Source organism: Mucilaginibacter roseus (assembly GCF_021215455.1).
Lineage (GTDB): Bacteria > Bacteroidota > Bacteroidia > Sphingobacteriales > Sphingobacteriaceae > Mucilaginibacter > Mucilaginibacter roseus.
Genome location: NZ_JAJPWV010000003.1, coordinates 115,344 through 230,686, shown reverse-complemented (window position 1 = coordinate 230,686; position 115,343 = coordinate 115,344). Strand labels below are relative to the sequence as shown.

Genomic DNA, 115,343 nt, shown 5'->3' with positions numbered 1-115,343 from the left:
TACCAGTCGGGTTAATATGGAATTTAATGCCATCATTAAACAGATGAGCATATTTAGGATACTTAGCCTTAACACGCGGGATCAATATACCAATGATATCTTCACGTATTTTGGCCAGCATCGCTTCCTCGCTGTCAAAGTCATCGTGCTGGGTTGATATTACTATCGAGTCAATACGGATAGGCTGGTTGTCATCGCTGTACTCCAGCGTAACCTGCGATTTTGCATCAGGCCTTAAATATTTAATTTCATTGTTCTCGCGACGAATAGCCGCAAGCTCAATTAATAAAGCATGGGCCAGGTCAAGCGCTAAAGGCATGTAGTTGTCGGTTTCACTGGTAGCGTAGCCAAACATCATACCCTGGTCGCCCGCGCCCTGGTCTTCTTTATTCTGGCGCTCTACACCCTGGTTAATGTCAGGTGATTGCTCGTGAATGGCTGAGAATACACCGCATGAGTTACCATCAAACATGTATTCGCCTTTGGTATAGCCAATCTGGTTAATTACGTCACGTGCTATTTTTTGTACATCGAGGTAAGCTTTTGATTTAACCTCACCGGCTAAAACAACCTGGCCGGTGGTTACCAGCGTTTCGCACGCAACCTTTGATTCGGTGTCAAAAGCCAGAAACTGGTCGATCAACGCGTCTGAAATCTGGTCGGCTACTTTGTCCGGATGTCCTTCTGATACGGATTCTGAAGTGAATAAGTATGGCATAAAAATCTTTAATTAAAATATGTATAACCAGAAAGAGGGGGTGATGAACGGAAACCCGGTAAAAAAAGGAGCAAACTTTAGCACTTTATTTACGTGGTTGCAATTAGCTGCCGCGGGCAGCTTAAATCAGTCCACTTTCGGGCGGCTAAAATAAAACAATTTTTACAAAGCCGAAAATAACTTACTTTTGACGCGCTTAAATACAGGTGATTGAAAAAGAAAGTTTTATTTATTGTAAACCCGGTTTCGGGCGGTAAAAGTAAGGAAGGGGTGCCGAAACTGATAGGCAATTATCTGGATACAGCACAATTTGATGCCACATTTAATTTTAGCGAAGGCGTAACCCACGCCCGCGAGCTGGCTAAACAGGCTATCGGCAATTACAACATGGTTGTGGCTGTAGGTGGCGATGGCACGGTTAACGAGGTGGCGTCTGCAATAGTAAATAGTGATATTGCGTTAGGAATTATTCCCTTCGGATCGGGCAATGGCCTGGCCCGTTTTTTAGGTATACCTATGAATGTACAGGGGGCGGTTGAAACCTTCAACAAAACAAGGGTAGAAACCATTGACTCGGCTTTGTTTAACGGACAGCCATTTTTTAATATGGCAGGTTTGGGGTTTGATGCCCATATCAGTAACGTGTTCTCGCAAGGTAAAAATGCCAAAAAGCGTGGATTTTATAGTTATTTTAAATCATCGGTACAGGAAATACTAAATTATAAATCGCAGTCATACCACATCGCCATTGATGGTAAGGAGTATGATCGCGAAGCGTTTATGCTGAGTTTTGCCAATTCATCGCAGTTTGGCAACAATGCGCATGTGTCGCCAAAGGCATCCGTACAGGATGGTATGCTGGATGTTTGCGTGGTAAAACCATTCCCGCTGTATAAGTTTCCGGAAATGGCATTGCGCATGTTCAACAAAACGGCCGACAAATCTTCTTACGTTGAAATAATCCGAGGCAAACACATAGAGGTGAGCCGAAAAAGCGAAGGCCCCGCGCACCTGGACGGCGAGCCGCAAATAATTGGCACAAGCGTCGAAATATATATTATACCACGGTCGTTAAATGTAGTAGTTGGTGAGGGTTTTGAGCGAGGCGAGGATACCAAAAACACATGGCGCAGTTTAGTGGCCAGCGATAATGACTAACCGGTAGGCCGGATATTATTCGGCTATTATTAATATTAACCTTACATATATGTCCAGGAAGAACCAAAAATATACCGGGGTTGTATATTCTACTGATCCGGGTTTTCAATACAGCGACGAAGACAATAACGTTCAGGAAACGTTAGCTCCGCAACATCAAAATCTAAAAATACATCTCGATCGTAAAGGCGGCGGCAAATTAGTTACCCGAATAGCAGGTTTTACAGGGCTTAATGATGATTTGGAAGTATTAGGCAAAAAACTCAAAACCAAATGCGGCGTTGGCGGCTCGGCTAAGGACGGTGAAATATTAATACAAGGCGACTTCAGAGACAAGGTGCTTGACATTTTAATTGCCGACGGGTACAAAGCAAAAAAGGCAGGCGGCTAACCGTTTTATGCCATCGATTGCAATTTTGTTAAAAAAAGATATTATTTGTTTTTATAGCGCCGGTAGGTGAAGCTATAATTAATTTCTTAGTTAATATACTAATTATCAATTGTAAACGTATATAAATATTACTTGCAACCGGGTAAAACGCCCAAAATCTATCAGTTTAGTTACATACTTTTTGTAGGATAATTTTTGCTATTATTGAAAAAAATAATTTTCATTGTAAAAAATTATAGTTGTAACAAACAATATTTGGTGTTGCAAGCGTTATTACATTCCGCCGTTGTTTTATGGGGGAATGTTAAATTATTATTAAGAATAGCTGATTTTGATTTTTTTCCGTTGTGAAAATTTTAATTTTGTTATTCGCTTAGTAAGCATATTAAACATAAAAAATAAACATAAACTAAAAACTAAATTTTACTGTAATGGCTAACGTACCATCAAAACCAAGTACTCCTGTTAAAAAAGAAAGCTCAAGCTCAGCGGGCATTTTCGCAACACTGGCAATTCCATTGTGCATTGTTGTTGCTATCTGTATATTTATTTTTATTCTGGGTGATGGCAGTCACTACAAAGGTGGTAACCCTGATAACGATCCGGTAGATATCTACGGTACCGTTCACAAAGGTGGTCCAATCGTACCTGTTATCATCAGCTTCCTTTTGATGGTTATTGTGTTCTCTATTGAGCGTTTCATCGTAATCGGTAAAGCTTCTGGTTCAGGTAGCGTAGATGCTTTCGTTCGTAAAGTACAAGGTTACCTTAACGCTGGCAACATTGAGGCTGCAAGCGCAGAGTGCGACAAACAAAAAGGTTCAGTAGCTAACGTTATCAAATCTGGTCTGAAAAAATACCGTGAAGTTGAGCACGACGCTGCTATGGATAGCGAACAAAAAGCTTTAGCAATCCAAAAAGATATTGAAGAAGCTACGGCCCTTGAAATGCCAATGCTTGAGCAAAACCTTACCATCATTGCTACCCTGGTATCAATTGGTACACTGGTAGGTCTGTTAGGTACGGTTGTTGGTATGATCGGTGCATTCGCTGAGCTTGCATCATCAGGTGCTCCAAACCAGTCAGCGTTATCAACTCACATTTCTGAGGCCTTGATCAATACAGCTTTAGGTATCAGTACTTCAGCTCTTTCGATCATCATGTACAACGTATTTACCTCTAAAATTGACAAGTTGACTTACGCTATTGACGAAACTGGTTTCAGCATCGTTCAAACGTTCGCTTCATCACACAAATAATAAATATTTAGCGCTTAGTTTCGGCTGGCCTCAGCCGGCCGGAATGTTTAATAAAATAACAACAAGCCTTAATATTTAATAGATTAAAATTATGCCAAGAGTAAAAGTTGCACGAAAAAGTACATCGATAGACATGACCGCAATGTGTGATGTGGCGTTTCTATTGCTTACCTTTTTCATATTGACCGCGAAGCCTCGTATTGAGGATCCCGTTCCCGTGGATGTTCCGGGTTCAGTTAAGGACATAAAGCTACCCGAAGAGAATATAGCGGTTATCACCGTAGGTGAAAAAAAGGCTTTCTTTAGTGTAGAAGGTAATGATATACGCAAAGCGGTTTTAGAGCAAATGGGTGGGTTGTATAACATTCAGTTTACCCCTCAGGAAATGGAGAAATTTGCCACATTGCCTGTTTTTGGCGTGCCAATTCAATCACTAAAGCAGTTTTTAGCTTTAGATGTTGAGCAAAGGCAACGTTACCCGCAGCCGGGCATTCCGCGCGATTCAGTAAGCGATGAGCTTTTTAACTGGATCAGGGAATCACGTAAAGCGGTAAAAGCATTGCACAACCAGGAAATGCGTGTATCTATCAAAGGCGACAGTAAAGAAGAGTATCCTACAATTAAGGATGTTATTGCCATACTGCAACGCCAAAAAGTTAATAAGTTTAGTTTAATTACATCCCTCAGAGGAGAATCAAAAGATTAAGATAGATGGCAGAATTAGATACCTCCGGCGGGGGTGGGAAAAAAGGCGGGAAGGTAAGAAGTAAAAAGCAATCAACACGCGTTGACTTAACCGCGATGGTGGATTTGGCTTTCCTTCTGATCACCTTCTTCATCATGACTACCACCCTGTCAAAACCAAAGGCGATGGACGTTGCCATGCCGGATAAAGATGAAAAGCAGGATAACCAGCTTGACGTTGCTGCATCACGTACCATGACTTTGCTTTTAGGTAAAGACAATAAATTGATTTGGTACATTGGTGAGCCCGGAAAAACGCCTCCTGAAGTTGAAGGCTACGGTAAAAAAGGCCTGCGCCAAACCCTGCTTGACAAGAGCAAGGAAGTGCAGGAAAAAACCGGCAAGTTTATGTTCGTGATTATTAAGCCAAGCGATAAATCAGTTTACAAAAACATGGTTGACGCGCTTGACGAGATTGCAATCACCAATATACAATCTTATGGTTTTGCCGAAATTTTACCTATAGAAGTAAAACTGCTGCAAGAACAGGGTTTATATTAATTAACTGTTTAATACATTAAAAGTAAAGCCTAAAATAATGTTAGGATCAAAATTAGATATATTAAAACAGGAATGGATTGATGTAGTATTCAGCGATCGTAACAAAGCATACGGCGCCTATGAATTAAGAAAGTCTAACTCCAAACGCACGGGGCAGGCATTGTTAATAGGTGTTACAGTATTTGTGCTTGTTGTATCAATGCCTACTATTATCAATAAGATAAAGGGTTTCATTCCGAAAGCGCCGGAGAAGGTTAAAATAACCGACGTGGTGCTTACCCCTCCACCACCGGTGGATCAAACTAAAAAACCACCTCCGCCGGCACCAGAACCGCCGAAACCGAAGGTTGACCAGGTTAAATTCCCGCCTCCGGTGGTAAAACCTGACGATCAGGTAGTGGAAAAAGATCCGCCAACTGTTAAGGAACTTGAGGTGGCTGACCCTGGTCAAAAAGACCAAAAAGGTGACCCGAACGCCGAAATACGTATTGACGAGCCGGTAGGTAACTCAGACGTTAAGCAGGTAATCGAAAGTGACCCTAATGAGATATTTACTGCGGTTGAAACACAACCGGCATTCCCGGGTGGTTTAGCTGCTTTCGGTAACTATCTTAGTAAAAACATCCGTTATCCGGCCGTTGCCCGTGAAAACAACGTTCAAGGCCGAGTGTTCGTGCAATTCGTTGTGGAAAGAGACGGATCTTTAACTGATATTACAGTATTGCGCGGTATTGGTAGCGGTTGCGATGAGGAAGCCGTACGTGTATTGAAAAAATCACCGAAATGGAGCCCTGGTATCCAGAATGGCCGTCCGGTACGTGTACAATACACTGTTCCAATTGCGTTTAACTTAGCAAGCGAATAATTGCACATAAATGTTATTTAATTCAAATTCAAAGCAAAAATCGCCCAAAAGGCGATTTTTGCTTATTTTAGGGGTTGTTACGTTCATAAGCGTTACTGCGCTTGGGCTAATGATCATGTTTTGGGATGCCATGAACCTGCCCTTAGCTGATTGGCAGCGTTATTTATGTGGCGCCTTTTTTATTTTTTATGGGATACTCAGGTTTTCACGCTTATTAAAAAAGGATGATAACGAAAGTTAATTTTAGGCTTGCCTGGTTGTTATTTTCAACGTTGGTGATTTCAGCCTGTGGCGGCTCCGGTACAGATAAGGCCGCTAAACCACTTGATGGATTTGCCGAAGGAGATATCAAAGTGTTGGCAGATGAATCATTTGAGCCTATAGTTGCGGAAGAGCAGGTTGTGTTTGAAAGTTTGTTTAGCAAAGCCAAACTGGATATACACTACATGTCAGAAAATGAATTGCTCAACCTTTTTCTCAACGATAGTATAAGCGTGGCAATCATGTCGCGCGAGCTTACACCAGCGGAAAAGAAGATATTTGATGAGCGTAAGTTACCGCCGGAGGTTAACAAGTTTGCGGTTGATGCCGTTGCGCTGATTGTAAATAAAAAATCATCTGATACACTCATCACTGTGTCGGAAATAAAAAAAATGTTGAACGGCAACACTAAAACTGACCAAAACATCGTTTTTGATAATCCGAACTCCAGTATAGTAAGGTACCTTAAAGACTTATCGGGTAATAAGGATCTAAAACAAAAGAATATTTATGCCCTCAAATCAAACAAAGACGTTATTAAATATGTAAGTGAACATGAGGGGGCAATAGGTATAGTTGGTTTCAGCTGGCTTAATGACCCTGACGACGATTACGCTCCGTATGTACGAAAAGTACAAATTATGGGCGTAAGGGACGAAGCAAACAAAAAGTACCCTAACGATTACTTTAAACCATCACAAACTTCGCTTGTCTTAAAACAGTACCCATTAAGCCGAGGGCTGTATATTTTAAACAGTACCGGCAGGGTAGGATTGGGCACGGGATTTGCATCATTTTTGGCAAGCGAACGAGGACAGCGTATAATACTGAAATCGGGCTTATTGCCTGATTCAATCCCCCGCAGGGAAATAAACATAAAGAAAGAGTAAATTAAAATTAATTAGATGAAAGAGATCAGTAAAATTGCCACCGCAGCATTGCCACTGATGCTTATGGGTTCATCAGTTTTTTCGCAAAGTTTAGACGACGCCAAAAAAGCTATTGACGCCGAGCAGTATCAGAAAGCAAAATCAATGCTTAAAAACCTTACTCAAACTCAGGCCGATAAGGATGAGAACTATTTTTATTTGGGTTGGGTGTATATATTACAGGATTATCCAGACTCAGCTAAGGCCGTGTTTACACAAGGTATAGCTAAAAACCCTAAATCAGCGTTAAACTATGCCGGTTTGGGTGCTGTAGCCCGTTTAGAGAAAAACTCGGCAGGTGCTACCACTAATTTTAATCAGGCTGTTAGCCTGGCCGGTAAAAGCAGCACTCCGTATTTATACGTAGGTGAAGCTTATTTACTTGACCCCGCAGATGCAAAAGCCGCTGCTGATGTATTAGCAAAAGGTAAAGCCGTTAATCCTAAGGATGCCGCTTTGTTGGTTGAGTTAGGTAATGCAAACCGTTTGCTGGTGAAAAGCAGCGAAGCCCTAACAGCTTACCAGGAAGCGTTGACTGTTGATCCAAAATCAGCAGCTGCTACTGTAGCTAAAGGTGTGCTTTGGAGATATGCTAACAACTTTGAGCAATCAGAGGCTGAATACAAGGCAGCTTTAGCTATCAACCCTAACTATGGCCCTGCTTACCGCGAGTGGGCGGAGACCGATCTTCGCTGGGCGTTTAACGATCCGAAGATGGCATCAGCTAAGGTTAAAGAAGGTGTTGAGAATTATAAAAAATATCTGAGCCTGACTGACCGTTCGGTTGAATCGCGTATGCGTTATGCTGACTTTTTGTTAGCTGCCGGTGATTACCCTGCATTGCAGGCTGAGGTTGCCGAGCTTGAAAAGGTGGCCGGAGCAAACAACCTGAAGATATACCGTTATAAAGCGTATGCCGCATATGAGAATAAGGATTACCCAGCCGCATTAGCAGGTATGAAAAAATTCATGGCTGAAGCTGGTGAGAAACGTATTATCCCTCGCGATTATTTGTACCTGGGCCGTATTCAAATTGCTTCAGGTGATGACTCAACCGGTATCAATAACCTTAAAAAGGCGATAGAATTAGATACTACGCAAGCCGAACTTTATGCGGAGATCGCTAAAACACTTTACCAAAAGAAGAAATACGTTGAAGCCGGTGATGCATACAACGAGTTTACAAAAAAAGGTGGTCGTGCTGTTAAATTAACCGATTACTTTTACGAAGGTTTAAGCTATTACTTTGGGTATGATGCTAAAAAAGGTAACGAAGAGGTGTTAACTAAAGCTGACAGCGCATTTAGCTATATCATCCAAAAAACAGCCACACAGCCGTTTCCTGACGCTTTCCTTTACCGCGCACGTGTAAACGAAATGAAAGAGAAAGACCGTAACAACATAGTAGGTTACGCAAAACCTTTCTACGAAAAGTACATTGAGGTTGTAACTGCTAAAGGCGCCCCGGACGATAAGAGCAAAAAAGGCTTAAGCGAAGCTTATGTTTACTTAGGTAATTATGCTGCTTATAAAGAAAAGGATAACGCTAAAGCCACCGAAAACTTTACTAAAGCAAGAGAGCTTGATCCTACCAACAAATCGGTATTGGCATTCTTCTCTAAAAAAGGCGGAGCAACAGGTAAATAAACTATGCTCTGGTTATAAAACTTTAAAGGCCTCATTTTAATGAGGCCTTTTTTATTTGAAAGCCATCATTATATTTGCAATATGGAAGCACAAAGTTTACCGATCAACTTCTTGCCAATCATTTTTCAGATGGTAGTGGCACTTGGTTTTGTATTTACAACCATGTTTGTAACCCACAAAATTGGTCCTAAACGCAAAACCAACGATAAACTGACGCCGTTTGAGTCGGGCATCGAGGTTGTAGGTAATGCGCGTACACCTATCTCTATCAAATACTTCCTGGTTGCAATTCTCTTCGTGCTGTTTGATGTAGAGGTGATATTTATGTATCCCTGGGCAATAAACTTTAAGGAGCTTGGTAAAACCGGCATGATAGAAATGTTTATTTTCATGGGCACCTTGTTGCTCGGTTTCATTTACATTATCCGTAAGCGCGCCCTCGAGTGGGATTAAGTTTAGATTGATTCTAAATACTTCATACATAGTGTTCCTGATACGTTTAGCTGGTATTTTATTATAAATTTGTGCTGCAAGGCGGTCTTTTTGCCTGCAAGCCTAAGTTTATAATTTAGTTCATGAGTGATATTCAAATAGTTAACGCCCCTCCGGGTGTTGAAGGTTCAGGGTTCTTCGCCACATCGCTTGATAAAGCAATCGGGTTGGCCCGTTCGCACTCTTTATGGCCCTTGCCTTTTGCCACCTCATGCTGCGGTATTGAGTTTATGGCTACAATGGGCTCACATTATGACCTTTCCCGTTTCGGTGCCGAGCGTTTGAGCTTTTCGCCACGTCAGGCCGACCTGCTGATGGTTATGGGTACCATATCCAAAAAAATGGCTCCGGTATTGCGCCAGGTTTACCTGCAAATGGCCGAGCCACGTTGGGTGATGGCTGTTGGTGCCTGTGCCTCAAGTGGTGGTATATTTGATACTTATTCGGTATTGCAAGGTATTGATGAGGTTATACCGGTTGATGTTTACGTGCCCGGTTGCCCGCCACGTCCCGAAGCCATTATTGACGGTTTTATGAACATTCAGAAACTGGTACAAACCGAATCGCTGCGCCGCCGCAACGAACCGAAGTACCAGGAACTTTTAGCTAAATACGGAATTCAGTAATGGGTAAAATAACCAATCAGGAAGTTTTAGATAAAATTGCCGCAGCATTTGGCGATGTGGTAAGTGTAACGGGCGAGCCGCATAATCTGCTGACTGTTGAAACCAGCCGCGAGCAGATCATTGGTTTGCTCACCTTTTTAAAGAATGACCCAACGCTGCAATTTATTTTTTTAACAGACATTACGGCTATCCACTATCCTGAACAGGAAAAATCTATCGGTATAATTTACCACCTGCACAGTTTGGTAAATAATGTACGCATCCGTATAAAGGTATTTGTGGCCGATGGCGATGTGCATATGCCTACGGCAACTGTGCTATGGGATGGTGCTAACTGGATGGAACGTGAAACCTACGACTTTTTCGGTGTAGTGTTTGACGGTCACCCTGATTTGCGCCGTATATTGAATGTTGACGATATGACGGTTTTCCCGATGCGTAAAGAGTATCCGTTGGAAGACCCGAACCGTGTAGATAAGAAAGATTACTTTTTTGGAAGATAATAAGCATGCAGAATCATCCTGTATTTTTTGATAACGATCCGCAAAGCGAACTCTCAACCCTTAATCTGGGGCCTACCCACCCGGCAACACACGGCGTTTTTCAAAACGTGTTGCAGATGGATGGCGAGCGTATTGTAAGCGGCGTATCAACCATTGGCTACATACACCGCGCGTTTGAAAAAATTGCCGAGCACAGGCCATTTTACCAGATCACCCCGCTTACCGACAGGCTGAACTACTGTTCGTCACCTATAAATAACATGGGCTGGCACATGACGGTTGAAAAGCTGGCCGGCATCACTACTCCAAAGCGTGTTGACTATATGCGTGTGATCATTATGGAGCTTGCCCGTATTGCCGATCACATTATTTGCAACGGTGTATTAGGTGTGGATACAGGTGCTTTTACGGGCTTCCTGTACATGATGGAGTATCGTGAGGAGATCTATGAAATTTATGAAGAGATCTGCGGCTCGCGCCTTACTACCAATATTGGCCGTATTGGCGGGTTTGAACGTAATTTTAATACCATCGCGTTTAACAAGATCCGAAAATTTGTAAAAGCATTTCCGGCGGTGTTAAAGGAGTTTGAAAACCTGTTTAATCGCAACCGTATATTTATTGACCGTACCAAGGGCGTTGCCCCGGTAACTGCCGAAACGGCGCTCAGCTATAGCTGGAGCGGTCCGTTATTGCGCGCTGCCGGTGTTGATTATGATGTGCGTGCTATGGAGCCATATTCATCATACGAGGAATTTGATTTCGAAATCCCGGTAGGTGAAAACGGTGACGTATATAGTCGTTTTTTAGTACGTAACGAAGAAATGAAGCAGAGCTTGCGCATTATTGAGCAAGCTTTAAATAAGATAGAAAAGGAACCTGCGGATATTTTCCATGCCAATGTGCCTGAGTTCTACCTGCCGCCTAAAGAGGAAGTATATAACAATATGGAAGCCCTGATCTATCACTTTAAAATAGTGATGGGCGAGGTGGAAACCCCGGTTACTGAAGTTTACCATGCTGTTGAGGGCGCTAACGGCGAACTGGGTTTTTACCTGGTTAACGATGGTGGCCGCTCGCCGTACCGTTTACACTTCCGCAGGCCGAGCTTTATAAATTACCAGATGTACGCGCCCATGAGTCAGGGCATGCTATTGTCTGACGCGATAATTAACATGAGTAGTTTAAACGTTATAGCGGGAGAATTAGATGCTTAGGGTTGAAGATACCGAGCAAGCACCTGTTGAGTTTTCAGCAGCGCTGATCGCTAAGTTTGATGATATAAAAAGCCGTTATCCGGAAGGAAAACAAAAATCGGCCTTGCTGCCTATTTTGCACGAAACACAAGCAGAGTTTGGTTGGTTGAGCGCCCCTTCGATGGATAAGGTAGCCGCATACCTGGATATTTTACCCATTGAGGTTTATGAGGTAGCCACTTTTTACACCATGTACTTTATGCGCCCGCAAGGCAAATATGTACTGGAGGTTTGCCGTACAGGCCCTTGCTGCCTGGTAGGCGCCGAAAAGATAATGGATTATATTGAGCAACAGTTAGGTGTCAAAGAAGGCGAAGTTACTCCTGACGGTTTATTTAGCTGGAGAGGAGTGGAGTGTTTGGCAGCCTGCGGCTTTGGCCCGGTATTGCAAATAGGCCCTGAATATACCTTTTACGAGAACCTGACCACGCAATCGGTTGATACTTTAATAGCGGACTTGAAAGCAAAGGCAAATAACTAATGGGACGCAAATTATTATTAGAACATATTAACGTACCTGGTATCAATACGCTGGAGGTATACCGCCAAAAGGGCGGTTACGCCGCTGTTGAAAAAGCGCTGAAAACACTGACTCCTGACGAGGTTGTGGAGGAAGTGAAAAAATCGGGCTTGCGCGGCCGCGGCGGCGCGGGTTTCCCTACCGGGATGAAATGGAGCTTTTTGGCTAAACCCGAAGGTGTACCCCGTTACCTGGTTTGTAATGCCGATGAATCAGAGCCCGGTACTTTTAAAGACCGTTACCTGATGACGTACATCCCTCACTTACTGATCGAGGGAATGATCGTGGCCAGTTACGCCTTGGGTGCCAATACATCATACATCTACGTTCGCGGCGAAATGATGCCGCAAATACGCATACTGGAAAGAGCCATAGCCGAAGCTAAAAACGCGGGCTTGTTAGGCAAAAATATATTAGGTACCGGTTACGATCTGGAGCTGTATGTGCAGCCCGGAGGCGGTGCTTACATTTGCGGAGAAGAAACCGCGCTGTTGGAATCATTGGAAGGCAAACGTGGTAACCCGCGTATAAAGCCACCATTTCCGGCAATCGCTGGTTTGTATGGCTGCCCAACGGTGGTTAACAACGTGGAGTCAATTGCTGCCGTAGTGCCTATCATTAATGAGGGTGGCGACGAGTATGCCAAAATCGGTATCGGCCGTAGTACCGGTACCAAACTGATCTCGGCATCGGGCAACCTTAATAAACCGGGTGTTTACGAAATTGAACTGGGCGTACCTGTTGAAGAGTTTATTTACAGCGACGAATATTGCGGTGGCATAGCCAACGGCAAACGCCTTAAAGCGGTAGTGGCCGGTGGTTCATCAGTGCCGATATTACCTGCTAACCTGATCTTAAAAACCATAAACAACGAAGCAAGGCTGATGAGCTACGAGTCATTGTCTGACGGTGGTTTCGCTACCGGCTCCATGATGGGTTCCGGTGGTTTCATCGCCTTTGACGAAGACCAGTGCATCGTACGTAACACCTGGAATTTCTCTCGTTTTTACCATCACGAAAGCTGCGGACAATGTTCGCCATGCCGTGAGGGTACCGGTTGGATGGAAAAGGTGCTGCACCGCCTGGAATATGGCCATGGGAAAATGAGCGACATGGACCTGCTGGTTGATGTATCTAAAAAAATTGAAGGTAACACCATTTGTCCGCTGGGTGATGCGGCAGCCTGGCCGGTAGCCAGTGCTATTCGCCACTTTAGGGATGAGTTTGAATGGCATGTTACTAACGCTGCTGAGGCTACTACACGCAACTACGGTTTGGCACATTATGCCGACCCATTGCCAAAAGTGGAAAAGGCGGAAGCATAATATGAGGGAATGTCACCCTGAGCCTGTCGAAGGGCTGAACGCCTGACACAATCGGCGGATGCTTCGACAAGTTCAGCATGACAGGTTACCTGAATGAAAATAAAAGGGTGTCACCCTGAGCCTGTCTAAGGCGCGCGTTAGTCAAACTAACCGATGTTTTGACAAGCTCAGCATGACAAAAGAATATAAGGTCTTAAAAGTCCATCATCAATAAGATGGGGATTTGTGAGGAACAAAAATGAAAGTAACGATAGACGGAATCACTGTTGACGTAGAACCCGGAACAAGCATCCTGAATGCCGCGAGGCAGATAGGGGGTGATATTGTTCCGCCTGCTATGTGTTATTACTCAAAACTTGAGGGCAGCGGCGGTAAATGCCGTACCTGTTTGGTTAAAGTAAGCAAAGGCTCTGAAAAAGACCCGCGCCCTATGCCTAAGCTGGTAGCATCATGCCGTACCACGGTGATGGATGGCATGGAAGTGCAAAACATTACCTCGCCCGAAGTTATTGAAGCGCGTAAAGGCGTGGTAGAAATGTTGCTAATCAACCACCCGCTGGATTGCCCGGTGTGCGACCAGGCAGGTGAATGCCACTTGCAGGATCTGGGCTATGAGCACGGCGCCGCTAAAACCCGTTACGAGTTTGACCGCCGTACTTTCGAGAAGATCGACATAGGCGACAAAATACAACTGCACATGACGCGCTGCATACTTTGCTATCGCTGCGTGTTTACTGCCGACCAGATCACCAATACCCGTTTGCACGGCATTTTAAACAGGGGGGATCATTCTGAAATATCAACTTATATACAAAAAGCGGTTGATAATGATTTTTCGGGCAACGTGATAGATGTTTGTCCGGTAGGCGCGTTGACCGACAAAACTTTCCGTTTTAAAAACCGTGTATGGTTCACCAAGCCGGTTGAAGCACACCGCGATTGCGATAAATGCTGCGGCAAGGTAACACTTTGGTATAAAGGTGAGGACGTAATCAGGGTAACAGGCCGCAAGGATGTATATGGTGAGGTAGAGGAATTCATATGCAATACCTGCCGTTTCGAAAAAAAGAAAACAGCCGACTGGACAATTGAAGGCCCGCGCAAGGTATCGCATAAATCAGTTATCAGCGCTAATCATTACGAAACCATGAAGCCGCTGCCGGTGGTTAAAACCAACCCGCTGTTGCAGGAAGCCAATAAAGAACAATTTGAACGCGAAACCCGCCTGTAAATGGAACTGACAGATATTATAGTAAAAATTATTCTGATTGTTATCGTATTCGCTATCAGCCTGGTGATAGCCATGTACTCTACCTATGCCGAGCGTAAGGTAGCCGCTTTTTTTCAGGATAGGGTGGGGCCTAACCGCGCTGGTCCGCTGGGTATTTTACAGCCAATGGCCGACGGTGCCAAAATGTTCTTGAAGGAAGAAATTATTCCAACAAGAGCGAGCGGATTACTGTTCATCGTTGGTCCCTCGTTGGCTATATTAACAGCATGTATCGGTTCGGCGGTTATTCCCTGGGGGCAAAAACTGACTATCGGTTCAACCATAATTGATCTGCAGGTTACGGACATTAACGTAGGTATTCTGTACATCTTCGGTGTGGTATCATTAGGAGTGTACGGCATCATGATAGGTGGCTGGGCATCAAACAATAAATACTCACTGCTGGGCGCTATCCGCGCTGCATCACAAAACATCAGCTACGAAATTTCAATGGGGCTTTCCATTATCGCCCTGTTATTAGTAACCGGCTCGTTAAGCCTGCGTGAAATCGCGGAACAACAGCATGGCTTTTGGCATGATGGCTGGTTTACCTGGAACTTTTTTAAGCAGCCGCTGGGTTTCATGATTTTTATCGTGTGCGCCTTTGCTGAAACTAACCGTACACCATTTGATTTGCCTGAGTGCGAAACGGAGCTGGTAGGTGGTTATCATACTGAATATTCGTCCATGAAATTGGGTTTTTACCTGTTTGCCGAATACATTAACATGTTCGTGTCATCAGCAGTGATGGCTACCTTATATTTTGGCGGTTATAACTTTCCGTTTATGGATAGCCTGGGCTTATCGGCTAACTGGATCACTATCATTGGGGTAGTTGTGTTGTTCGCTAAAATATTCGCGTTCATCTTTTTCTTTATGTGGATCCGCTGGACTATCCCGCGTTTCCGTTACGATCAGTTGATGAACCTGGGATGGAAAACCCTGATCCCGCTGGCTATTGCCAACATTGTAATAACTGGTATTGTTGTTACGCTTTTAAATTAATGTGGAGTTTGTATAAATGGAATCATTAAGCAATAAAAAGAAAGTACTTGAAGTTAAGCCGCTCAATTTTTGGGAGCGCGCTTATTTGCCTGCCATATTTAAGGGTTTGGCAATTACTATGAAGCACTTTTTTAAGAAACCGGTAACCATTAAATACCCGGAGCAGAAGCGAGAGTTCTCTGAAAATTTCAGGGGTATGCACTCGCTTAAGCGTGATGAACATGGCCGCGAACGTTGTACAGCCTGTGGCTTGTGCGCGCTATCATGCCCGGCCGAAGCCATTACTATGACGGCTGCCGAGCGCCAGAAAGGTGAGGAGAACCTGTACCGTGAGGAGAAATACGCGGCCGTATATGAGATCAACATGCTGCGTTGCATTTTTTGCGGCTTATGCGAAGAGGCCTGCCCTAAAGAAGCTATCTACCTGGATGGCGACATAGTGCCGGCAGATTACCTGCGTAAGGATTTTATTTATGGTAAGGATAAATTAGTGGAAGCGCCTTTAAACCAATAAAAAGAAGTTTTATACCTTAGCCTGCGGATTACGGCGGGCAAGGTGTTTTTCAATACTAAACATGAGTACATTTTACTTCATCGCATTCCTGTCCATATTTTTTGCGATACTGGTTATAACAGCACGTAACCCCGTGCATAGTATTTTATACCTGGTATTAACCTTTTTTACGTTCACTATACATTATATTTTACTGAACGCGCAGTTTTTGGCCATCGTGAATTTTATTGTTTACATGGGGGCCATACTGGTACTGTTCCTGTACACGCTCATGCTCATGAACCTGAATAAGGATAATGAGCCCATGAAATCGAACATCGTAAAAATCGCGGCCGTGTTTGGCGGCGGCTGCCTGCTGGTAACCGTTGTGGCTTCGCTAAAAACCATGACGGTGTCTGAGCCGGTAGTACTGCAAAACCCGGACCTGGGGCTGGTGAAAAACCTGGGTAAAGTACTCTTTAACGAATTTTTATTGCCGTTTGAGGTATCGTCGCTGCTGCTGCTTTCGGCAATGGTGGGCGCTGTTTTACTGGCAACCAAGGATAAACAACCTAAAACAATCTGATGGAAAGCTTTACTAACGCTATACAATCAGTGCCGCTTAACCATTACATTTTGTTAAGCGCCATCATATTTACCATAGGGGTAATTGGCGTATTGCTGCGCCGCAATGCCATCATCATTTTTATGTCGGTTGAGCTGATGCTTAACGCGGTTAACCTGCTGCTTACCGCTTTTTCGGTATACAGGGGGGATGCTGCGGGGCAGGTATTCGTATTCTTTATTATGGCGCTGGCCGCTGCCGAGGTAGCTATCGGGCTGGCCATTATTGTAATGATATACCGTAACACCAACTCGCTCGATATCAATGTGCTGAACAGGTTGAAGTGGTAAACCCCTCCCAACCTCCCCTGAAGGGGAGTAGATGAGAGGTTAATGTTAGTTAAATATAATTGAAATAAGATACGTCATTGCGAGGGACGAAGCAATCTCCGGGTAAGCAGGCTCACAATGACAGTTAAGTGATAGACTGAAACATGGACAAATACATCTGGCTTATTCCTTTACTGCCGTTAGCCGGTTTTGTTATTAACGGGCTTGGGCGTAACGCTTTGCCAAAAAATTTGATTGGCGCTATCGGTAGCCTTTTAGTACTGGTGTCATTCGGATTAAGTGTTGCAACTTTTTTCCAGATCAAAGCGTCTGGTGTGCCTATCAACGTAAACTTGTATGACTGGTTTGCCGTTGGTAATCTGAATGTATCGTTCGCATTCCTGATTGATCAGTTAAGCGCTATCATGCTGCTGATCATTACCGGCGTGGGCTTCCTTATTCATTTGTATTCCATCGGCTATATGCACCACGATAAAGGCTTCGGTAAGTTTTTCGCTTACTTAAACCTGTTTGTGTTTTTTATGCTGCTGCTGGTAATGGGTTCCAATTACCTGGTGATGTTTATCGGCTGGGAAGGCGTGGGCTTGTGTTCATACCTGCTGATCGGCTTCTGGTTCAACAACCCAAGCTATGCCGATGCCGCAAAGAAAGCATTTGTGATGAACCGCATCGGCGACCTTGGTTTCCTGATCGCGGTATTTCTGATATTTAATACATTTGGCAGCATCAGCTTTGCGGATGTTTTCAGCAAGGCGGCCTCCATGCAATCGGGCGATAGTACTATCCTGTTAATTACATTGCTGCTGTTTGTTGGCGCTACCGGTAAGTCAGCACAAATACCACTGTTTACCTGGCTGCCCGACGCGATGGCCGGTCCAACTCCTGTATCAGCACTCATCCACGCCGCAACCATGGTTACCGCCGGTATCTATATGATCGCCCGCTCGAATGTATTGTTTACCCTGGCACCGGTAACATTAGAAGTTATTTCGATTGTAGGTATAGCAACGGCAACATTTGCCGCGCTGATAGCCCTTACGCAAACGGATATTAAAAAGGTACTGGCTTACTCAACGGTATCGCAATTGGGTTATATGTTCTTAGGCTTGGGTGTAGGGGCTTACACAGGCGCTTTCTTCCACGTATTAACACATGCCTTCTTCAAGGCCTTACTTTTCTTGGGAGCCGGTTCGGTTATACACGGTATGAGCAATGAGCAGGATATGCGCAAAATGGGCGGACTAAAAGGTAAACTGCCGGTAACCTTTTACACCATGCTTATCGGTACGATTGCCATAGCGGGTATACCACCTTTTTCAGGTTTCTTTTCAAAAGATGAGATATTGGCTCATGCCTTTGAGCACAGTACTACCTTATACGTTATTGGTGTTATAACCGCGGGGTTAACCTCGTTTTACATGTTCCGTATGATGTTCCTTACATTCTTCGGTAAATTCCGCGGTACGCACGAGCAGGAGCATCATCTGCATGAGTCGCCTGCAACCATGACAATACCGCTTATTGTATTGGCCATATTGTCAATGATAGGTGGTATGATCGGCGTGCCTGAAGCATTGGGCGGGCACCACGAGTTGGGCGCATTCCTGGCGCCGGTTTTTGAGCCATCGGCAAAGCTTACCGGTGAGGCGCATCATTTGTCGCATAGTCTCGAGTATATCCTGATGGGTGTATCAGTCGGTGCAGCGATAATAGCTTTGCTTTATGCTTATACTAAGTATGTAAGTGGCAAGCATGTTCCGGTAGCTGATACCGAGGAGCGCCACGTACTGGCAAAATTGTCATACCATAAATTCTATGTTGATGAATTGTATGATTTCCTGATCCGCCGCCCGCTGGATGCCCTTTCAGTGTTCTTCTACAAGGTAGTTGATCTGCTGGGTATTGATGGCCTGGTAAATGGCCTCGGCAAAGGCTCAGTGGAAGCAAGTAAAGGACTACGCCTGTTGCAAACGGGCAATGTGGGCTTCTATATATTTATGATGGTTATAGGTATTGTGGCAGTGCTGCTATACGGTTACACCTTAATTAATTAAAAAACGCAAGCGTTAAGTTGATAAAATGACGGTTAGTATTCTACTTTTTTTACCTGTAATTGCCGCTGTAATTACCGCCTTTATTAAAAACGGCGCAGCCAAGCACGTTGCATTGTTTTTTGCTGTTGCCGAGCTGGCTGTAGCGTTGCTGCTTTTAACCCGTTTTGTGCCTGATGCTTCTGTACAATTCAGCGTTAGCTACCCATGGTTGCCAAAATTTGGTATCTATTTTACCGCCGGTATTGATGGCATCAGCATGATCATGGTATTGCTTGCTACGGTACTGGTTCCGCTTATTATACTTACTACCTACCAGCATCAATACAAAAACGCGGGTGCTTTTTATGCGCTTATCCTGTTTATGCAAGCCGGTATGTTAACGGTATTCACCGCGCTTAACGGCTTTTTATTTTATGTTGGCTGGGAAGCGGCATTGATCCCTATCTACTTTATCTGTGGTTTATGGGGCGGCGAAAACCGTATCCGCATCACTATAAAATTTTTCATCTATACATTTGCCGGCTCGCTTTTTATGCTGTTAGGTTTAATTTACCTGTACTTGCACAGTCCGGCAAAAACATACGAGTTAAGTAACCTAACCAGCATGGGTTTGACGAACTTGCAGCAGGCCTGGTTATTCTGGGCGTTCTTTATAGCGTTTGCTATCAAGATGCCTGTATTTCCTTTCCATACCTGGCAGCCCGACACCTATACGGTATCGCCATCGGCCGGTACTATGCTGTTATCAGGTATTATGCTTAAAATGGGTATATATGGCGTTATTCGCTGGTTATTACCAAACGTGCCCGTTGGTTTTTTAATCTGGCAAAATATCGTCATGATACTGGCGGTGATCGGTATTGTTTACGCATCGCTTATTGCATTCAATCAAAAAGATGGCAAGCGTTTAGTAGCCTATTCGTCAATAGCACACGTTGGCCTCATAGCGGCGGGCATCTTTGCGTATAATACCCAAGGTATGCAAGGCGCATTGATACAAATGATTAACCACGGTATCAACGTGGTAGGCTTGTTCTTTGTATGGGATATCATCAGCCGCAGGTTAAACACACGCGATATTAGTTTGATAGGTGGCATTGCAAAAGTGGCCCCTCAGTTTTCAATCGCATTCCTGATTATAACATTAGGTACGGTGGCCCTGCCGTTAACCAACGGTTTCATCGGTGAGTTCCTGCTGTTAAAAGCAGTGTTCAATTACAATATATGGATAGCTGCCGTGGCTGGTTTAACCATCATATTCGGCGCAGTGTATATGCTGCGTATGTACAAACAGGTAATGCATGGCGAAACCAACGAATTAACCGCCCTGTTTACCGACGTTACCGGTACTGAAAAGCTTGTTTTAGGAATAATTTGTACGTTGATTATTGTGATTGGTGTATACCCGCAGCCATTGCTGCATATATCAGAGGCTGCAGTGAACAATCTGCTTGCCGACATCAGTCAGAAGGTATCAGCCATGACAAATAAATAAAGATCTATCTCTTAGAATTAAAATATAAGATGACCACCTTAATAATATTATCAGTTTTACCCTTACTACTTTTATACCTGGGGTTGTTTAAAGCAAACAAGACTTTGTTACCAGTGTCGGTGATTGGCTTGCTGGTTGGTTTAGGTTTTGCCTTTGCCGAGTGGAATGCTAATGCTCAACCCATATTTTCAGGTATGATGTTGTTTGATAGGTTTTCTGTCGCCTTTTCAAGTATCACCATTCTTTCTACCGTGTTGATATTACTGCTTTCAAAAGGCTATTTTGAAAAAATAAGCAGCCACGTTGCCGAATATTATGCTATCATATTATTCGCTTTGGCAGGTATTATTGTGATGGTTTCATTCCATAATATGGTAATGTTATTTATCGGCATTGAGATCATGTCTGTCAGCTTATACATCCTTGCCGGTATCCGTAAAAACGACTTCGCATCAAACGAAGCGGCTTTAAAATATTTCCTGATGGGAGCGTTTTCAACGGGCTTCCTGTTGTTCGGTATCACGCTGATCTACGGTGCATCAGGATCATTTAATTTGGAAGCTATCCGCAATTATGTAGTGGAAAGCCCGAGGGAGATCAGCCCGCTGTTTTATACCGGCCTGTTACTGGTTATTGTTGGTATGTGTTTTAAAGTTGGCGCAGCGCCATTTCATTTCTGGACCCCTGACGTGTATGAAGGTGCACCTACGCTAATCACCACCTTCATGTCAACCGTGGTAAAGACCGCCGGTTTCGCAGCATTCCTGCGTTTGTTCTCGGCATGCTTTGCCACCTTGTCTGACTTTTGGGCGCCTGTGCTGCTTATCATCACCGTACTTACCCTGTTCATCGGTAATATCACTGCCCTGTATCAGCAAAGCTTTAAACGTATGCTGGCCTTTTCCAGCATCTCGCATGCGGGTTACCTGCTGTTCGCCATTGTAGCATTGGGCTCAGCGTCTGCAAGCTCGGTGTTTGTTTATGCATCTGCCTATTCGGTAGCATCAATTATCGCTTTCGCAGCATTAATACTGGTACACCGCCAAAGCGGGTCAGATAGTTTTGATAGCTTTAACGGTCTGGCCTCAAAAAACCCGTTCCTGGCATTTACATTAACGGTGGCCATGTTATCGTTGGCCGGTATTCCGTTAACCGCGGGCTTCGTTGGTAAATTCTTTATGTTCTCAGAGGCATTAAACAAATACCAGATATGGCTGGTGGTGCTGGCAGTAGTAAACGCTATAATCAGTATCTTCTATTATTTCCGGGTTATTATAGCGATGTATTTCCGCACTACCGACAGGGGCGAGGTAGCCGTGCCTGCATATTATACTTTTGTATTAGGCCTATCGGCAATCATTACTATTGTAATCGGCGTTTACCCGGCACTTATTTCTGATCTGATCTGATAACAAACAGGCCATCATAACTTCAGATAATTATTTGTAGTTTTATGGCCTTACTGCATGGAAAACATTTGGGATAACCTGCAAAGTTTAACTGATGCCAATACCATAATCGGTCTTGGCTTTTACGTTTTACTTGTAGTGGTGTTTGCCGAAACAGGCCTGTTCTTCGGTTTCTTTTTGCCGGGCGATTACCTGTTGTTTATGGCAGGCATATTTTGCGCCGCCGGTAAATTACCGGTTGATATCAGTATGCTGGTTATATCGCTGGCCATTGCGGGGATTTTAGGAAATTATGTGGGCTACTGGTTTGGCTACCGAACGGGGCCATTATTGTACAAACGCAAGGATTCATGGTTCTTTAAAAAGCGTTATGTAAAGGTAGCCGAGGAGTTTTATCATAAATATGGCGGTACAGCGCTCATTTTAGGCAGATTTTTTCCGATAATCAGAACTTTTGCACCTATCTTTGCAGGAGTTGTTAAGGTAAGTTTTAAACAGTTCACCATATACAATATAACGGGCAGCGTTTTATGGGTGAGCATACTTACACTTGCAGGTTATTTTTTAGGCAGGAGCTATCCTGAAATAGAAAACTATCTGCAATATGTTATTTTAGCATTCCTGGTGATAACAACTGCCCCCCTGATATTTGCTTTCGTGAAAAAGAAACTTATTAGCGGTAAAAGCGTTAAAGAAAACGAAATTGATAATAAAGATATAGAAGAATAAATGAGTACTCAACACCCATGGCACCAGGTTTCAGCTGGTAAAAATGTTCCGGAAGTAGTAAGCGCGATCATCGAGATACCAAAAGGCTCGAAAGCTAAATACGAGATAGATAAAGATTCAGGTTTGTTAAAGCTTGACCGTGTACTGTTTTCATCAGTAATGTACCCGGCTAATTACGGTTTTATTCCGCAAACTTATTGCGATGATAAGGATCCGCTGGATATCCTTGTAATTTGCTCGGTTGACGTTTACCCGATGTCAATCATCGAGGCTAAGGTTATAGGCGTTATGCATATGGTTGATAACGGCGAGCAGGACGATAAGATCATCGCGGTTGCCGCTAACGATATGTCGGTAAACTACATTAACGATATTTCTGAATTGCCGCCACATACCATGAAAGAGATCGTTCGTTTCTTCCAGGATTATAAAACCCTTGAAGGTAAAAACGTAACCATTGAAAAATGGCTTGGCGTTAGTTATGCACATAAGGTAATAACGGAAAGCATTGAGCTTTACCAGAGTACCTTTCCCGTTTACCAATAATTAATACATGGACCCCGGACTCGAACTACATATAAGCGGTTTTCAGATATTCCTTACCCTCTTTTTGGTATTGCTAAACGGTTTCTTTGTTGCAGCCGAATTTGCAATGGTGAGGGTTCGCGGCTCTCAAATAGAAATAAAAGCCAAATCGGGCAGCCAAACAGCAAAGGTAGCCCGTGGCATAATGCATAATCTCGACGGTTACCTGGCTGCAACGCAGCTGGGTATTACGTTGGCATCACTTGGTCTGGGCTGGGCCGGTGAAGAGGTGGTAACCACTTTAATGCTGAAGCTGTTTTCGGCGTTTGGTGTGGTGATCTCATCAGGCTGGGCAATTAACGCCAGCCACATCGTAGCCTTCCTGGCTATTACGGTAATGCACATCGTTTTTGGTGAGCTTGCACCGAAGTCGATCGCTATACAAAAATCAATACGCACAGTAATGGCTGTTTCTGTGCCATTGCGCGTGTTTTTTGTGGTGTTTAAGCCATTTATATGGTTACTTAACGGCTTTGCCAACTTTATCCTTAAAACCTTTGGAGTAATCAGCGCTCACGGCTCTGAAAGTCATCACAGCTCAGAGGAATTACAATACCTGCTTGAACAAGGGAAAGAATCCGGCGCGCTGGATAGTAACGAGCACGAACTGATCCAGAATGTATTTGAGTTTAACGAGCGCGTGGTAAAAAATATCATGGTGCCACGTACCAAAATATCAGGTATTGATATTGAAACCGACCGCCAGGAGTTGCTCGAAACCTTGATTGAAGAAGGTTACTCGCGTATGCCTGTGTATGAGGAAGTGATTGACAAGATCGTAGGCATAGTACACACCAAAGATATACTGCCCTTACTGGTAAAAGGCGAGGATATCAATCTTAAGGAAATTATCCGTAAGCCTTACTTTGTTCCGGAGACCAAAAAGATCAATGATCTGATGGCCGAATTGCAGCAAAAACGTATACAGATAGCCATTGTGCTTGATGAGTTTGGCGGTACTGCCGGTATGGTGACTCTTGAGGATATCGTAGAAGAGCTCGTGGGTGAAATACAGGATGAGTACGATGAAGAAAAACCGATAGTTGAGGAAGTGAACGAGCGGGAATTTATTGTGAATGCCCTGGCTTCGATATACGACGTTAATGAGCACCTGCCGCATGACCTGCCGGAAGATGGCGATTATGACACTGTATCGGGCTGGCTGGGTGATCTGTTTGGCAAAATACCTGACGTTGGCGAACAAAAGGAAGCTAATGGTTACAACATCACCGTGCTCAAAAAATCCGACCAGAACATAGAGGCCGTAAAACTCGAACTGCTGATAAATGATGAAGATACCGTAGATTTGCATTAATTTGCAACTATGCATCTGTTCTACACGCCCGATATTCAGCCTTCGGTACAACAATACTTTTTAAACGAAGAGGAAAGCAAGCATTGCGTGCGCGTATTGCGCCTTACCGTTGGTGATGAGGTGCAGTTAATTGATGGCCGTGGTGGCTTTTACGTTGCCCGTATAAAGGATGCACATCCCAAGCGTACTATATTGGATGTAGTTTCAGTAACCGAAAACTATCAGCAACGTAATCACTATTTGCACATCGCGGTAGCGCCCACAAAAAATATTGAGCGGCTTGAGTGGTTTTTAGAAAAATCCACCGAGATTGGCATCGATGAAATATCAATGGTCGTCTGCCAGCGATCTGAACGTAAGGAAGCCAGGGTAGACAGGCTGAACCGGATTATTACTTCGGCGGTAAAACAATCCATCAAAGCATATCACCCGGTTTTGAATGAGCCGGTACCTTTCAGTAAATTTATTTCAGGCAATTTAAGCGGTCAGGGCTTTATAGCGCATTGTGCTCCCGGAGAGAAAGTGTCGTTGAAAAATGTGCTCGAACCAGGCTCCAGAACTACTATACTGATTGGCCCGGAAGGCGACTTTGCCGATAACGAGATAACGGCTGCTTTAAATGCCGGTTACAAACCCATAACTTTAGGGGAAAGCCGCCTGCGCACGGAAACCGCTGCTTTGGAAGCCTGCTTTGAGGTAAACTTTTTAAATCGGGTATGAAAAAACGATTGCTATGGTTAAGCGTGATAAGTGCTGTGGCGTTGCTAACTGCTTTCAATGTACCTACCTACAAGATAGGGCGCGTGAAATACAATGGTGGCGGCGATTGGTACAGCGACCGTACAGCCCTGCAAAACCTTATCAAGTTCTGTAATACCAATCTAAAAACCAATTTTCAGGCTGAAGAGGATATTGTAGAAGTAGGCAGCGCGCAACTATTTGATTATCCTTTTGTTTTTCTGACCGGTCACGGCAACGTGATCTTCTCCGCGCAGGAAGCACAGAATCTGCGTAAATATTTAACCGGTGGCGGTTTTTTGCATATTGATGATAATTACGGGCTGGATAAATTTATCCGTCCGCAAATGAAGAAGGTTTTCCCGGAGCTGGACTTTGTGGAGTTGCCATTAAACCACCCTGTATTCCATCAAAAATACGATTTGCCAAACGGCCTGCCTAAAGTGCACGAGCACGACAATAAGCGGCCGCAAGCGTTCGGCCTTATCTATAGAGGCAGACTGATTTGCTTTTACTCCTATGAGAGCGATTTAGGCAACGGCTGGGAAGATTATGGCACTTACCCCGGCGATAGCCAGGAAACGCGCTTAAAAGCGCTAAGAATGGGCGCTAACCTGGTGCAATACGTGTTTACAAGATAGGGTAGAAGCGTTATGCTCTTGGCGTGTTGCTGCTCTTAATATGATAGCGATCAATATGCTAAGTCCCCTCTTCGTTAAAAGAGGGGACGCAAAGTATCACACCACAATATTCACAATACGGCCTTTAACCACGATTAGCTTTTTAGGCGTTTTGCCATCAATGTATTTCTGAACATCAGCGTTAGCTAATACGAAAGCTTCCACATCCTTTTGGTCAAGACTAAGCGATATGTTCAGGTTCATTTTCGTTTTACCATTTATCGAGATCGGGTAAGCAAATTCATCTTCAACCAGGTACTCCGGATTGAAAACCGGGTAAGCGGCGTATGATAATGAACCAGCAGGGTTACCTAGCAATGCCCAAAGCTCTTCAGTAATGTGCGGCGCGTATGGAGCCAGTATAATCACCATATTCTGCAAAATGCCGCGCTTGGTACATTTCAGATCGGTCAATTCGTTCACCGCAATCATGAAGCTCGACACCGAAGTGTTGAATGAGAAACGCTCAATATCTTCTTCAACCTTTCGGATGATCTTGTGTAGTGCTTTCAATTCTGCCTTGCTTGGCGCTTCATCTGTTACGCGGAAATTCCATTGCTCATCATGGAACAAACGCCAAAACTTGCGCAGGAATTTAAACACGCCTTCAATGCCATTGGTATTCCATGGCTTGCTTTGCTCCAGCGGGCCAAGGAACATTTCGTACATACGCAGCGTATCGGCACCGTAGCGTTCAATAATGTCGTCAGGGTTCACCACGTTGAACTTTGATTTCGACATTTTTTCAACTTCAACGCCGCAGATGTACTTGCCGTTCTCAAGGATGAATTCGGCGTTCTCAAATTCTGGACGGAATTTTTTGAACTTCTCCAGGTTCAGAACTTCGTTCTCCACAATATTCACATCTACATGCAGTGGCGATGTTTTATATTGATCGAGCAAACCATGCGATACGAAAGTATTTGTACCACGGCCTTCATCGTCAATCAGGCGATATACAAAGTTACTTCTGCCTTGTATCATACCTTGGTTGATCAGCTTTTTGAAAGGCTCTTCCTCCACCACAAAGCCAAGATCCTTTAAAAACTTGTTCCAAAAACGGCTGTATAATAAGTGGCCGGTGGCATGCTCGCTGCCGCCAATGTACAGGTCAACATCCTTCCAGTATTCAATGGCTTCTTTTGAGGCAAATTCCTGGTCGTTATGGGCATCCATGTAGCGGTACCAGTACCAGCTTGAACCTGCCCAGCCCGGCATGGTGCTCAACTCATACTCACCTTCAGGGTGTTTCCAATCCGTTGCTCTGCCCAATGGTGGTTCGCCGGTTTCGGTTGGCAGGTATTTATCAATTTCAGGTAACAATAAAGGTAGTTCAGTTTCATCTATCAGGTACGGCAGGCCGTCCTTAAAATAAACCGGCACCGGTTCGCCCCAATAACGCTGACGGCCAAAAATAGCATCCCGCATACGGAAGTTGACCTTCGCTTTACCTGCACCAATTTCTTCCAGCTTGGCAACCACGGCAGCCGTAGCTTCCTTGTAACTTAAGCCGTTTATAAAATCGGAGTTGATGTATTTACCTTCCTTGGTCGGGTCAGCTTCGGTTTCAATATTTTGAATATCGATAATGGGTACTATCGGCAAGTTGAAGTGCTTGGCAAAAAGGTAATCACGCTGGTCGCCTGATGGCACTGCCATTACCGCGCCGGTACCGTATCCTGCCAACACGTAATCGGCAATCCAAACCGGAATTTTTTCACCGTTCAGCGGGTTAAGTACATAGCTGCCCGTAAAAGCTCCCGATACGGTTTTGGTATCGGCCATGCGGTCAAGCTCGCTTTTCTTTTTGGTTTGCGTAATGTAAGCGTCAATATCAGCCTTTTGTTCAGGAGTGGTTAACGCGGCTACCAATTCATGCTCAGGGGCAATCACCAAAAAGGTAACACCAAAAATGGTGTCAACACGTGTAGTGAAAACCTCTATATAGTCAGTAGTGATTGGTGATTGGAGCGTAGTTTTATCTATCCCAAACCTTACGCTTGCGCCGGTGCTTTTGCCTATCCAGTTGCGCTGCATTTCTTTTAATGGTTCGGGCCAATCAATAGTGTCCAAACCCTGTAGCAAACGGTCGGCATAGGCGGTAATGCGCATGCTCCATTGCATCATTTTCTTTTGCTCAACAGGGTAGCCACCGCGCTCGCTAAAACCGTCTTTCACCTCGTCGTTCGCTAAAACGGTACCCAGGGCGGCGCACCAGTTAACAGTGCTTTCGCGCAAGTAAGTAAGGCGGTATTTTAGCAACTCTTCCTGCTGTGTTTTGAGCGGCAAAGCCTTCCATTCGTCGGCAGTAAAAGTCGAAGTATCTTCATCGCTTACCGCATCAATACCTTTTGATCCCGATGTTTCAAAGTGTTTAACCAGCTTATCAATGCTTTCGGCCTTATCGGCAGCTTTGTTATACCAGGAATTGAATAACTGCATGAAAATCCACTGCGTCCACTTATAATAATCGGGTGAGCTGGTGCGTACCTCGCGGCTCCAGTCGAACGAGAAACCGATTTGGTCTAACTGCCTGCGGTAGGTAGCAATGTTGCTTTCGGTGGTGATTGATGGGTGCTGGCCGGTTTGTATGGCATATTGCTCGGCCGGCAAGCCAAATGAATCATAACCCATAGGGTGCAATACGTTAAAGCCGCGCAGGCGTTTGTAACGTGCAAAAATGTCTGAAGCAATGTAACCCAGCGGGTGCCCAACGTGCAGGCCGGCCCCTGATGGGTAGGGAAACATGTCCATTACATAATACTTTGGCTTCGCGCTGTTGTTTTCAACCTTAAATGTTTGGTTTTCGGCCCAAAACTGCTGCCATTTCTGCTCAATATCTTTAAATTGATAATCCATATACCTTATATAACGATTGCGCTGCGAAAATAGCAAAGTTTGAAGATAACCGCCTACTAAATGGCTGATTAAGTTGATTGATTGGGTAGAGATTGAACTTTTTATACCGTAAATTTGATATATGAGCAACGATAAAAAAAACTGCCGCCCGCTACGTACGGAATGGGTGCCATCGGCCTATCGTAATGACAGCGGTGCAGAGCCATCATCACGGAGCGCAGCTATACCTAATATTACCGGGTTTGCGAAGAAGATGTTAAAAACAGAATTTTGTAAGAGAAGCGTGATTAACCGGTAAACAATCAAGCCCAACAATGTATTAGAACGATATTCAGGGTAAAAATTCAGGCACAAAAAAGGCCTCAATAATGTTGAGGCCTTAATATTTTCAGTATATGTTCCTGCTTATTTCTTTGTAGTATCAGCCGGTTTTTGTGCCGCGCCTGAACCTGCGCCCGGAAGAACCGGTGCAGTAGTAGCAGGTGCTGATGGTTTTGAAGCGTTGTCTATCTGGCGTTTCAGATCACTGTCGCCAGAGGTAGTACCACCACTTTTAACAGATACGTTGATAGCTAACGAAAGTACCATCAATGTAATAGCCAGTATCCAGGTGCCTTTCTCTAAAAAGTCGCCTGTTTTTTGTACGCCCATCAATTGTGAGGACGCTGAAAAGTTTGAAGCTAAGCCACCACCTTTAGGGTTTTGTATCAACACAATAAGCCCCAACAGTATGCACACTATAACGGCTATAACTAATAATAAAATGGTCATTTGTTTATAATCAACTTGTTTTCTTTTCTAAACTCTGTATACGGTCGGCAAAGTAACGGCTTTTTTCCGGAAATTTCAACATTAATTTTCGGTAAATACCTATGGCTTTGTGGTAAAGCATCTGGTCGGCATAAATGTTGGCCAGCGTTTCACTCACCAGTTCGCTATCATCTTCTGAACTGCGCTTGGCTTTGTTTTCGTTATCAAGCTTTTCAACGCTTGGTGGTTTTATCTGCGGCTCTTCCTTTATAAAACGTTCAATTATTTCATCGCCTTTATGCTTTAATGTTGCGGCAGGGTTATCGGCAGTATGCTTGTCCAAACTTTCTACAGATGAAAGGTGGAAAATATTTTCGATATATTGCTGCTGTAAGGCATCAGCCGCAGCCATTTTTTCGGCTACGATAGCCTGCTGTTCAGGGGTATACTTTGAGTACGGACGATAAATGCCGGAATACTCGTGCCTTGTTTTATCAAGCCACCATAAAAAGGTATATGGCATCTGCTCGTCATGATAGCGCGATACATTCTTTTTGCTTGCAGTATCTTCCGGCTCCTCTTTTGTTTCCTCGGGCAAAGGTTCAGCCTCCTGCACCGATTCGCCAATCTGCCCGAAAGCCTTATCGAACATGAAATAGTCAGTAGCTGCAATGTTGCCTACAATCAGTTTCTCCTCTTCGTCGTTTAATTGAAGTCGGGGTTTTGTGGCTTCAGGCGTAGCATCTGCGTCGTTACCTTCAGACACGTTATTCACTAAATCGCGGGTATCTTCCGCACTGTAGGGGTCTGCGTAATTTAAGTTTGTATCCTCAGCCAGTGTGTCTGTCGTTGTACTGATCGCGATATCCTCAATACTTACAATCTCATCGTAAACTTCTTCCTCTATCGGCTCGGCAATAGGTTGGGTTAATGATTCTAACGGTTCAACAACATCCTGCGGATTGATCAAATCGCTTACAGGTTCCGGCAAATTTTCACCTTCCGTATTTTCAGGAGTTTGTTCAGGCTGTTCAACAGTGTGAACCTCTTGTTCAATGATGTTATTTTGCCTGGCTTTAGGCGCGATACGTTCCTGCTGGATGTAGACATCGCTTGCCTGCACCGTTGGTAACGCAGCATTATCATACATTAACGTATATAAAGTCTGCGGATCAAAATACAGTACCGCGCCAGGATTTTGCTTTTCGTCAAGCGCGCGCGATAACAGCGCCTGTAATACTCCGCTTTGCGGATAGCTTTTTACCAGTTGCTGCAGCTCGTTCACATAAGCCGCCCCGCTATCCGCCGGGTTGCTTAGCAAATGCGCTAAAAATGAATGTTGCTGGTTATTGTTATACTGATCCACGAGGTTGAAACTACGAATTGCTTACCAATTGGCAAAAGCTTTATTGAAAATATCGTCTACCAGCTGGCGTACAATGTTCTGTATCAGCGTTTGCTCCTGTGAGGCTATATCGCCCTGAAAATCCTGGTATTTGGTAAACTGTTGTTCAAAGTTGTATTTTTTCTCTATTTCGTTAGTGTATTTCACGTTAACGGTAATGCTCAGGCGCGACGCGTTGGCAATAGGCGGCGTATTGGGGTTTGTAGCCTCTACCGACACCGGCGTAATGGTATAGTTTACTATAGCGCCCGACATGGAAGCATTAGCTGCCGGATCGCGCACGATACCGAGGCTCGATTGCGAACGTATACGCGCTTTGAGCGCCTCGGTAAAATCCTGGCTCAGGTTACTTACTACCAGCGGCGCGTTGTTTTCAAAAAACTCCACATTGATGGTTTTTAAACCAGCAGGAATTGAGGCCCCATTCAATGATATACTGCACGATTGTGAAAGGAGCATAAGCCCCGTCATCGCTACAAAAAAAACAAGTACTCTTCTCATTTAGCCTTATAAATTTAGCTCTTTGATTTTGCGGTATAATGTACGCTCAGATATGCCCAACTCATTAGCTGCCAGTTTACGCTTGCCTTTGTGTTTTTTTAAGGCCTTGCGTATAAGGTCTGATTCTTTTTCGATCAGTGAAAGTGATTCCTCAACCTCTTCTGCATCGTGCGTAATATGGTAATCGTTGTTATTGTGGTTGTTTACCGGCGTACTGATATTCGCATTAACGGGATGATGCAAAGTAAATTGTGGCTCGGCGCTTTGCGGCAACTCAATATCCCTGTAAAGTTGGTTAATGGCCTGCGAGTGGTCGTCATAATTAGCCGGAACACCACCATGTTCAATAATATTGGCTACCAGTTTTTTTAACTCTACCATATCGCGCTTCATATCAAAAAGCACTTTATACAATATATCTCGTTCCGAAAAATCCTCTTTAGGCTGATTATCCAAACGCATGGGCAAATTGCTGCGGCTCGTTTCGTGCGGAATATAGGTAAGCAACGTTTGCGCGGTGATAACACGGTCGCGTTCCAGCACGGCTAATTGCTCGGCCATGTTTTTAAGTTGACGCACGTTACCCGGCCATGAGTAGTTGATCAATACCTGCTGCGCCTCATCATCCAACTGGATGGGTGGTGTGCGGTACTTATCGGTAAAATCTGAAGTGAACTTGCGAAACAGCAGGTAAATATCTTCCTTCCTGTCGCGCAATGGCGGAATGCGCAACGGTACCGTATTTAAACGGTAGTATAAATCTTCCCTGAACTTGCCTGCCTTAACGGCATCGTACACATCAACGTTGGTAGCGGCAATAACGCGTACGTTGGTTTTTTCAACCTTTGATGAACCAACCTTGATAAACTGGCCCGATTCCAGTACGCGTAGTAAACGCGCCTGGGTACCTAATGGCATCTCGGCAATTTCATCTAAAAAAATGGTACCGCCGTTAACGGTTTCAAAATAACCTTTACGCTCGCCCACAGCGCCGGTATAGGCTCCTTTTTCGTGGCCAAAAAGTTCTGAATCAATTGTGCCTTCAGGTATGGCGCCGCAGTTAACAGCAATAAAAGGCCCGTGCTTACGCGGACTGATCTGGTGAATAATCTGCGAGAACACTTCCTTACCACTACCGCTTTCGCCGGTTATTAATACCGATATATCCGTAGGGGCAACCTGGTTGGCAATATCTATAGCCCGGTTAAGCAACGGCGAACTGCCGATGATACCAAAGCGTTGTTTAATTTCTTGTATATCCATTTTAAAAGAATCGAGAGATAAGAATCATGAGATAAGATGAAACTATCAACTCATTTATTCAGGATTATCATTGTTAAGTATATATTCTCTAAAAGAAAATATCATTTTTTGAACTTCAGCCAACTGACTTAAGCAATTTTCAAGTTTGTCGACATTGCCGTATAACCTGCGCTTACAAATCAAAAATTGAGTTTCAAGTTCATAAGATGATGTTAACGACGTAGTAAGAAATTCACCGAAATGCACATTAGTTCTCTTACCGGAACCCTCTGCAATATTTGAGGGTATTGAACACGCCGCTCGGTTAGTTTGACTAATTAAATTATAACGTTCCGTAAAAGGAAGGTCATCAGTGTAATCATAAACCAAATCAACAAGATCCATAGAACGTTGCCAAATCTTCAAATTTTTGAAATTATGCCTCAACATATCTTAATTCTTGCTTCTTAATTCCTGATTCTATGCAGGGATAATTTTCCCTATCAGCGTAGCCGTAGTAGTTCTTTCAACCAATACGTTAGCATACTGACCTGGTTTGTAATCCGGGTGTACCGGGAATACTACCATGGCATTCTGATCGTTACGACCGCAGTAATCCTGGTCTGATTTTTTTGAGAAACCCTCTATTAGTACACGCTGCACTTTACCCAACTGCTCCTGTAATTTAATATACGAGTATTGCTGCTGTTTGGCAACCACCTCTTTTAAGCGGCGGCTTTTTACAGATTCCGGTATATCATCCGCATAGCGTTTAGCGGCAAGGGTACCCGGCCTTTCAGAGTACATGAACATATAGGCAAAATCGTACTGCACAAAGTCCATCATGCTCAGTGTGTCGGCATGTTCTTCTTCAGTTTCGGTACAAAAACCGGTAATTACATCGGTTGATATACCACAACCCGGTATAATGCGGCGGATAGCATTTACCCTGTCCATATACCATTCACGGTCGTAAGTACGGTTCATTAGTTCCAGCACACGGCTGTTGCCTGATTGTACCGGCAGGTGTATATAGTTACAAATATTATCGTACTTGGCCATGGTATACAGCACCTCATCGGTAATATCCTTTGGGTGCGAAGTTGAAAAGCGCACGCGCAACTCAGGGCTTATTTGTGCAACCATCTCTAAAAGGTTAGCGAAGTTTACAACCTCTCCCAAACCATCCGCGAGGGGAAGGACTTGATCTGTCAGATCTCCTTCAGCACCGTATTGGGCAGGCGTGGTCGCGTTCCATTTGTAGGAGTCCACATTCTGGCCCAGGAGGGTAACTTCGCGGTAACCTTTATTGAACAGATCAGTACACTCGGCAACAATAGAATGCGCGTCGCGACTGCGCTCGCGGCCACGAGTAAAGGGTACGACGCAAAACGAGCACATGTTATCGCAGCCACGCATGATAGATACAAAGGCGTTGATGCCGTTGCTGTTTAAACGTACCGGGCTGATATCGGCATAAGTTTCCTCGCGGGACAATAATACATTAACCGCTTTTTGGCCACCGTCAACTTTATCTATCAGGTTGGGCAGGTCGCGGTAAGCATCAGGTCCTACCACTACGTCAACAAGTTTTTCTTCCTCTAAGAATTTTGATTTCAGGCGCTCGGCCATGCAACCCAGCACACCCACCACCATATCCGGATTTTTAACCTTGGCAATAGTAAATTCCTTTAGTCGGTTACGCACACGCTGCTCGGCATTTTCGCGTATAGAACAGGTGTTAATGAATATTACATCGGCACTGTTATAATCCTTAGTGGTTTCAAATCCCTTTTCAGCTAAAATGGATGCAACAATCTCACTGTCCGAAAAATTCATGGCGCAGCCATAGCTTTCAATATACAACTTACGGCCATTGTTTTTGCCTGTAGGTTCCAAAATTAAAGCCTCGCCCTGCCTGCTCTCGTCGTGTGTTTTATCCGGAATTACCAAATCTATCATGCTAAAATTCTTGTGGCTGCAAAAATACAAATTATGGGTGACAGTTTGTCAGCTAATTAACAAAATAGGCTTTTTGTTGTTATGCTGATGAAATAGACCTACATTGAGACTGTAAGCCTTTACCAAACCCCTAACTATAAATGGCAGCAAAATTTTTAAAACATAAATGGCAAAAGGTAACGGTTTACACGTTGCTTACCGTAGCCGTTTTAATAATTGCGGGAGCCCTGATTTTAAATAGCTACCTTAAACCCATGCTGCAGGATAAATTGCGCAGCAGCATACGCGAAAGTAGCGACAGCTTATACATCGCAGATTTTAAAGAAGCTGAAATAAGTTTGTTAAGAGGTAAAATTACCATCGACAGCGCGACGCTTAGGGTTGATACTGCTGCCTACAAGGCAAAAAAACGAGCCGGCACCGCCCCAAATAATCTGTATAGCCTTAAAGTAAAGCAGATAACACTGGCAGGTGTAAAGGCTTTAAAATTTTATTTCAGCAAAAAAATTGATGTTGGCCGGATTATACTGATCGAGCCTGAGATTGATATGAGCTATGAGGCCAATAATACCGAAGACAAACCCAGTACGGATAAACGCACTATCTGGCAACGCATATCAAAAAGCCTTAACAGTATTCGGGTAGGCGAAATTGTATTGGACAACCTCAAATTCAGGCATATTGACTATGCGCATAAGCGCCCCTTGCTTACCGAAATAAATGAGGTAAACCTGCATGCTGCCGATTTGCTGATTGACTCGGTTACACAGGGCGATACCTCCCGATTTTTTTATTGTAAGGACGTGACTACCGAAATAAAGAATTACAGTGGCAAAACGCCCGATGCCTTATATCTGTATGATATAAACAGCATTAAGCTATCGACACGAAGCAAACAGCTTTGCATACAGGGCATCAAATTAAAGCCCTTTAATAACCTGCTATTCTTTAATAAAACCCGTAGCGACCGTTTTACAATATCGCTTGATTCAGTACAGTTGAACCGTTTTGATTTCATGACCTTTTATAAATACCGCAGTTTTTCCGCAGAAGGCATCAAAATCAGCGATGGCACCATCAGTATTTATAAGGCGCCGAACAAGATCAGCACACCGGCCAAAGAGAATATTAAAACCTTTCCGCATGTGGCGTTGCGTAACCTTGATTTTGGTTTGCGGATTGATACCGTTACGCTGAAAAAAGTGAATCTGGTTTATACCGAGTATAACAAAAAATCAGGACAAACTGGTTCGCTCACCTTTAGCAAAACAAGCGGCAAACTTTTAAATATTACTAATAACAAGCGCGCGTTGCAGAAAAACAACCTATGCAATATAAGCCTTACCAGCTACTTCATGAACCGCGGCCGGCTCGATGTAAAGTTTACGCTTAACCTTACTGATAAGGATGCGGCATTCAGCTACCGTGGCAGCTTGGGGCCTATGGAACTGTCGGGCATTAACCGTGGCGTGGCCCCGATCGCTATGGTGAAGGTAACATCGGGCAATTTAAAACGACTTGATTTTAGCATAGATGCCAATCGTTACCGCGCGAAAGGCCAGGTAAAGTTGCTGTATAATGATTTGAAGATAGGCATATTAAAAAGAGACGAAGACGACGGCAAGCTCAAGAAAAAAGGCCTGATGTCCATATTGGCTAACCACCTGGTTATTGAGCGTAACAACCCCGATGAGCCGGGTAAAGCGCCGCGCTCGGCAAACATTAATTTTATTCGCCCGGTTAACTACGCCTTTTTTAAATTGGTTTGGAAAACGCTGTTTGCCGGTATAAAGGAATGCGCCGGTGTTAGTGATATGGATGAAAAGAAAGCTAACTCTAAATTAAGCGAAAAAGACCTGGAGAAGCAGAAAAAGGCTAAGGAGAAGAAAAAGAAGAAAGATTAACGGTCCTGAAATTTTATCAGCTTAACATCAAATGTACCATTTACAATAATTGAATCCTGTCGATTTCCATAGAGGGAGCCTTTAAACGTGCCTTTTATTCGCTGATCCTTCAAAGACAAAATAACAATTTTCAAACCCTGCCTTTTTTCATTTGTCCTTTCGGTGGACATAGAATAATAACCAAACTCATATGGGGGTTGCTTTAAAGTAATATTTGAAAAATATCTTTTTACTTCGTATGGAAACTTCTTATCACTGATAATGCCGTCATAAAAGGCAAAAACCATTGAGCTCTGGTTATTTCTATCGTCACCAGGAAAGTAACCTCTGGAAAAACCTATTTGGCTTTTATCATACTGCTCGTATCCTGTACTGGGCCCGCTTTTGTAAAAACTTTGCTCGCCTTTAAAATTATAATAATCAGGCCCCTGCACCTCAAATTTCACTTCAACTGTACCTGTATTTTTGGTTGGTATTGGTCCCTCTTCTTCATTGTTTTTTTTACAGGATAGGATAATTATACTGCAAATAAGAAAAACAACAATATAAAACCGCTTGATAATGGATTTCATGTATCGATAAGATTTAAGCACAAATATAAAGCATCTTATAATATAACTTACATTACTTAACAGATGAATCAGTATGCGCTATATCATTAAACTCCCCCTCACTTTTAGCAATCACAACAGTGGCGATGCCATTGCCTATCAAATTGGTGATAGCTCTTGCTTCGGACATAAAGCGATCGACGCCAAGCAATATCGCCACACTTTCAACCGGGATTACTTTTATAGCGGCAAGTGTTGAAGTAAGCACGATAAACCCGCCACCGGTTACCGCCGCCGCCCCTTTGGAGGTCACCATCAGTATACCTATAATGGTTAACTGCTGCTCTATTGATAACGGGATGTTATATACCTGCGCCAAAAATATGGTAGCCATGCTGAGGTATATTGTTGTGCCGTCCAGGTTAAACGAATAACCGGTTGGGATAACCAGACCAACAACCGAGCGGGAGCAGCCAAATTTTTCCATCTTCTCCATCATGCTTGGCAAGGCCGATTCTGACGACGAAGTACCCAGCACCACCAGTATTTCCTGCCTGATGTGTTTTAGGTATCGCCATAAGCTGAACTTATACAAGCGGCAAATAATATTCAGTACGATAAAGATGAACAGGAACATGGTAAGGTACACAGAGCCCATCAGCTTAGCCATAGGTAGCAAAGCCTTAGTACCATAGGTGCCGACGGTATAAGCCATACTACCGAACGCGCCCAGCGGAGCCAATGCCATCACGATCTTCATAATGTTGAAGAACACCTTGCTCAACTTATCCAGCGTAACTAACAGCGATTTGCCGGTTTCGCCCATTTTGCTGAGGCCGTAGCCAAATAGGATGGCGAAGAAAAGTATCTGCAAAATATCACCGCGGGTAAAGGCATCAAAAACGTTATGCGGAACAATGTGCAGCATAAACTCGCCCCAATTCATATCGTGCGCCGCCTTTTGGTATTCGGCTACCTTTGATGCATCTACGCTTTTATTTACATCAATACCACGGCCCGGCTTAAGCACGTTGGCTATTACCAAACCTATAAGTAAGGCAAACGTGGTGACAATTTCAAAGTAGAGCAGTGCCTTGCCACCCACCCTGCCTACCTTTTTCATATCGCCCATATTGGCTATGCCTAATACAATGGTGAAGAATATAATAGGCGCAATCAGCATCGTGATCAGGTTAATGAATATCTTGCTGATGAGCTGTGCGGTTGGTGCGAAACCTTTAAAATAATAACCCACCATCACCCCTAAAATAATGGCGATGATAACACGAAAGGTAAGATTATTAAGCAGGCTCTTCATGGTTTAACAAGTATACGGTTTTTATTAGCTACCCTTAGCATAACAAAAAAGGCCTGCTTGTAGGCAGGCCTCTCAGTTAATATATTAGTGGATTAGTTGCCGCCGTTCATGCCGCCGCCCATACCACCTTGGTCGCCGCTTTTAACGTCATCATTATTAACGCCTTTTTTCTTTTGCTGCGGGTTGCTGAAGCTCATTTTACCAAAGCTGTAGCTAAACGTTATACCGAACGACTGGAACGGTATACGTGTACGTACGCTTTGTGTAAAGCCCGGGCTTGATATGCTTTGGTTGAATGATTTGTCAACCGCGAAAGGCTGGATAGTGTTAAAGCCGATAGAGGCTTTTTTATCCATAAACTGCTTTTTAATACCGAATGCGTAGATGCCGAACGCAGGACTGGTACCTTGTATGGTACGGCGCGCTGAATTGTTGAACGCGAACGCCTCGAATATGAAGTTTTTAGGCAGGTTCAAGGTCGCGCTACCAAACACGGTGGTCATCAGCCTGGTTTTTAACGCGTCGGGATTTATAAAGTCAACGTAAGCTGAGTAAACACTTGGGTTATAAGTAAACACGTTGATATTGGCACGGATGGTTAAAGGCTTTATCGGGTTAATTGAACCGAAAAAGCTACCGCCTAAGGAGTTGTTTTCGGCAACGTTGTTTTGTACCGTACGGTTAATTACTACGCCATTATCTTCAACCGGGCTGGCGATACCTTCAATCAGGTTGCTGGTATTTTTGTAGTAAACCGAAAAGTTTAATACCGATGTTTTAACAAACGCGTTATAGTTCAACTCCACCGTTTGCGAAACCTCGGGCGCCAGATTAGGGTTACCTACGCTTTGGCTTTGCTGGTTGCTACGGTTGATGAACGGGTTTAAAACCTGCAAGCTTGGGCGTTGTATACGCTTGCTGTATGATAACTTCAGCGTGTTGGCACCAAATACCTTTTGCACGGTTAAGCTTGGTATAAAGGTATTGTAGCTTGCCTTGAACGGCTCCAGCGTTTGTGCGTTTGTTCCGTCAGCATAAGGCGCTTCAGGGTCACCTTCAATACGTGTATTCTCTAAACGTGAGCCTACCAAAACCGCATAGCTTTTAGGCAGGGTGATGGTTAATACACCGTAACCGGCATATACGTTTTGCGTATAGTCATACAAGTTTGAATTTTGCCTGTCCAACACAGGATTGTTTCCATTCGGATCAACCGCAAAAATATCGTAATTGCTATTTATACGCCTTTGGATGGTTTTACCGCCCGCTTCCAGCTTAAACACTTTGTTGATTGGAAGGGTATAATCCACCTGGCCGGTATACTCATTATTTTTACCGTTGTTATTAGCTAACTGGCTTTGGTATTGTGCCGAGAATAAGTTTGTATAATCTGTTTTAATAATGCTATGGCTCCATTGACCTGACACTACGATCTCGTGACCTTGCTTTTTAAATTTGTGCGTGTAGTCAATATTCCAGTCGAAACCCCTGAATTTATTGTGCGATATGGTACGGCCGGTGTAGCTGCGGTTTTGAGTAGAGTCGAGCAAGTTCTCAAATAAGTAGCTACCACCACCATCAGCATTAAAGCCACCATCGTTTAAAGCTAATGTACTGTTGATGCTGTTAAAGCCGTTAAACTCATAACCTGCGGTTAATGATCCGCGGATACCATGACGTTTAATTTCGTTATGCGAATTATTGATATTGCGCTGATTGATACCATCAGCAGTAAGGCTCTGGTTAAAATCAGTATATGACGTTTGCGGCCAGCTGGCGTTACCGCCAATGTTGGCACCAAAGTTAAAGCGGTTTTTATTGTAGTTAAAGTTGAGGTTACCGTTGTTTTGACGGGTACCTACACCACCGCTCACGCTGCCGCTAAGGCCTGATGCATTTTTGCTTTTAGTAACGATGTTAATGATACCGCCCGAACCCTCTGCATCATACTTTGCAGATGGCGAAGTGATCACCTCTACGTTCTTGATCTGGTCTGCAGGGATGGTTTTCAACACGTCGCTCAGGCTGGCTGAAGTAGCGCCTGACGGCTTGCCGTTAATTAAAACGCGCACGTTCTGGTCGCCGCGCACGGCAACATTACCATTCATATCAACTGATACCAGCGGCACTTTCTGCAAAACGTCGGTAGCGTTACCACCGGCTGAGGTTAAATCTTTTTCAGCGTTGTAAACAATTTTATCGATGCGGTTTTCAACCAACGATGCCTGGCCGGTAACGGTTACTTCTTTAAGGGCCTTTGAGCTTGGCGCTACAACAATCTGCCCCATATTGGCATCCGGTTTTGAAAGGGTGGTAACAACCGGGTCAATAAATTTGGTAGGGTAACCAATAAATGATACGCCTATTTTATAACTGCCGGGTTTAACATTATCTATTTTAAAGTTTCCTTTTTCGTCGGTAAGCACGCCGTTCATGGGCGCGGTACCTCCGCTGCGATAAATGCTCACGGTAGCATAGTCTAACGGCTTTTTGGTCAGCGAGTCTATCACCGTGCCTGATATTCGGCCGATGATGCTCGAACCACCGCCGCCGCCAAGGCCCACTTGCGCCTTAACTGCCACTGCAGAACATAAAAGGAATAGGATTAAGTAAATACGTTTCATGGTGTTTTTTGATCAATTTTGATTTTGAGGCGAAATTGTTCAAAATGTTACATGCTTTTTTAAACAAATTGTAATAAATACACCATGTCATTAATTCGTTACATGAATAATGCGTAAACGCATTTACCTGGCAGATGAGAATAGTTGTAAAGCTGACGTCAGCTCTAATTACGCATCTTACAACTGACATGATGACACCGCCTGTTTTAAATAAATGTTAAGTATGAATGGCGGCGCTGACCTGTAGCTGACAATACATCAGTTTTAAAATGTCAAAAAAGTACAAACAGCCAATTGGCACAATTGATGATGATAAAAGGTCGTTAACAACTTATTTAAGTTTAACCAAAATCTATAAAATCAAATTAAGCATAGTTATGTCATTAAACATTAAACCTATCGGAGACAGGGTAGTAGTGGAAGCTGCTCCGGCCGAAGAAAAAACTGCTTCCGGAATCATCATCCCTGATACTGCAAAAGAAAAACCACAACGCGGTACTGTAGTAGCTGTTGGCGAAGGTAAAAAAGATGAGCCTTTAACCGTTAAAACCGGTGATCAGGTATTATACGGTAAGTATGCCGGTACCGAGATCACTTACGAAGGCAAAGAGTATTTAATTATGCGCGAGTCTGATATATACGCGGTACTGTAATCAATCACTGAATTATCGAAGGCTGATTTATTGATTTCTTCCTTCATATCAAAAAACATTAATTAATGTGTGTTGAATTTTAAATTCATTAATTCAACAACTCACTAATTCAATCATTAAGAAAATGGCAAAACAAGTAAAATACAATGTTGAAGCACGCGACGCTTTAAAGCGCGGTGTTGATATTTTAGCTAATGCGGTTAAAGTAACCTTAGGTCCTAAAGGCCGTAACGTAATTATCGACAAAAAATTCGGTTCTCCATCAATCACTAAGGACGGTGTTTCAGTTGCAAAAGAAATTGAACTGAAAGACGCTTTAGAGAACATGGGCGCTCAAATGGTTAAAGAGGTTGCCTCAAAAACTGCTGACATTGCAGGTGATGGTACTACTACCGCTACCGTATTAGCCCAGGCTATTGTAACTGCAGGTGTTAAAAACGTAGCTGCCGGTGCTAACCCAATGGATTTGAAACGCGGTATTGACAAAGCGGTTGCTACCGTTGTTGAAAACCTTAAAGCGCAGTCACAAACTGTAGGTGAGGATAACAACAAGATCAAACAAGTTGCCTCTATCTCTGCTAACAATGACGAGGTTATCGGTTCATTGATCGCTGAGGCTATGGCTAAAGTTGGTAAAGATGGTGTTATTACTGTTGAAGAAGCAAAAGGTACCGAAACTGAGGTTAAAACTGTAGAAGGTATGCAGTTTGACCGTGGTTACCTTTCTCCATACTTTGTAACCAATGCCGACAAAATGGAAGTGGAACTGGATAATCCATACATCCTGATCTACGACAAAAAGATCTCTTCAATGAAAGAGTTGCTGCCGGTGCTTGAAAAACAAGTACAAACAGGCAAGCCACTTTTAATTATCTCTGAAGACCTTGACGGCGAAGCATTAGCAACTTTAGTTGTTAACAAAATCCGTGGTTCACTAAAAGTTGCTGCTGTTAAAGCTCCGGGCTTTGGCGATCGTCGTAAAGCAATGTTAGAGGATATCGCTATCCTGACTGGTGGTACAGTAATCTCTGAAGAAAGAGGCTTTAAATTAGAGAACGCTGATCTTTCTTACCTGGGTACTGCTGAGAAAATTGTGGTTGATAAAGACAACACAACTATCATCAACGGTTCAGGTTCCGCCGAGGATATCAAAGCTCGCGTAAGCCAGATCAAATCTCAGATTGAAACTACCACATCTGATTACGATAAAGAAAAACTGCAAGAGCGTTTAGCTAAACTTTCAGGCGGTGTGGCTGTACTTTACGTAGGTGCTGCTACCGAGGTTGAAATGAAAGAGAAAAAAGACCGTGTTGACGATGCTTTACACGCAACCCGTGCCGCTGTTGAAGAAGGTATTGTTGCAGGTGGTGGCGTTGCTTTCATCCGCGCGGTTGAATCATTAGCTAATGTTAAAGGTGATAACGAAGACGAGAACACTGGTATCCAGATCATCCGTCGTGCTATCGAGGAGCCTCTTCGTCAGATTTGCGAGAACGCCGGTATCGAAGGCTCAATCGTAGTACAAAAAGTTAAAGAAGGTACTGCTGATTATGGTTATAATGCACGTACGAACACTTACGAAAACTTAATTGGTGCCGGTGTTATCGACCCAACTAAAGTAGGCCGTGTGGCTTTAGAAAATGCTGCATCTATCGCATCAATGCTGTTAACCACCGAGTGTGTATTGGCAGACGATCCGGAAGATGAAAAAGGCGGTGCCGGTATGCCTCCAATGGGTGGCGGCGGCATGGGCGGCATGATGTAATAGCACATCATTCGTACCCTCCTTGATTGAGGGGATCGCTATATAGAAACCCTGTATGCAATTGCATACAGGGTTTTGTTTTTTACTGACCTTTTTACTGTATAACTATTACTACAAAGATTAAGGTAATTGTCATCAAATATTAAATAACCGCATGCATTGTAATTATTGGATTAGTTTCGCCGTAACCACTTATAGCCAAGCCGTTGAGGCATAGCATTTGATACATGAAAAGCATGAAACAGTTAACCCGGAAACGGAAACATATACAAACCCGTATTTTTGAGTGGGTTATCCTTAAGTCGCCAGAATTTTTGGTGTCGCTTCTCTGATTTTTCTTAATTTCGGAGCTTCTGATTAACCCATGAAGCTCGAACAATTTTACGATACTGCCTACGCGTGGCTCCTCACCCACGGCCCCAACATAATTTTTGGTTTAATAGTACTCATCGTTGGCCTTTGGTTTATCCGGCTGTTAAAAACGCGCATCCGCACTAAAATGAGCACCAAAGAGGTGCATTCATCATTACAACCTTTTTTACTGAGCCTGAGCATTACCGCGCTAAATGTATTGCTGGTTTTATTGGTGATGACATTGATGGGTATTGACGCTGCCATTTTCACCACACTGGTGGGCGCCTTTGGTGTAGCGGCGGGCTTGGCACTTTCGGGCACGCTGCAAAACTTTGCCGGCGGAGTGCTTATACTATTACTAAAGCCATTTGAGCTAAATGACAATATCATTGCGCAGGGGCAGGATGGCAAGGTAACCTCGATACAGATATTTTACACCGTATTGCTTACCGCTGATAATAAAACCATCATTATACCTAACGGAAAGCTCTTTAACGAGGTAATTGTGAACGTTACACGCGCCGGTAGCCGTAGGCTTGATTTTGAGGTGGAGCTCACCTATGCGGCCAATACCGAAAAAGTGATCGCCATTATAAACGAAGCATTACAAAATACCAATGGCGTGGTAAAAAACAAGCCATCCAAAGTAGGCTTGGTGCGCGTTGGTTTTGACCGGGCGACTTACATCATTAACGTTTGGGTAACGCCAGCGGAATTTTTGAACGTTAAAATAGCATTGCAGGAAAAATTGATCAACCGTTTAAATGCTGATGGCGTTAAGTTTCCGGGTACATGATAGTTTTAGTCGTAATGCATCTTCTGCCCGAAAATTTAAAAGGCCGTAGTCTGTGATTATGATTGGTTCTTGCTTATAGCTTGTTCATTATTTGTCATTTTGATGCGTTAGCGAGAAATGCTAATGTTCATAAGCAAGCGACGATTTCTCCTCTTTCGAACCGATATTTAATAGATTAGGCTATGTTTTATCTAAGCCAATATAGGGCGATTAAATACTCTGCCTTGCCTTTATTTCCAGATACCGGTTTATGGTATTGATGGTCAGGTTCTCCGGCGCGGTGAGGATGGATTGTATACCATGCTTAGCCAGTTCTTTAACGATGAGTTTTTTATCGTTGGCAAACTTTTCGGCAATAGTTTTTACGTAGATGTGTTCCACATCGCCGGCGGGTTTTTCGCTTAGCGATGTTAGTTCGGTATTTTCAAAAAATACTACCAGCAGCAGGTGAAATTTAGCTATCCGCTTTAAAAATGGAAGCTGTCGCTGCATGGCAAACATGCTCTCATAATTAGTGAAAAATACAACCAGGCTACGTTGTTTAAGTACCCCTCGTATGGTAGTGTACAAGGCCTCCATATTGGTTTCGAGGTAACGTGTTTTCTCCTTGTATAACACCTCGAGTATGCGGTTAAGTTGCACAGGCCTGCGGTCTGCAGCGACTACCGAACCTATCTTTTCGGCTACGGTGATTAACCCGGCCTTATCTTCCTTTTTTAGGGCTACGTTTGATAAAGCAAGCGAGGCGTTAATGGCATAATCCAGCAGGCTTAAACCATTAAAAGGCATTTTCATGGCCCGCGATTTATCAACTACGCAATACACATGCTGCGATTTTTCGTCGGTATAGGAGTTCACCATAAAGTTACCGTTACGGGCGGTAGCCTTCCAGTTAATAGTACGGTAATCATCACCCGGAACGTAGGTTTTAACCTGCTCAAACTCCATGCTATGGCCCAGCCGGCGAATTTTTTTGATGCCATATTCGCTCAGTCGGTTTGATATGGCCATCAACTCGTAGCGGCGCATTTGCAAAAACGAAGGGTAGGTGGGTAGCGTTTCAGTCTGCTCAAAATTAAAACGCCTGCTAACCAATGCCAGCGGCGAGCGCACGAACACCCTAATCATGCCAAAAGTATATTCGCCGCGCTTGGTTGGGCGAAGGTTGTAGCTTATGCGTTTAGGTATGCGCGGCGATAGGGTGGTGGCAAACCATACATCGCGGCGTTGAAATTGTACGGGTATCTCATCAATTATGCCCGCCTTTATGTTAAACGGGTAAATACTTTCGATGTAGATACCAAGCGGGTTATCATCGCTGTTGCTCAAGCGCTCAGGCGCATGGCGACGCGCAAATATGCCTTTGTTTTTATGGTACAGCAACACCACATCCAGCAACACAAGCAACAGGAATAAGCCCAGCATTACATCCGGAATTATACCCAGCCAGTTAAACAAAAACCTGAATATGTAAAGCATACCGCAAACGGCCAACCCGGCAAACAAGCGGTTGGTTAAAAACAGGTTGGTGTAAAACAGGCCAAAAAACTTTTTCACGCTGATAAATTATCTGGGCACTTCAATTTTGTGGATGATCTGACCGATCACATCATCAGTGCTTAAACCCTCCATTTCCTTATCCGGCGTAAGCATAATACGGTGGCGTAAAACGTGTGGTACTACCCAAATTACATCGTCAGGGGTAACAAAATCGCGCCCGTTAATGGCAGCCAAAGCTTTAGCCGCATTAATGATAGCCAGCGACGCGCGTGGCGATGCACCCAGGTACAGCGATTTATTGTTGCGTGTTTCAAACACGATGCGGGCAACAAACTCCAGTATTTTAGGCTCTACATGAAAGCCGCGTACCTGCTCGCGCAACGCAACAATCTCCTGCGCTGAAAGCACCGGCTGAATGTCGCTCAACTGGTCGGCACGTTTATGCTGGTGCTGATTGTTGATAATGGCAATCTCCTCTTCAAGCGTAGGGTATTTAACTTCTATCTTAAATAAAAAGCGGTCAAGCTGTGCTTCGGGTAAGCGGTAGGTACCTTCCTGCTCAATAGGATTTTGAGTAGCAAGTACTAAAAACGGCTCATCCATTTTGTAGGCGGTACCATCAATGGTCAGCTGGCGCTCTTCCATTACTTCAAACAAGGCCGATTGCGTTTTTGCAGGGGCACGGTTAATTTCATCTATCAGGATGATGTTACCGAAAATAGGCCCATGCTTAAACTCAAATTCCGAAGTTTTTGGGTTGAATACCGGCGTACCTAAAATATCCGACGGCATCAAATCCGGCGTAAACTGTATGCGGGAGTATGCCGCATTAATGGCTTTGGCCACCAGTTTAGCGGTCAGTGTTTTGGCAACGCCGGGTACACCTTCAATCAGGATATGGCCGTCGGCCAATATACCGGCAATGATCAGGTCAATACTTTGGTGCTGGCCTACAATTATTTTGCCCAGTGTATCTTTTATCTGGCCAACCGCGGCGTTAAGCTTGTACAGGTCGGTACGGTTCTCAAATATTTCTTCTTCCATTTTAATGTCCTGATAAGGTATAAAATTTTTCTATCAATCGGTTCAGTTCTATCAGTTCAGCGTCGCTGATGCTGGTTTGGTTAAATATAAAGCCAATGTAGTCGGTCATCATGCGTATAAAAGCCGCATCAACACCCGAGCGTTTGGTAAGCGCTTCTACAAATTCCGGGTCAAGCTTATTGGTTTTGATGTTATACTTTTCGCGCAGCGATGTTAAAAAGTATATCGATTTTTTGTGCGCTATATCCAGGTTGTTACGGCGCTCATAATACACCTGCCCAACGGTGGTCACAAAGTCAACGGTAGCATTGGCTAAAGGCATAACAATAGGTATAGCCCGCTGGCGGCGTTTGATGCCATAAATAACATAAGCAAGCAAGCCAAATAATGTGATGTACAAAGCCATCCGTAATGATTTGTTAGCCAGTATAAAGCGCAGGGGCGTATCGGTACCGGCCATGCCTTGGGTGTAAAATTCGTCCCACAAAATTACCTGCGGCCTGCCCAGGTAGGATAAAGCTGTTGCAGCATATTGCGCGCCCTGGGTTTTAAGTAAACTGTAATTGGTAAAAACCTTAGGGTTGGCCGAAAGGTAAATACTGCCTTTTCCAAACCGGTATTTTATAAAGTTTACATCGCCTTTGTTGTTTTGCCCGAGTAGGATAGCACGACTGGTATCAACCATATCAAAATAGTTGCTAACGGCGCCCTTGTCAACAAAATATTGCCGTTCGTTATCCAGTTTAGGGTTAACAAAGCTGATATACTCCGATGGGTCAACCATACCGAAAATACTGGCGGTACTTACGTTCAAACTGTCCTGAAACAACTTGCCATATGTTTCGGCGGCAATGAACACATCGTTACCGTCGCGCACAAAATCCATCATGGCAGTATAGTCTTCTTCAGAAGGGGCAACACTGCTCGCTACAACAACGTATGCCGACTGTTTATAAGTGCTATCTATAAAAAGCTCAAAAGGTGTTTGCCTTGTAGCGTTGATCCTACCGGAAGGAAAAATATCTTTCAGCCGGTTAAAAGTAATGTAAGTACCATAGGGTTTTGTATGCCTATCGTTAAAGGTAACGGTCCAGTCGGTAGGCTGCGGGCGGTTGTATTCCATCACGGCATAGCCAATAATCAGCAAGCCTGCAATAAAGAGATATATTTTAAGGCTCCTCATTACAACTGCTCCCTGAATTTATTGAATAACCGGTCAATATCGTTATATGCCTGTTCGTCAATGTTAAAATTGCCGTACCATACATATTCAAAGCGGCGGGTTAGCGAGCCAAAGGCATCGCGCTGCGGTTTTTGAGTAAGCTCATAATAATAGGCTTTATTTGTTTTATCAATCTGCCATTGTATAAGTCCTTTATCACTCAGTTGCTTCAGGCATTTAAGGTAAAGCAAGCGCACAGCAAGGCGGTAGTTGCGGTTGCTCACCGCTTCATCCAGCTCATCATCAAAATTAATTTCGTGGATGTTCTCTAACGATTCAACATAAGGTAATGACGTTTTCTTTGCGCCTTTGCGTAAAAACAAGCCTACATCAATTCCAATAGCCTTTAAAACCAGAAATATTACACCTGCGGCTATAAGGCCCAATACCAGGTATTTAAGAATTACCAGCAAAATGGGCGAACGGCCAACCTCCGCCGCAAGCATGTTCAACACCCAGGCCAGGAACAAATCCCATAATGACAGTTCACGCTTGGTATCGGCATCTACATACTTAAAGTCTTCGCTTTGGCTGTAAGCACCTATGGCATCTTCGCTGAATTGCCTTACCTGAACCGACGAACTATCGCGCGCCATCACTGCCGGTTTCTTTTTGCCTTTGTTGGCAAATGCAAAAACCGATATAAACATGAACAGGCCGAACAACCAGTATGGCAGCGCTTTTATCCGCATATTAATATTCTTCGTCAGGCTGATGGGTAGTATCCGGGTCCTTTTCGCCAAGGGTATTAATACGGCTTAAAATGCCTGTGCCTTCTTTTTGTTCCTCGAAGCTGAAGTAACATAACGATATCGATATGGCCATTAACGAGTAAGAAAGATAGATCAGGCTCAATAATAATGATAATAGTAAAAGTACCGGGTACATCAAAAAATCAAGTTGTAACAGCGTTTTTGCTGCGATTACAATACCCATGGGCACGCTGACGATAGCGCTGCTGAAACTAATGATTAATGATGTTACGAAGATAACGCCAAAGGTCATCCACCAGTTACCTTTTATCAGCTGAAAACATTTATTAAAAGCATGGCCGAACGATCCGTTTTCCATAATTATAACAGGCAGCAGCAAACTAAACACAACGCCCAGGTATATGCCCGGTAAAACGCACAGCGCGAAACCGGCAATTGTGAGTAGTGTGACTACAAAATATGAGCCTATTGAGCGGAAAAAATAGTATTTAAAATAACCCCAAACCTCAACCACAGTAGGCTTTTCACCGTCTGTTTTGTCTTTATAAACCGCTATGTAGCAATAAGTAACTATAAAAATGCTTGACGCAAATAAAAACAGACTGCCATAATTTATAAGCAGGTTTATAAAATAGCTGTCGCCGTACTGGCTTGCAAAAACGTTACTGGGGCGCGAAGTTTCCTGCATCGTCGCCTCGGTCATACCTGCGTATAAATTAGTCAGGGTGATGGTATTGATCAATATAAAAAAGCCGCATATAACCAGCAGCGGTTTTATAAGAGGCTTAAAATTTTCGCGGATAAAGGTAAATGTGTCGCTAATGGTTTCGCCAAAGTCGCGTACGCGGCGTAATTCAAAATGAGGTTTCATCAATATCAGTTTCTAACAAATTAAGCTTTTTATTAAGCATTGCCGGGTACAGCAATACATACCATATAATAAAGGTAAACGAGGTGGCCAGTATAGCAATGCTGGCAGCCATAGGCATTTCGGTATGGCGGGTTACATAACCCTCTAAAAAAGCGGCCACCAAAAATATAGGTACTATGCCGATGGCGATCTTGAGGCCATCAAGCGCGCCGCGTTTAAGCGATACCAGGCGTTTATAAGTTTTTGGGAAAAGCAGGCTGTTGCCCATTATTAAGCCGGCCGCGCCAGAAAGTACCAGTGCCGAAATTTCGAGCGTGCCATGTATCCAAATTACCAGTACGGATTGCAGCCCCAACCCTTTACTGAAAAAGTAATATTGGAATGAGCCCAGCATCAGGCCATTTTGCATCAGGTTGTATACCGTACCTACCGAGCATAATATGCCCAAGGCATACATGCGTAGTTCAACAAAAATATTATTGGCGGCAATAGCGGCGAACATCCAGCCCGAATTGCCAAACTTATATACACCAAATGGGTCGCCTTTGGCAATGTTATCATTGGTCATGTTCACATACTCATTGCCCAGAATAAGGCGCACAAAGGTGTCATCATACATGGCTGATAGCATACCTATAAGGCAAAAAATCATAAAAAAAGCAAACGAATAAAGCAATTGCCGGCGGTGTTTGTAAAAAATAAGGGGCAGCTCGGTTTGCCAGAACGTTATAAAACGGTTGGTTTTTTCTTTTTTGTTACGATAAATGGATTGGTGAAAGCCTGAAGCAAGCCCGTTCAGGTATTGCGTTGTTTTTGAATTTGGATAGAAAGTTTTGGCGTAAGCCAGGTCATCGGTGATGCTTATAAAGCTGTCAGCCAGTTCATCAGGATCTTTGCTCTTATTGAGCTCGTACTGTTTCCAGCGCTCCGAATTTTGTTTTATAAACAGGGCCTCACGCATGTTATAAGCTTCAGGGATTTCGGTGTTTAAAATACCGATAAAAAATTAATCTGCAATAAAAATGCAACAATCTGCTATTTTTAGGGCATGCAAACCGTTACCATACACACCACACAAAATGTAGGCATTGATTATGAAATAGCCGGCGTGGGCGACCGCGTTCTGGCCCGGATGATTGACTACGGTATTTTCATCGCGTTAGCAATAGCCGGTGGAATAATCATGACCAGTGGTGGGTTTGGTGATAGTATCATGGGATGGTACTTTATAGGCATTGGTTCCATTTTTGTTTTTTACGATTTGATTTGCGAAGTGTTTTTCAATGGGCAAAGCCTGGGCAAGCGGGTGATGAAGATACGGGTAATCAGCCTGAATGGAAAGCGCCCGACATTTGGACAGTACCTTATACGCTGGCTTTTTCGTGTGGTTGATTTTATGATAACCGGGGTAATTGGTTTGATATGCGCCGCCGTTACAAAAAATGTACAGCGTGTGGGCGACATAGTAGCCGGTACCACCCTGATACGTACCAAACCACGCACCACAATTGATAACCTGGTGTTTACCCCAACGGTTGATAATTATGACCCGGTGTTTAGGGAAGCGGCACTGTTAACAGATAGAGATGTTGCTTTGGTTAACGAGGTGATACATACGTATTTTAAAACAGGCAATGCCACGTTGATATATAACATGGCCGAAAAAATGAAGCAGCATATAGCGGTAACTCCCCCTGAAACGATGAACGATTTGCTTTTTTTACAGACTATAGTTAAGGATTACAGCCATATGGTAACGGTTAATGCGCAGCTGACAAATAACTAAAAGGGGCCACCGGAATGTTACGTAAAATCCAGAATAGCGCTGTGATCATAAATATAACAACCGGGGTTTTAGGGTGATAAAGTAACCGCCATTGCAAGGGTTTGCCTGTAAATAATGAGCGGATTTTATACAAAAGATGGATAAATAAAAGCGGCAGGCTTAATACCAATAAAAGATTATAGTTGCACGCTTGTGCAACATTGCCATGTAACAAGGCATGCAGGGCACGCTGCGAACCACAGCCTGGGCAGTCAAACCCAGTTAACGTAAAAAACGGGCATTTCGGGAAAATGTTAAACCGTAACGGATCAAAAAAATAGTATATAAAAACTACAGCCATAACAGCGGTGACTGTTATGGCTGTAGTTTTTATATCGATGTTGACTTTATTGTCCAAATTATGGTCTGCTTAGCATAGCGCCGCCAACCCCAAGTACAACAACAAGCAGTATATATAAAATGCCAAATGTTAAACCAACCCAGAAACCAATTTTCGTCCACTTTCCGGCTTGTTTTGATGCTTGCTCGGCACCTGCATAATCACCAACATCAAATTTGCTGTTTACTGATGAAGCGTTGATGATGCCGACTATACCAAACGGCAGGCAGCAAAAAATAGTAACTAAAATTGATTCAACCAGCCAGTTCTTTGGCCTTAAGCCTGGTGTCTGACCAAAACCCGGCGTTTGACCGAATGGTGATGTAGGTTCCATAGTGTGAATTTATAAGATTTAATGTGGTTTATTAACTGCAAGGTAATTGTTTGGTTTTTACAAATGAAAATTTTATGCAAATATTCGCAAGTGCTAAAATATTCGTAATTTTCTGCCCTTAAACTATTTGATTGTATACCCTATTACCTTAACACATGAAAAAACTTATCCCAAGTTTACTTTTGGGCGTGTTATGCTTATCAGCAAATGCTCAAAAGGCTGTTTCTCCGGCTGCAACTTTCCTTAAACCGTTTGGCAAAATAGAGCAGGCCGATCTTGAACTCAAAAACTGCGATTTTGAACCCGATGCCAATGCCGAAGTGCTTTTTGATAAGGCCGACGTTTACTTCGATAATGATTTTAACATTGTTACCGAACGCCACAAACGCATCAAAATATTCAACGTAAACGGAAAAAAGAATGCCGATATCCGGATTGAATATTACGGCGGTAACCGTTTGGAGTACATAACCGACCTGCAGGCGCAAACCATTAACCTGGAGAACGGCAAACCCGAAATCACCAAGATTGACAAGAAACTGGTTTTTACCGAAAAGATAGATAAAATGCGTTCGGCCATGGTATTTTCATTCCCCAATGTTAAACCAGGCTCAGTGGTTGAATTTAAATACCGCCTTACCGCAAATTCCATTGCCGATTTCCCGAGCTGGTATTTTCAGGGTAAAATACCGGTACGTTACAGCCAGCTAACCACCAAGGTGCCTGAGTATTTTTACTATCGCCCGCAACTACGTTCGCCACGCATGTTCACCGTTAATACCTCTACACAAGAGTCAGGTATGCTGGGTTCTGGCACACAATCATTAGGTTATACTATCAATGTTGACGTAAGAGGTATGGCCAATGTGCATTCGCTTGGCGACGAGCCTTTAATGCGCTCGGATGTTGACAATATGCAGAGCATCGTATTCGGCCTTAATACGGTTAGGCCGATAGGTGGCTTTATTAAAACTTATGCAGATACCTGGCCTAAAGTTGGCGGTATTTTGGCAGACGATGAGGATTTCGGCAAACAGCTAAAGCGCAAGCTTGAAGGTGAGGACGCTATCATAAACAAGGCTAAACAATTCGCTACCGACGATGAGCGCATAAGTTATGTGTTTAACGAAGTTAAAAAGGTGATGAAGTGGAATGATATTGACCGCTGGTTCACCAATGATGGTACCGTAAAAGCATGGGAGAAAAAAACAGGTAACTCGGCCGAGGTAAACCTGATCCTGTTTCACCTGCTTAAACAAAGCGGCATCAAAGCTTACCCCATGATTGTGAGCACGCGCGATAATGGCCGTGTAAACCCGTTTAGTCCTAACCTGCACCAATTTAACCGCGCCGTGGTTTATATCCCGATTGATACTACCAGGCACTATGTACTCGATGCTACAAACAAGTACAACCTGTTTAACCACATTCCGGATAATCTGCTTAATTCGTCAGGCTTGTTCATTGATAAAGAGAGCAACCAGTACGATATTATCTTTCTGCAAAACCTGGAACCGGTAAGGCAGTCATACTATGTTAACGTAGAGATTAAGCCCGACGGCAAAATGGTAGGCAGCAACCAGGTGAGCAGCTATGGTTACAACAAGGTATCGCGTACGGCTAAATATAAAACGGACGGCGAGACCAAATTTATCGAGTACCTGAAAAATAAGGATAACAACCTGCGCATATCATCCATCAAGTTTGAGAATATGGATATTGATACATTGCCGCTGGTACAAAGCGTAAACTTTGACCTGGACCTGACCGGGTCTGACGGTAACTTTATCTATTTTAACCCCAATGTGCTTACCATGACGAACGCTAACCCGTTCCTCAGCGAAAACCGTTATACTGATATTGAATATGGCTACCGCGATAACATGACCTTTACCGGCATGTATAAAATACCGGCCGGCTACAAAGCGGAAACACTGCCCAAGAGCGTGAGCCTTACCACACCGGATAAGAGCATCACTTTCCGCCGAATGGTTAACTTCTCAAACGACGTGATTTCGGTACGTTATTATGTTGATCATCTCAAGACAACTTATTTTAAAGAAGATTACGCCGATTTCAGGGAATTCAACCGCCAGATGTATGAAATGCTGAATGAGCAGATCGTGTTAAAGAAATCGTAAACCCAACCATGTTTAAGAAATTGTTTTTATTAGGTATGCTGCTTACGGGCGGCATGCCTGTTTTTGCGCAAAAGGTATCGCCGGAATTATACAAGGCTTCAACCATACCCGATTCACTTAAAACAGATGTAGATGCCGTAGTACGCTATCGTGTTGACGAGCGAATTATCAGTGCGCCGGGCCGTATGGTTAACAAGGTGCATTCAATAGTTACCCTGCTTAACGAAAAAGAGGAAGACGGCGCACGCATGGTAATCGGCTATAATAAGAAATCGTACATCAATTCATTCCAGATGAATGTGTACAATGCTGACGGCGCTATCATCAAAAAATATAAAAAGAGTGATATGTATGATCGCTCGGCTATTGATAATATATCTATCATAACTGATGAGCGGTTGAAAGCCATTTCGCATACAGTAGCAGCGTACCCTGTAACCGTTGAAATGATTTTTGAGACTGAAGATGACGGCGGTTTGAGTTACGGCAGCTGGTATCTGCAAAGTTCAGAGCGTTCAGTGCAATACTCTTCATGTTCGCTTGTTATAAGTCCGACGGCTGGCTTACGTTACTACAACCGTAATACGGGCATTAAGCCGCAAAAATCAGTTATAAACGGCAATGATGTTTATAGCTGGAGTGTATCAAACCTAAAAGGTATCAAAGATGAAAAAGGTGTACCGGGATGGCGTGTTGCACCGCGGATTGATTTTTCGCCGGTGAATTTTCAATATGATGACCGCCCCGGAAAGTTGGATACCTGGGAAAACTTTGGCAAATGGATACAAACGCTTAACAGCGATGTGAATACCCTGCCGCCTGCCCGTGCGGAGGAGTTCAGGAAGATGACGGCTAATTTTAAAACGGATAAGGAAAAGGCCAGGTTTTTATATGAATACTTACAAAAAAATATGCGTTATGTAAGCATTCAGCTGGGTATTGGTGGTTTAAAACCCTTTGCCGCAAGTTTTGTGGATGAGAAAAAGTATGGAGATTGCAAGGCGCTATCCAACTACATGTATGCCATGCTTAAAGCGGTAAATATACCGGCCAACTATGCACTTATACGTGCCGGAAAGAATGAGGAGTCGGCTGATTTTACTTTCAGCCAAAACAGGTTTAACCACGCCATATTATGTATACCCTTTAAAAACGATACCACCTGGCTGGAGTGTACCAGTGACACGCAGCCGTTTGGCGTATTGGGCGCTTTTACCGAGAACCGTAATGCATTGCTGATTACCGAGACCGGTGGTAAACTGGTGAGCACGCCCAAAACAAAAGCTATAAGCAACGCCTTGAATAGTAACGTAAATATTAAGCTTAATGAGGATGGCAGCGCTGTAACCACCGTTAAGTTGAATAATACTGGCGAATTCAGAAGCTTGATGCTTGGGGTTGCCGAAATGTCTGTTGATGAGCAAAAGGAGTTTTTTATCCGCTACCTTAAAATGAAACAACCCGCCGTATTTAATATTAAGCAGGCCGATGATAAGGATGGCATAAAAGAGCTCGAACTGGAGATGGCATACGATAAATTCAGCGATGTAATTGCCGGGCCGCGCCAGTTTTATAAACCGGCGGCGTTTGACCTTTGGGCATACACTTGCCCGGTGGAAGAAAAGCGCAAGGCTGATTATTATTTTGATTATCCGTTGCAGAGAAATTGCGTAACCACCATTAGTTTACCCGAAGGTTTTGAGGTAGAGAATATGCCGGCCAACCAGGCGCTGAAATTCGCATACGGCGATTATACATTAAACTACGCGTATGATGCTGCTAAAAACCAGGTGGTAAGCACGGCTAAATTCACACTGAATAACCACGTTATTCCGGCAGCAAAGTATACCGAAATGCAGCAATACCTGGATAATGTGGCAAAAGCGCAAAACAAAAAGCTGGTTATAAAGCGCAAGGCGTAATTTTGCGCTGATGATATTCAGGCTTGATGAACGTTTACTGTTTCCTGACCCGGCTCTGGCTGAGGAGGATGGCCTGCTGGCTATAGGCGGCGACCTCTCGCCTGAACGGTTGATGCTGGCTTACCAAAGCGGCATATTCCCCTGGTATAGCGACGAGACACCCATATTGTGGTATTCGCCGCATGAACGCTTCGTGCTGAACCCGGCGAAGGTAATCATCTCAAAAAGCATGCGGCAGGTAATGCGCTCGGGCAGGTTCAGGGTAACGTTCAACACCGCCTTTGCTGATGTAATACAGGCTTGTTCGCTGGTGCCGCGCGAAGGGCAGGATGGTACCTGGATAACCAATGATATGATGGCTGCCTACATCGATCTGCATCGATTAGGAAAAGCCCATTCGGTTGAGGTTTGGCACGATGATGTGCTGGTTGGCGGGCTGTATGGCGTAGGAGTAGGCAAAGTGTTTTGCGGCGAAAGTATGTTCAGCAAAGTAAGCAATGCCTCAAAAACCGCGCTTATTACCCTCTGCCAAACAGGTAAATACTATCTTATCGATTGCCAAGTTTATACTGAACACCTGGAAAGCATGGGGGCAGGCATGATCTCCAGTGATGAATATATGGCTATACTGCAACAATAAACTGTTACCTTCGCGTTATAGATGCAGGGCGTAAATACAAAAGAGCGTATAATTTTAGGTATCGACCCCGGTACCGCCGTAATGGGTTACGGACTGGTGAAGCAAACCGGCTCCAAGCTGGAGCTTATTAGTTTGGGTGTGGTAAAGATGGGTAACCTTGACGATCACATGCTCAAGCTGCAGCGCATCTTCGAAAAGACCGTGGCCCTTATTGATAACTATCATCCCGATTGCCTGGCTATTGAGGCGCCGTTTTATGGTAAAAACATCCAAGTGATGCTTAAGCTGGGCAGGGCGCAAGGCATGGCCATGGCCGCGGCTCTATCGCGCAATGTGGATATTACGGAATACGCTCCGCGCAAAATAAAGCAATCCATCACCGGTAATGGTAATGCCACCAAAGAGCAGGTGGCCGGTATGATACAACGCCTGCTAAATTTTACCGAAACCCCCGATTTTCTTGACGCTACCGATGGCCTGGCCGTCGCGGTATGCCACGCCTTTCAGCGTAATGTTGCTGGTGGTTCATCGTCGTCCACGTCAAAAAAATCGTACTCAGGTTGGGATACTTTTGTAAAGGATAATGCCACCCGTGTATCAGGCGTTGGTAAAAAGAAGTAGCCGGGTGTTTATAACTTACCCCTTATGTTAAAAACTATCATTACCTCGATACTTCACTCGTCGCCTATCTTTGAAAGCACCAAATAGTTCTTTGTAAACACCGTAAAGGTTACCGGTTTTATAGCCGGTATTAAAAGGGAACCATGTTAAATTCATGGGCTGACGTTGCAACTGTATCGTTTTAGTTAGTAGGGAGTTGTGAATAGTGAGTGGTGGGCGGTGAGTAGTGATTGGGTTAGTCACTTCAATGCTCACAACTGACACTAACCATTCACCAATGACAACTGACCATTGACAAAACCCAGCCAGACACCTGCCCCTGCGGTATTTTGACAAAACTTTCACGCATAGGGTTTTGCCAAAAGAAGTAGCCTGCCTGCCGGCGCCATAGCGCGCTTGCCTGTTGCGCCCTCGTCTTTTGTCAGCTCCTGCTGCAACACATAAAATTATTTAATTGACGAGGCGCTTATGAAACAGGAAAATGATGAAGTATTGCTACGAGAGAACAAAGACCGCTTTGTGATTCTCCCCATTAATTACCCCCGCATTTGGGAAATGTACAAAAAGCATGAAGCCAGCTTTTGGACGGCCGAGGAAATTGACCTTAGCGACGACCTGAAGCACTGGGAAACGCTTAATGCCGGCGAAAAGCATTTCATATCGCACATACTGGCATTTTTTGCGGCCAGCGATGGTATCGTAAATGAAAACCTGGCGGTGAACTTTATGAGTGAAGTGCAGGTTCCTGAAGCACGGTGTTTTTACGGTTTCCAGATCATGATGGAGAATATCCACTCCGAAACATATGCCCTGTTGATAGATACTTATATTAAAGATCCGGTTGAAAAAGACCGCCTGTTCCACGCCATTGAAACTGTACCATGCGTAGGCAAAAAAGCCGAGTGGGCACTTAAATGGATTGAGAACGGCACCTTTGCGCAGCGCCTTGTAGCTTTTGCAGCGGTTGAGGGTATCTTCTTTTCGGGTAGTTTTTGCTCGTTGTTCTGGCTTAAAAAACGTGGCCTGATGCCGGGTTTAACCTTCAGCAACGAGCTGATCTCCCGTGATGAAGGTATGCACTGCGAGTTTGCCTGTCTGTTATACAGCATGCTTAACAATAAGCTTAGCAAAGAGGAAGCAACCAGCATTATTACCGATGCGGTTGAAATAGAAAAGGAATTTGTAAGCGATGCCCTGCCGGTTAACCTTATAGGCATGAACGCCAAGCTGATGAGCCAGTACATTGAGTTTGTGGCCGACAGGTGGTTGCAGGAACTGGGTTACGAGAAGCATTACAACGCTACCAATCCGTTTGATTTTATGGAGATGATAAGCCTTCAGGGTAAAACCAACTTTTTTGAAAAACGCGTAGGCGACTACCAGAAAAGCGGTGTACTAAACAACGTACCCGAAAGCAAATCGTTCTCGCTGGATGAGGACTTCTAACAGCCCCACCCAGCCTCCCCTGAAGGGGAGGAGCAAAAAAATAATTAATTATATATAAAATACACTCACTTAAAAATTCCCCCTTTAGGGGGTTAGGGGGCACGCAGTATGTTTGTAATAAAAAGAGATGGCCGAAAAGAGTCGGTAAAATTTGATAAGATAACAGCACGTATCGAGAAGTTGTGCTACGGGTTTCAACTGGTTGACCCGATTGATGTTGCTAAAAAGGTAATTGAGGGTTTGTATGATGGCGTAACCACGTCGGAGCTGGATAACCTGGCTGCTGAAACGGCCGCGTCATTAACCACCAAACACCCGGATTATGCATTGCTGGCATCGCGTATAGCGGTATCAAACCTGCATAAAAACACGGTAAAATCATTCAGCGAAACCATGCGTATGCTGTATGAGTACGTGGATAGTAAGAACGGTAAAAACGCGTCGCTTATTGCGGAAGATGTTTGGGAAGTGATCAGGGACAATGCAGAGGTACTGGACAGCACCATTATTTACGACCGCGATTTTGGGTTCGATTACTTTGGCTTCAAAACGCTTGAGAAATCATACCTGTTAAAAATCGACGGTAAGATAGTGGAACGCCCGCAACACCTGTTTATGCGTGTATCGGTAGGTATACACAAAAGCGACATCGACAGCGTTATAAAAACTTATAACCTGATGAGCGAGCGTTGGTTCACTCACGCTACGCCTACGTTGTTCAACGCGGGTACACCAAAACCGCAAATGTCATCATGCTTCTTGCTGACCATGAAGGATGACAGCATCGACGGTATTTACGATACACTGAAACAAACCGCAAAAATTTCGCAAAGCGCGGGTGGTATCGGTTTGAGCATACACAACGTACGCGCTACAGGCTCATACATCAGCGGCACTAACGGTACCAGCAACGGTATCATCCCCATGCTGAGGGTATTTAATGATACCGCCCGTTATGTTGATCAGGGTGGCGGCAAGCGTAAAGGCGCATTCGCTATTTACCTGGAGCCATGGCACGCCGATGTATTTGAATTCCTTGACCTGCGTAAAAACCACGGTAAGGAAGAAATGCGCGCCCGCGACTTGTTCTATGCCCTTTGGATATCAGACTTGTTCATGAAACGTGTGGAGGCTAATGAGGACTGGAGCCTGTTCTGTCCGCACGAAGCACCAGGCCTGGCCGATTGCTTTGGCGCCGAGTTTGAAGCTTTATACACTAAATATGAACAAGAAGGCCGTGCCCGTAAAACCATCAAAGCGCAGGAGCTTTGGTTCGCAGTATTAGATTCGCAGGTTGAAACCGGTACGCCATACCTGTTATACAAGGATGCCGCCAACGCCAAATCAAACCAGCAAAACCTGGGTACTATCAAAAGCTCAAACTTATGTACCGAGATTATGGAATACACCTCGGCTGATGAGGTAGCGGTTTGTAACCTGGCATCGCTGGCATTACCGCGCTACATCAACAACGGTGTGTTTGATCACCAAAAATTATATGAGGTTACTTACCAGGTCACTTTGAACCTGAACCGTATTATCGATCATAACTATTACCCGGTTGATGAAGCCCGTAACTCCAACCTGCGCCACCGCCCGATAGGCTTAGGCGTACAAGGTTTGGCTGATACCTTTATACAACTGCGTTTACCGTTTGAAAGCGATGCCGCCAAACAACTGAACAAAGAGATATTTGAAACCATCTACTTTGCTTCAATGACGGCTTCAAAAGATTTGGCTATTCAGGATGGCGCTTACGAAACCTTCAAAGGTTCGCCGCTATCACAAGGTAAGTTCCAGTTCGATCTATGGGGTGTAACACCGGAGAGCGGCCGTTGGGATTGGGAAAACCTGCGCCTTGATGTAATGAATCATGGTGTGCGTAACTCACTGCTGGTAGCGCCAATGCCTACCGCGTCAACCTCACAAATTTTAGGTAACAACGAGTGCTTTGAACCATATACCTCAAACATCTATACCCGCCGTGTATTGAGTGGTGAATTCATCGTGGTAAACAAATACCTGCTGCGCGACCTGGTTAACCTTGGTTTGTGGAACACCGGCATGAAAGATAAGATCATCAGCGCTAACGGCTCAATTCAGGATATCCCTGAAATTCCTGCCGATATTAAGGAACTGTACAAAACCGTATGGGAAATTAAGATGCGTAACATCATCGATATGGCTGCCGACAGGGGCGCTTACGTATGCCAGTCGCAATCACTTAACCTGTTCATTAACTCGCCAAACGCGTCGAAACTTACTTCAATGCACTTTTACGCATGGAAGAAAGGCCTTAAAACAGGTATGTATTACCTGCGTACACAGGCGGCATCGCAAGCGGTTAAGTTTACGGTTGAAAACCAGGGCGGCAAAAACATGGAGCCGGTTATCCCGGATCACGTTGCCCAGGTTGCCGATGAAATACCTGCAGGCCCAAGCTGCTCAATGGAAGAGGGCTGCGTAACCTGCTCGGCATAATCACGATCCTGTAGCTATTAAAGTGTCAGTTTAATAGTTTTACTAAAAAGCGTGGGGCGTTTTGGAATGCGCCCCCGCTTTTTTTGTTACAGGCATTTTGTATGATGAGCATCATCCCCATAGGTGCTCCCCGTCATGTGTCGCCACTGCGGCATCCAATACATTTGAGGCATAGATCAACTTAAATGTATTATGAAAAATTTACGAATACTACTTGCCGTAATTCTACTTGTCATCTCCTCAACCACCTATGCCCAGCAAAAAGGTGAGTGGAATGTTCGCCTGCGTGGGGTCGGCGTTATCCCGCAAGAGAAAGCAACAATTGGCGTGATCGGTGGTGATGTCGACATTAGCAAGAGCTTCATTCCAGAGCTTGACTTTACCTATTACTTCGCCAACAACTTTTCGGCCGAACTGATATTGGGTACCACCCGCCATAAAGTAAAAACCACCTCATCAAACCTTGCCGCTATTGGCGGCCCTGCATCTGCCGATGTTGACCTGGGTAAAGTATGGCTGTTACCGCCGACACTTACCCTGCAATACCATGTGCCTACAGGCGGTATAATGAGGCCATATATAGGTGCGGGTGTCAACTATACCATATTTTACGGTGCTGATGAAGGCCCGACCGTTAAAGGGGTTGATTACAAAAACAGCTTTGCCTTTGCGGCGCAGGCAGGTGTGGATATTGATCTGAATAAAAAATGGTTTCTGAACATTGATGTGAAAAGGATATTCCTAAATACCGATGTAACGGTTGATGCCTCAAACCTTACCCCGGCCAGCAACCCAAGCCTTGAGCCAACATTACGCAATATACCTGCCGATGTTAAAATACGCCCATGGCTGATAGGCGTTGGTATAGGTTGCCGCTTGTAAATAGTTAGCTTATACAAATAAAAGCGTTGTGCCCATTAAACGGTACGGCGCTTTTTGCGTCTGTACCAGTAATCAACCAATCGTTCACCTTTATCCTGATCATATAATGATAAGCCGATACCTGACACCGTTATTGCTGAGCCTGCTGTTTATGCTATGCTTTGCAATAGCCAAAGCGCAAAACCCACCGTTGATAGAATACGTGCCCGACGATAGTTATGTTGGCTTTAACCAGGGTAAGGGCTGGGCCATTGGCGGGCAGTTTGGGTACGATTTCCCTGCCGGGGCATTGAGCCAGAATTACCGGGTGACCCCAACTTATGGCATCGGCCTTTATAAAAAGTTGGATGATTTTACGCTGAACATAAATGTAAATCATCAGGCTTACCCGGTTAAAAGCAATTCCAGGGGTTTAGTTGATAACCGGTTTATTGTATTGGGCCTATATGCCGGCGGCGCTTACGATAAGCTGATTACGCCATTTTTTAAAGTATATGGCGGCCTTAACATGGGCGTTTGGCTTAAGCGTTATGAAGATATTTACGCTTATGATGACGAATGTGGTTGTGAAATTAACAATACCAATTTTTACTTTGCGCCTAAAGTCGGCTTCACATATCTCACCAACAGCCGCATAGGCATTGGCGTTGAAGCCAAATATAATGTTTACGTAACCGGCTATGACTATGTGACTGACACCAACGGTGGTAAATTATTTAATTCTGTAGCGGCCACGCTAATACTTACCTATCATTTTTAGGCTAAAAGTATTGGTGTTTCTTGTATGGCTTATAGTGATTTAACTGGTGGTTCATTTTTGAATTAATTGGCATTTATAGTTGGGATGCATAGGGTTATTTGTATACTTTTATAGGCGATAACCTTGTCACAAAGTATGAATATCAACTTCCCCCAGCTTGCTCTTAACATTACAGGTGCGTTATTATTAGTTTTTTTATTTTGCAATGATGCTGATGCACAACGACGCTCAAGCCGTGGATTAAATTACGATGGCGATGCGGCAGGTGTAGGCAGCGGCGGATCGGGAGAATTCGGATCGGCCTCATGGGGAGTATCTTTACAGGCCGGTTTTGATTCGCCGCAAGGCGATTTGGGTGCGAGTTATAAAGGCGCCCCGCTTATTGGCATCAGTGTATTAAAATACGTGGGCAATTTTACCTTCGGTATCACCCTAAGCAGACATAGCTATAAACCGGCACTTAATGATATTTCTGTAAGTGTTGACATGGGCGAGGTTGCCTCCGTCGACCAAAGCATAAAACTCACTAATAACAGTTTTACAGGTTTTTATGGCAGCGCTATCTATAACTTCAATCTTTCAGGCGGGTTCAGGCTTTTCGGCGGTGTAAACCTCGGTAACATGACGTCTCGCTATGGCGCTGTGGTAAGCGGTTCACAGGGCAATTTTTCGCAAAGTTACGTAGACAAGTGGGGGTACTTTGCTCCTAAAATGGGTATCGATATAGCGCTTAATGATGCTTTCAGCATTGGTTTTGAAGGAAAATATAATATCTTTATGCAAGGCAGCGCCAACAGCCGTACAGGTGGCGATTTTGAGTCAGCTAAGTCGGTTGCCGGTGTGGCCACGCTCACCTATAGTTTTTAGGCGGGTTTAACCGGTAGAGAATATGCATTCAAAACATGAGATAATACGATGCGAGCGCTGTAACGCGGCGTTTGAATGCAAGGCCAATTCCTACACTAAGTGCCAGTGCAGCGCCGTACAGCTTACCCTCAACGAAACCCAATACATCAGCGAAAACTACGACGGCTGCCTCTGCGCCAAATGCCTGTTAGAGATACAGAAGGAGTACAGGGAGATGATGGTGGATTAGTGGTCCGAAAGACCATAAGTCTGAAAGTTCGTAAGTCCGAAAGACCGTAAGTCCGAAAGTGGAAGAAGCTTTTACGACTCTCTGACTTCCCGCCAAAAATAGTAGATCCCGTCTTTCTGACTTCCCAATTCAAAATACTATTTCCGGACTTTCCGTCTTTCGGACTTCCGGACTAATTTGCTACCTTCACAGCCTCATATTCAACACTGAAATAATGAAACTATTAGAAGGAAAAGTTGCCTTAGTTACAGGCGCTTCAAAAGGTATAGGCCGTAAAATAGCCGAAAAATTTGCCGAACAAGGCGCAAAAGTGGCTTTCACTTATCTGTCGTCTGTTGAAAAAGGACAAGCCCTTGAGCAGGAATTGCAAGCATTTGGCAGCCAGGTTAAAGGCTACCGCAGCGATGCCTCTAAATTTGATGAAGCCGAAAAACTGATCAATGATATTGTTGCCGACTTTGGCACGATAGACGTAGTGGTAAACAACGCAGGCATCACTAAAGACGGCCTGCTGATGCGCATGACCGAAGAGCAATGGGACGAAGTGCTTGATGTAAACCTGAAATCAATATTTAACGTTACCAAAGCCGCCTCAAAAATTATGATGAAAAACCGTAAAGGCGCGTTCATCAACATGAGTTCGGTTGTTGGCGTGCAGGGTAACGCGGGCCAGTCTAACTATGCGGCATCAAAGGCTGGTATTATTGGTTTTTCAAAATCAATAGCAAAAGAGTTAGGCTCACGTGGTATCCGTACCAATGTTGTAGCCCCGGGCTTTATCCGCACCGAAATGACCGATGTGCTTGACCCGAAAATAGTGGAAGGCTGGACAGCGGGCATCCCGCTTAAACGTGCCGGCGAAACTGAAGATGTGGCCAATGCCTGTGTATTCCTGGCTTCGGATATGGCGGCCTACATCACCGGCCAGATTATAGCGGTTGATGGCGGTATGTTGTAAGCAGTATTTTTGCATAAACAACGATAAAAAGACAGCATATTTGGTTATCAAGTATGCTGTTTTTGTTTTCAATAACCTAAACTATGAGATCAACTCTGCTTCTACTTCTAATTGCTTTTTACTGTAGTGCTCAGGATAAACTGCACAAAGTAACACCCAGTCAAAGTGAGCAGTATTGCGTTTATGTCGGGAAACATGATGCGGCAAATAGGAAAAGTTTCTATCCGTTTAACAAGTCGGTAAAAATTGAGCTGATTGGTTTTCTTGATGAAGTTCAATGGACCAATTTAATCAAAACAGCTGACTCGGCCCGGAACTTAAAGAAGGAAATGTATATCAAGCTGGATGATAAGAGCTATAGATTAAATAAGGGGAGGCTAATGGCCACAACAGTATTGAGTCATCATAAAATAGATGAATTAACAGATATCCTTTATAACTATAAATATCCGCCGATGCAATCTAGTAAAGGTTCAATATTGATTGATGAACCGGTTGGGTGTTATAATCCCCGAAATGCTATCGTTTTCAAGGATTTGAACAATAAAATTATCGAATATATAGAAATCTGCTTTGAGTGTTCAAAAAGCAAATTTAGTTCTGCAGAAATTAGAACACCAAATTATTGTGGGCGTACATATAGGATGTTAAAAGATTTTTTTGTGGATAATGGGATTGCATATGGCACGACTTATCTTAAATAATTGCATATGCTGATGTTACAAATTGCTTTTCAATAAAAAACAGCATATTTGGTTATCAAGTATGCTGTTTTTGTTTTCAATAACCTGGGGCGATGTTTCGGGCTGGTGGGCGCCGGTGTGTGTGCTGGCTGGCCTGCTTTACGCGTGGTTATTGTACAGGCAGCCGGTTAATATCTCTAAGACTCACCGGTACGTGTTGTTTACATTGCGGGCATTGGCGGTGGCTATAATTGCATTTTTGCTGTTATCGCCACTGGTACAATCGGTAACCTATAAGCCCGAGAAACCGCTGGTGCTGATATTGCAGGATAACTCCGGATCGGTAAAACAATACGCTAAAAGCATATCATCATCGCTCAGTCAGTTAAAACAGCAGTTGGGTGATGATTACGATGTGCAGGAGTTTAATTTCGATAGCGGTTTGCACAGTGGCCTTGCCGCAATTTACAACGGTAGGCAAACGGATATTTCATCGGCACTAAAGCAACTGAACGACCGCTTTGTGAACCGAAACGTAGGCGCGGTTGTTTTAGCGTCGGACGGCATATTTAACCGTGGTGCCGATCCACGATACGAAGCCCGTAACTTTAAGGCCAATTTTTACACCGTTGCTCTGGGCGATACCACCCACCGCCGCGATCTGTTAATCAGCAATGTAAACTACAATAAAACCGCTTTTTTAGGGAATGATTTTGAGGTAGAGATACTGGCTTCGGCCTACCAAAGCAATGGCGAAATCATGCGCCTAACCATAACTGACGACGGCAGGCAGGTGTATAATCAAGCGGTACAGGTTAAGGGTAACGCGTTTAGGCAGATGGTTCCAGTCAAGCTCAACGCAAATAAAAAGGGCTTGCACAAATTTTCCGTTAACCTGGCCCCGCTAAGCAACGAGGTAACCACCGTAAATAATAGCGAAACGTTTTATATAGATGTATTAGATGCCCGCCAAAAAATACTTTTGGTATATCAAAACGTACATCCGGATATCGCGGTTATCAAAAACGCCATTGAGGTAAACCGCAATTACGAGGTTAAAACAGTGCTGCTCACAGATCTGGCTGCCGTAAAACCAGCCGATTATAATCTGCTGATTTTATTTCAACTGCCGGCATCGGCGCAGGGCATACAGCGTTTTGTTTCAAACGCTAACCTGCCCATTTGGTATACGGTAGGTGCACAAACAGATGTTACTGCTTTAAACGCCAGTCAGCAAGTGGTAAATATTTCGACTGACCGAAGCGAAATGCAGGAGGTGTTCGCGCAGCCTGCTGATAATTTTTCAGCATTTACATTAAGTGATTCAACCCGGCAGAAAATAACCAGAATGCCGCCATTGCTGGCACCGTTTGGCAACTACGGCAATAAGGCAGCTGCAGGTATTTTATTCAAACAACGTATAGGTAATGTAACCACCAGCTATCCATTGCTGGCCTTTGCTGCACAAGGCAACAGGCGCACTGCTGTATTAACCGGTGAGGGTTTATGGCGATGGAAACTTGCCGAATACGCGACGTTTGAAAATAATAACGCGCTTAATGAATTAATGAGCCAAAGCGTGCAATACCTCACCGCCAATGCCGACAGGCAGCAGTTCAGGGCTTACCCGGCAAAGGCTGTATTTGATGAAGGTGAGGATGTGCTTATTAATGCCGAACTATATAACGATGCCCTCGAGTTGATCAATACTCCTGATGCCCGGATAAGTATAAAGGACGTAAGAGGGCGTAACCTAAGCTTTTTGTTTAGCAGGATAGGGCAGAGCTATGGCTTAAACGCAGGCGCCTTGCCGCCGACGGAATATTCATACACAGCCACCGCTAAGGTAGGCAACCGCATTTTTACAGCATCCGGAAAATTCACGGTGAAGCGGGTGGATATTGAGGCACGCCAAACGGTTGCAAATCATCAGCTACTAAGCGATTTAGCCCGGCAAAGCGGCGCCGAAATGCTACAGCCCGCAGACCTGGGTAAACTGCCTGATCTCATCAAAAAAAATGAAAGCGTAAAAACAGTAGTTTACGAGGATAAACACTACAACGAGTTAGTGGATGTAAAATGGGTATTTGGCGTTATATTATTCCTCATATCTGCAGAGTGGTTTATCCGCAAACGTGAAGGCGAAGTGTAAACTCGTTTTATCTATGAGACTGCTACATCAAGATATCCCCGTGCGCACAATTCTTCATACAATATTTTAAACCAATAAGTATATTCTTCGGGATGCTCTTTAAGGTCAAGGGCGATCATTTCCGGGGCCATATATAACCAATCGGCTACCTCTTCAGGGTTTATATCAGGTTTGCCGGAAAAAGAACCTGTAAATACGTGGTCAAATTCGTGTTCAAACAAACCTTCGCCCAGGTCGGCTTTGTAGGTAAAAGAAAAAGCTTCGGTAAGGTCGCAATCAATGCCCATTTCCTCCTGTAGCCGCCTTTTCGCGGCGTCGATATTATCTTCGCCCGGGCGGGGGTGGCTGCAGCAGGTATTGGTCCACAAGCCTGCCGAATGATATTTGCCGGCAGCGCGCTTTTGCAACAGTAACTCGCCTTTGCTATTTAGCAGTATAACCGAAAATGCACGGTGAAGAACGCCTTTATAGTGCGCTTCCATTTTTTCCATAGTGCCTATTTGGTTATCGTTACTATCAACAAGAATTACTTTTTCCATTTGCTATATATACGGGAGGATTTGTTGTGCGGATGATTGCACCGGCAAATTACAAACTATAAACGCAAATGTTGTTTAAACATTTTGTTAATAGCCTGCTCAACACTTGCTCAGCTCGTTGCACATGCTGCAAATGCCGTAAATCAGTTTAAATAATTGCGTGATTTATTGATATGAAAATTTATTTAAATGTTTGATGGTTAACAATTTAAATTATTGTATATGTTAAATTTTGAATAAAAAACCATCGTTCGCGCAAATACTTTACAAAATTTGCTTTAACCAATACTTACTTATAAACCATTTTAAATATGCGTAGTTGTTTATTATTGATGTTGTTATTATGTGCAGGTATGTTTTCTGCAAATGCGCAGCAAATTACATCGCCGGATAAAAACCTGGTGCTCAATTTTGAGCTGAAGGATAACGGCGTGCCTACCTATAGCCTCACCTATAAAAAAAAGGATGTTATTAAAACCAGCAAGCTGGGCATCGAGACCAAGGATGTACCTTCGTTTTTAAACGGCTTTACCATTACCGATACGCAAAAAAGCACTTTTGACGAAACGTGGCAACCGGTTTGGGGCGAGCAAAAAAATATCCGCAACCATTATAACGAGTTACTGGTAACACTTACTCAAAAAGCCGAGAAGGATCGTTTTATCCGCATCCGTTTCCGTTTGTTTAATGATGGATTGGGTTTCCGTTACGAGTTCCCGGCTCAAAAAAACCTGAATTATTTTATCATCAAAGAAGAGCATACGCAGTTTGCCCTTGCCGGAGATCATAAAGCTTTTTGGCTGCCAGGCGATTTTGATACGCAGGAGTACAGCACCGTAACTTCAAACCTGTCTGAAGTTCGTGGTAAAATGAAGGCAGCCGTTACTCCAAATGTTTCACAAACCACTTTCTCGCCAACGGGCTTGCAAACTCCGCTGATGATGAAAAGCAAGGACGGTTTGTACATTAACATACATGAGGCAGCACTGGTTGATTACTCGTGCATGTCGTTAAATCTGGATGATAAAAATTTCGTCCTCGAATCATTCTTAACCCCTGATGCTATTGGCGATAAGGGCTACATGCAGGCACCAACGCAAACGCCTTGGCGTACGGTTATAGTAAGCGATAAGGCAGGCGATATCCTGATGTCGAAACTAGTATACAACCTGAATGAACCGACCAAATTCAAGGATGTATCATGGATTAAGCCGATTAAATACGTAGGTGTATGGTGGGAAATGATTACCGGCAAAAGCACCTGGGCTTATACCGACCTGGAGAATGTGCAGCTTGGCGTAACAGACTACAGCAAAACCAAACCTAACGGTAAGCATGGCGCCAATACGCAACACGTTAAGGAGTATATTGACTTTGCTGCTAAAAATGGAATTGATGCCGTACTGGTTGAAGGCTGGAACCAGGGCTGGGAAGACTGGTTTGGTAAAACCAAGGATTATGTGTTCGACTTTGTAACGCCATACCCTGATTTTGATGTAAAGGAGTTGCATCGCTATGCCGAATCAAAAGGCGTAAAGATCATTATGCACCATGAAACATCAGGCTCGGTACGTAATTACGAGCGCCATTTAGATACTGCCTATAAGTTTATGGTAGAGAATGGCTACAATGCGGTTAAAAGCGGTTATGTAGGACAGATCATTCCTCGTGGCGAGCACCATTACGGCCAATGGCTGGTTAACCATTACCTGTACGCTATTACCAAGGCTGCCGACTATAAAATTATGGTGAATGCCCATGAGGCTATCAGGCCTACCGGCCTGGCGCGTACCTATCCTAACCTGATAGGCAACGAGGCTGCCCGTGGTACCGAGTACGAATCATTCGGTGGTAACAACCCTGACCATACAACCATTCTGCCATTTACCAGATTAATAGGTGGCCCAATGGATTATACACCGGGTATTTTCCAAACCAGAATAAACGCTTACAATCCCGATAATAATTCATTTGTACATACCACGCTTACCAAACAGTTGGCGCTGTATGTAACCATGTATAGTCCGCTGCAAATGGCGGCTGATTTGCCGGACACTTACAACAAGTTTTACGACGCTTTTCAGTTTATTAAAGACGTGGCGGTTGATTGGGATGAATCGTACGTGCTGGAAGCCGAGCCGGGCGACTACATCACCATAGCCCGTAAGGCTAAAGGTAAAAACGAGTGGTTTATTGGCAGCGTAACAGATGAGAACGCGCGTACCGCCGTAGTTAAATTTGATTATCTGCCAAAAGGAAAAACTTACGTGGCTACCGTCTACGCCGATGGTAAGGATGCCAGCTTTGATAAAAATCCGCAAAGTTATACCATCCGCAAAATTAAGGTGACCTCAAAAACGGTACTTAAGCAGGCCGTTGCACCGGGTGGTGGTTTCGCTATTAGCGTAAAATAAAAATTGGGTTTTATTAGGTTCATAAAGGTGTCCCCCGTGTGCGTAAGTGCCGGGGGATTTTTTTGTTAACTGCAACGGTTCGCCGCATCTCTTATGTAAACTATAAATATTCATACCTTTACCCCGTATTTAAACTCGTTTATATAAGCCGGTTAATTAATTTGTTGATTATTATGCCTATGCCGCGTTGGGTAAAGTTATGTGTGTTTGTATTGCTGATGCCTGTTATTGGTTTTACGGCCAATATACGCAGCATTGGCGTGCCTTATGTGCAAAACTATCCCAAAAGCCAATACCAGGCAGGCAACCAAAACTGGGCCGAAACGCGAGATGCGGATGGCGTAATGTATTTCGCCAACTCCGAAGGTTTGCTGGCCTACGACGGTCAGAACTGGCAGTTGCACCGCATGCCTAACAGCTTAATAGTTCGGGCTGTTGCAGCAGACGGAAAAGGTAAAATATATACTGGTGCGTTCGGTGAGATAGGTTACTGGTCAAAAAATACTTCAGGCGTATTCAAATACACGTCCTTAGCACATCTTATCCCGGCCAAATACCGCCTTAACGAGGAGGTTTGGAAAATATATGTAAGCGATAAGCAGGTCATCTTTCAATCGTTTGGTGTAATTTACATTTACAGCAATGGTAAGTTAAGTACCATAAAAACCAAACCCTACCTGTTTTTATTTAAAGCAGGCAACCGCTTCATTGTGGAGCAGCTCAATGTTGGCCTGTTTGAGTTAAAGGGTAATAAGCTCGAATTTATTAAGGGCAGCGAAATATTAAAAACGGGAGTACTCACCATATTGCCATTTGGTGATGGCCGCTATTTGATCGGCACATCAAAAAATGGATTGTATTTATACGATGGCCAAAGCATAACCCCATGGAAAACGCGGGCCGACGACTTTTTGCAGCGCTATCAACTTAATAATGGCGTAGCCATACCCGGTAATTACTTCGCGTTTGGTAGCATACTAAACGGAATAATTATCATCGACCGTGCGGGTAATGTAGTGCAGCACATCAATAAGTCAAGCGGGTTACAAAATAATACGGTACTAAGCCTTTACCTGGATAATGAGCAAAACCTTTGGGCAGGCTTAGACAATGGTATCGATCGCATTGAAATTATATCTCCCCTTTATTTTTACTTTGATAAGAGTGGCAAGTTCGGTACAGTATATTCCAGCATTATACATAACAACAAAATATACCTGGGCACCAACCAGGGTTTGTATTACAGCGATTGGATTCCAGACAAAAACCAACTTTTTCAGTCGTTTGATTTTAAGCTGATCCCGGGCAGCCAAGGCCAGGTTTGGGATCTGTCGCTGGTGGATGGCCAACTGCTATGCGGGCATAATGATGGTACCTTTTTTGTGAGCGGTGCCCAGATTAAGCAGATATCAGCTGAAAATGGCGGCTGGATGGTAAAAAAGCTTAACGCAAATCAATTAATACAGGGTACTTATACCGGTTTGGCGGTTTACAAAAAACTCCCTGATGGTCAATGGGCGTTTGATTACAAGGTGAGCAACTTTGTTGTTCCCTCGCGATATGTGGAACCTGATGGCAAAGGCTACATATGGGTAAGCCATGCGTATAAGGGCATCTACAGGGTTAAGCTAAGTGCCGATGGGCGCAGGGCTGAATCTATAAAGTATTATGACGAGAAGAACGGCCTGCCCGGCAGTTATAACATCAACGTTTTCAACCTTGATAACCGGGTTGTATTTTCAAGCAACAACGGCTTCTATGTTTATGATGATATCAGCGACCATTTTTATAAGTACGATCAGCTGAATAAAAAGCTGGGTTCCTTTGCATCCGCCAATAAGGTTATACCGGCTAACGGCAGTAAATACTGGTTTATTGACAGAGGCAGAGCAGCCTTGGGCGATTTATCAGTAACAGGCAATCTTAACCTCGACTCATCGCGCTTTAGCATTTTAAACGGCCGTATGGTAAAGTATTATGAAAATATCAGCCGCATAAGCCCCAGCCTTTATCTCATCAGTATTGACGATGGCTTCGCCATATTTAACGATCAGCCCGAAAGAACAGTAAAGGAAGCACCCGTACCCAAAGTGCTGATCAGGCAGGTTGATAACTTTACAGATAAGGTCAGGACTATTTCAAACTGGAATAATATTGAGATAGCTTACCGGCGTAATAATATCCGTATACGTTATGTGTTGCCGGTTTTTCATCAGGCTAAAATTGAATACCAATACAATCTTAAAGGTTACTCGGGGAGCTGGTCTGAATGGAGCACACAATCGCAACGCGAATTTACAGGTTTAAGGCAGGGCGATTACCGGTTTGAGGTTCGCGCGCGCATTAATGGGCGTATTACCGGGGTTACTGTGCTTAACGTTACCATATTACCGCCCTGGTATTTTACAAAAACAGCATTCTTATGCTATCTGCTGGTGGTTATTGCCGCCTATTACGCGGTAAGGCGTTATTACAGGTTTAAATTGCAGAAGCACAATAAGCGCATGCAGCAAAAACTACAGCGCGAAAAAGAAGAATTTTTGAAGCGTGAAGCAGAGGCAAATGAACAGCGCTTGTTTAAGCTGAAGAATGAGCAACTACAGGCTGATCTTGACCGAAAAGGCCGTGAGCTCACCAATTCGGCAATGAACATAGTTTACAAGAACGAGTTACTGCAACGCATTCTGGACGAAATTGCAGAGTTAAAAGACGCAAACGGCAAAACATTGCCAGCCGAACAGCTCCGTAAAATACAAAAGGTGGTTGACGAGGGCAAAAGCGACGAGCGCGATTGGGTATTGTTTGAGAACAGCTTTAATGAAACACATGAAAATTTCTTCAAAAAGCTAAAAGCCCGGCACCCCGACCTGGTACCGAACGACCTTAAGTTATGCGCCTATCTGCGCATGAACATGAACAGCAAAGAGATGGCATCATTATTGAACATCTCATTAAGGGGAATTGAAATTCGCCGCTATCGCCTGCGTAAAAAACTCGGATTGGAGCATGATAAGAACCTCGTTGAGTTTTTAATGGAAGTTTAGCTACTACATCATCACCTCTCATAAACCGATTAAGCTAATATCTGTATAATTGACACTCACCGCCAATGTGAGTAGGTTGTGTTGTTTTGTAATAATCACAATTTCAGCATTTTAAACTTTATTAAAATTGCGTTTGAGCAAGTATTTTTGCGCTGATGTAGTAATGTAGAGTGCAAAAAATTGAAACAATGTACTACACTTCACAGTTTTGCAGGGTGAATACACACAATTATTAACACCTAAAAATTAATTAACCATTTTATGAAGAGAATAATTACTATCTCATTGTATGGGGTGTTGTGTCTGCTTTTCATCAACAGTGCGTTTGCGCAGAATATTACGGTAAAAGGTACTGTAAAAGATGCAACCACTGGCGAAACGCTGATAGGCGTGAGCATAGCAGTACAAGGCACCCAAACCGGTACCCAAACCGGTCCTGACGGTACTTATACCATCTCTGCCCCGGGCAATGGTAACTTAGCCGTTAGCTATATTGGTTACGCGAGCCAAACCGTAGCTATTAATGGGCAGTCAACCGTAAACATAAGCCTCAAAGCCCAAGCAAACGAATTACAACAGGTAGTGGTAGTAGGTTACGGTACGCAGCGTAAGATAGATGTAACCGGTTCAGTGGCCTCAGTAAAAGGCGAAGAGATTTCAAAACAAGCGTCAGTAAATCCCGTAAGTTCATTACAAGGTAAAGTTGCTGGTGTACAAATTACCAACAACGGCTCGCCGGGTGCCTCTCCTCAAATTACTATTCGTGGTTTAGGGACGGTTTATGGTAACACCAACGTATTATACGTGGTGGACGGCGTTTGGTATGACGACATCAGTTTCCTTAACCCTGCCGACGTTGAGAACGTAAGTATCCTGAAAGACGCTTCAAGTACTGCCATATATGGTTTACGTGCTGCTAATGGCGTTGTATTGGTAACAACAAAACGTGGTAAGAAAAACTCCACAAAGGTTGATTATAATGGTTACGCCGGATGGCAAACCGTTACTAACCCGGTAAAAATGGCCAATGCTACCGAGTATGCAACCATTATTAATGAGTTGTATGCATTGGGTGGTAAAAGCCCTTTATTCAGCGATCCAAACAGTTATGGTAAAGGTACTGATTGGTACGGCCAAGGCTTGCGCGACGCGTTTGTTACCAATCATCAGGTTTCGGTAAATGGTGGTGGCGAAAAGTCAACTTATAACATGTCGTTAGGTTACCTTAGTCAGGACGGTAACGTTCGCGGTAATAATTATGAGCGTTTCACAGCTCGTATAGTAAATGATATTGAGCCGGTTAAAAACCTCAAGTTTGGTTTTAATATCGGTGGACTGTACAGTAAATCAAAAGATATTCCCGGTGGAATATTTCATGAATTTTACTCAGCAGCTCCGGTAGTGCCGGTTTACTATGCCGATGGCAGCTACGGAGATCCGAACGACTTTAACCTGGGTAGTAACCCGGCGTTCAACCCGCAGGTAACCCTTGATTACTTTAACCAAAAATCGCAGAATTACCGCTTCAACGGTAACGTTTATGGCGAGTTAAAATTCCTGAAGAACTTTACTTTTAAAACCAGTTTAGGTGGCGATATCGGTCAGGCCGAAAGCCGTAATTATAGCCCGGTATACGCGGCTACGTTAACACAACGTAATACCATAAGCGTACTCGGCGTTAACCGCACCGAAACCCGCAACTGGATTGTTGAAAATACATTAAGCTATTCAAACAAAATACAGGATCATAGCTTTACTGTTTTGTTAGGACAAACAGCCCAGCGCAATAAGCTTTACAGCTTAACCGCGAGAGCGCAAAACGTGCCATATAGCAGCGAGGGCGATTTATATTTAACGCTTGGCGATCAGGATAGCCGTTTCATCAGCGATGGTGGTTCATTAAGTACATCTTTGTCTTATTTCGGTCGCATTAATTATTCATTCAAGGATAAATATTTACTGAATGCTTCATTGAGGGCAGATGCTAACTCTGCGTTTTACGGTAACAACCTATGGGCTTATCTGCCATCAATCGGTGCAGGTTGGGTTGTGAGCAATGAGTCGTTCATGAAAGATCAGGAGTTATTTAATACCTTAAAGTTAAAAGGTAGCTGGGGTAAAGTAGGTAACGCTAACGTGCCACGTAACCCAACTTATCTGGAGGTAACACAAATTCCTCAATATGCCGCCATTTTCGGTGTCGATCAGCAGTTGTACACCGGTGCAAACATTGCATCATTCGTTCCGCCAACAATTGTTATTGAACGTGGTGTAGGTACTGACGTCGGTATAGAGGCAGCTATGCTTAATAATCGTTTAACCATTGAAGCCGATTATTACAACCGTACCACCGATCAGGCAATTTTTGCTATTCCGATCTTACAATCTTTAGGTGCAAATGTATCTCGTTTAGTAGGTAATCAGGCAAAAATCCGCAACCGCGGTTATGAATTCAGCGCTACCTGGAGAGACAAAGTAGGCCAAGATTTCAGCTATTCATTAAGCGGGAACTTCACAATCAACAATAACAAAGTAATTGAAGTTGTAACTGGTTTGAATCCGATTTATGCAGGTGGTAACGGAATCACTAACGGAGCCTTAGCTACCCGCACCGTTTTAGGCAGCCCTATCGGTGAGTTTTATGGTTATAAAGTTGCAGGTGTTTTCCAAACAGCCGATGAGGTTGCGCAATCATTGCAAACGTCAGCCAAACCGGGTGATTTTAAATACGTAGATACTAACGGCGATAATATACTCGACAGCCGCGACCGTGTAGCTTTAGGTAATCCAAACCCTAAATACTTCTACGGTTTCAACACCAGTTTTAATTATAAAAACTTTGATATGGCGCTGGATTTTCAAGGTGTAGCCGGCGTTAGCGTATACAATGCTAACATTGCCTACCGCTTTGGTAACGAAAATTTCACCAAAGATTTTTATGATAACCGTTGGCACGGAGCGGGTACATCAAATACCTATCCTTCTGCCGATGTAGGTTCTACCGCTAACTCAGCGCCAAATTCATTCTATGTTCAAAGCGGTGCTTATTTCAGGGTACGTAATATACAACTGGGTTATACCTTACCAGGCAATTTATTAAGTAAATGGAAGATTCAGCGTATAAGACTATATGCAAATGCGCAAAACCCAATTAACATCTTTAGTTATAAAGGCTTCAACCCTGAGGTTGGCGGTGCGCCTACCGAAGCCGGTATTGATGCCAATGTTTACCCGCTTTATGCAACCTATAATTTTGGTGTTAACCTAAGTTTCTAATAAAATGAAGAAGATAAATAATCAATATAAACACAGCTTCGTAGCTATGGCTATGCTTGCTACGCTCTTTGTATCTCAAGGTTGTAAAAAAAGCTTCCTGGATGTGCCGCTGCAAGCACAGCAACCCAGCCAAAACTTTTTTGTAAACGCGGGTGATGCTGATAAAGCAGTAAACTCGTTATATGGTAATCAACGAGATTGGAACAATGTTGCTTTCGCACCCATAGCGCTTGAAAGCGTGGGTTCTGACGAGGCTGAAAAGGGCAGTACGCCGAGCGACGCTACCTTTTTTAATAACTACGATAATTTTACCGTTACAGCCGGCGAAGGGCAATTAGGAGGTTTTTGGCAGGGAAAATATCAATCTATTAACCTGGCAAACCAGGTGCTTGATAATGTGCCAAAAATTCAAATGGATGCAGCATTGAAGAACAGGTATTTGGCTGAGGCTAAATTTATGCGTGCTTACAGCTACTTCCGTTTGGTAAGGGCTTTTGGCGATGTGCCATTACGCTTAACTGTGCCTAAAGATGCGACAGAATTCAATATTCCGCGCACGCCGAAAGCGCAGGTTTATGCAGCCATCGAAAAAGATTTAACCGAAGCCGCTGCAGCGCTGCCGCAAAGCTATCCGGCTGATCAGCTTGGCCGTGTTACAAAAGGTGCAGCTTTGGCATTACATGCTAAAGTTGCCATGTATCAGCAAAAATGGGCTGATGTGCTCGACTTGACAAACCAAGTCAAAGGTTTAGGCTACTCATTGTTCCCTAACTTTTATCAGTTGTTCAGGGTAACCAATGAAAATAACTCTGAGTCTGTTTTTGAAATACAAGCTAAACGTGTTGATGGAAATCCGGAAGCATCTAACTCTCAATATTCACAGGTTCAGGGTGCCCGTGGTACCGTTGGCGGTGGCTGGGGCTTTAACGTGCCTACGGAAGAGTTGGCCGAAGCGTTTGAAGAAGGAGACCCGCGCAGGGCTGGTACCATTATGTTCAGAGGCCGTACCACGCCGGATGGCGATGCTGTACCTGCAAATGCTGATAACCCGATGTATAACATGAAATCGTACGTGCCATTCAGGTATTTTGTTAGCGGTTACAACGAGGGTGCCGACCAAAATATCCGTGTTATACGTTATGCTGATGTTTTGTTAATGAATGCCGAAGCAGCCAATGAACTTGGGCAAACCAGTGTAGCCTTGGAATCACTTGAGCAGGTAAGAGCCCGCGCACGCCAGGGTAACAATAGCATACTGCCACGCGTTACTACCACCAATAAAGATCAGTTGCGTTTAGCCATATGGCATGAGCGCCAGGTGGAACTGGCCATGGAGTTTGACCGTTATTTTGACGTAATACGCCAAGGCCGTGCGGCAGAGATTTTTGGTCCTAAAGGCTGGAAGGCTAATAAAAACGAAGTTTGGCCTATCCCACAAAATGAGATCGATTTAAGTGCGGGTGTTTTAACGCAAAACCCGGGTTATTAATCACTAAGCATTATCATTCATGAAAAAGTATAGCTTTAAAAATATATTAGGTGTTGCCCTCGCAGGGTTGGCATTATCATCCTGCCAAAAGGATTTTGACCCAAAATCATACGCGCCGCCGTTAAGCATAGGCGGTTATACCAGCGCTGCACAGGTAGCGCCATCAAATTTGGTAGCGCATTGGGCTTTTGATGGTAATTTGGCGGACAGTGTATCAAAAACTGCCGGAACGGCTACAGGTACTTCATTTACCGCCGGTATTAAAGGGCAAGGCCTGCAAGGCGCGTTAAATAGTTATGTAATTGCAGCACCAAGTGCAACTATAACCGGTTTAAGCAGCTTTACCATGACGGAATGGGTGAACACGCCGCCACCTTCAACAGGTATCATAGGCCTGTTCAGTTTAGCAAAAACCAATGCCTTTTGGGGGAATTTTGAAATTTTCATTGAAAACGGAAGTACCAATGATAACGGTAAACTTCGTGTGCATTTCTTTAATGGTACCGATGACGTTACCTACGCACTTGATAACGTGAAAAACATGTTTGACAAATGGGTAAACCTTGGCGTATCATACAACGAATCTACTTCGGTGATAACTGTGTATTTAAACGGATCAGAAGTAGGTAATACCAAACTTAACGGATTATCTGGAGCGTTAAAGTTTCAAAACACGGGCAATATTGTTTTTGGCTGCGTTCAGTTTCAAACAGATCCAAGCCAGACAACCGCTACCGGGAAACAGAGCTGGGCAAGTTACCTTACAGGCCAGCTTGATGAAGTACGCATCTACAACAAGGCATTGAGTGATAGCGAAATCAACGCCGTTGTTAAACTTGAAGGCCGGGGCAAATAATTATATAGTGTTTACAATTGGAAAGTTACCCACCTCAAAAGGGTGGGTAACTTGTTTAAAAAGTAGTTATGGTGAAGAGGATATTGTTTTACTTGGGTTTGATATTTGTTGCGGCTTCGTGCAGTAAAAGCGGGAATGATACTGTTGACCCGGTTACACCACCGCCAACGCAGCCCGGTTCATTCACGTTTAATGCTTTGCGGGTCAATGGGGCTTCGTCAGGTTTTAGCTACCGTAATATCAATACATCGCCCGTAATTAAAATATCTTTCTCGGCAGCCTTAGATAAAAGTACGGTTAAGAACAGTGTAACTTTTAAAACAGCATCCGGCGCCAATGTAAATTATGATGCCACTTATGAGGATGACGATAAAACCGTCGTGATAAAACCATCATCAGCATTACAGAACATTACTAAATACAGCGTTGATGTTACCACGGCGCTTAAAGCAACTACTAAGGGCAGCCTGCAATCGGCAGTGTCGGTACAGTTATTAACCGCTATTGATTCAACCGACAAGTTTCCGCGCATTTCTGACGATGCTTTGCTCAACCTGGTGCAGCGCCAAACCTTTAAATACTTTTGGGACTTTGGCCATCCAACCAGCGGCATGGCGCGCGAGCGTAATTCATCGGGTGATGTGGTTACAACAGGCGGTTCTGGCTTTGGGGTAATGGCTTTAGTGGCGGCGGTTAACCGCAATTTTATTACTCGTGCCGAAGGTTTGACGCGTATGCAAAAAATAGTCGGCTTTTTAAAAACTGCCGATAAATTTCATGGCGCTTTTCCGCATTGGTTGAATGGTGCTACTGGCAAGGTTCAACCATTTAGTGAGAAAGATAACGGTGCCGACCTGGTTGAAACATCATTTTTGATGGAAGGCCTGATCACTGCTCGCCAGTATTTTAACGGCGCAGGTACCGCCGAGGCTACTTTGCGCAGCGACATTAACGAGTTATGGAATGGCGTAGAATGGGACTGGTTCCGTCGAGGTGGTCAAAACACCCTTTACTGGCATTGGAGCCCTAATTACAATTGGGACATGAACATGCAGGTAAGCGGCTGGAACGAGGCATTAGCCGTGTATGTACTCGCTGCATCGTCAAATACGCATGCCATACCAAAAGCTGTTTATGATAACGGCTGGGCAGCTAATGGCGCCATGCGCAATGGCAATACTTACTTTGGTGTGCAATTGCCATTAGGGCCGACGCAGGGCGGGCCGATGTTTTTTGAACATTACTCATTCTCTGCCATTAACCCAACAAACCTTACAGATGCTTATGCCAATTATGATAAGCAAACCAAAGCCCACACACTGGTTAACTATAATTATTGTATAAGCAACCCCAAACAATATAACGGCTATAGCGCCGACTGCTGGGGATTGACCGCAAGCGACATCAAGGGCGGTTATACGGCCAGCTCGCCAACTAATGATGTGGGTGTGATTGCACCAACGGCTGCCATAGCATCAATGCCTTACGCGCCGGAGGAGAGCATGAAAGCCTTAAAATTCTATTACTATAAACTGGGCGATAAATTGTGGGGCGATTATGGCTTTTATGATGCCTTTAACCTGACCGACCCATGGTTTGCCGACTCATACCTGGCCATCGACCAGGGGCCTATTGTTACCATGATAGAGAACCACCGCAGTGGCCTATTGTGGAACCTGTTTATGAGCGCGCCTGAAATAAAAACCGGAATGAAAGCACTGGGCTTTACAAGCCCTAACCTATAAACGTTTTTACTGACAATAAAAATGAAGAAACTTATACTGATAGCGCTGTTGATTTCATCAGCGTGCCATGGCTTTGCCCAAGGCAAAAAAACAACTGTAAAATACACGGCCATTAAACCGGTTGGGGTTATCAAAAACCTAAGCGACAGCGCCCTGCTTGATGTGGTGCAGCGCCAAACCTTCCGCTACTTTTGGGATTTCGCCCATCCGGTTAGTGGTATGGCGCTTGAGCGTAGTAACGAGGCTTTTGATTATGGTGGCGAAGTGGTTACCACCGGCGGCACCGGCTTCGGCATTATGGCCATGATTGTAGCGGTTGACCGTAAGTGGATACCGCGTGAGCAAGCGGTTGACCGTATGCTGAATATGGTGAAATTCCTTTCCAAAGCGGATGCCTACCATGGCGTTTTTCCGCATTGGCTGAATGGCGCAACCGGCAAGATCATCCCGTTTGGCCGTAAGGATGATGGCGGCGATCTGGTTGAAACATCATTCCTGTTTCAGGGACTACTCACCGCCAAACAATATTACAACGGTACTAACCCAAAAGAAGAAGAATTACGCAACCGCATAGGCTGGTTATGGAGCGAAATTGAATGGGATTTTTACACCCATGAGCGCGATAATCTATACTGGCACTGGTCGCCAAATAATGGCTGGGCCATGAATTTCCCGATACGTGGTTTTAACGAGTGCCTCATTACCTACGTGCTGGCCGCCAGTGCTGAGCGCTACCCGGTTGACGCTGCCCGGATTTATAACCGCGGCTGGGCACAAAGCGATTTTTTTAAAAATGGTAAATCGTTCTATGGCATCAAACTGCCCTTGGGTTTTGATTATGGTGGCCCGCTGTTTTTTACACATTACTCATTCCTTGGCCTAAACCCTAAAGGATTGAAAGATCAATATGCCGATTACTGGGAGCAGAATGTAAATCATACCCGCATCAACTATGCTTACTGTGTTGATAACCCTAAAAAATTTAAAGGCTATGGCGAAAATTGCTGGGGCTTAACTGCCAGTGATAATCACGAGGGCTACAATGCCCATTCACCGACTAATGATCTGGGGGTGATCACACCAACGGCGGCATTATCGGCATTCCCTTACACGCCAAAGGAATCAATGAAAGCGCTGCGCCATTTTTACTGTGACCTGGGTGATAGGATATGGGGTGAATATGGTTTTGTAGATGCTTTTAACGAGAGCAAAAATTGGTACGCCAAATCATACCTGGCTATTGATCAGGGGCCTATTGTGGTGATGATCGAGAATCATCGCAGCGGCTTGCTATGGAACTTGTTTATGAGCGCGCCCGAAGTACAAGGCGGACTTAAAAAGTTAGGTTTTGAAAGTCCGGCTATAAAAAGCAATTAATGAAAAGGGTAATAAATGTATTAGGTATTGCCGGCGCTTTGCTGCTGTTTGCTGGTATCGCTACCGCGCAAAATAGCCAGCGTACGTATTGTAATCCTATCAATATTGATTACGGGTATACGCCTATCCCCAACTTTTCAACCGCGGGTCGCCACCGTGCTACGGCCGATCCGGTTATCGTAACTTACAAGGGCGATTACTACCTGTTCAGCACCAACCAATGGGGCTACTGGTGGAGCAGCGATATGAGCAACTGGCACTTCGTGGCTCGCCATTTTTTACGCCCCGAGCACAAGGTGTATGATGACCTTTGTGCACCCGCTGTTTGGGTACAGGGCGATACCTTGCTGGTATTTGGCTCCACCTATTCGGATAACTTCCCGATATGGATGAGCACTAACCCGAAAGGCAACGAATGGAAAGAAGCTATCCACAAGTTTGAACCCGGTGGCTGGGACCCGGCATTCTTTCGTGATGATGACGGCAAGCTGTACATGTACAATGGCAGCAGCAATGTTTACCCGATATATGGTGCCGAGGTTGACCCAAAAACCTTTCATCTGAAAGGCTATCGCAAGGAGATGTACCTGCTGCAACCTTACAAATATGGTTGGCAGCGTTTCGGCGAAAATCTGGATAACATTTTCCTCGACCCTTTTATGGAGGGTGCCTGGATGACCAAGCATAACAAAAAGTACTACCTGCAATACGGCGCTCCGGGTACCGAGTTCAGCGGCTATTCGGATGGGGTGATAGTAGGCGAGGGGCCTTTGGGGCAATTTAAGCCACAGCCTATGCCGTTCAGCTACAAGCCGGGAGGCTTCGCGCGTGGTGCCGGTCATGGTGCTACCTATCAGGATAAATGGAATAACTACTGGCATGTATCAACCATGGTTATCGCCATAAAAAATAATTTTGAGCGCCGCATTGGTATATGGCCTGCCGGATTTGACAAGGATGATGTAATGTATTGCAATACCGCTTTTGGCGATTATCCTACCTATCTGCCCAACGGCGAAACAGATCACCTGAAAAGCCGCTTTACGGGCTGGATGCTGCTTAATTATAACAAACCCGTAACAGTATCATCAACCCTGGGTAACTACTCTGCCAACAACGCGGTTGATGAGGATATAAAAACCTACTGGAGCGCCAAAAGCGCTAACGCGGGAGAGTGGATAGCGACCGATCTGGGTAATGTAAGTACAGTACACGCGGTGCAGATAAACTATGCCGATCAGGATGCAGAGGTGCTGGGCAAACCTTCGGGGCCGTTTTATCATCAGTATAAATTACTTTACTCAACAGATAATAAAAGCTGGAAAACCCTTGTCGACAAAAGCAAAAATAAAACCGATGTTCCGCATGATTATGTGGAGCTGAGCAAACCGGTAAGGGCACGCTATATTAAGCTGGTAAATCAGCACATGCCTACAGGCAAATTTGCTATAAGCGGCCTGCGCGTGTTCGGTAACGGCGGAGGTGCTAAGCCTGATACTGTTAAAGAGTTTATTGTACTGCGCACCGAAAAGGATAAACGCGATGCCTGGCTAAAATGGCGGCCGGTTGATAATGCTTACGCCTACAATATTTACACCGGCGTAGCGCCTGATAAGCTGTACAATTGCATCATGGTGCACAACGCCAGTCAGTATTTTTTTAAGGCGATGGATAAGGATTTGCCTTATTACTTCCGCATTGAGGCTGTAAACGAGAATGGCGTTTCGCAGCAAACGACAGTTATTAAATCGGAATAGAAAATAAGTTTAACTTAAGTATATACTACAAGATTATGAAGTTATCAAAAATAGTCATTGCATCGTGCCTGGTGTTAACAGGCTTTGGGGCATCGGCACAAAAGGCCGCCCGCGATGCTAAGATGGATGCCTACATCAACAAGTTGATGGCTAAAATGACGATCGACGAAAAGATCGGTCAGCTTAACCTGCCATCAATAGGCTTTGATGTTACCGGGCCAATATTAAGTCAGGGTGTAGAGGAAAAGATTGAAAAGGGCATGGTTGGCGGCGTTTTCAACACGTATACGCCAAATGCTGTGCGTAAACTGCAGGAGTTAGCCATAAAAAAAACACGCCTTAAAATACCCCTGCTTTTTGGATATGATGTGATACATGGGCACCGTACTATTTTCCCGATACCGCTGGGCCTTTCTGCATCATGGGATATGCCTTTGATACAAAAAACCGCGCGTGCTGCTGCTGATGAGGCTACGGCCGATGGTTTGAACTGGGTGTTTTCGCCTATGGTTGATATAGCGCGCGATCCGCGCTGGGGCCGTGTGGCCGAAGGCGGAGGTGAGGATACCTGGCTGGGCTCGCAGATTGCCCGTGCTATGGTTAAGGGTTATCAGGGCGAAAACAACGACCTGCGCCGTGAGGATGCCGTACTGGCCTGCGTAAAACACTTTGCATTATACGGCGCTGCCGAAGCTGGTCGTGATTACAACACGGTTGACATGAGCATGCGTAAAATGACTGAAACTTACCTGCCTGCTTACAAAGCCGCTGTTGACGCGGGTGTGGCAACCGTAATGAGTTCGTTTAACGAGATAAACGGCGTTCCTGCTGCTGCTAACCATTGGCTGCTTACTGATTTGCTGCGTAACCAATGGGGCTTTAAAGGCATGGTAGCAACCGATTATACCGCCATTATGGAGCTTAAAAACCATGGCATGGGCGATGACGCACAGGTAGCTAAACTGGCACTTGTTGCCGGTAACGATATGGACATGGTGAGCGATTTGTTTATTGGCGAACTGAAAAAACTGGTTCAGGCTAAAAAACTGGACGTAAAATACATTGACCTCGCTTGCCGCCGCGTGCTGGAATCAAAATATAAGCTGGGATTATTTGATGATCCGTACCGCAACATCAGCGAAAATCGTGCTAAGAACAACATCATGAATGCCGAAAAGCTCGCTTTGGCTAAGGAGGCGGCTGAAAAAAGTATGGTATTGTTAAAGAATGATAATAACACCCTTCCATTGCAAGCCGGTAAAAAGATAGCCTTTGTTGGGCCAATGGTTAAAAACCAGCGTGACCTGATTGGTAACTGGAGTGGTGCCGGGGACTGGAAAAAGGCCATAAGCTTTTGGGATGCTTTGCAGGCACAATATCCATCAAACAAATTTACCTATGCCAAAGGATGTAATATTTTAGATGATAAAGCTTTGATAGATAAGCTTAACCCGCATGATGCGCAAATAGTACTGGACAGTAAATCACCTGCCGATCTGATTAAGGAAGCTGTTGAAACAGCAAAAGATGCTGATGTAGTTGTTGCCATGATGGGTGAAGCGTTTGGGATGAGCGGTGAAGCTGCGAGCCGTAGCGATATCAGTCTGCCTGCAAATCAGCAAAATCTATTAAAAGCCTTGCGCGAAACCGGTAAGCCAATTGTATTAGTGTTGATGAACGGCCGCCCGTTAACCCTGCAATGGGAGCATGATAACACTGCCGCCATTTTAGAGGCCTGGTTCCCCGGCACCAAAGCAGGCGATGCTATTGCTGATGTGCTTTTTGGAAAATACAATCCGTCAGGCAAATTGAGCATGACTTTTCCGCGCAGCGTAGGGCAGATACCAATTTATTACAATGCTAAAGGTACAGGCCGTCCTTTTAATGATGAGCAAAAGTACACCTCAAAATACCTGGATATACCTAATACGCCGCTTTATCCGTTTGGTCACGGCTTAAGCTATACCACTTTTGGTTACAGCGCTATCAAGCTAAGCAAAACCAGCATCCGCAACGGAGAGCGTTTTACAGCTACGGTTACCTTGAACAATACCGGTAAATACGACGGTGAAGAAACTGTGCAATTATACATCCGAGATATGGTAGGCTCAGTTACCCGCCCGGTTAAGGAGTTGAAAGGCTTTCAAAAAGTATTCCTGAAAGCGGGTGAAAGCAGAACGGTAACCTTTAACGTAAGTACCGACGATTTGAAGTTTTACGACATCAACATGAAATATACCACCGAGCCTGGCGACTTTAAGTTGTTCATCGGTAGCAGCTCGGCAGATGTTAAGGAAGCTGATTTCAAGTTGTTATAACGATCTTTCTTTTCTCGGATTTTTAGTGTGTTAATTAAGTGCATGCCCGGCTTTTGCCGGGCATTTTTGTTGCAGGCATAATCATGTAAATATTACGCGGAATGATGTAAAACTGAGGCGGGCATAGCAGCTTAGCTTTGTAGTAATTGATTTAACTACCACACCTTTATGATAAATAAAGTGCTCCTTTTACTTTCATTTTCTATATTGACTGCTCTGCCGGCCCTCGCGCAGCACGAGCATAATATGCAAAAAGATACTGTCAAGCCCGATAAGGCTAAACATCAGCACAATATGCAGATGGGCGATATGGGTGGCATGAAGCATGATACTATGGCCATGCTTGGGATGAATCATTCGTATTCACTTAGCTTGCCCATGAGCCGTAATGGCTCCGGTACGTCATGGATGCCTGATAATACACCTATGTACATGTTGATGAAACATACCAAAAAGGGCATGTTCATATTTCACGGCAGTATGTTTTTGCGCTATAACAATCAGCAGTTGAACGGCAAAACCCAACGCAGCGATACACAGTTTGACGCGCCCAACTGGTTTATGGCCATGTATAACCGGCAGGTAGGCAAAAACGGACTGCTCAACATCAGTGCCATGCTAAGCGCCGATCCGTGGACGGTTACCGAACGTGGTTACCCGCTGTTATTTCAAAGCGGCGAAAGCTACAAAGGCCAAACCCTGGTTGACCGCCAGCATCCGCACGATCTGTTTAGCGGGTTGACCATTGGTTATACTCAGCGTTTAAGTAAAAAGGTAGATGTATTTGGTTACTTCGGTTATCCCGGCGAACCGGCACTTGGCACCCCCGCGTTTATGCACCGCATTGTGGCGCTGAATGATCCGGATGCACCGCTTGGTCATCACTGGCAAGATGCTACCCACATTACCTATGGTGTAGCCACATTAGGGGTAAGGATTGATAAATATAAACTGGAAGGATCAGTATTCACCGGTCGCGAACCGGACGAGGACAGGTATGATTTTGATAAGATGCGTTTCGACAGCTACTCATGGCGGGCATCATTCAACCCGAATAAGGCATGGGCTTTCCAGGTATCGCAGGCGTATATTAATAGTCCGGAGTTGTTGCATCCTGATGAAAATATATGGCGATATTCTGCATCGGCATTGTATGCCTCGCCGGTATCGCACGATGGCAAGTATTTTACCGGCGCACTGGTTTGGGGTATGAACCATAGCGGCCACGGCGATGAACATTCACTTTTAGCCGAGGGAACACGCCAGTTAAACAAGCAGGCGATATATGGGCGCTACGAATTTGTGCAAAAATCAGCAGAAGAACTGGCGCTTGAAGAGCAATTTGGCGAGGCTATATTCAACGTTCATAAATTAACACTGGGTACCAACCGTCGCCTGTTCAAAACTGGCCCAATAGAATATATCGGAGGTATACAGGCATCTATTAATATAGTACCTGAACGATTACACCCGCTTTACGGCAACACGCCCATGAGCGGGCAGGTTTACCTGCAAATACGCCCGGGGCTGATGAAGCATAAGATGTAATAAATAGAAAAGCGGCATGATCAAAACCATGCCGCTTTTATATGCTTTCAGCTTTGCTTTTACACTTTCAGCTATTAATAACGATAGTACTCCGGTTTGAACGGGCCATCAACTGTTACGCCGATGTATTCAGCCTGATCCTGTTCAAGTACTTCCAGCTCAACGCCAATTTTAGCAAGGTGCAGGCGGGCTACTTTCTCGTCAAGGTGTTTTGGCAGCGTATAAACTTTATTTTCGTATTTGTCGCCATTGGTCCAAAGCTCTAATTGAGCAAGGGTTTGGTTGGTAAATGAGTTACTCATTACAAAGCTTGGGTGGCCGGTAGCGCAACCTAAGTTAACCAAACGGCCTTCGGCTAATACAATCACATCTTTACCGTCAATAGTGTATTTATCAACCTGTGGCTTAATTTCAATTTTAGTATTTCCATAAGCGCCGTTTAACCAGGCCATATCAATCTCATTATCAAAGTGACCGATGTTACATACAATAGCTTTATCCTTTAACGCACGGAAGTGTTGCTCACGCACAATATCCTTATTACCGGTAGCGGTAACCACAATGTCAGCCTCTGCGATGGCGGTGCTTAATTTTTTAACCTCAAAACCTTCCATAGCCGCTTGCAGGGCGCAGATTGGATCGATCTCGGTAACAATAACACGTACACCTGCGTTACGTAATGAATCAGCAGAGCCTTTACCTACATCGCCATAACCGCAAACAACGGCTACTTTACCGGCCATCATTACGTCGGTAGCACGGCGGATAGCGTCAACTAATGATTCGCGACAGCCGTATTTGTTATCAAATTTTGATTTGGTAACCGAGTCGTTCACGTTAATGGCAGGCATTGGTAGCGTACCATTCTTCATGCGCTCGTACAGGCGGTGCACGCCGGTAGTAGTTTCTTCTGACAGGCCTTTAATAGCGGCAACCAGTTCAGGGTATTTATCCAATACCATGTTGGTTAAATCGCCACCATCGTCCAGTATCATGTTAAGCGGCTGGCGCTCTTCGCCAAAAAACAAGGTTTGCTCAATGCACCAGTCAAACTCTTCGGCATTCATGCCTTTCCAGGCATAAACCGAGATACCGGCAGCAGCGATAGCGGCTGCAGCGTGATCCTGAGTTGAGAATATATTGCATGATGACCAGGTAACTTCAGCACCCAGTTCGATCAAAGTTTCAATCAATACGGCAGTCTGGATAGTCATGTGCAGGCAGCCTGCAATGCGTGCACCGGCCAATGGTTTTGATGGGCCGTACTCGGCACGTAATGCCATCAAGCCTGGCATTTCAGCCTCAGCCAGTTCAATTTCTTTGCGGCCCCACTCAGCCAGCGAAATATCTTTTACCTTGTATTTCAGGTAAGCAGTCTCTACAGTCGACATATTTTTTATTTTTCGTTATAGAATGCAAAAGTACGTAATAATGTTTTGTTAATGAAATTGATGCTACGGGCGGCAGCTTAATTGGTAAACTTTTTGTATATCATCAGGCTGATATACAGCCTTATGTTAGAACACGCGCTCATCATCGCCCTCATTGTACTATTTATACATGCGTGCAGCTGGAAGGGGATGATATTTGACGGCATCAAAAAGATAGTAGAGCCCAAAGGTAGCCTCTACAAGCCGCTTTATGGTTGCCCCATTTGCATGACGCCGTATTACGGCACGATAATATACCTGTTATTTTTCCGCCAGTCCGTTGCCGATGGATTGCTTACCGTAGCTGCAGCCAGCGGATTAAATGTATTGTCTGTACTGCTGATCGATATAAAGGACGGTATTTGTAAGCGCGCCGAATGAGGCAACCGTCAAACCAATGTTATTATTACGCCGGTTTTAATAGTTTTTGTATGGAATTGATATTTTTGTATCAATTTAATTTAAAGGATAGTATATGATGTACCCAGAATATTTAGTTGCCCCGATGCGTGCCGAATTGACCAACGCGGGCTTTCAGGAACTTAAGGATGCCGAAGCGGTAAAAAGCGCTATTGAAAGCGAAGGTACCGTATTGGTAGTTGTTAACTCGGTTTGCGGTTGCGCTGCGGCCAACGCGCGCCCTGCTGCCCGTGCTGCCGTTACTTATGAAAAACACCCGGATAAACTGGTAACCGTTTTTGCAGGTATGGAGAAAGACGCGGTTGACACAGCCCGTAACTACATGCTGCCTTACCCACCATCATCACCATCAATGGCTTTATTTAAGGATGGTAAATTGGTGCACATCATCGAGCGCCACCAGATTGAAGGCCGCCCTGCACAAATGATAGCTGATAACCTGGTACACGCATTTGAGCAATACTGCTAATCAGCATAAAATATAAAAAAGTGAACCCGTGGCATAAGCTCCGGGTTTTTTTGTGGGGTTTAGTCGTTAGTACGGCGGTGCAGCAGCCAGTACCACGCCAGGTTAAAGGCGATAACCGTGTGGTTGAGCAGGGTAGGCAGTAAGCCATAATACTCACGCATAATGTTAAAACGTTCCACAAGGCTTTGCCGGTGTTTTTGTTTGGACATGCCGCCCACCAGGTATTTAGCTACATAACGTTTAATGTTGACAATTTTTTTGGCTTGCCTGGCGGCATGTAATATCCAGTCGATATCTGCACTTAGTTCATAACGGCTATCATATGGCTTTGTGAGGCTACGCCTGATGTATATGGCCTGGTGGCTCACACTCATGCCGTATTTAAAGCTGCGCCAATTGAATTTTTCAGGTGCTTTGTGCCTGCGTTGACCGAGGCTTTTACCGTCCGCATTGATCATCTCCGTTTCGCCATAGTAAATATCGGCGTCCGGCACGCTGGCAAATACGGCTCCGACGGTTCCGGCGTCATATAGCTCATCGCCGGAGTTCATAAACAACACATAATCGCCGGATGCTAATACCAAACCTTTGTTCATAGCATCATAAATACCCTTATCTTTTTCGCTCACCAGCCGGGCAATACGGTCCTGATATTTGTGGATGATAGCTAAAGTTCCATCTGTTGAAGCACCATCAATGATAATATACTCAATATTAGCATACGTTTGCCCTAATACCGATAGCATGGTGCGCTCAATATCGCGTACGTTATTATACACAACGGTGATAATGCTGAGAGGCGGGTTAAACGCTGCCATTTATAATATTGAATTATAAAGATTGATGTATTGTTTGGCTACTATATCATTGGTAAAGTTATCCAGTACCTTTTTCCGGGCCGATGTTGATAAGCCTGCCTTATCTTCAGAAAATAACAAGTGCTTGATGCCCGTTGCCAGATCGGCCGCCGATTTATATTCAGCCAGATAACCGTTCTGCTGATGGTCTATCAGATCAGGAATGCCACCAGCGTTGAATGCCGCTACGGGCGTACCGCAGGCCAGAGATTCCATAATCATGTTAGGCAGGTTGTCTTCAAGCGATGGCGATACAAACACATCGGCAGCGCTATACAATTCTGCCAGGTCGGCCTCCGCACTGATGATGCTTAGCTCCTTAACCTTAAACGGCAGGATGCTGGTATCAAAATGCTTGTTCTTTCCAAATATCACCATTTGCACACTCGCTTCTCTAATTTGTTGTTTTAGCAAGTGCAGCGCCTCAACCAAATAGGTGATTCCCTTACGGCGATCGTTTATGTTTGCGGCGCCAAAAAGAATAATCCTGGCATCGGTATCAATCCCCCATCTTTTGCGGACTATAGCTTTATCTTTTGGTGAAAATATATCAATATCAATAGGATTTGGAATTGCCACTGTTGGTTTGGTACCCAGCAAACCGCTACTGCGCGACACATTACCCAGCCATTTGCTGCAGCTTACCACATGCAGATTTTGCGCGTCTTTTAAACCATCAAACTTACGCTGCCAAACTTTGTGCGAAAGATCATTCTGCCCCGGCCGACGCAACATCCAGCAGTTACCGCATTGGTTCATAAAATGATCGCAGCCGTTGGAGTAGTGGCAGCCTCCGGTGAATGCCCACATATCATGCAGTGTCCAAACCACAGGTTTACCCAACTGCAGCAGCTGTTGCAGATTTTTTATGCTAAGGTAGCCGGAGTTCGTCCAGTGCAGGTGCAATATGTCAGCTTCCTGTATAGCGGGATGGTGAGCAATATTGCTGCCGCTATTAGCAGGCGAAAACGCAAAGCGCACGGTTTTATCCCTTTCCTCAAAAGCGATGAAAGGTAAGCGTTCAAGTAAAAAGTGGGCTTTGGCCGCGCGTTTCCCTGTAGTAGCAGTTACCCTTTGTTCTGCGGTGAGTTTCTGTTGCACAGCCATGGTTACATCAACGCCGTTTTGAACCAGCGCTTTAAGCAGGCGCATGCTAGCAGCAGGAGCGCCTCCACCGGCATCGGCAGTATTGATGAGTGTAACCTTCATGTTTTAAAACAGGCACAAGTATAGCTAATTGCAGCCATTTATGCTTAACAGGTACGTTAAGTAAGCTATAGCCCTGTTTATAATGCAAAAAACAGTGGCATGTTTAACAAACCCGCCAATTATTTTACTTTTGAGGAATCGCTAAAATATCGTCAACACAAAAATGAATCCTTTTGCTTACTTGTTTCAGGACCGGAAAGCTAACCGTGGCAATATAAAAGGCCAGCTGGTGCTTTTTATGTTCAGGCTGGTTCAGCTTATTAACCGCTATATGGTGGCAAAGGTGGTGTTTTTCCCATACTTAATGTTCTATCGATTTTTTGTGGAGTGGACTTTGGGTATTGAGCTGCCGCGCAAGTTAACCGCGGGTAGAGGATTGATTGTTTACCATGGGCAGGCACTGGTGGTTAACCAGGGCGTGGTGCTTGGCGAAAACTGCGTACTGCGCAATTCGGTAACTATCGGGCATAAAAAATTGGCCGACGGTACATTTAGCGGTTGCCCGCGTATTGGTAACAATGTTGATATTGGCGCAAACGTTTGTATAATTGGCGATGTTACCATTGGCGACAACGTAATAATAGGAGCAGGAGCAGTGGTGGTGAAAAGCATACCGGCGAATAGCATAGCCGTGGGCAACCCTGCGCGCGTTCTCGAACAAAAAGCATTCGTAACCGAATAAATTAAAAATAACAGTGGCTTAAAATATAAATGGATAATAATTTAACCGATCGCTCATTCTGGAAATCATTTTGGGAAGCAAAAAAAGGCCTCATCTTTCCGATTAAAGCTGATTATGTTTTTGGGGATATTTTAGGCAAACTGATAGCGGAGAAAAAGATTAAAACGGCTATTGAACTGGGCGGTTTCCCGGGTTATTATGCCACCTATTTAAAAAAGTATCAAAAGCTGGATACCACCCTGTTTGATTACTACATCCATCGGGACATCATCAAAAAGTTACTTGAGGCCAACGGGTTAAGTGAAGATGATATAACCATTATTGAAGCCGACCTTTTTAATTACACACCAGAGCGGCAGTATGACCTGGTATCATCCTTCGGCCTTATAGAACATTTTAATGATACCAAGGCTATCATTGAAACCCACTTGCAATTCCTTAAACCCGGTGGCGTGTTGTTTATCACCCTGCCAAATTTTGTAGGTGTTAACGGCTGGGTGCAGCGCAAATTTGACAGTGACAATTACGATAAGCACAACATCAACAGCATGAACCTGCAACTGCTGGCCGATAGCTGTCGCCAGTTAGGGTTAAAAGAAGTAGAGTGCTACTATTCAGGCAAATTTTCCATCTGGCTGGAAAATAAGGCTGAACAAAGCGCATTGGCGAAAGCATTTGTAAAAGCTTTATGGTTTGCCGGCAAGGTATTTACCAAGATTGTGCCCGTTGAAAGCGAGGCTTTATCGCCATATATTGTATTAAAAGCCATTAAGTAGATCTGAAGTCAGCCAAACATTCTGCCACTTCCCAAATTCCACAAATCAGGTTCAGGACAAATACTTAATCTTCCACTGCTTAATCAGCCTCATACCACGCTGCAATAGGCTGCCCTTGCGGTTCTTTAAAAAGCCATGGATGGCGATATGAGCCTGTTTATCCTCGGCTATCAATGCCGGGAACTGCTTTACCGGTTTATCGGTAATTTGTACCTGGTACATGTTTTCGATATTGGAATGTACGCCCGTGCCGTCATGCCCAATGTTATGCACCAGCGAATGCGCCGGATTTAACGAAAAGCCGCCCTTTAAAAATATCGACGCGTACCAGCGAATAGCCCAGGAGTTGTTTTTGCCGGCCTTAAACTCCCGCATCTGCTTCCAAAAGTTCATGGTGTTCTCTACAGAGAAGCGGTGTTTTTTCTGCTGATCAAACTGAGCCATCAGCTTATCAATGTCCGGCTCAAAGTTTTTCCATGCCCGTGCCCAGGTAGCCCAGCCCCAGCTTGTAGCAATATGATGAAAGAAGGTTTGAGGCAGTTTATCGTTATGCAAATCGTACATGTAAGCGCCAATGTGCATCACCTGCTCCTCATTGGCGTAGCGGTTAAGCGCCTCGTTAAAATATTGAAGGGTATATTTTGATGATAGCAGGTCATCCTCAAATACAATCACCTTGCCATAATCAGTAACCAATTTAGTAACTCCATCAATAATTGAAGCTGCTAAGCCCAGGTTTTTGTCCCGTTCTATAATCCTGACTGATTTAAAGCCCGACACCGTTTTTATATATTGGCGTACCTGCTCCACCTTTTCCTTGTCGGCATCCGTTTTTGCCGCATCGGCAAAAATATACAGGCGCGATTCTTCGGCCAGCAAATTTTTTTGCAGGTAATTAAGCGTACGGCGAGTATGGTCAGGACGGTTATATACAAAAAGGGCTACAGGCGCAAGATTTTGCATGTTCAGAAAAACAGTGTTATTGAAATCAAATAACCGGATTAAAACCGGTGGGTTTTAAGTTTTGTAAAATTATTTACGTACAAATTTAGCTATCAGCTCGTCAACCTTCTCATTAACATCTGCCGATATTTTAAACAGGTAAGTAAGCAACGCGTAAACAATGGCGGTAACGCCGCTGCGTACCATAATATCGAGCCAAACGTTGGGCAAGCGCCAAAAGTGGAAGCCGATAAAATAACATATAACCGCAATAACTAATACCAGCAAATGCTTATATGTGAAAGGCTGCATTTTAAAGCGTATTTTAATATACAGCCATGTGGCAAAGTTCATGCCCACAATAGTTATAAAATATGCTATGGCCGAACCGAGCCCCTGGTAAACTGGTATAAGTAAATAGTTAAGCCCGACGCAGATGATGCACATGATAACCGTAATCAGCGTAACCAACCTGTATTTGTGCGATGTGGTAATAATGTAGCTGTTTAGCCCGCCGGTAATGTCAGCCAAAAAGCCGAGCCCTATCACAATAAACAGGGTAAAGTATTTTGGATCGGTAAAGTCCTTATTGCGGGCAAGGGCGTAAAGGTTATCCCGGTTAATAAATATGCCAATAAATAATAACATGCCTACCACCAGTTGAATGATAGATGTTTTGGCGTAGATATCAGCAATATTTGCCATGTTCTTTGTTCGCCATGAGTCGGCTACGATAGCATACGTAGTACGGCTGAGCGCCTGCGCAGGTATGCTAATTACCATAGCTATGTTAAAGTACCAACTATAAACCCCGGTCACGGCATCGCTGGCCATAGAGCTAAGCATCAACGTATCTACCTTTTGCAGTAGGGTATACACCGAGCCAGACACAAGTGTAAACATTCCGAAGTTGAACATCTCCTGTTTTTTATCACTTGTTAAGCTGCTGGGTACCCGCCCCATTTTAAAGCTGCCGGCTAAAAGCAGGTTTATCATTAATATAAGCGATATCAAACCGTTTACAATGATATAGCCGAATATAAAGTCTTCAAAGGTTAACCATTTCTGCGCTATCATCAGCAGCATTACTGTGGTAGCCAGGCGCAGTACTACAAATTGCAGCACGTTTGAAAATATGGTACGGTAAACCGCCCGTCCCATCATCTCCAAAAAGTTGAAGGCGATGATGAACAGCGCCAGCGGTATCATGTAATAATAATACTTTACAAATAGTGGCGAGCTTTGCGCGTAAGCGCCAATTATCGCAGGCTTAAAAATGAGGTACAACGCCGTTGCCGCTCCGAAACCTATAAACGACAAGAATGCCACCCAATGAATAAAGCCGTTATGCTTGCCATCTTCGGTGCGATAAAACGGAAAATAGCGAGCTATAATACTGGGTACACCCATTGCCGATACCAGCGAATACAACACCGATACACTGATTACCAGGTTGTAAAAACCAAAATTGTCATCGCCTACAATGGGCGGAAAAAGCAATACCGTGTTAATGTACGCTATCACCATACCGGTATAAAGTACAATGGTGTTTTTATAGGCTTGTTGCTTTACTATACCCATTAATTTGCCTTTTTGCCCATTGCGCTGTATAAAATAGCTGATAGCGTTTTAATACGGGCATTAATATCATAGTTATTCCTGATGTGTTGCGCCCCGGCATTGCCAAGTGTTTGGACGAGGTTTACATCGGCGGCAATTTTTACCATGTAAGTGCCCATACTGTCAATATCGTGTTCGGGCACCAGGTAACCGGTTTTGCCATGTATTACAGCTTCCTTTATACCGGCATGCAGGGTGCTCACGATAGCAAGGCCTGATGAGCCCGCTTCTAAGATGGACACAGGCGTGCCTTCCTTATCGCCATCTGCCGCGGTAACCGAGTGCTGTACAAAACAACGGCTTTGTTTTAACAACGATTTTATTGCATCAGGCTTCAAAACGCCTTTTAATATTACCTGATCTTCCAGACCGGAGTGTTTTATAAAAGCGGCCGTTTCATCAAACAAAGGGCCGTTGCCAACCATATTTAATGTAGCATCCTTATATTCGTCAGCCACTATTTTAAAGGCTTTTACGACAGATAAGGGCGATTTTTTCTCCACAAAGCGACCAATCGAAATAAAGTTTCTCCCGTTGGATGATATGTCTAATTGGGGAAAGGCTTGCGTATCTACTCCGCAGGATGCCAATGTTATCTTATTGGCCGGTGCGCCTAATTGTTTAAGCGCCTCTACCATATCGCCCGATACGGCAATAAATGCGCTGGCATACTTAAAGGCTTCCTTATATTGATCGTAGTATTTTTTTACCGTGCCGCTATGGTGCACATCAGCACCGTGATAATGAATTACCAACGGAATGCGGGCTATTTTACAAGCCGCGGTAACCATTGCGCCCACCATGCCATATTCGGCAAACACCACATCAATTTTATTTCTCTTGAAATAATTTGCCAATGCCTTATTGGCTACGCCGATAGACAGCTTTTTAAATAGCCGCTTTTGTATCAGATACAATAAAAGACCCCATTTTGATGTGATGATAAACTTGCCTTCATCATCATACACAGGGAAAGCACCGCCCCAAAGCACCTTTTTATTGCCGGGCAAACGCTTTATATGTTCTTCAATAAATGTTTCGGAGAAAGCGTTGTTGTTGGGTTTTATGATGCATAGGTTAAACTCACCCATACTTATAGCGGCTTTGTGGCAATAACAACGTATAGTGAGGCATCCCTGTCGCGCTGGCTTTGCGAGTTTATTTTATTGAACAACCCGATCATGCCCTGCATCACCAAAGCAAATGGCGGGATCAGGAATTTAGGCATCTTAACCGCTATAGCATCCTGCACTAATTGTATTCCGCTTGCCGCCAGCCCCATAATGCCGTGAAAAGAGGAAATAATAAAACCTTCTTTTTCTACGGTTTTACGCAGTCCGGCGCTGGTCCAGCGCCAGTAATCATTTGGAGTAGGGTGGTAGAACCAGTAGCCATGTGTAGTAAGTATAAGCGTGCCGCCGGGTTTAAGTATGCGCATGGCTTCCTGCAGGTAACCTGCAGGCGAGTCCACATGCTCTAATACCTGGTTCGATAGTACAATATCAGCATAGTTATCGGGCAGCGTGGTTTTGCTGTCAAAATCAATATGGTGCTCAGCTTTAGGGTTCATTTCAAGGTCTACACCCAGGTACTTACCCACCTTTGGCTCAATAACGGAGCGGTAGGGCATATCGCCGCAACCAAAATCAACCAATAGCTTATCAGGGCTATTGGCTGTTAGTTGATTAATTACTTTTATGGTTGCATCCCGCAGATGTGTTAGATGCACATAGCGTGTATGAAATATAGTAGGATTTAATCGATCATTCCCTTTCATCCGGCTAATTTAACTTTTGTAAAGCTATTCGGGAAAATAATAATCCCGTTTGCACTATTGTCTGGATATTTTGGCAGACTGTGCCTCCGTTAAAACAAAGAGCTTTTGTATCTCCGTATCGCTTATAACGCGGTTATAAATGCGGATATCATCAAGCCTGCCCATAAAATAGTATGGTTCGGTACCATCATACGGGAAAATACTATCGCGGCCGATAAATAAAGGCGCATCGGTTGAGGGGTTAGGTGTCGGAATGTCACCTTGAATTGCGTCCAGTTTGCCGTTTATGTAAGTTGTATAAGTTTGTTCTTGCAAATCGTATACAGAAGTGATCATGTACCAGATGCCTCTTTGCAAATATTTGTTACCAACCGCAAACGGATCGTCGCCGGCAGAAACTCCGTATGATGGCCTGCCTACTTTGCCTACACTTGTATGTTGCGCCTCAGCACCTGAAAATGATAAATGCCAGCCATTGCTTGAACCAGAGCCGCGCTTATGCAATATAGCCGAACCATGTGACAGGTTATAAGCGTCCACATATATCCAGTAGTTAACAGTAAAGCTGGTGTTATAAAGGCGTAGGTCTTCAGCGTCTTCCACCCTTACAAATGCACTGTAGCCATTAAATTCATAAGCTGATGCCGGTTTGTTAAACCTGTTTTTCGCATCGGTTATGTTATAAACCAACCCGTTATGCTTGTTGCCTGAAAGATCCTTGGCATTGCCATCAAATGGGTAAAACGCGATCAGGCCTGTTTTTAAACTATCAAGCGTAAGATCAATAGTATCTGTCGGAATTTTAGTGGAGTCAGCCGGATCGCCTTCAGGTTCAAGGGAAGTTGACTGGCAGGAAGTAAAGCTTATTAAAAATAATGCAGAAACTAATAATCCAAAAAAGTGCTTCATGTATTTGTGTGATAAAGTTTTCGCTAAGGTATACATCATTTTGCAAAATAGAATAAACCTTTTAATGATTTATGGCTGGAAAATGAATTACCTAACCGCGTTAAATGAATAAACAAGTTTCTTTTTTGGATAATATTTCTTTATATTTAATCAATCGTATTTCCTTTTAACCTTAAAACAAAAAAAATGAAAAAATTAAGTTTACTTTCAATGGTGTTGCTGTTTACTGTGATCTCAGTTAATGCAGCTGAAGTTAAAATTCCGGCACTGCAACCACCTGCAAGCGCGGGAGTGAATTTTGCTACAGTTGATATCGGAGGATTTACTTATGCCGGTGATAATTATGTTATGTATGGCGATAACGTTACAAATAAAATTGTTGGGGTGTATTTAATTGATATTTATTTCAACCTCACACCGGTTTTTTCATTTACAAACGGATCTTGGTACTACACAACATACCCTACAGTATATGCCGGACCTGTTAAAATCAGAAAAACCTCAACCTCCGCACTATTTACTTTTGAAGGGACGACCTTGTATTATTAAAAAAACTCGCATAAATAAGAAAGGAGGCCGCAAAGCCTCCTTTCTTATTTATGTATACAGAGCTTTAATTGGTTGCAGTATATAGCTGTAATATATTACTTGCACTTAATGCAGAGTTGTAAATGCTAAGTCCGTCAAGCGCTCCGTGGAAATTGTAATTTGTACTTAACGATGGGTTATCACGGCCAACGTATAGCAATGCTGCAATGTTAGCGTTGGTAGTGGCAATACCACTTACTGTATTCTTTAAAGCGCCGTCAACATAAATACGGAGTTGCTGGTTAGATACTGTGTAAACGCTGGTGACCATGTGCCATTCGTTAAGTGGGATAACGGTAGTGCCATAAGCATTAACACTGCCGCCACCCGGGCCGTATGACAATACGCCTTGTGTATTTGGTGCAGCACCTGAGCCAACAATGCTCCATTGCCAGCCGTTGTTTGCACCGGTTAAGCGTTTGCTGAAAATAACAGAACCTAATGAGCTATTGTATGAGCTCAACTTAACCCAGGCGTTCAAGGTAAAATCGGTATTGCTTAAACGCAGTGTTGTATTGTCTGGTACTGACATGTAGCCGTCTACACCGTTAAAGAAATAAGCGCCGATGCTGTTGCCAAACCTGTCCGTTGCTGCCGATAAATTGTTGATAGTGCCGTTATTCCAGTTGCCCGACATGTCATTACCGCTATTGTCAAAAGGCCAGTACGCCACTAAACCCGGAGCCGCGTTGTTTGAGGTAGATTTGTAAAGGGTAGTAATGGTGCTTGCACTTAATGCCGAGTTGTAGATACTCATATCGTCCAGGGCGCCTTTATAAAAATAGCCTGTGCCGATAGACGGGTTGTCTCGCCCAATGTAGAGCATTGCAGTAATAGCTGAGTTTGGTGACGCAACGCCATTTGTAGTGTTATCTAAAACACCGTCGACATAAATTCTCAATTGTTGCGCTGAAAAGCTGTACACGCTGGTTATCATGTGCCACTGGCTTACAGGTACAGCTGTAGTTCCGAAGGCATTGGTGCTTCCGCCGCCCGGGCCGTAACTAACTGTGCCGGGTATTGCCGGAGATGCGGCACCTGAGCCAACTATACTCCATACCCAGCCGTTGTTGGCGCCTGTAATTCTTTTACTAAAAATTTGTGATCCGGCTGAGGTATTGTAACTATCCAGCTTCACCCAGGCATTCAGGGTAAAGTCAGTATTGTTTAAACGTAATGCTGCCTTATCAGGCACGGAAATGTAGCTGGTAGATCCGTCAAAATAGTAAGCGCCTATAGGGTTGCCAAACCTGTCTGCCGTTGATGACAGGTTGTTGATAGTGCCATGGTTAGCATTGCCCGAAAGGTCATTGCCGGTACCATCAAAGGACCAGTAAGCAATGAGGCCTGTTGCCGGAACTGCAATGTTGGCTGTCCTGAGTTCATTGTCAACAATGGCTTTAATGTCTTCCGACTTTAAAAGGTCTGATTTTTTACATGAAACAATAAATGATGAAATTAATGTACCCGCCAAGAGTAGCGTGCGGGCAACGCGCGTTTTTGTGGTCATGATAAATGGTTTGAAGTTTATGTTATAAATATACACGAACTCAAATCATATAGTCAAGAAATATTTGCGTTAAAGGAAAATTAAGTTAAAATAAAATAGCCACCCGATCCGGATGGCTATTTTATTTTAACTATGCTAAAGTGCCGATATTATGACTGGAACTTTTTAGCGTTGATTTTACGTTCGTTCTCAGTTAAGTATATTTTACGTAAACGCATGCTTTGCGGTGTTACTTCGATATACTCATCAGCCTGGATGTACTCCATTGACTCTTCGAGTGAGAATTTAATTGCCGGAGCGATACGCACGTTGTCATCGCTGCCTGATGCGCGCATGTTGGTTAGCTGCTTGCCTTTAACTACGTTGATCACCAAATCATTATCGCGGATGTGTTCGCCAAGTATCTGGCCTTCGTACACATCAACACCCGGGTCAACAAAGAAACGGCCGCGATCCTGTAATTTATCAATAGAGTAAGCAGTTGTCTGTCCTTTATCCATCGAGATCAATACACCATTTAAACGGCCAGGGATTGTACCTTTCCAAGGCTCATATGCCTTAAAGCGGTGCGCCATGATAGCTTCACCTGCAGTAGCGGTAAGTACGTTGTTACGTAAACCGATGATACCACGTGAAGGAATATCAAACTCCAAATGCTGTAAGTCGCCTTTTGGCTCCATGATCAGCAACTCGCCTTTACGTTGGGTTACCAGTTCAATTACTTTGCCGGCAACTTCACCAGGTACGTCAACGATAAGGGTCTCAACCGGCTCGCATTTAACGCCATCAATCTCCTTAACAATAACCTGCGGCTGGCCTACTTGTAACTCATAGCCTTCACGGCGCATGGTCTCGATCAATACAGACAGGTGAAGAATACCACGACCGTATACCAGGTATGAATCAGGCGAATCGGTTTCAACAACCCGAAGTGCCAGGTTTTTTTCAGTTTCTTTAAATAAACGATCGCGCAGGTGGCGTGAAGTAACAAATTTACCTTCTTTACCAAAGAAAGGTGAGTTGTTGATGGTGAACAGCATGTTCATGGTAGGCTCATCAATTTTGATAACCTCCAGTTGCTCCGGTTTTTCAAAATCGGCAATGGTATCGCCAATATCAAAACCATCAATACCTACAACAGCGCAAATATCGCCGGCCTTAACTTCGGTAGCTTTGATTTTACCTAAGCCCTCGAAAGTATAAAGCTCTTTAATGCGTGATTTTTGGATAGTGCCATCGCGTTTCACCAATGATACCGGCATGTTCTCTTTTATAACACCACGGGCAACACGGCCAATGGCAATACGGCCTACGAAAGATGAATAATCCAGCGAGGTGATCTGCATTTGCAACGTACCCTCAACAATAGGTGCTGGAGGGATGTGCGACAGGATAGTATCCATCAGCGGGAAGATGTTATCCGTTGGAGTTTTCCAATCAGTGTTCATCCAGCCTTGTTTTGATGAACCGTAGATAACCGGGAATTCCAGTTGCTCTTCGGTAGCATCAAGGTTAAAAAACAGTTCAAAAATCTGCTCATAAACCTCTTCAGGGCGGCAGTTTTCTTTATCCACTTTGTTTACTACCACAATTGGTTTCAGGCCTAAAGCCAAAGCCTTTTGGGTAACAAAACGAGTTTGTGGCATGGCACCTTCAAAAGCGTCGCAAAGCAGCAACACGCCGTCAGCCATTTTTAACACACGCTCAACCTCGCCGCCAAAGTCGGCGTGTCCAGGGGTGTCAATTATATTAATTTTAACGTCTTTGTATTTAACCGAAACGTTTTTTGCAACAATGGTAATACCACGCTCACGTTCAAGGTCGTTATTATCCAGTATCAGTTCACCTGTTTCCTGATTGTCCCTGAAAATGGCACAGCTGTGCAAAATTTTGTCAACCAGGGTAGTTTTGCCGTGGTCAACGTGTGCTATGATAGCAATATTTCTGATTTTTTGCATGTAAATGCGGCTCTAAAATTTGGCGCAAAGGTACACTTAATTTATTGCATTTTAAAGCTTTTGCCACATTATGAATTTATTAACAGCGTAATTATCAGCTCAAAACTGAAGGTCATTAGTGATTAATGCTAAAATTAACAGTATTTTCAGCTAAATAGCACACTGTCATTAACATGTAAATCATTAATGCATTTATATCAGGGTATGGTTTGCTGCGTTTCAATAATATAATTTGTAATTTTGTGCCGATGAATATCCAGGTTGTAATAGTTGTTATTTTGTTTGCGGGCGCAGCGTTTTATCTTGGCCGTAAAATATATAACAGCCTGTTTGCTAAAAAGGGATGCGGTACCAACTGTAAATGCGGCGTCGACTTTAGCAACATACAGCCCGATAAGCATAGATAGCCCTTTATTCCCTAATTTTTGCTATTAATATTTCATGTCACAAAAGCAGGTTTTTCAGGCCGATACGCCTGGCAGATGGAAACGCTTTAAATGGTTTAGCCGCATTTTTTTAATTGTGCTTGTATGCGGTATTGTTGCCGCCGCTATTACCGTTACCGATAAAACTTATCCCAGCCTCCCTAATTTAAACCCATCGCCTAAAAAACTCACCGCGCAGCAGCTTGAACAGTTAAAGCGGTCAACCAAATACCGCGATTTTAAGATCCAGAAAAAGCAACTGCAAAACCTGCAGCAGGCCCGTAAGCAGCAGCAGCTTAAACACCCTAATAACAAACGTCGCATAAACGCCGCCTTTTACCGCGCCTGGGAACCGCAAGCCTATAACTCCTTAGCCGAAAGTTTACCCAAGCTGGATATGGTGGTAAGCGAGGGCTTTTTCATAAAGCCAGGCGCCAACGTGGTAAATGTATCCATTGATACGGGGCTCATCAACCTGAATAAGAAGTATAAAAAACCTGTAATTGTCAGCCTGTCTAACTATGTTAATTATGACAACCTGCGCGGCGGATATGATACAAAAACACTGGAGCATATTATAAGCGATAAGCAATTGCGTGCCGGTTTTATTGATGATATAGTTGCACAGCTAAAAAAGCGGAATTTTAAGGGGTTGAATATTGATGTTTATGATATTGACATCAATAGCCATAATTTTCGCGCCTTTCAAAAGGAGCTCTATAACGGCTTACATACCCAAGGCTTAATGCTTACCCAAAACGTTATTGCCGAGGATGAAAACTATCGCCTGGAAGAGTTACAACATGTAAACGATTACCTGTTCGTAATGGCTATTGATCAGCATAACGAGTCGAGCAACGCGGGAGATGTATCGCACCAGGAATGGGTAGAGGAACTGATAGACAATGTATGCGCTCGTGTACCCAGCGAAAAGGTGATACTCACTTTTCCGGGTGGTGGGTTTGACTGGCCGGAGAACAGCGTCGGCTCGCCGGTAAGCTATCAGCAGGCCATAAGTGTGGCCAAAGAGAACAGCGCACGTATTGTTTTTGATCCGGCTTCGGCCAATATGCATTATACCTACCTGGGGCTTGATAGCCTGAAGCATACCGTTTATTTTGCTGATGCGGCCGCTAATTTCAACATCATCCGCATGGCTGATGATTGGGGTACTGCAGGCGTGGCGCTGTGGCGGTTAAGTTATGAAGATCCGCGACTGTGGAGTTTTATTTCTAAAAGCCTCACCATTGATTCGCTGCGAAAAACGGGCTTTGATACCCGCCCGCTATCATCAGTAGGATTGAATGATAAGATAGATTACATTGGCGATGGCGAGGTACTCGACCTGATTACTACCCCACATGCGGGCGAGATAAAGTTGAAGATGGATACCACCAGTTACACCATCACCAAACAGCAATACATTACCCTGCCCACCAAGTATGTAATACGCCGCTATGGCTACAAACCCGGCAAACTGGTGCTCACTTTTGATGATGGCCCTGACCCGGATTATACGCCGCGCATTTTAGATATCTTAAAAAAAGAAAACGTGCCCGCGGCCTTTTTTGTGGTGGGCTCAATGGCCGAAAAGAACATACCGCTGCTTAAACGCATACATGATGAGGGCTATGAGATAGGTAACCATACCTACCTGCACCCGGATATATCAAAGGTAAGCCCTGAGCGCGTTAAGCTGGAGTTAAATGCTACACGTAAACTCATAGAATCGGTTACGGGGCGAAGCACTATATTGTTCAGGCCGCCGTTCAATGCCGATGCCGAGCCGCAAACCATTGCCGAGGTGATACCCGTAGCTGAAAGCCGAAGGCAAAGCTATATCAACATCGGTGAATCGATCGATCCGTGGGATTGGTACCCCGGCGTTACCGCTGACAGTATTTACGCGCGCACCATCCGCGATGCGCACAAAGGCTCCATGATATTACTGCACGATGCCGGAGGAGATACCCGCGAGGCCACCGTGCAGGCGCTGCCGCGCATCATCAAAGAGCTAAAGCGGCAAGGTTACAAGTTTACCACCATTGCCGATGTGATTGACAAAACGCGCGACGATATAATGCCCCTTGTTAAGGATGATGCCAACAGCGGTATTACGGGCCCTTTGTATAATGCGGTTGTGGCGGGGTACTTTTATGGCAACTGGTTCCTGTTCTATGTATTCTTGTCGGCTATATTTTTAGCAATCGGCCGTATTATACTTATCGGTATTTTAGCTGTAAAGCAATTTTTTGAGAATAAAAACCGCCAGGCAACCGTTGCTCAAGCTGATCTGCCAGCGGTAAGCATAATTGTGCCGGCTTACAACGAAGAGGTTACCGCCGTTAATACCATCAACAGCCTGCTCAAATTAGATTATCCCCGCTTTGATATTATTTTTATCGATGATGGATCAAAGGATCATACCTACAAAGTTGTGAGCGAAGCCTTTTGCGATCATCCATTGGTGAAGATATTTACCAAGGCAAATGGTGGTAAGGCATCCGCGCTTAACTATGGCATTGAACACTCTAATAACGAGTACCTGGTTTGTATTGATGCTGATACACAATTAAAGAGTGATGCTATTCTTCACCTGATGAGCTGCTTTACCGATGCCGAGATTGGCGCTGTGGCAGGTACCGTTAAGGTTGGCAATGCGCATAACCTCATCACCATCTGGCAATCTATCGAATACATTACGGCGCAAAATATGGACAGGCGGGCTTTTGATCTGATCAATAGTATCACGGTGGTTCCCGGCGCTATCGGCGCATTTCGTAAAGAGGCTATTTATAAAGCGGGCGGCTTTACGTCGGACACTTTAGCCGAGGACTGCGACTTAACTATGCGCATATTGAAGCAGGGCTACGTTATTCGCAATTGCGGTGATGCCATCGCTTATACCGAAGCGCCTGAAACGGTGAAGATGCTGCTTAAACAACGTTTCCGCTGGAGCTTCGGCGTAATGCAAAGTTTCTGGAAGAACCGAGATGCGCTGTTCAATAAAAAATACCGCTTTTTCGGGATGGTGGGTATGCCTAATATCCTGATCTTTCAGATCGTATTACCGCTGTTTGCCCCGCTGGCCGACCTGATGATGGTACTGGCGCTTTTTGAGCCCAAGCCCGAGCGTTTGCTGAATTATTACGGCGTATTTTTGCTGGTTGATTTTGTAGTTTCCATCATCGCTTTCCGTATGGAACGCGATGATTACCGTAAGCTCATCTACATTATTCCGCAGCGGTTTTTATGGCGGCAGTTGATGTATTATGTGTTGTTTAAATCGGTACGTAAAGCGCTTAAAGGTGAGCTGAGCGGTTGGGGTACATTAAAACGTACGGGTAGTGTTAAAGTATAATTGCTACATTTGATTAGCATCAAACCCATAATAAGTTATGCCTGAGCGACAGCAATTTTCAATAAAGCAGCTAAGTGCTGATGACCTGGAAAAATATATAGAGCAATTGGGCGATCTGCTGCATGCTTGTGTACACGCAGGCGCGAGCATTGGCTTTGTGATGCCGTTTTCGCAAACGGATGCGGAGGACTACTGGGCCGCCCGGGTTCTGTCGGCCGTACAAACAAACAGTGTGATCGTGCTTGCCGCCATGGGTGGCGATGCGTTGATTGGTACGGTACAGCTGGATATTGATACCATGCCTAATCAGCCACACCGTGCCGAGGTGAGAAAGCTGATGGTGCATCCTGACCATCGCGGGCAGGGGATAGCCAAAGCCCTGATGCTGGAGATAGAGAAAGTAGCTGAAGAACATACCAGAAGTTTATTGACACTTGATACCCGTACCGGCGATGCCGCTGAACCGTTGTACACATCCTTAGGTTATGAAATCGCCGGCGTTATTCCCGGTTATTGCCTCGACCCTTTTGAGGACAGGCTGGACGCTACAACCATTATGTATAAAACGCTGCAATAGCTTTACACCGTTGTGCTATGCAATAACTACATTTGCGGCATGACCAGCATCTCACCTGAAAACAAAGGCAACGCCAAAACCTATCAGCATATATTTTTCGATCTGGACCACACCATTTGGGATTTTGACCGCAATGCCGAAGAAACCTTGCAGGAGCTTTATGTTACCCATAAATTAAAAGATCTGGGCTTACCCGTTGCCGAAGTTTTTATTGAGACCTATACCCGCAACAATCACCAGCTTTGGACTGATTACCATTTGGGTAAAATAAGCAAGCAGCAATTACGCGAAACCCGGTTTAAAAAAACGTTTGAAGATTTAGGTGTTGATCCGGAAGTAATGCCGCAATCGTTCGAGGATGATTACGTGCAATTATGCCCAACCAAAACCAACCTGTTTCCGCATGCGCACGAAACATTACAGTATCTACAATCAAAATATAGTCTGCACTTAATAACTAACGGCTTTAAAGAGGCTACTGAACTAAAAACAGCGGGTACTAATATTGCCGGTTACTTTGATAATATTATTATATCTGAAATGGTTGGCGTAAATAAACCCGACAAAGCCATATTTGAACATGCCGTTACCCTTGCCGGCTGCACCAGGCATAGCTGCGTAATGATAGGGGACAGTATAGAAGCCGATGTACGTGGCGCCATAGCTTATGGTATGGATGCTATTTACTTTAACCCGCACAATGCCGAAAAACCCGATGATGTACCCCAACAAATCAATAGTTTAAAGGAGTTGGTGGATATTTTGTAATCTGCTTAATGCTTCCTAATAACGGCTTTGTTTCGGGCTGGGATGGACAATCATTAACTATTCACCGCCTGCCACAACTTCACCACCTCTACCGCTTCCTTTACATCATGCACACGCAAAATAGAAGCGCCTTTCTGTAAAGCGATGGTATTCAATACGGTAGTGCCGTTTAATGCTTCGGCAGCGGTGTTGCTCAGCAAGCCATAAATCATCCGCTTACGCGATACGCCTGCAAGTATGGGCAATTCAAGCGGAGCGAATTCATGCATACGGTTAAGCAGGGCGTAGCTTTGTTCGGCTTTTTTGGCAAAACCGAAGCCGGGGTCTAAAATCACATCGTTAACACCCAGTTGCTTAAGCTGGTGGTATTTGTCAACAAAATAATCAAACACCTCGCTAAATATATCTTCATAATCAGTTAAAGATGTCATGTTTTGTGGTGTGCCGCGCATGTGCATCAAAATATATGGCACTTGTAAGCGGGCAACTGTTGTAAACATATCAGCATCCAGTTGTCCGCCCGATATATCATTGATGATATGCGCCCCCGCTTTTACAGCAGCCTCAGCAACCGGAGCCCGGAAGGTATCAACAGATAAAACAGCTTGCGGCAGCGCGGAAACTATGGCTTCAACAACAGGTATCAAGCGGTCGGTTTCTTCCTGTGCGCTGATGTCAGCAGCGCCGGGGCGTGAGGAGTAAGCACCAAGATCCAGAAAAGTTGCGCCGTCGGCGAGCATCTTTCCGGCCTGTTGCACCGCATCGGCAACGGCGGGTTTACGGCTGTCCTGAAAAAATGAGTCGGGCGTGAGGTTAATAATGCCCATCACCTTCGGCGTGCTCAGGTCAATTAGCCTTCCGCCCGCGTTGAGGCTTTCCTTTTTATTAAAAAATGTATCTTTAGCCATTGAACAATTGAGTTGTAAAGGTTGTAAAAAAACAGATAACATTACAACCGGTCAACTTTAAATAGTACAACGCTAAAAATCAACTACCTTGGCTAACACCGCAGCAGAATACGACGCAGTTATCACCCTTTGCCGGGATCTTTTCATTAAAAAAACACGCGATTATGGTACTGCGTGGCGCATATTGCGTATCTCCTCCATCACTGATCAGATATTCATTAAGGCGCAACGCATCCGCACGCTCGAAGAAAAAAAAATATCAATGGTGGGTGATGATATTACCGGCGAATACATCGGCATCGTAAATTATTGCGTTATCGCCATGATGCAGCTGGATTGTACTGCCGATACACCGCTTGAACTGCCTGCTGAACAAGTGGGCGTTTTGTTTGACGAGCATGTAAACGAAACCAAGAACCTGATGTTCGCCAAAAATCATGATTATGGGGAGGCCTGGCGCGATATGCGCATCAGCTCGCTAACCGACCTGATATTGATGAAACTGCTGCGCGTGAAACAGATAGAGGACAACCAGGGTGAAACGCTGGCATCCGAAGGGGTAAAGGCTAATTACCAGGATATGTTGAACTATTCGGTTTTCGCGCTGATAAAACTGGGGGCAAAATGAAAAACGCGTTAGTTTGGATATGCCGCATTCTGGTGGGCCTGCTGTTTATATTTTCAGGACTGATCAAGGCAAATGACCCGCTGGGCTTTTCGTATAAGCTGGTTGAATATTTTGAGGTATTCCACATCACTTTTCTGGATAGCCTCGCCGTCGGCATCGCCATTATACTTTGCGCGCTCGAAATGATTATGGGCTTTGCCCTGCTGATAGGTGCGCGTGCCCGCACCACCGTTTGGGGGCTTTTGCTGCTTATTATTTTCTTCGCGTTCCTTACCTTTTATTCTGCATTTTTTAAGGTGGTACAAACCTGCGGCTGCTTTGGCGATGCTATTCCGCTTACCCCGTGGGAGTCGTTCGGTAAAGACTTAGTACTGCTGTTACTAACGCTGGTGCTGTTTTTCAACCCTGATAAAATAAAACCTTTGTTTGGCCGCAAGCCCGGCGATGTGGCTTTAGCTGTTGCTACTGTGCTGGCTTTAGGTATTGGTTTTTACACTTACAATTTTCTGCCGGTGATTGATTTTTTGCCCTACAAAATTGGCGCCAACCTGCCAGATGAAATGAAGGTGCCGCCCGGTGCCAAGCCCGACGAATATGAACTGACCTATAACTTGAAAAATAAGGCGACTGGCGAGACCAAGAACATGACAGATAAGGAGTACATGAAAACCGGCATCTGGAAGGATAACAACTGGGAAGTAGTGGGCAATCCCGAAAGCCGCCTGGTAAAAAAAGGCTTTACACCTAAAATAATCGACCTGAACATTACCGATATGCAGGGCAATGACTACACGCAGGAGATCATCAGTAATCCATTTTATAACCTGGTAATTGTAGCTTACGATCTGAACCACACCAATGACGAAGCCCTGAAAAAGCTGAATACTATTGCCCTTAATCTTACCGAAAATTATAATGTGCGCAGCGTACTGCTTACCTCAAACTCTGCTCAGGATGTTTTGGCACTCGAAAAACGGTATAAGCTATACACCGAAGTATTTTTTGCCGATGCCGTGCCGCTAAAAAGTATGGTTCGCGCTAATCCGGGTGTGTTATTATTGAAAAACGGTACCGTAATTAACAAATGGCATTACCACACCATGCCAGCGTATGATGAACTGGTAAAAGCATATTTTCAGGAATAATTTAAAATGATCAATTACCTCATCCGCAAAACAGGTTATGCCCTGGCTGTAATGCTGGGTATTGTGGTGGTAGTATTCTTTCTGTTTAATATTTTACCGGTTGATCCTGCCCGCATGACGCAGGGCCAACGTGCCGACGTGCAATCGCTGGAAGCCGTGCGCAAGGAGTTTGGGCTGGATAAACCGGTACCCATGCAGTTTGTTTATTATCTGAATGATCTTTCCCCTTTGGGCATACATACAAACAGCCATGCCGAGCAGCAACGCTACGGCTATGTTGAGCTGATCCCCGTTTGGGACAAACAGGTGCTGGCTTTAAAATGGCCTTACCTGCGGCGCTCGTACCAAACGCATAAGGATGTATCAACCTTATTAATGGATGTATTGCCTAATACTTTGCTGCTGGCAGCTTCGGCCATGGTGTTTGCCATAATACTTGGCGTGTTTTTAGGTGTTGTATGTGCCTTGCGTCAAAATTCATGGCTGGATAGGTTATTAATTAGTCTGTCAACACTTGGTATATCGGCACCCTCATTTTTCGCGGGTATTATTATTGCCTGGCTGTTTGGTTTTGTGCTTAACAAATATACAGGCCTCAACATGTCGGGCAGTTTGTATAGTTACGATCCATTCAGGGGCGAAGTGATTACCCTTAAAAATCTCCTGTTGCCTGCGCTTACACTTGGTTTGCGCCCGCTGGCCATTATTGTACAGCTTACCCGCAACGCCATGCTCGATGTATTAGGGCAGGATTACATCCGCACTGCCCGTGCCAAAGGCCTTGGCCATAACGCGGTGGTTTATCGCCATGCCTTAAAAAACGCGCTTAACCCGGTTATTACCGCTATTGCCAATTGGTTTGCATCGCTGCTGGCCGGGTCTTTCTTTGTTGAATATGTGTTTGGCTACAACGGGCTTGGCAAGGTAATGGTAGATGCGCTCGAAATGTCCGACTTTCCCGTCATCATGGGTTCCATATTATTTATCGCCTTTATTTTCGTGGTGATCAATATTCTGGTAGATATTCTATATGTTTGGATTGATCCGCGTGTAACCATCGCCTGATTACTTTTTTTTGTTTTATAGAGATGAGCCAATCTGCAACTGATAATACAGCATACAACCCGCACCGCATATTTTTCACGGGCTTTATGGGCTGTGGTAAAACCACCTGGGGCCGCAAGCTTGCCGCGCACCTGGGCTATGAATTTATCGATCTCGACCATGCCCTTGAAGAAAAAGTGGGCATGCGCATTGCCGAATACTTTTCATCCTTTGGCGAGGATGCCTTTCGTAAGTTGGAATCGGCTATGCTAAAAGAAACTGATTATCCTGAAAAGGTAATCGTATCAACCGGTGGTGGCCTGCCATGTTTTTTTGATAATATGGACTGGATGAACAACCACGGCAAAACCCTATATGTAAAGCTATCACCCAAAACGCTTGCCGACAGGCTGGAAAACAGCAAAACCGTACGCCCGGTATTGCAGGGTAAAAAGGGAGATGAACTGGTTGACTTTATTACCGGTAAACTGGCCGAGCGTGAGGGTTTTTATATGCAAGCTCAATATATTATTGAAGGAATTTCGCTTTCGGTAGAAGCGCTTGAAGCTGCATTGTACAAATAGCTGCTGATGGTTAAAATTCGCCAAACTATCCCCGATTTGCTTTGTTAACAGAATATTATGGACCACAACGTTTATTTGTTAGCTACCGATCCGAACGATCCTTGCCGCGACATTATCCACTCAAGAGATACCGGCCTTAAGGTTCGCGTTTTTTGCCTCAACAGTGATCCATTCACACCCAATAAGAGTGAGATCCAGCTATATGGCTATGCCCATAACAAGCTTTATGCTTTTGAAACTATCAATATAACATCTGATGATGCGCTTGATGTAGTAAGCGCCATTCAATGGTATGCCGACTATGTTGACTATCCGCAAATGGAGATACTACCAGAAGACCCCCGTCCCGGGCATGAAATAGCAATGTAACAACGCCGGCAACGCCCGGCGTTAGTTGTTTTATAAGGTGATATTAGCTGTTTAACCATGCGATTTTGATATTCTGCCTTACAATTTCAAATTTTCATCGTTATAGTTTTATGAGGAAGCTATTATTCTTATGGTTTGCCGTTTGCTCGTTAACGGCAACGGCCCAGGTTAAAACTCCCGCACAACTATATCCGGATTTATTTAAACGGGTGCAAATGGAACGTGTATATGCCGATGGCAAAACTTTTCCGGATGCGGTGCCACTTGCAAGTGCCGAGGTAATTAATAAAGCATATGAAGCACAAAAAGGGAAAGCGGGGTTTAATTTAAAAGCCTTTGTAGCAAAATATTTCCAGGAGCCGGTTGCTAACACGGATGTTTTTAAAAGCAACCCATCAAAAGGTATCATAAGCCATATTGATACGCTGTGGACAGTATTGCAACGCAGTCCGGATACCGCAAAAGGTACTTCACTATTGGCGCTTCCTCACCCATACATTGTACCCGGCGGCAGGTTTAGGGAAGTATATTATTGGGATTCTTACTTTACTATGCTGGGTTTACAACAGGCTGGTAAGATTAAGGTGATTGAGGATATGGCAGATAATTTCGCTTTTTTAATCGATAAATACGGGCACATACCCAATGGAAACCGTACTTATTATTTAACCCGCTCGCAACCGCCTTTTTTTGCCATGATGGTGAAATTGCTGGCCGAGAAGAAGGGTAACAGTGCTTATAAAAAGTATCAGCCACAATTATTAAAAGAATATGCTTTTTGGATGGATGGAGCAAACGGCTTAAAGCCAGGGCAGGCACACCGGCGCGTAGTTAAGCTGGCCGACGGTACAGTACTGAACCGCTACTGGGACGACAGTGATCAGCCCCGCGAGGAATCCTACCGTGAAGATGTTTTGGAAGCAGCCAAAGGCAAACAGCCTAAAGCGGAGTTTTATCGCAACATACGCGCGGCTGCCGAATCGGGTTGGGATTTTAGCAGCCGCTGGTTTGCTGATGGTAAAAACCTGCATAGCATACAAACCACTAAATTGGTTCCGGTTGATTTGAACAGCTTATTATATAACCTGGAATTGGTTATAGCGCGTGGCTACCGTGAAGGTGGAAATGCTGAACAAGCGGAGGTTTACTCGGCCAAAGCACAAAATCGACTGAAAGCCATCAATAAATACTGTTGGGATGCCAGGCAGGGTTTTTACGTGGATTATAACTGGAAGTCAAAAAAGCGTTCAACGCAGTTAACTATAGCCTCGGCATTTCCACTGTTCTTCAATATCGCTACCAATAAGCAGGCCAGGCAAGTATCGGCCAAAATAAAAAACAGCTTTGTGCATACCGGTGGCGTATCAACAACCTTAAAAAATACCGGCCAGCAGTGGGACAGGCCCAACGGATGGGCGCCGTTGCAATACGTTACCGTAATGGGCCTGCGCAATTATAAGCAGAACGCACTGGCCAGCACAATTGCTATGGGCTGGCTTCATCAAAACATTACAGCCTTTAGGCAAACCGGTAAACTGCTCGAAAAATATAACATTGAGCTTAAAGGTGATGCTGCAAAAGCGGGCGGCGGCGAATACCCTTTACAGGATGGTTTCGGCTGGACAAATGGCGTGCTGCTTAAGCTTCTAGCATTGTATCCGCTTGATTAAAGCTGTTTTATTGCAGGTATTAGTAAAATATGTGATTGGCATATATCAATTATTAAAAAATAATTAAAACTAATTGCGTTTTATCATATCTCCGTCACGTACTAAACGTTTCTCAAACCTTTTTTGCAACGATTAGGTATTTAATTTAATACGTTT

At 44.3% G+C, this 115,343-nt stretch carries 101 protein-coding genes and 1 riboswitch (1 of these 102 only partly in view); of the genes, 70 read left to right on the top strand and 31 right to left on the bottom strand.

Translation table 11 applies throughout. The features are described from left to right. A protein-coding gene (metK, locus tag LT679_RS10095; RefSeq protein ID WP_232177375.1) for a methionine adenosyltransferase crosses the window boundary here: on the bottom strand, positions 1–718 show its 5' portion. Its footprint begins 533 nt before the window's first position; 718 of the gene's 1,251 nt are visible here — the first part of the coding sequence; the start codon lies at positions 716–718; its stop codon lies beyond the left edge, outside the window. A 210-nt stretch (positions 719–928) separates the two neighbouring features. Between metK and LT679_RS10090 the strand changes: the two genes are divergently transcribed. The 27 genes from LT679_RS10090 to LT679_RS09960 all read left to right on the top strand — a co-directional run bounded on the left by LT679_RS10090 (position 929) and on the right by LT679_RS09960 (position 25,844). Beyond that, positions 929–1,876, top strand: coding sequence for a diacylglycerol/lipid kinase family protein (locus tag LT679_RS10090; protein ID WP_232177373.1), 948 nt, complete (start codon positions 929–931; stop codon positions 1,874–1,876). Between the two features lie 49 nt (positions 1,877–1,925). Continuing rightward, positions 1,926–2,267 (top strand): translation initiation factor, encoded by a 342-nt coding sequence (locus LT679_RS10085; protein WP_232177371.1) that lies wholly within the window; start codon positions 1,926–1,928, stop codon positions 2,265–2,267. 431 nt (positions 2,268–2,698) lie between these two features. Then, positions 2,699–3,526, top strand: coding sequence for a MotA/TolQ/ExbB proton channel family protein (locus LT679_RS10080; protein ID WP_232177369.1), 828 nt, complete (start codon positions 2,699–2,701; stop codon positions 3,524–3,526). Positions 3,527–3,617: 91 nt separating this feature from the next. Next, a complete protein-coding gene (locus LT679_RS10075; RefSeq protein ID WP_232177368.1) occupies positions 3,618–4,232 on the top strand; it encodes an ExbD/TolR family protein in 615 nt (204 codons plus the stop codon). Between the two features lie 5 nt (positions 4,233–4,237). Beyond that, positions 4,238–4,771: an ExbD/TolR family protein gene (locus tag LT679_RS10070; protein WP_232177366.1), complete on the top strand. Its 534-nt coding sequence runs from the start codon at positions 4,238–4,240 to the stop codon at positions 4,769–4,771. A gap of 37 nt (positions 4,772–4,808) precedes the next feature. Further along, positions 4,809–5,636, top strand: coding sequence for an energy transducer TonB (locus tag LT679_RS10065; RefSeq protein WP_232177364.1), 828 nt, complete (start codon positions 4,809–4,811; stop codon positions 5,634–5,636). Positions 5,637–5,860: 224 nt separating this feature from the next. After that, entirely contained in the window at positions 5,861–6,787 is a 927-nt protein-coding gene (locus LT679_RS10060; protein WP_232177362.1) for a PstS family phosphate ABC transporter substrate-binding protein, read from the top strand. A 15-nt stretch (positions 6,788–6,802) separates the two neighbouring features. Then, the gene (locus LT679_RS10055) at positions 6,803–8,473 is read left to right on the top strand and encodes a tetratricopeptide repeat protein (protein ID WP_232177360.1); all 1,671 of its coding nucleotides are present in this window, start codon (positions 6,803–6,805) and stop codon (positions 8,471–8,473) included. An 81-nt stretch (positions 8,474–8,554) separates the two neighbouring features. Beyond that, positions 8,555–8,926, top strand: coding sequence for an NADH-quinone oxidoreductase subunit A (locus LT679_RS10050; RefSeq protein WP_232177359.1), 372 nt, complete (start codon positions 8,555–8,557; stop codon positions 8,924–8,926). A 122-nt stretch (positions 8,927–9,048) separates the two neighbouring features. Continuing rightward, positions 9,049–9,591, top strand: a complete 543-nt coding sequence (locus tag LT679_RS10045; protein WP_232177357.1) for an NADH-quinone oxidoreductase subunit B — start codon at positions 9,049–9,051, stop codon at positions 9,589–9,591. After that, on the top strand, positions 9,591–10,094 hold the full coding sequence (locus tag LT679_RS10040) for an NADH-quinone oxidoreductase subunit C (protein ID WP_232177356.1): 504 nt from the start codon (positions 9,591–9,593) through the stop codon (positions 10,092–10,094). Before LT679_RS10045 ends, LT679_RS10040 begins: the two co-directional genes overlap by 1 nt. A 5-nt stretch (positions 10,095–10,099) precedes the next feature. Further along, positions 10,100–11,311, top strand: coding sequence for an NADH-quinone oxidoreductase subunit D (locus LT679_RS10035; protein ID WP_232177354.1), 1,212 nt, complete (start codon positions 10,100–10,102; stop codon positions 11,309–11,311). Further along, complete coding sequence (locus tag LT679_RS10030; protein WP_232177353.1) at positions 11,304–11,831, top strand: NADH-quinone oxidoreductase subunit NuoE family protein; 528 nt, start codon at positions 11,304–11,306, stop codon at positions 11,829–11,831. Before LT679_RS10035 ends, LT679_RS10030 begins: the two co-directional genes overlap by 8 nt. Continuing rightward, positions 11,831–13,195, top strand: a complete 1,365-nt coding sequence (nuoF, locus tag LT679_RS10025; RefSeq protein ID WP_232177351.1) for an NADH-quinone oxidoreductase subunit NuoF — start codon at positions 11,831–11,833, stop codon at positions 13,193–13,195. The genes LT679_RS10030 and nuoF overlap by 1 nt, the downstream gene beginning before the upstream one ends. 238 nt (positions 13,196–13,433) lie before the next feature. Then, on the top strand, positions 13,434–14,426 hold the full coding sequence (locus LT679_RS10020) for a 2Fe-2S iron-sulfur cluster-binding protein (protein WP_232177349.1): 993 nt from the start codon (positions 13,434–13,436) through the stop codon (positions 14,424–14,426). Next, positions 14,427–15,470 (top strand): NADH-quinone oxidoreductase subunit NuoH, encoded by a 1,044-nt coding sequence (nuoH, locus tag LT679_RS10015; RefSeq protein WP_232177347.1) that lies wholly within the window; start codon positions 14,427–14,429, stop codon positions 15,468–15,470. Positions 15,471–15,486: 16 nt separating this feature from the next. After that, complete coding sequence (locus LT679_RS10010; RefSeq protein WP_232177345.1) at positions 15,487–15,984, top strand: NuoI/complex I 23 kDa subunit family protein; 498 nt, start codon at positions 15,487–15,489, stop codon at positions 15,982–15,984. A 61-nt stretch (positions 15,985–16,045) separates the two neighbouring features. Next, positions 16,046–16,549, top strand: a complete 504-nt coding sequence (locus LT679_RS10005) for an NADH-quinone oxidoreductase subunit J family protein (RefSeq protein WP_232177343.1) — start codon at positions 16,046–16,048, stop codon at positions 16,547–16,549. Beyond that, complete coding sequence (gene nuoK, locus LT679_RS10000) at positions 16,549–16,878, top strand: NADH-quinone oxidoreductase subunit NuoK (RefSeq protein ID WP_232177342.1); 330 nt, start codon at positions 16,549–16,551, stop codon at positions 16,876–16,878. The genes LT679_RS10005 and nuoK overlap by 1 nt, the downstream gene beginning before the upstream one ends. 143 nt (positions 16,879–17,021) lie before the next feature. Continuing rightward, entirely contained in the window at positions 17,022–18,932 is a 1,911-nt protein-coding gene (nuoL, locus tag LT679_RS09995; RefSeq protein WP_232177340.1) for an NADH-quinone oxidoreductase subunit L, read from the top strand. 25 nt (positions 18,933–18,957) lie between these two features. After that, the gene (locus LT679_RS09990; protein WP_232177338.1) at positions 18,958–20,427 is read left to right on the top strand and encodes a complex I subunit 4 family protein; all 1,470 of its coding nucleotides are present in this window, start codon (positions 18,958–18,960) and stop codon (positions 20,425–20,427) included. A gap of 29 nt (positions 20,428–20,456) precedes the next feature. Then, positions 20,457–21,836, top strand: a complete 1,380-nt coding sequence (locus LT679_RS09985) for an NADH-quinone oxidoreductase subunit N (protein ID WP_232177336.1) — start codon at positions 20,457–20,459, stop codon at positions 21,834–21,836. Positions 21,837–21,893: 57 nt separating this feature from the next. Further along, positions 21,894–22,565 (top strand): DedA family protein, encoded by a 672-nt coding sequence (locus tag LT679_RS09980; RefSeq protein ID WP_232177334.1) that lies wholly within the window; start codon positions 21,894–21,896, stop codon positions 22,563–22,565. Then, positions 22,566–23,111: an inorganic diphosphatase gene (locus LT679_RS09975; protein WP_232177332.1), complete on the top strand. Its 546-nt coding sequence runs from the start codon at positions 22,566–22,568 to the stop codon at positions 23,109–23,111. It begins immediately after the preceding gene. A 7-nt stretch (positions 23,112–23,118) separates the two neighbouring features. After that, on the top strand, positions 23,119–24,465 hold the full coding sequence (locus tag LT679_RS09970; protein ID WP_232177331.1) for a hemolysin family protein: 1,347 nt from the start codon (positions 23,119–23,121) through the stop codon (positions 24,463–24,465). Positions 24,466–24,474: 9 nt separating this feature from the next. Beyond that, positions 24,475–25,185 (top strand): 16S rRNA (uracil(1498)-N(3))-methyltransferase, encoded by a 711-nt coding sequence (locus tag LT679_RS09965; RefSeq protein ID WP_232177329.1) that lies wholly within the window; start codon positions 24,475–24,477, stop codon positions 25,183–25,185. Then, a complete protein-coding gene (locus LT679_RS09960; protein WP_232177328.1) occupies positions 25,182–25,844 on the top strand; it encodes a DUF4159 domain-containing protein in 663 nt (220 codons plus the stop codon). Before LT679_RS09965 ends, LT679_RS09960 begins: the two co-directional genes overlap by 4 nt. Positions 25,845–25,940: 96 nt before the next feature. On the opposite strand, the gene leuS is transcribed toward LT679_RS09960, so the two are convergent. After that, a complete protein-coding gene (gene leuS / locus LT679_RS09955) occupies positions 25,941–28,742 on the bottom strand; it encodes a leucine--tRNA ligase (protein WP_232177326.1) in 2,802 nt (933 codons plus the stop codon). Positions 28,743–28,863: 121 nt separating this feature from the next. Between leuS and LT679_RS09950 the strand changes: the two genes are divergently transcribed. Beyond that, positions 28,864–29,040: a hypothetical protein gene (locus LT679_RS09950; protein ID WP_232177324.1), complete on the top strand. Its 177-nt coding sequence runs from the start codon at positions 28,864–28,866 to the stop codon at positions 29,038–29,040. 107 nt (positions 29,041–29,147) lie between these two features. Here LT679_RS09950 and secG read toward each other — a convergent pair whose 3' ends face one another. The 6 genes from secG to miaB are packed head-to-tail and all read right to left on the bottom strand — an operon-like array spanning position 29,148 to position 34,602. Further along, positions 29,148–29,513 carry a preprotein translocase subunit SecG gene (gene secG, locus LT679_RS09945; RefSeq protein ID WP_232177322.1) on the bottom strand — a complete coding sequence of 122 codons (366 nt, stop codon included), beginning with the start codon at positions 29,511–29,513 and terminating at the stop codon, positions 29,148–29,150. A 10-nt stretch (positions 29,514–29,523) separates the two neighbouring features. Then, a complete protein-coding gene (locus tag LT679_RS09940) occupies positions 29,524–30,858 on the bottom strand; it encodes a hypothetical protein (protein WP_232177321.1) in 1,335 nt (444 codons plus the stop codon). A 21-nt stretch (positions 30,859–30,879) separates the two neighbouring features. Further along, positions 30,880–31,398 carry an LptE family protein gene (locus tag LT679_RS09935; RefSeq protein ID WP_232177319.1) on the bottom strand — a complete coding sequence of 173 codons (519 nt, stop codon included), beginning with the start codon at positions 31,396–31,398 and terminating at the stop codon, positions 30,880–30,882. Between the two features lie 6 nt (positions 31,399–31,404). Further along, entirely contained in the window at positions 31,405–32,661 is a 1,257-nt protein-coding gene (locus LT679_RS09930; protein ID WP_232177317.1) for a sigma-54 interaction domain-containing protein, read from the bottom strand. 54 nt (positions 32,662–32,715) lie between these two features. Continuing rightward, positions 32,716–33,066, bottom strand: coding sequence for a four helix bundle protein (locus tag LT679_RS09925; RefSeq protein ID WP_232177315.1), 351 nt, complete (start codon positions 33,064–33,066; stop codon positions 32,716–32,718). A 54-nt stretch (positions 33,067–33,120) separates the two neighbouring features. After that, positions 33,121–34,602: a tRNA (N6-isopentenyl adenosine(37)-C2)-methylthiotransferase MiaB gene (miaB, locus tag LT679_RS09920; protein ID WP_232177314.1), complete on the bottom strand. Its 1,482-nt coding sequence runs from the start codon at positions 34,600–34,602 to the stop codon at positions 33,121–33,123. A gap of 140 nt (positions 34,603–34,742) precedes the next feature. On the opposite strand from miaB, the gene LT679_RS09915 reads away from it, so the two are divergent. Then, positions 34,743–36,506 (top strand): hypothetical protein, encoded by a 1,764-nt coding sequence (locus LT679_RS09915; RefSeq protein WP_232177313.1) that lies wholly within the window; start codon positions 34,743–34,745, stop codon positions 36,504–36,506. Here the strand turns inward: LT679_RS09915 and LT679_RS09910 are convergent. From LT679_RS09910 to LT679_RS09900, 3 genes are all read right to left on the bottom strand, one after another. Then, the gene (locus LT679_RS09910) at positions 36,503–37,078 is read right to left on the bottom strand and encodes a hypothetical protein (protein ID WP_232177312.1); all 576 of its coding nucleotides are present in this window, start codon (positions 37,076–37,078) and stop codon (positions 36,503–36,505) included. The two genes, LT679_RS09915 and LT679_RS09910, sit on opposite strands and share 4 nt — an antisense overlap. 52 nt (positions 37,079–37,130) lie before the next feature. Next, positions 37,131–38,375 carry a C4-dicarboxylate transporter DctA gene (dctA, locus tag LT679_RS09905; RefSeq protein WP_232177311.1) on the bottom strand — a complete coding sequence of 415 codons (1,245 nt, stop codon included), beginning with the start codon at positions 38,373–38,375 and terminating at the stop codon, positions 37,131–37,133. A 92-nt stretch (positions 38,376–38,467) separates the two neighbouring features. Beyond that, a complete protein-coding gene (locus tag LT679_RS09900; RefSeq protein WP_232177310.1) occupies positions 38,468–40,999 on the bottom strand; it encodes a TonB-dependent receptor domain-containing protein in 2,532 nt (843 codons plus the stop codon). A gap of 377 nt (positions 41,000–41,376) precedes the next feature. Here LT679_RS09900 and groES point away from each other — a divergent pair, with 377 nt between their 5' ends. The 3 genes from groES (at position 41,377) to LT679_RS09885 (ending at position 44,567) form a co-directional block, all read left to right on the top strand. After that, a complete protein-coding gene (groES, locus tag LT679_RS09895; protein ID WP_114006302.1) occupies positions 41,377–41,652 on the top strand; it encodes a co-chaperone GroES in 276 nt (91 codons plus the stop codon). A 124-nt stretch (positions 41,653–41,776) separates the two neighbouring features. Beyond that, on the top strand, positions 41,777–43,417 hold the full coding sequence (gene groL / locus LT679_RS09890) for a chaperonin GroEL (protein WP_232177309.1): 1,641 nt from the start codon (positions 41,777–41,779) through the stop codon (positions 43,415–43,417). 364 nt (positions 43,418–43,781) lie between these two features. Further along, the gene (locus LT679_RS09885; protein ID WP_232177308.1) at positions 43,782–44,567 is read left to right on the top strand and encodes a mechanosensitive ion channel family protein; all 786 of its coding nucleotides are present in this window, start codon (positions 43,782–43,784) and stop codon (positions 44,565–44,567) included. Positions 44,568–44,777: 210 nt separating this feature from the next. Here the strand turns inward: LT679_RS09885 and LT679_RS09880 are convergent, their stop codons facing one another. The 6 genes from LT679_RS09880 to LT679_RS09855 are packed head-to-tail and all read right to left on the bottom strand — an operon-like array spanning position 44,778 to position 50,878. Further along, on the bottom strand, positions 44,778–46,124 hold the full coding sequence (locus LT679_RS09880; RefSeq protein ID WP_232177307.1) for a DUF58 domain-containing protein: 1,347 nt from the start codon (positions 46,122–46,124) through the stop codon (positions 44,778–44,780). 9 nt (positions 46,125–46,133) lie between these two features. Then, a complete protein-coding gene (locus LT679_RS09875; protein WP_232177306.1) occupies positions 46,134–47,111 on the bottom strand; it encodes an AAA family ATPase in 978 nt (325 codons plus the stop codon). 1 nt (position 47,112) lies between these two features. Next, positions 47,113–48,294 (bottom strand): DUF4350 domain-containing protein, encoded by a 1,182-nt coding sequence (locus LT679_RS09870; protein ID WP_232177305.1) that lies wholly within the window; start codon positions 48,292–48,294, stop codon positions 47,113–47,115. Continuing rightward, a complete protein-coding gene (locus LT679_RS09865; protein WP_232177304.1) occupies positions 48,294–49,025 on the bottom strand; it encodes a DUF4129 domain-containing protein in 732 nt (243 codons plus the stop codon). The genes LT679_RS09870 and LT679_RS09865 overlap by 1 nt, the downstream gene beginning before the upstream one ends. Before the next feature lies 1 nt (position 49,026). Beyond that, positions 49,027–49,917: a hypothetical protein gene (locus LT679_RS09860; RefSeq protein ID WP_232177303.1), complete on the bottom strand. Its 891-nt coding sequence runs from the start codon at positions 49,915–49,917 to the stop codon at positions 49,027–49,029. Then, entirely contained in the window at positions 49,901–50,878 is a 978-nt protein-coding gene (locus LT679_RS09855) for a stage II sporulation protein M (RefSeq protein ID WP_232177302.1), read from the bottom strand. Before LT679_RS09855 ends, LT679_RS09860 begins: the two co-directional genes overlap by 17 nt. A gap of 87 nt (positions 50,879–50,965) precedes the next feature. Here LT679_RS09855 and LT679_RS09850 point away from each other — a divergent pair, with 87 nt between their 5' ends. Further along, on the top strand, positions 50,966–51,703 hold the full coding sequence (locus LT679_RS09850) for an RDD family protein (RefSeq protein WP_232177301.1): 738 nt from the start codon (positions 50,966–50,968) through the stop codon (positions 51,701–51,703). Here LT679_RS09850 and LT679_RS09845 read toward each other — a convergent pair. Together LT679_RS09845 and LT679_RS09840 are read right to left on the bottom strand one after the other, a co-directional pair. Then, positions 51,678–52,043 carry a DUF2752 domain-containing protein gene (locus LT679_RS09845; protein ID WP_232177300.1) on the bottom strand — a complete coding sequence of 122 codons (366 nt, stop codon included), beginning with the start codon at positions 52,041–52,043 and terminating at the stop codon, positions 51,678–51,680. The two genes, LT679_RS09850 and LT679_RS09845, sit on opposite strands and share 26 nt — an antisense overlap. 58 nt (positions 52,044–52,101) lie before the next feature. Then, positions 52,102–52,416 (bottom strand): CD225/dispanin family protein, encoded by a 315-nt coding sequence (locus LT679_RS09840; RefSeq protein ID WP_232177299.1) that lies wholly within the window; start codon positions 52,414–52,416, stop codon positions 52,102–52,104. A gap of 155 nt (positions 52,417–52,571) precedes the next feature. On the opposite strand from LT679_RS09840, the gene LT679_RS09835 reads away from it, so the two are divergent. The 13 genes from LT679_RS09835 to LT679_RS09775 all read left to right on the top strand — a co-directional run bounded on the left by LT679_RS09835 (position 52,572) and on the right by LT679_RS09775 (position 68,198). After that, a complete protein-coding gene (locus LT679_RS09835) occupies positions 52,572–54,557 on the top strand; it encodes a DUF3857 domain-containing protein (RefSeq protein ID WP_232177298.1) in 1,986 nt (661 codons plus the stop codon). Between the two features lie 8 nt (positions 54,558–54,565). After that, on the top strand, positions 54,566–56,479 hold the full coding sequence (locus LT679_RS09830) for a DUF3857 domain-containing transglutaminase family protein (RefSeq protein WP_232177297.1): 1,914 nt from the start codon (positions 54,566–54,568) through the stop codon (positions 56,477–56,479). 10 nt (positions 56,480–56,489) lie between these two features. Beyond that, a complete protein-coding gene (gene aat / locus LT679_RS09825; protein WP_232177296.1) occupies positions 56,490–57,119 on the top strand; it encodes a leucyl/phenylalanyl-tRNA--protein transferase in 630 nt (209 codons plus the stop codon). Between the two features lie 21 nt (positions 57,120–57,140). Then, complete coding sequence (gene ruvC, locus LT679_RS09820) at positions 57,141–57,740, top strand: crossover junction endodeoxyribonuclease RuvC (RefSeq protein ID WP_232177295.1); 600 nt, start codon at positions 57,141–57,143, stop codon at positions 57,738–57,740. A gap of 89 nt (positions 57,741–57,829) precedes the next feature. Next, positions 57,830–58,075: riboswitch (cobalamin riboswitch) on the top strand. Between the two features lie 133 nt (positions 58,076–58,208). Further along, entirely contained in the window at positions 58,209–59,186 is a 978-nt protein-coding gene (locus tag LT679_RS09815) for a ribonucleoside-diphosphate reductase small subunit (protein ID WP_232177294.1), read from the top strand. 108 nt (positions 59,187–59,294) lie between these two features. Beyond that, positions 59,295–61,667: a ribonucleoside-diphosphate reductase subunit alpha gene (locus LT679_RS09810; RefSeq protein ID WP_232177293.1), complete on the top strand. Its 2,373-nt coding sequence runs from the start codon at positions 59,295–59,297 to the stop codon at positions 61,665–61,667. A gap of 192 nt (positions 61,668–61,859) precedes the next feature. Further along, positions 61,860–62,549, top strand: coding sequence for an OmpW/AlkL family protein (locus tag LT679_RS09805; protein ID WP_232177292.1), 690 nt, complete (start codon positions 61,860–61,862; stop codon positions 62,547–62,549). A gap of 106 nt (positions 62,550–62,655) precedes the next feature. Next, positions 62,656–63,309 carry a hypothetical protein gene (locus LT679_RS09800; RefSeq protein WP_232177291.1) on the top strand — a complete coding sequence of 218 codons (654 nt, stop codon included), beginning with the start codon at positions 62,656–62,658 and terminating at the stop codon, positions 63,307–63,309. A 135-nt stretch (positions 63,310–63,444) separates the two neighbouring features. Beyond that, entirely contained in the window at positions 63,445–64,176 is a 732-nt protein-coding gene (locus LT679_RS09795; RefSeq protein WP_232177290.1) for a hypothetical protein, read from the top strand. Positions 64,177–64,198: 22 nt separating this feature from the next. Continuing rightward, positions 64,199–64,405: a cysteine-rich CWC family protein gene (locus tag LT679_RS09790; RefSeq protein WP_232177289.1), complete on the top strand. Its 207-nt coding sequence runs from the start codon at positions 64,199–64,201 to the stop codon at positions 64,403–64,405. Between the two features lie 214 nt (positions 64,406–64,619). Continuing rightward, the gene (gene fabG, locus LT679_RS09785) at positions 64,620–65,363 is read left to right on the top strand and encodes a 3-oxoacyl-[acyl-carrier-protein] reductase (protein WP_232177288.1); all 744 of its coding nucleotides are present in this window, start codon (positions 64,620–64,622) and stop codon (positions 65,361–65,363) included. Between the two features lie 83 nt (positions 65,364–65,446). Continuing rightward, the gene (locus LT679_RS09780; RefSeq protein WP_232177287.1) at positions 65,447–66,067 is read left to right on the top strand and encodes a hypothetical protein; all 621 of its coding nucleotides are present in this window, start codon (positions 65,447–65,449) and stop codon (positions 66,065–66,067) included. Between the two features lie 61 nt (positions 66,068–66,128). Continuing rightward, a complete protein-coding gene (locus tag LT679_RS09775) occupies positions 66,129–68,198 on the top strand; it encodes a vWA domain-containing protein (protein ID WP_232177286.1) in 2,070 nt (689 codons plus the stop codon). 11 nt (positions 68,199–68,209) lie between these two features. Here the strand turns inward: LT679_RS09775 and idi are convergent, their stop codons facing one another. Continuing rightward, positions 68,210–68,737, bottom strand: a complete 528-nt coding sequence (gene idi, locus LT679_RS09770) for an isopentenyl-diphosphate Delta-isomerase (protein WP_232177285.1) — start codon at positions 68,735–68,737, stop codon at positions 68,210–68,212. A 353-nt stretch (positions 68,738–69,090) separates the two neighbouring features. Between idi and LT679_RS09765 the strand changes: the two genes are divergently transcribed. The 10 genes from LT679_RS09765 to LT679_RS09720 all read left to right on the top strand — a co-directional run bounded on the left by LT679_RS09765 (position 69,091) and on the right by LT679_RS09720 (position 88,561). Continuing rightward, positions 69,091–71,151: a glycoside hydrolase family 97 protein gene (locus LT679_RS09765; RefSeq protein WP_232177284.1), complete on the top strand. Its 2,061-nt coding sequence runs from the start codon at positions 69,091–69,093 to the stop codon at positions 71,149–71,151. 173 nt (positions 71,152–71,324) lie between these two features. Continuing rightward, positions 71,325–74,195, top strand: coding sequence for a ligand-binding sensor domain-containing protein (locus tag LT679_RS09760; protein WP_232177283.1), 2,871 nt, complete (start codon positions 71,325–71,327; stop codon positions 74,193–74,195). A 261-nt stretch (positions 74,196–74,456) separates the two neighbouring features. Beyond that, positions 74,457–77,471: a SusC/RagA family TonB-linked outer membrane protein gene (locus LT679_RS09755; protein WP_232177282.1), complete on the top strand. Its 3,015-nt coding sequence runs from the start codon at positions 74,457–74,459 to the stop codon at positions 77,469–77,471. A gap of 4 nt (positions 77,472–77,475) precedes the next feature. Continuing rightward, positions 77,476–78,960, top strand: a complete 1,485-nt coding sequence (locus tag LT679_RS09750) for a RagB/SusD family nutrient uptake outer membrane protein (protein WP_232177281.1) — start codon at positions 77,476–77,478, stop codon at positions 78,958–78,960. A gap of 19 nt (positions 78,961–78,979) precedes the next feature. After that, entirely contained in the window at positions 78,980–79,816 is an 837-nt protein-coding gene (locus LT679_RS09745) for a LamG domain-containing protein (protein WP_232177280.1), read from the top strand. A gap of 68 nt (positions 79,817–79,884) precedes the next feature. Then, entirely contained in the window at positions 79,885–81,561 is a 1,677-nt protein-coding gene (locus tag LT679_RS09740; RefSeq protein ID WP_232177279.1) for a glucoamylase family protein, read from the top strand. A gap of 21 nt (positions 81,562–81,582) precedes the next feature. After that, positions 81,583–82,938, top strand: coding sequence for a glucoamylase family protein (locus tag LT679_RS09735; protein ID WP_232177278.1), 1,356 nt, complete (start codon positions 81,583–81,585; stop codon positions 82,936–82,938). Continuing rightward, complete coding sequence (locus LT679_RS09730) at positions 82,938–84,695, top strand: discoidin domain-containing protein (protein WP_232177277.1); 1,758 nt, start codon at positions 82,938–82,940, stop codon at positions 84,693–84,695. The genes LT679_RS09735 and LT679_RS09730 overlap by 1 nt, the downstream gene beginning before the upstream one ends. 35 nt (positions 84,696–84,730) lie before the next feature. After that, positions 84,731–87,013: a beta-glucosidase BglX gene (gene bglX, locus LT679_RS09725; RefSeq protein ID WP_232177276.1), complete on the top strand. Its 2,283-nt coding sequence runs from the start codon at positions 84,731–84,733 to the stop codon at positions 87,011–87,013. 246 nt (positions 87,014–87,259) lie between these two features. After that, the gene (locus LT679_RS09720) at positions 87,260–88,561 is read left to right on the top strand and encodes a hypothetical protein (protein WP_232177275.1); all 1,302 of its coding nucleotides are present in this window, start codon (positions 87,260–87,262) and stop codon (positions 88,559–88,561) included. A 74-nt stretch (positions 88,562–88,635) separates the two neighbouring features. On the opposite strand, the gene ahcY is transcribed toward LT679_RS09720, so the two are convergent. Then, positions 88,636–89,952 carry an adenosylhomocysteinase gene (gene ahcY, locus LT679_RS09715; RefSeq protein WP_232177274.1) on the bottom strand — a complete coding sequence of 439 codons (1,317 nt, stop codon included), beginning with the start codon at positions 89,950–89,952 and terminating at the stop codon, positions 88,636–88,638. 123 nt (positions 89,953–90,075) lie between these two features. Between ahcY and LT679_RS09710 the strand changes: the two genes are divergently transcribed. Together LT679_RS09710 and LT679_RS09705 are read left to right on the top strand one after the other, a co-directional pair. Further along, positions 90,076–90,372, top strand: a complete 297-nt coding sequence (locus LT679_RS09710) for a hypothetical protein (RefSeq protein WP_232177273.1) — start codon at positions 90,076–90,078, stop codon at positions 90,370–90,372. A 97-nt stretch (positions 90,373–90,469) separates the two neighbouring features. Then, positions 90,470–90,880: a BrxA/BrxB family bacilliredoxin gene (locus LT679_RS09705; protein WP_232178065.1), complete on the top strand. Its 411-nt coding sequence runs from the start codon at positions 90,470–90,472 to the stop codon at positions 90,878–90,880. Positions 90,881–90,939: 59 nt separating this feature from the next. Here the strand turns inward: LT679_RS09705 and LT679_RS09700 are convergent, their stop codons facing one another. Both LT679_RS09700 and LT679_RS09695 read right to left on the bottom strand, forming a co-directional pair. Further along, the gene (locus LT679_RS09700) at positions 90,940–91,698 is read right to left on the bottom strand and encodes a glycosyltransferase family 2 protein (protein WP_232177272.1); all 759 of its coding nucleotides are present in this window, start codon (positions 91,696–91,698) and stop codon (positions 90,940–90,942) included. After that, positions 91,699–92,946 (bottom strand): glycosyltransferase family 4 protein, encoded by a 1,248-nt coding sequence (locus LT679_RS09695; protein WP_232177271.1) that lies wholly within the window; start codon positions 92,944–92,946, stop codon positions 91,699–91,701. It lies immediately after the preceding gene. 163 nt (positions 92,947–93,109) lie between these two features. Between LT679_RS09695 and LT679_RS18705 the strand changes: the two genes are divergently transcribed. Next, entirely contained in the window at positions 93,110–93,628 is a 519-nt protein-coding gene (locus LT679_RS18705) for a serine acetyltransferase (protein ID WP_317206543.1), read from the top strand. A gap of 29 nt (positions 93,629–93,657) precedes the next feature. Then, positions 93,658–94,404 (top strand): class I SAM-dependent methyltransferase, encoded by a 747-nt coding sequence (locus LT679_RS09685; protein ID WP_232177270.1) that lies wholly within the window; start codon positions 93,658–93,660, stop codon positions 94,402–94,404. Between the two features lie 51 nt (positions 94,405–94,455). Here the strand turns inward: LT679_RS09685 and LT679_RS09680 are convergent, their stop codons facing one another. From LT679_RS09680 to LT679_RS09660, 5 genes are all read right to left on the bottom strand, one after another. Continuing rightward, positions 94,456–95,367, bottom strand: coding sequence for a glycosyltransferase (locus LT679_RS09680; RefSeq protein WP_232177269.1), 912 nt, complete (start codon positions 95,365–95,367; stop codon positions 94,456–94,458). A gap of 69 nt (positions 95,368–95,436) precedes the next feature. Further along, positions 95,437–96,927 carry an oligosaccharide flippase family protein gene (locus tag LT679_RS09675; RefSeq protein WP_232177268.1) on the bottom strand — a complete coding sequence of 497 codons (1,491 nt, stop codon included), beginning with the start codon at positions 96,925–96,927 and terminating at the stop codon, positions 95,437–95,439. After that, positions 96,927–98,057 (bottom strand): glycosyltransferase, encoded by a 1,131-nt coding sequence (locus LT679_RS09670; protein ID WP_232177267.1) that lies wholly within the window; start codon positions 98,055–98,057, stop codon positions 96,927–96,929. The genes LT679_RS09675 and LT679_RS09670 overlap by 1 nt, the downstream gene beginning before the upstream one ends. 2 nt (positions 98,058–98,059) lie before the next feature. After that, positions 98,060–98,743: a class I SAM-dependent methyltransferase gene (locus tag LT679_RS09665; protein WP_232177266.1), complete on the bottom strand. Its 684-nt coding sequence runs from the start codon at positions 98,741–98,743 to the stop codon at positions 98,060–98,062. A gap of 54 nt (positions 98,744–98,797) precedes the next feature. After that, positions 98,798–99,652 (bottom strand): LamG domain-containing protein, encoded by an 855-nt coding sequence (locus tag LT679_RS09660; protein WP_232177265.1) that lies wholly within the window; start codon positions 99,650–99,652, stop codon positions 98,798–98,800. Positions 99,653–99,838: 186 nt separating this feature from the next. Between LT679_RS09660 and LT679_RS09655 the strand changes: the two genes are divergently transcribed. Then, positions 99,839–100,201 carry a hypothetical protein gene (locus tag LT679_RS09655; protein ID WP_232177264.1) on the top strand — a complete coding sequence of 121 codons (363 nt, stop codon included), beginning with the start codon at positions 99,839–99,841 and terminating at the stop codon, positions 100,199–100,201. A gap of 64 nt (positions 100,202–100,265) precedes the next feature. On the opposite strand, the gene LT679_RS09650 is transcribed toward LT679_RS09655, so the two are convergent. Together LT679_RS09650 and typA are read right to left on the bottom strand one after the other, a co-directional pair. Continuing rightward, the gene (locus LT679_RS09650) at positions 100,266–101,750 is read right to left on the bottom strand and encodes a LamG domain-containing protein (RefSeq protein WP_232177263.1); all 1,485 of its coding nucleotides are present in this window, start codon (positions 101,748–101,750) and stop codon (positions 100,266–100,268) included. Between the two features lie 149 nt (positions 101,751–101,899). Further along, complete coding sequence (gene typA / locus LT679_RS09645; protein ID WP_232177262.1) at positions 101,900–103,708, bottom strand: translational GTPase TypA; 1,809 nt, start codon at positions 103,706–103,708, stop codon at positions 101,900–101,902. Between the two features lie 441 nt (positions 103,709–104,149). On the opposite strand from typA, the gene LT679_RS09640 reads away from it, so the two are divergent. From LT679_RS09640 to LT679_RS09630, 3 genes are read left to right on the top strand one after another with little or no spacing between them, the layout of a single operon-like run. Further along, positions 104,150–107,494 (top strand): polysaccharide deacetylase family protein, encoded by a 3,345-nt coding sequence (locus LT679_RS09640; RefSeq protein ID WP_232177261.1) that lies wholly within the window; start codon positions 104,150–104,152, stop codon positions 107,492–107,494. 37 nt (positions 107,495–107,531) lie between these two features. Continuing rightward, positions 107,532–108,071 (top strand): GNAT family N-acetyltransferase, encoded by a 540-nt coding sequence (locus LT679_RS09635; RefSeq protein ID WP_232177260.1) that lies wholly within the window; start codon positions 107,532–107,534, stop codon positions 108,069–108,071. Between the two features lie 39 nt (positions 108,072–108,110). Next, positions 108,111–108,839 carry a YjjG family noncanonical pyrimidine nucleotidase gene (locus LT679_RS09630; protein WP_232177259.1) on the top strand — a complete coding sequence of 243 codons (729 nt, stop codon included), beginning with the start codon at positions 108,111–108,113 and terminating at the stop codon, positions 108,837–108,839. A 53-nt stretch (positions 108,840–108,892) separates the two neighbouring features. On the opposite strand, the gene folP is transcribed toward LT679_RS09630, so the two are convergent. Continuing rightward, entirely contained in the window at positions 108,893–109,747 is an 855-nt protein-coding gene (folP, locus tag LT679_RS09625) for a dihydropteroate synthase (protein WP_232177258.1), read from the bottom strand. An 88-nt stretch (positions 109,748–109,835) separates the two neighbouring features. On the opposite strand from folP, the gene LT679_RS09620 reads away from it, so the two are divergent. From LT679_RS09620 to treF, 6 genes are all read left to right on the top strand, one after another. Beyond that, positions 109,836–110,375, top strand: a complete 540-nt coding sequence (locus LT679_RS09620) for a DUF1599 domain-containing protein (protein ID WP_232177257.1) — start codon at positions 109,836–109,838, stop codon at positions 110,373–110,375. Then, a complete protein-coding gene (locus LT679_RS09615; protein ID WP_232177256.1) occupies positions 110,372–111,520 on the top strand; it encodes a BT_3928 family protein in 1,149 nt (382 codons plus the stop codon). Before LT679_RS09620 ends, LT679_RS09615 begins: the two co-directional genes overlap by 4 nt. Positions 111,521–111,526: 6 nt before the next feature. Further along, positions 111,527–112,585, top strand: a complete 1,059-nt coding sequence (locus LT679_RS09610; RefSeq protein WP_232177255.1) for an ABC transporter permease — start codon at positions 111,527–111,529, stop codon at positions 112,583–112,585. Positions 112,586–112,608: 23 nt separating this feature from the next. Next, positions 112,609–113,148 carry a shikimate kinase gene (locus LT679_RS09605; protein WP_232177254.1) on the top strand — a complete coding sequence of 180 codons (540 nt, stop codon included), beginning with the start codon at positions 112,609–112,611 and terminating at the stop codon, positions 113,146–113,148. Between the two features lie 57 nt (positions 113,149–113,205). After that, positions 113,206–113,517 (top strand): hypothetical protein, encoded by a 312-nt coding sequence (locus LT679_RS09600; protein ID WP_232177253.1) that lies wholly within the window; start codon positions 113,206–113,208, stop codon positions 113,515–113,517. Positions 113,518–113,627: 110 nt separating this feature from the next. Continuing rightward, positions 113,628–115,187, top strand: a complete 1,560-nt coding sequence (treF, locus tag LT679_RS09595; protein ID WP_232177252.1) for an alpha,alpha-trehalase TreF — start codon at positions 113,628–113,630, stop codon at positions 115,185–115,187. Positions 115,188–115,343: the final 156 nt, after the last annotated feature.

Excerpts from the sequence above, each read along its gene's own strand:
- LT679_RS10085 (WP_232177371.1), top strand. The coding sequence starts at position 1,926 with ATGTCCAGGAAGAACCAAAAATATACCGGGGTTGTATATTCTACTGAT.
- LT679_RS10080 (WP_232177369.1), top strand. The coding sequence starts at position 2,699 with ATGGCTAACGTACCATCAAAACCAAGTACTCCTGTTAAAAAAGAAAGC.
- LT679_RS10075 (WP_232177368.1), top strand. The coding sequence starts at position 3,618 with ATGCCAAGAGTAAAAGTTGCACGAAAAAGTACATCGATAGACATGACC.
- LT679_RS10070 (WP_232177366.1), top strand. The coding sequence starts at position 4,238 with ATGGCAGAATTAGATACCTCCGGCGGGGGTGGGAAAAAAGGCGGGAAG.
- LT679_RS10065 (WP_232177364.1), top strand. The coding sequence starts at position 4,809 with ATGTTAGGATCAAAATTAGATATATTAAAACAGGAATGGATTGATGTA.
- LT679_RS10060 (WP_232177362.1), top strand. The coding sequence starts at position 5,861 with ATGATAACGAAAGTTAATTTTAGGCTTGCCTGGTTGTTATTTTCAACG.
- LT679_RS10055 (WP_232177360.1), top strand. The coding sequence starts at position 6,803 with ATGAAAGAGATCAGTAAAATTGCCACCGCAGCATTGCCACTGATGCTT.
- LT679_RS10050 (WP_232177359.1), top strand. The coding sequence starts at position 8,555 with ATGGAAGCACAAAGTTTACCGATCAACTTCTTGCCAATCATTTTTCAG.
- LT679_RS10045 (WP_232177357.1), top strand. The coding sequence starts at position 9,049 with ATGAGTGATATTCAAATAGTTAACGCCCCTCCGGGTGTTGAAGGTTCA.
- LT679_RS10040 (WP_232177356.1), top strand. The coding sequence starts at position 9,591 with ATGGGTAAAATAACCAATCAGGAAGTTTTAGATAAAATTGCCGCAGCA.
- LT679_RS10035 (WP_232177354.1), top strand. The coding sequence starts at position 10,100 with ATGCAGAATCATCCTGTATTTTTTGATAACGATCCGCAAAGCGAACTC.
- LT679_RS10030 (WP_232177353.1), top strand. The coding sequence starts at position 11,304 with ATGCTTAGGGTTGAAGATACCGAGCAAGCACCTGTTGAGTTTTCAGCA.
- nuoF (WP_232177351.1), top strand. The coding sequence starts at position 11,831 with ATGGGACGCAAATTATTATTAGAACATATTAACGTACCTGGTATCAAT.
- LT679_RS10020 (WP_232177349.1), top strand. The coding sequence starts at position 13,434 with ATGAAAGTAACGATAGACGGAATCACTGTTGACGTAGAACCCGGAACA.
- nuoH (WP_232177347.1), top strand. The coding sequence starts at position 14,427 with ATGGAACTGACAGATATTATAGTAAAAATTATTCTGATTGTTATCGTA.
- LT679_RS10010 (WP_232177345.1), top strand. The coding sequence starts at position 15,487 with ATGGAATCATTAAGCAATAAAAAGAAAGTACTTGAAGTTAAGCCGCTC.
- LT679_RS10005 (WP_232177343.1), top strand. The coding sequence starts at position 16,046 with ATGAGTACATTTTACTTCATCGCATTCCTGTCCATATTTTTTGCGATA.
- nuoK (WP_232177342.1), top strand. The coding sequence starts at position 16,549 with ATGGAAAGCTTTACTAACGCTATACAATCAGTGCCGCTTAACCATTAC.
- nuoL (WP_232177340.1), top strand. The coding sequence starts at position 17,022 with ATGGACAAATACATCTGGCTTATTCCTTTACTGCCGTTAGCCGGTTTT.
- LT679_RS09990 (WP_232177338.1), top strand. The coding sequence starts at position 18,958 with ATGACGGTTAGTATTCTACTTTTTTTACCTGTAATTGCCGCTGTAATT.
- LT679_RS09985 (WP_232177336.1), top strand. The coding sequence starts at position 20,457 with ATGACCACCTTAATAATATTATCAGTTTTACCCTTACTACTTTTATAC.
- LT679_RS09980 (WP_232177334.1), top strand. The coding sequence starts at position 21,894 with ATGGAAAACATTTGGGATAACCTGCAAAGTTTAACTGATGCCAATACC.
- LT679_RS09975 (WP_232177332.1), top strand. The coding sequence starts at position 22,566 with ATGAGTACTCAACACCCATGGCACCAGGTTTCAGCTGGTAAAAATGTT.
- LT679_RS09970 (WP_232177331.1), top strand. The coding sequence starts at position 23,119 with ATGGACCCCGGACTCGAACTACATATAAGCGGTTTTCAGATATTCCTT.
- LT679_RS09965 (WP_232177329.1), top strand. The coding sequence starts at position 24,475 with ATGCATCTGTTCTACACGCCCGATATTCAGCCTTCGGTACAACAATAC.
- LT679_RS09960 (WP_232177328.1), top strand. The coding sequence starts at position 25,182 with ATGAAAAAACGATTGCTATGGTTAAGCGTGATAAGTGCTGTGGCGTTG.
- leuS (WP_232177326.1), bottom strand. The coding sequence starts at position 28,742 with ATGGATTATCAATTTAAAGATATTGAGCAGAAATGGCAGCAGTTTTGG.
- LT679_RS09950 (WP_232177324.1), top strand. The coding sequence starts at position 28,864 with ATGAGCAACGATAAAAAAAACTGCCGCCCGCTACGTACGGAATGGGTG.
- secG (WP_232177322.1), bottom strand. The coding sequence starts at position 29,513 with ATGACCATTTTATTATTAGTTATAGCCGTTATAGTGTGCATACTGTTG.
- LT679_RS09935 (WP_232177319.1), bottom strand. The coding sequence starts at position 31,398 with ATGAGAAGAGTACTTGTTTTTTTTGTAGCGATGACGGGGCTTATGCTC.
- LT679_RS09930 (WP_232177317.1), bottom strand. The coding sequence starts at position 32,661 with ATGGATATACAAGAAATTAAACAACGCTTTGGTATCATCGGCAGTTCG.
- miaB (WP_232177314.1), bottom strand. The coding sequence starts at position 34,602 with ATGATAGATTTGGTAATTCCGGATAAAACACACGACGAGAGCAGGCAG.
- LT679_RS09915 (WP_232177313.1), top strand. The coding sequence starts at position 34,743 with ATGGCAGCAAAATTTTTAAAACATAAATGGCAAAAGGTAACGGTTTAC.
- LT679_RS09910 (WP_232177312.1), bottom strand. The coding sequence starts at position 37,078 with ATGAAATCCATTATCAAGCGGTTTTATATTGTTGTTTTTCTTATTTGC.
- dctA (WP_232177311.1), bottom strand. The coding sequence starts at position 38,375 with ATGAAGAGCCTGCTTAATAATCTTACCTTTCGTGTTATCATCGCCATT.
- LT679_RS09900 (WP_232177310.1), bottom strand. The coding sequence starts at position 40,999 with ATGAAACGTATTTACTTAATCCTATTCCTTTTATGTTCTGCAGTGGCA.
- groES (WP_114006302.1), top strand. The coding sequence starts at position 41,377 with ATGTCATTAAACATTAAACCTATCGGAGACAGGGTAGTAGTGGAAGCT.
- groL (WP_232177309.1), top strand. The coding sequence starts at position 41,777 with ATGGCAAAACAAGTAAAATACAATGTTGAAGCACGCGACGCTTTAAAG.
- LT679_RS09885 (WP_232177308.1), top strand. The coding sequence starts at position 43,782 with ATGAAGCTCGAACAATTTTACGATACTGCCTACGCGTGGCTCCTCACC.
- LT679_RS09875 (WP_232177306.1), bottom strand. The coding sequence starts at position 47,111 with ATGGAAGAAGAAATATTTGAGAACCGTACCGACCTGTACAAGCTTAAC.
- LT679_RS09870 (WP_232177305.1), bottom strand. The coding sequence starts at position 48,294 with ATGAGGAGCCTTAAAATATATCTCTTTATTGCAGGCTTGCTGATTATT.
- LT679_RS09865 (WP_232177304.1), bottom strand. The coding sequence starts at position 49,025 with ATGCGGATAAAAGCGCTGCCATACTGGTTGTTCGGCCTGTTCATGTTT.
- LT679_RS09860 (WP_232177303.1), bottom strand. The coding sequence starts at position 49,917 with ATGAAACCTCATTTTGAATTACGCCGCGTACGCGACTTTGGCGAAACC.
- LT679_RS09855 (WP_232177302.1), bottom strand. The coding sequence starts at position 50,878 with ATGCGTGAGGCCCTGTTTATAAAACAAAATTCGGAGCGCTGGAAACAG.
- LT679_RS09850 (WP_232177301.1), top strand. The coding sequence starts at position 50,966 with ATGCAAACCGTTACCATACACACCACACAAAATGTAGGCATTGATTAT.
- LT679_RS09845 (WP_232177300.1), bottom strand. The coding sequence starts at position 52,043 with ATGGCTGTAGTTTTTATATACTATTTTTTTGATCCGTTACGGTTTAAC.
- LT679_RS09840 (WP_232177299.1), bottom strand. The coding sequence starts at position 52,416 with ATGGAACCTACATCACCATTCGGTCAAACGCCGGGTTTTGGTCAGACA.
- LT679_RS09835 (WP_232177298.1), top strand. The coding sequence starts at position 52,572 with ATGAAAAAACTTATCCCAAGTTTACTTTTGGGCGTGTTATGCTTATCA.
- LT679_RS09830 (WP_232177297.1), top strand. The coding sequence starts at position 54,566 with ATGTTTAAGAAATTGTTTTTATTAGGTATGCTGCTTACGGGCGGCATG.
- aat (WP_232177296.1), top strand. The coding sequence starts at position 56,490 with ATGATATTCAGGCTTGATGAACGTTTACTGTTTCCTGACCCGGCTCTG.
- ruvC (WP_232177295.1), top strand. The coding sequence starts at position 57,141 with ATGCAGGGCGTAAATACAAAAGAGCGTATAATTTTAGGTATCGACCCC.
- LT679_RS09815 (WP_232177294.1), top strand. The coding sequence starts at position 58,209 with ATGAAACAGGAAAATGATGAAGTATTGCTACGAGAGAACAAAGACCGC.
- LT679_RS09810 (WP_232177293.1), top strand. The coding sequence starts at position 59,295 with ATGTTTGTAATAAAAAGAGATGGCCGAAAAGAGTCGGTAAAATTTGAT.
- LT679_RS09805 (WP_232177292.1), top strand. The coding sequence starts at position 61,860 with ATGAAAAATTTACGAATACTACTTGCCGTAATTCTACTTGTCATCTCC.
- LT679_RS09800 (WP_232177291.1), top strand. The coding sequence starts at position 62,656 with ATGATAAGCCGATACCTGACACCGTTATTGCTGAGCCTGCTGTTTATG.
- LT679_RS09795 (WP_232177290.1), top strand. The coding sequence starts at position 63,445 with ATGAATATCAACTTCCCCCAGCTTGCTCTTAACATTACAGGTGCGTTA.
- LT679_RS09790 (WP_232177289.1), top strand. The coding sequence starts at position 64,199 with ATGCATTCAAAACATGAGATAATACGATGCGAGCGCTGTAACGCGGCG.
- fabG (WP_232177288.1), top strand. The coding sequence starts at position 64,620 with ATGAAACTATTAGAAGGAAAAGTTGCCTTAGTTACAGGCGCTTCAAAA.
- LT679_RS09780 (WP_232177287.1), top strand. The coding sequence starts at position 65,447 with ATGAGATCAACTCTGCTTCTACTTCTAATTGCTTTTTACTGTAGTGCT.
- LT679_RS09775 (WP_232177286.1), top strand. The coding sequence starts at position 66,129 with ATGCTGTTTTTGTTTTCAATAACCTGGGGCGATGTTTCGGGCTGGTGG.
- idi (WP_232177285.1), bottom strand. The coding sequence starts at position 68,737 with ATGGAAAAAGTAATTCTTGTTGATAGTAACGATAACCAAATAGGCACT.
- LT679_RS09765 (WP_232177284.1), top strand. The coding sequence starts at position 69,091 with ATGTTTTCTGCAAATGCGCAGCAAATTACATCGCCGGATAAAAACCTG.
- LT679_RS09760 (WP_232177283.1), top strand. The coding sequence starts at position 71,325 with ATGCCTATGCCGCGTTGGGTAAAGTTATGTGTGTTTGTATTGCTGATG.
- LT679_RS09755 (WP_232177282.1), top strand. The coding sequence starts at position 74,457 with ATGAAGAGAATAATTACTATCTCATTGTATGGGGTGTTGTGTCTGCTT.
- LT679_RS09750 (WP_232177281.1), top strand. The coding sequence starts at position 77,476 with ATGAAGAAGATAAATAATCAATATAAACACAGCTTCGTAGCTATGGCT.
- LT679_RS09745 (WP_232177280.1), top strand. The coding sequence starts at position 78,980 with ATGAAAAAGTATAGCTTTAAAAATATATTAGGTGTTGCCCTCGCAGGG.
- LT679_RS09740 (WP_232177279.1), top strand. The coding sequence starts at position 79,885 with ATGGTGAAGAGGATATTGTTTTACTTGGGTTTGATATTTGTTGCGGCT.
- LT679_RS09735 (WP_232177278.1), top strand. The coding sequence starts at position 81,583 with ATGAAGAAACTTATACTGATAGCGCTGTTGATTTCATCAGCGTGCCAT.
- LT679_RS09730 (WP_232177277.1), top strand. The coding sequence starts at position 82,938 with ATGAAAAGGGTAATAAATGTATTAGGTATTGCCGGCGCTTTGCTGCTG.
- bglX (WP_232177276.1), top strand. The coding sequence starts at position 84,731 with ATGAAGTTATCAAAAATAGTCATTGCATCGTGCCTGGTGTTAACAGGC.
- LT679_RS09720 (WP_232177275.1), top strand. The coding sequence starts at position 87,260 with ATGCAAAAAGATACTGTCAAGCCCGATAAGGCTAAACATCAGCACAAT.
- ahcY (WP_232177274.1), bottom strand. The coding sequence starts at position 89,952 with ATGTCGACTGTAGAGACTGCTTACCTGAAATACAAGGTAAAAGATATT.
- LT679_RS09710 (WP_232177273.1), top strand. The coding sequence starts at position 90,076 with ATGTTAGAACACGCGCTCATCATCGCCCTCATTGTACTATTTATACAT.
- LT679_RS09705 (WP_232178065.1), top strand. The coding sequence starts at position 90,470 with ATGTACCCAGAATATTTAGTTGCCCCGATGCGTGCCGAATTGACCAAC.
- LT679_RS09700 (WP_232177272.1), bottom strand. The coding sequence starts at position 91,698 with ATGGCAGCGTTTAACCCGCCTCTCAGCATTATCACCGTTGTGTATAAT.
- LT679_RS09695 (WP_232177271.1), bottom strand. The coding sequence starts at position 92,946 with ATGAAGGTTACACTCATCAATACTGCCGATGCCGGTGGAGGCGCTCCT.
- LT679_RS18705 (WP_317206543.1), top strand. The coding sequence starts at position 93,110 with ATGAATCCTTTTGCTTACTTGTTTCAGGACCGGAAAGCTAACCGTGGC.
- LT679_RS09685 (WP_232177270.1), top strand. The coding sequence starts at position 93,658 with ATGGATAATAATTTAACCGATCGCTCATTCTGGAAATCATTTTGGGAA.
- LT679_RS09680 (WP_232177269.1), bottom strand. The coding sequence starts at position 95,367 with ATGCAAAATCTTGCGCCTGTAGCCCTTTTTGTATATAACCGTCCTGAC.
- LT679_RS09675 (WP_232177268.1), bottom strand. The coding sequence starts at position 96,927 with ATGGGTATAGTAAAGCAACAAGCCTATAAAAACACCATTGTACTTTAT.
- LT679_RS09670 (WP_232177267.1), bottom strand. The coding sequence starts at position 98,057 with ATGGGTGAGTTTAACCTATGCATCATAAAACCCAACAACAACGCTTTC.
- LT679_RS09665 (WP_232177266.1), bottom strand. The coding sequence starts at position 98,743 with ATGAAAGGGAATGATCGATTAAATCCTACTATATTTCATACACGCTAT.
- LT679_RS09660 (WP_232177265.1), bottom strand. The coding sequence starts at position 99,652 with ATGAAGCACTTTTTTGGATTATTAGTTTCTGCATTATTTTTAATAAGC.
- LT679_RS09655 (WP_232177264.1), top strand. The coding sequence starts at position 99,839 with ATGAAAAAATTAAGTTTACTTTCAATGGTGTTGCTGTTTACTGTGATC.
- LT679_RS09650 (WP_232177263.1), bottom strand. The coding sequence starts at position 101,750 with ATGACCACAAAAACGCGCGTTGCCCGCACGCTACTCTTGGCGGGTACA.
- typA (WP_232177262.1), bottom strand. The coding sequence starts at position 103,708 with ATGCAAAAAATCAGAAATATTGCTATCATAGCACACGTTGACCACGGC.
- LT679_RS09640 (WP_232177261.1), top strand. The coding sequence starts at position 104,150 with ATGTCACAAAAGCAGGTTTTTCAGGCCGATACGCCTGGCAGATGGAAA.
- LT679_RS09635 (WP_232177260.1), top strand. The coding sequence starts at position 107,532 with ATGCCTGAGCGACAGCAATTTTCAATAAAGCAGCTAAGTGCTGATGAC.
- LT679_RS09630 (WP_232177259.1), top strand. The coding sequence starts at position 108,111 with ATGACCAGCATCTCACCTGAAAACAAAGGCAACGCCAAAACCTATCAG.
- folP (WP_232177258.1), bottom strand. The coding sequence starts at position 109,747 with ATGGCTAAAGATACATTTTTTAATAAAAAGGAAAGCCTCAACGCGGGC.
- LT679_RS09615 (WP_232177256.1), top strand. The coding sequence starts at position 110,372 with ATGAAAAACGCGTTAGTTTGGATATGCCGCATTCTGGTGGGCCTGCTG.
- LT679_RS09610 (WP_232177255.1), top strand. The coding sequence starts at position 111,527 with ATGATCAATTACCTCATCCGCAAAACAGGTTATGCCCTGGCTGTAATG.
- LT679_RS09605 (WP_232177254.1), top strand. The coding sequence starts at position 112,609 with ATGAGCCAATCTGCAACTGATAATACAGCATACAACCCGCACCGCATA.
- LT679_RS09600 (WP_232177253.1), top strand. The coding sequence starts at position 113,206 with ATGGACCACAACGTTTATTTGTTAGCTACCGATCCGAACGATCCTTGC.
- treF (WP_232177252.1), top strand. The coding sequence starts at position 113,628 with ATGAGGAAGCTATTATTCTTATGGTTTGCCGTTTGCTCGTTAACGGCA.